General features: G+C 69.9%; 110 protein-coding genes and 1 tRNA gene (2 of these 111 running past the window's edge). 76 read left to right on the forward strand and 35 right to left on the reverse strand.

Going from position 1 to position 114242, the window contains the following annotated elements; all coding sequences use genetic code 11:
* Positions 1–200 carry the 5' end (the start) of a PH domain-containing protein gene (locus tag ACFV9J_RS10500; RefSeq protein WP_385352526.1) on the reverse strand. It extends 1399 nt beyond the left edge of the window, so only the first 200 of its 1599 coding nucleotides appear in the window; it begins with the start codon at positions 198–200; its stop codon lies beyond the left edge, outside the window.
* A 177-nt stretch (positions 201–377) separates the two neighbouring features.
* Here ACFV9J_RS10500 and ACFV9J_RS10505 point away from each other — a divergent pair, with 177 nt between their 5' ends.
* The 3 genes from ACFV9J_RS10505 to ACFV9J_RS10515 all read left to right on the forward strand — a co-directional run bounded on the left by ACFV9J_RS10505 (position 378) and on the right by ACFV9J_RS10515 (position 2121).
* Entirely contained in the window at positions 378–932 is a 555-nt protein-coding gene (locus ACFV9J_RS10505; protein WP_385352528.1) for a SigE family RNA polymerase sigma factor, read from the forward strand.
* Positions 925–1533: a hypothetical protein gene (locus tag ACFV9J_RS10510; RefSeq protein WP_385352530.1), complete on the forward strand. Its 609-nt coding sequence runs from the start codon at positions 925–927 to the stop codon at positions 1531–1533. Before ACFV9J_RS10505 ends, ACFV9J_RS10510 begins: the two co-directional genes overlap by 8 nt.
* 99 nt (positions 1534–1632) lie before the next feature.
* Complete coding sequence (locus tag ACFV9J_RS10515) at positions 1633–2121, forward strand: hypothetical protein (protein ID WP_385352532.1); 489 nt, start codon at positions 1633–1635, stop codon at positions 2119–2121.
* A 44-nt stretch (positions 2122–2165) separates the two neighbouring features.
* Here ACFV9J_RS10515 and ACFV9J_RS10520 read toward each other — a convergent pair whose 3' ends face one another.
* From ACFV9J_RS10520 to ACFV9J_RS10545, 6 genes are all read right to left on the reverse strand, one after another.
* Complete coding sequence (locus ACFV9J_RS10520) at positions 2166–3302, reverse strand: ABC transporter ATP-binding protein (protein WP_385352534.1); 1137 nt, start codon at positions 3300–3302, stop codon at positions 2166–2168.
* On the reverse strand, positions 3299–4150 hold the full coding sequence (gene modB / locus ACFV9J_RS10525; protein ID WP_385352536.1) for a molybdate ABC transporter permease subunit: 852 nt from the start codon (positions 4148–4150) through the stop codon (positions 3299–3301). Before modB ends, ACFV9J_RS10520 begins: the two co-directional genes overlap by 4 nt.
* Complete coding sequence (gene modA, locus ACFV9J_RS10530; protein WP_385352538.1) at positions 4147–4968, reverse strand: molybdate ABC transporter substrate-binding protein; 822 nt, start codon at positions 4966–4968, stop codon at positions 4147–4149. The genes modB and modA overlap by 4 nt, the downstream gene beginning before the upstream one ends.
* 231 nt (positions 4969–5199) lie before the next feature.
* Entirely contained in the window at positions 5200–5595 is a 396-nt protein-coding gene (locus tag ACFV9J_RS10535) for a molybdopterin-binding protein (protein ID WP_115742907.1), read from the reverse strand.
* Between the two features lie 86 nt (positions 5596–5681).
* Entirely contained in the window at positions 5682–6329 is a 648-nt protein-coding gene (locus tag ACFV9J_RS10540) for a dihydrofolate reductase family protein (protein ID WP_385352541.1), read from the reverse strand.
* 123 nt (positions 6330–6452) lie between these two features.
* Positions 6453–7226, reverse strand: coding sequence for an SDR family oxidoreductase (locus ACFV9J_RS10545; RefSeq protein ID WP_385352543.1), 774 nt, complete (start codon positions 7224–7226; stop codon positions 6453–6455).
* A 121-nt stretch (positions 7227–7347) separates the two neighbouring features.
* On the opposite strand from ACFV9J_RS10545, the gene ACFV9J_RS10550 reads away from it, so the two are divergent.
* The 3 genes from ACFV9J_RS10550 (at position 7348) to ACFV9J_RS10560 (ending at position 10574) form a co-directional block, all read left to right on the forward strand.
* On the forward strand, positions 7348–7995 hold the full coding sequence (locus ACFV9J_RS10550; RefSeq protein WP_385352545.1) for a TetR/AcrR family transcriptional regulator: 648 nt from the start codon (positions 7348–7350) through the stop codon (positions 7993–7995).
* Positions 7996–8076: 81 nt separating this feature from the next.
* Entirely contained in the window at positions 8077–9225 is a 1149-nt protein-coding gene (gene solA, locus ACFV9J_RS10555; protein WP_385352547.1) for an N-methyl-L-tryptophan oxidase, read from the forward strand.
* 107 nt (positions 9226–9332) lie between these two features.
* Positions 9333–10574: an MFS transporter gene (locus ACFV9J_RS10560; protein ID WP_385352549.1), complete on the forward strand. Its 1242-nt coding sequence runs from the start codon at positions 9333–9335 to the stop codon at positions 10572–10574.
* On the opposite strand, the gene ACFV9J_RS10565 is transcribed toward ACFV9J_RS10560, so the two are convergent.
* Positions 10536–11177, reverse strand: coding sequence for a TetR/AcrR family transcriptional regulator (locus ACFV9J_RS10565; protein ID WP_385352551.1), 642 nt, complete (start codon positions 11175–11177; stop codon positions 10536–10538). The genes ACFV9J_RS10560 and ACFV9J_RS10565 overlap by 39 nt on opposite strands.
* A gap of 111 nt (positions 11178–11288) precedes the next feature.
* Between ACFV9J_RS10565 and ACFV9J_RS10570 the strand changes: the two genes are divergently transcribed.
* From ACFV9J_RS10570 to ACFV9J_RS10620, 11 genes are all read left to right on the forward strand, one after another.
* Entirely contained in the window at positions 11289–12848 is a 1560-nt protein-coding gene (locus ACFV9J_RS10570) for an MFS transporter (RefSeq protein ID WP_385352554.1), read from the forward strand.
* A 323-nt stretch (positions 12849–13171) separates the two neighbouring features.
* A complete protein-coding gene (locus tag ACFV9J_RS10575; RefSeq protein ID WP_385352556.1) occupies positions 13172–17845 on the forward strand; it encodes an amino acid adenylation domain-containing protein in 4674 nt (1557 codons plus the stop codon).
* Positions 17842–18606, forward strand: a complete 765-nt coding sequence (locus ACFV9J_RS10580; RefSeq protein ID WP_385352558.1) for a thioesterase II family protein — start codon at positions 17842–17844, stop codon at positions 18604–18606. Before ACFV9J_RS10575 ends, ACFV9J_RS10580 begins: the two co-directional genes overlap by 4 nt.
* Before the next feature lie 17 nt (positions 18607–18623).
* Positions 18624–19676, forward strand: coding sequence for an LLM class flavin-dependent oxidoreductase (locus ACFV9J_RS10585; protein WP_385352560.1), 1053 nt, complete (start codon positions 18624–18626; stop codon positions 19674–19676).
* 2 nt (positions 19677–19678) lie between these two features.
* Complete coding sequence (locus ACFV9J_RS10590; protein WP_385352562.1) at positions 19679–21310, forward strand: (2,3-dihydroxybenzoyl)adenylate synthase; 1632 nt, start codon at positions 19679–19681, stop codon at positions 21308–21310.
* Positions 21310–22572 carry a DegT/DnrJ/EryC1/StrS family aminotransferase gene (locus ACFV9J_RS10595; protein ID WP_385352564.1) on the forward strand — a complete coding sequence of 421 codons (1263 nt, stop codon included), beginning with the start codon at positions 21310–21312 and terminating at the stop codon, positions 22570–22572. Before ACFV9J_RS10590 ends, ACFV9J_RS10595 begins: the two co-directional genes overlap by 1 nt.
* On the forward strand, positions 22572–22760 hold the full coding sequence (locus ACFV9J_RS10600; protein ID WP_385352566.1) for a 4-oxalocrotonate tautomerase family protein: 189 nt from the start codon (positions 22572–22574) through the stop codon (positions 22758–22760). Before ACFV9J_RS10595 ends, ACFV9J_RS10600 begins: the two co-directional genes overlap by 1 nt.
* Before the next feature lie 12 nt (positions 22761–22772).
* On the forward strand, positions 22773–23168 hold the full coding sequence (locus tag ACFV9J_RS10605) for a hypothetical protein (RefSeq protein WP_385352568.1): 396 nt from the start codon (positions 22773–22775) through the stop codon (positions 23166–23168).
* Positions 23165–23680, forward strand: a complete 516-nt coding sequence (locus ACFV9J_RS10610; RefSeq protein WP_385352570.1) for a flavin reductase family protein — start codon at positions 23165–23167, stop codon at positions 23678–23680. The genes ACFV9J_RS10605 and ACFV9J_RS10610 overlap by 4 nt, the downstream gene beginning before the upstream one ends.
* Positions 23681–23907: 227 nt before the next feature.
* Complete coding sequence (locus ACFV9J_RS10615; protein ID WP_318325675.1) at positions 23908–24129, forward strand: type II toxin-antitoxin system VapB family antitoxin; 222 nt, start codon at positions 23908–23910, stop codon at positions 24127–24129.
* Positions 24126–24536 carry a PIN domain-containing protein gene (locus ACFV9J_RS10620; protein WP_385352573.1) on the forward strand — a complete coding sequence of 137 codons (411 nt, stop codon included), beginning with the start codon at positions 24126–24128 and terminating at the stop codon, positions 24534–24536. The genes ACFV9J_RS10615 and ACFV9J_RS10620 overlap by 4 nt, the downstream gene beginning before the upstream one ends.
* A 90-nt stretch (positions 24537–24626) precedes the next feature.
* Here the strand turns inward: ACFV9J_RS10620 and ACFV9J_RS10625 are convergent, their stop codons facing one another.
* The gene (locus tag ACFV9J_RS10625) at positions 24627–26651 is read right to left on the reverse strand and encodes a hypothetical protein (protein WP_385352575.1); all 2025 of its coding nucleotides are present in this window, start codon (positions 26649–26651) and stop codon (positions 24627–24629) included.
* Complete coding sequence (locus ACFV9J_RS10630; protein WP_385352577.1) at positions 26641–27054, reverse strand: hypothetical protein; 414 nt, start codon at positions 27052–27054, stop codon at positions 26641–26643. Before ACFV9J_RS10630 ends, ACFV9J_RS10625 begins: the two co-directional genes overlap by 11 nt.
* 359 nt (positions 27055–27413) lie before the next feature.
* Here ACFV9J_RS10630 and ACFV9J_RS10635 point away from each other — a divergent pair, with 359 nt between their 5' ends.
* From ACFV9J_RS10635 to ACFV9J_RS10665, 7 genes are all read left to right on the forward strand, one after another.
* Entirely contained in the window at positions 27414–27680 is a 267-nt protein-coding gene (locus ACFV9J_RS10635; RefSeq protein ID WP_385352579.1) for a hypothetical protein, read from the forward strand.
* Positions 27681–28147: 467 nt separating this feature from the next.
* Positions 28148–29095 carry an IS481 family transposase gene (locus ACFV9J_RS10640; RefSeq protein ID WP_385352581.1) on the forward strand — a complete coding sequence of 316 codons (948 nt, stop codon included), beginning with the start codon at positions 28148–28150 and terminating at the stop codon, positions 29093–29095.
* Between the two features lie 198 nt (positions 29096–29293).
* A complete protein-coding gene (locus tag ACFV9J_RS10645) occupies positions 29294–29914 on the forward strand; it encodes a Crp/Fnr family transcriptional regulator (RefSeq protein ID WP_385352583.1) in 621 nt (206 codons plus the stop codon).
* Positions 29915–30053: 139 nt separating this feature from the next.
* Positions 30054–30881, forward strand: a complete 828-nt coding sequence (locus tag ACFV9J_RS10650; RefSeq protein WP_385352585.1) for a hypothetical protein — start codon at positions 30054–30056, stop codon at positions 30879–30881.
* A 367-nt stretch (positions 30882–31248) separates the two neighbouring features.
* The gene (locus tag ACFV9J_RS10655; RefSeq protein WP_385352587.1) at positions 31249–31986 is read left to right on the forward strand and encodes a hypothetical protein; all 738 of its coding nucleotides are present in this window, start codon (positions 31249–31251) and stop codon (positions 31984–31986) included.
* Positions 31983–32285 (forward strand): helix-turn-helix domain-containing protein, encoded by a 303-nt coding sequence (locus ACFV9J_RS10660; protein ID WP_385352589.1) that lies wholly within the window; start codon positions 31983–31985, stop codon positions 32283–32285. Before ACFV9J_RS10655 ends, ACFV9J_RS10660 begins: the two co-directional genes overlap by 4 nt.
* Positions 32282–33463 (forward strand): hypothetical protein, encoded by a 1182-nt coding sequence (locus tag ACFV9J_RS10665; protein WP_385352591.1) that lies wholly within the window; start codon positions 32282–32284, stop codon positions 33461–33463. Before ACFV9J_RS10660 ends, ACFV9J_RS10665 begins: the two co-directional genes overlap by 4 nt.
* 1091 nt (positions 33464–34554) lie before the next feature.
* On the opposite strand, the gene trxA is transcribed toward ACFV9J_RS10665, so the two are convergent.
* From trxA to ACFV9J_RS10680, 3 genes are read right to left on the reverse strand one after another with little or no spacing between them, the layout of a single operon-like run.
* Complete coding sequence (gene trxA, locus ACFV9J_RS10670; RefSeq protein ID WP_385352593.1) at positions 34555–34878, reverse strand: thioredoxin; 324 nt, start codon at positions 34876–34878, stop codon at positions 34555–34557.
* 34 nt (positions 34879–34912) lie between these two features.
* Positions 34913–35893 (reverse strand): thioredoxin-disulfide reductase, encoded by a 981-nt coding sequence (trxB, locus tag ACFV9J_RS10675; RefSeq protein ID WP_385352595.1) that lies wholly within the window; start codon positions 35891–35893, stop codon positions 34913–34915.
* The gene (locus ACFV9J_RS10680) at positions 35890–36303 is read right to left on the reverse strand and encodes an arsenate reductase ArsC (RefSeq protein ID WP_385352597.1); all 414 of its coding nucleotides are present in this window, start codon (positions 36301–36303) and stop codon (positions 35890–35892) included. The genes trxB and ACFV9J_RS10680 overlap by 4 nt, the downstream gene beginning before the upstream one ends.
* Positions 36304–36395: 92 nt before the next feature.
* Here ACFV9J_RS10680 and ACFV9J_RS10685 point away from each other — a divergent pair, with 92 nt between their 5' ends.
* From ACFV9J_RS10685 to ACFV9J_RS10700, 4 genes are read left to right on the forward strand one after another with little or no spacing between them, the layout of a single operon-like run.
* A complete protein-coding gene (locus ACFV9J_RS10685; protein ID WP_385352599.1) occupies positions 36396–36704 on the forward strand; it encodes an ArsR/SmtB family transcription factor in 309 nt (102 codons plus the stop codon).
* Positions 36701–37810, forward strand: a complete 1110-nt coding sequence (arsB, locus tag ACFV9J_RS10690) for an ACR3 family arsenite efflux transporter (RefSeq protein WP_385352601.1) — start codon at positions 36701–36703, stop codon at positions 37808–37810. Before ACFV9J_RS10685 ends, arsB begins: the two co-directional genes overlap by 4 nt.
* Positions 37810–38010, forward strand: coding sequence for a DUF2180 family protein (locus tag ACFV9J_RS10695; RefSeq protein ID WP_385352603.1), 201 nt, complete (start codon positions 37810–37812; stop codon positions 38008–38010). Before arsB ends, ACFV9J_RS10695 begins: the two co-directional genes overlap by 1 nt.
* Entirely contained in the window at positions 38007–39071 is a 1065-nt protein-coding gene (locus ACFV9J_RS10700) for an ArsO family NAD(P)H-dependent flavin-containing monooxygenase (RefSeq protein ID WP_385352605.1), read from the forward strand. The genes ACFV9J_RS10695 and ACFV9J_RS10700 overlap by 4 nt, the downstream gene beginning before the upstream one ends.
* 10 nt (positions 39072–39081) lie before the next feature.
* Here the strand turns inward: ACFV9J_RS10700 and ACFV9J_RS10705 are convergent, their stop codons facing one another.
* Together ACFV9J_RS10705 and ACFV9J_RS10710 are read right to left on the reverse strand one after the other, a co-directional pair.
* The gene (locus ACFV9J_RS10705) at positions 39082–39450 is read right to left on the reverse strand and encodes an ArsR/SmtB family transcription factor (protein WP_385352607.1); all 369 of its coding nucleotides are present in this window, start codon (positions 39448–39450) and stop codon (positions 39082–39084) included.
* 39 nt (positions 39451–39489) lie between these two features.
* Positions 39490–40545 (reverse strand): flavin-containing monooxygenase, encoded by a 1056-nt coding sequence (locus ACFV9J_RS10710; protein WP_385352610.1) that lies wholly within the window; start codon positions 40543–40545, stop codon positions 39490–39492.
* Between the two features lie 129 nt (positions 40546–40674).
* Here ACFV9J_RS10710 and ACFV9J_RS10715 point away from each other — a divergent pair, with 129 nt between their 5' ends.
* From ACFV9J_RS10715 to ACFV9J_RS10725, 3 genes are read left to right on the forward strand one after another with little or no spacing between them, the layout of a single operon-like run.
* Positions 40675–42051 (forward strand): NAD(P)-binding domain-containing protein, encoded by a 1377-nt coding sequence (locus ACFV9J_RS10715; protein ID WP_385352612.1) that lies wholly within the window; start codon positions 40675–40677, stop codon positions 42049–42051.
* Between the two features lie 29 nt (positions 42052–42080).
* On the forward strand, positions 42081–42521 hold the full coding sequence (locus tag ACFV9J_RS10720) for an ArsI/CadI family heavy metal resistance metalloenzyme (RefSeq protein ID WP_385352614.1): 441 nt from the start codon (positions 42081–42083) through the stop codon (positions 42519–42521).
* 7 nt (positions 42522–42528) lie between these two features.
* Positions 42529–43737: an MFS transporter gene (locus tag ACFV9J_RS10725; RefSeq protein WP_385352616.1), complete on the forward strand. Its 1209-nt coding sequence runs from the start codon at positions 42529–42531 to the stop codon at positions 43735–43737.
* 183 nt (positions 43738–43920) lie between these two features.
* Here ACFV9J_RS10725 and ACFV9J_RS10730 read toward each other — a convergent pair whose 3' ends face one another.
* The 3 genes from ACFV9J_RS10730 to ACFV9J_RS10740 all read right to left on the reverse strand — a co-directional run bounded on the left by ACFV9J_RS10730 (position 43921) and on the right by ACFV9J_RS10740 (position 46571).
* Positions 43921–45219, reverse strand: coding sequence for a multiprotein-bridging factor 1 family protein (locus ACFV9J_RS10730; RefSeq protein WP_385352618.1), 1299 nt, complete (start codon positions 45217–45219; stop codon positions 43921–43923).
* Positions 45220–45456: 237 nt separating this feature from the next.
* Positions 45457–45693 carry a DUF397 domain-containing protein gene (locus tag ACFV9J_RS10735; RefSeq protein WP_385352620.1) on the reverse strand — a complete coding sequence of 79 codons (237 nt, stop codon included), beginning with the start codon at positions 45691–45693 and terminating at the stop codon, positions 45457–45459.
* Positions 45690–46571: a helix-turn-helix domain-containing protein gene (locus ACFV9J_RS10740; protein WP_385352622.1), complete on the reverse strand. Its 882-nt coding sequence runs from the start codon at positions 46569–46571 to the stop codon at positions 45690–45692. The genes ACFV9J_RS10735 and ACFV9J_RS10740 overlap by 4 nt, the downstream gene beginning before the upstream one ends.
* Before the next feature lie 338 nt (positions 46572–46909).
* On the opposite strand from ACFV9J_RS10740, the gene ACFV9J_RS10745 reads away from it, so the two are divergent.
* From ACFV9J_RS10745 to ACFV9J_RS10775, 7 genes are all read left to right on the forward strand, one after another.
* Positions 46910–47821 carry an ATP-binding protein gene (locus ACFV9J_RS10745; RefSeq protein WP_385352624.1) on the forward strand — a complete coding sequence of 304 codons (912 nt, stop codon included), beginning with the start codon at positions 46910–46912 and terminating at the stop codon, positions 47819–47821.
* 663 nt (positions 47822–48484) lie between these two features.
* Positions 48485–49597, forward strand: coding sequence for a glycosyltransferase family 4 protein (locus tag ACFV9J_RS10750; RefSeq protein WP_385352626.1), 1113 nt, complete (start codon positions 48485–48487; stop codon positions 49595–49597).
* On the forward strand, positions 49594–50283 hold the full coding sequence (locus ACFV9J_RS10755; RefSeq protein WP_385352628.1) for a hypothetical protein: 690 nt from the start codon (positions 49594–49596) through the stop codon (positions 50281–50283). Before ACFV9J_RS10750 ends, ACFV9J_RS10755 begins: the two co-directional genes overlap by 4 nt.
* Before the next feature lie 12 nt (positions 50284–50295).
* Entirely contained in the window at positions 50296–51087 is a 792-nt protein-coding gene (locus ACFV9J_RS10760) for a class II aldolase/adducin family protein (RefSeq protein ID WP_385352630.1), read from the forward strand.
* 88 nt (positions 51088–51175) lie between these two features.
* Positions 51176–52495 carry a UDP-N-acetylglucosamine 1-carboxyvinyltransferase gene (gene murA, locus ACFV9J_RS10765; protein ID WP_385352632.1) on the forward strand — a complete coding sequence of 440 codons (1320 nt, stop codon included), beginning with the start codon at positions 51176–51178 and terminating at the stop codon, positions 52493–52495.
* 67 nt (positions 52496–52562) lie between these two features.
* Complete coding sequence (locus tag ACFV9J_RS10770; RefSeq protein WP_385352634.1) at positions 52563–53714, forward strand: hypothetical protein; 1152 nt, start codon at positions 52563–52565, stop codon at positions 53712–53714.
* A complete protein-coding gene (locus ACFV9J_RS10775) occupies positions 53596–54024 on the forward strand; it encodes a helix-turn-helix domain-containing protein (RefSeq protein WP_385352636.1) in 429 nt (142 codons plus the stop codon). Before ACFV9J_RS10770 ends, ACFV9J_RS10775 begins: the two co-directional genes overlap by 119 nt.
* On the opposite strand, the gene ACFV9J_RS10780 is transcribed toward ACFV9J_RS10775, so the two are convergent.
* The 4 genes from ACFV9J_RS10780 to ACFV9J_RS10795 form a co-directional block, all read right to left on the reverse strand.
* Positions 54012–55682 carry a relaxase/mobilization nuclease domain-containing protein gene (locus ACFV9J_RS10780; protein WP_385352638.1) on the reverse strand — a complete coding sequence of 557 codons (1671 nt, stop codon included), beginning with the start codon at positions 55680–55682 and terminating at the stop codon, positions 54012–54014. The genes ACFV9J_RS10775 and ACFV9J_RS10780 overlap by 13 nt on opposite strands.
* Before the next feature lie 4 nt (positions 55683–55686).
* A complete protein-coding gene (locus ACFV9J_RS10785) occupies positions 55687–56292 on the reverse strand; it encodes a plasmid mobilization protein (protein ID WP_385352640.1) in 606 nt (201 codons plus the stop codon).
* 533 nt (positions 56293–56825) lie between these two features.
* Positions 56826–57518: an ATP-binding protein gene (locus ACFV9J_RS10790; RefSeq protein WP_385352908.1), complete on the reverse strand. Its 693-nt coding sequence runs from the start codon at positions 57516–57518 to the stop codon at positions 56826–56828.
* Entirely contained in the window at positions 57515–58468 is a 954-nt protein-coding gene (locus tag ACFV9J_RS10795; protein WP_385352642.1) for a hypothetical protein, read from the reverse strand. Before ACFV9J_RS10795 ends, ACFV9J_RS10790 begins: the two co-directional genes overlap by 4 nt.
* Positions 58469–58907: 439 nt before the next feature.
* Here ACFV9J_RS10795 and ACFV9J_RS10800 point away from each other — a divergent pair, with 439 nt between their 5' ends.
* The 4 genes from ACFV9J_RS10800 to ACFV9J_RS10815 all read left to right on the forward strand — a co-directional run bounded on the left by ACFV9J_RS10800 (position 58908) and on the right by ACFV9J_RS10815 (position 61910).
* A complete protein-coding gene (locus ACFV9J_RS10800) occupies positions 58908–59165 on the forward strand; it encodes a helix-turn-helix domain-containing protein (RefSeq protein WP_385352644.1) in 258 nt (85 codons plus the stop codon).
* 125 nt (positions 59166–59290) lie between these two features.
* On the forward strand, positions 59291–59503 hold the full coding sequence (locus ACFV9J_RS10805) for a helix-turn-helix domain-containing protein (RefSeq protein ID WP_385352646.1): 213 nt from the start codon (positions 59291–59293) through the stop codon (positions 59501–59503).
* Positions 59503–60645 carry a tyrosine-type recombinase/integrase gene (locus ACFV9J_RS10810; protein WP_385352648.1) on the forward strand — a complete coding sequence of 381 codons (1143 nt, stop codon included), beginning with the start codon at positions 59503–59505 and terminating at the stop codon, positions 60643–60645. Before ACFV9J_RS10805 ends, ACFV9J_RS10810 begins: the two co-directional genes overlap by 1 nt.
* A 482-nt stretch (positions 60646–61127) precedes the next feature.
* On the forward strand, positions 61128–61910 hold the full coding sequence (locus ACFV9J_RS10815; protein WP_385352650.1) for a hypothetical protein: 783 nt from the start codon (positions 61128–61130) through the stop codon (positions 61908–61910).
* A gap of 273 nt (positions 61911–62183) precedes the next feature.
* On the opposite strand, the gene ACFV9J_RS10820 is transcribed toward ACFV9J_RS10815, so the two are convergent.
* A tRNA-Gly gene (locus tag ACFV9J_RS10820) sits at positions 62184–62257 on the reverse strand.
* Between the two features lie 509 nt (positions 62258–62766).
* Here ACFV9J_RS10820 and dcd point away from each other — a divergent pair.
* From dcd to ACFV9J_RS10835, 3 genes are all read left to right on the forward strand, one after another.
* The gene (gene dcd / locus ACFV9J_RS10825; protein WP_109029314.1) at positions 62767–63342 is read left to right on the forward strand and encodes a dCTP deaminase; all 576 of its coding nucleotides are present in this window, start codon (positions 62767–62769) and stop codon (positions 63340–63342) included.
* Between the two features lie 34 nt (positions 63343–63376).
* On the forward strand, positions 63377–63886 hold the full coding sequence (locus ACFV9J_RS10830; RefSeq protein ID WP_115742892.1) for a phosphoribosyltransferase: 510 nt from the start codon (positions 63377–63379) through the stop codon (positions 63884–63886).
* 399 nt (positions 63887–64285) lie between these two features.
* On the forward strand, positions 64286–64480 hold the full coding sequence (locus ACFV9J_RS10835) for a hypothetical protein (RefSeq protein WP_385352652.1): 195 nt from the start codon (positions 64286–64288) through the stop codon (positions 64478–64480).
* Positions 64481–64555: 75 nt separating this feature from the next.
* Here the strand turns inward: ACFV9J_RS10835 and ACFV9J_RS10840 are convergent, their stop codons facing one another.
* Genes ACFV9J_RS10840 through ACFV9J_RS10850 form a run of 3 tightly spaced genes read right to left on the reverse strand, consistent with a single transcriptional unit; the run spans position 64556 to position 67701 of the window.
* Positions 64556–65233 (reverse strand): MAE_28990/MAE_18760 family HEPN-like nuclease, encoded by a 678-nt coding sequence (locus ACFV9J_RS10840; RefSeq protein WP_385352654.1) that lies wholly within the window; start codon positions 65231–65233, stop codon positions 64556–64558.
* Positions 65220–66362, reverse strand: coding sequence for a DUF262 domain-containing protein (locus ACFV9J_RS10845; RefSeq protein WP_385352656.1), 1143 nt, complete (start codon positions 66360–66362; stop codon positions 65220–65222). Before ACFV9J_RS10845 ends, ACFV9J_RS10840 begins: the two co-directional genes overlap by 14 nt.
* Entirely contained in the window at positions 66355–67701 is a 1347-nt protein-coding gene (locus ACFV9J_RS10850; protein ID WP_385352658.1) for a hypothetical protein, read from the reverse strand. Before ACFV9J_RS10850 ends, ACFV9J_RS10845 begins: the two co-directional genes overlap by 8 nt.
* A 196-nt stretch (positions 67702–67897) precedes the next feature.
* On the opposite strand from ACFV9J_RS10850, the gene ACFV9J_RS10855 reads away from it, so the two are divergent.
* A complete protein-coding gene (locus ACFV9J_RS10855; RefSeq protein WP_385352660.1) occupies positions 67898–68812 on the forward strand; it encodes a phosphotransferase enzyme family protein in 915 nt (304 codons plus the stop codon).
* A gap of 4 nt (positions 68813–68816) precedes the next feature.
* Here ACFV9J_RS10855 and ACFV9J_RS10860 read toward each other — a convergent pair whose 3' ends face one another.
* Entirely contained in the window at positions 68817–70193 is a 1377-nt protein-coding gene (locus ACFV9J_RS10860; protein WP_385352662.1) for a sporulation protein, read from the reverse strand.
* 210 nt (positions 70194–70403) lie between these two features.
* On the opposite strand from ACFV9J_RS10860, the gene ACFV9J_RS10865 reads away from it, so the two are divergent.
* Positions 70404–70970 (forward strand): ATP-binding protein, encoded by a 567-nt coding sequence (locus tag ACFV9J_RS10865; protein ID WP_385352664.1) that lies wholly within the window; start codon positions 70404–70406, stop codon positions 70968–70970.
* Positions 70971–71291: 321 nt separating this feature from the next.
* Entirely contained in the window at positions 71292–71591 is a 300-nt protein-coding gene (locus tag ACFV9J_RS10870) for a hypothetical protein (protein WP_385352666.1), read from the forward strand.
* Positions 71592–72001: 410 nt separating this feature from the next.
* Here ACFV9J_RS10870 and ACFV9J_RS10875 read toward each other — a convergent pair whose 3' ends face one another.
* Complete coding sequence (locus ACFV9J_RS10875; protein ID WP_385352668.1) at positions 72002–72781, reverse strand: GntR family transcriptional regulator; 780 nt, start codon at positions 72779–72781, stop codon at positions 72002–72004.
* 164 nt (positions 72782–72945) lie between these two features.
* On the opposite strand from ACFV9J_RS10875, the gene ACFV9J_RS10880 reads away from it, so the two are divergent.
* From ACFV9J_RS10880 to ACFV9J_RS10895, 4 genes are all read left to right on the forward strand, one after another.
* Positions 72946–73296, forward strand: coding sequence for a hypothetical protein (locus tag ACFV9J_RS10880; RefSeq protein WP_385352670.1), 351 nt, complete (start codon positions 72946–72948; stop codon positions 73294–73296).
* Positions 73296–74597, forward strand: coding sequence for an FtsK/SpoIIIE domain-containing protein (locus ACFV9J_RS10885; RefSeq protein WP_385352672.1), 1302 nt, complete (start codon positions 73296–73298; stop codon positions 74595–74597). Before ACFV9J_RS10880 ends, ACFV9J_RS10885 begins: the two co-directional genes overlap by 1 nt.
* Entirely contained in the window at positions 74594–74791 is a 198-nt protein-coding gene (locus ACFV9J_RS10890; RefSeq protein WP_093456885.1) for a hypothetical protein, read from the forward strand. Before ACFV9J_RS10885 ends, ACFV9J_RS10890 begins: the two co-directional genes overlap by 4 nt.
* Before the next feature lie 300 nt (positions 74792–75091).
* Positions 75092–76447 carry a replication initiator gene (locus ACFV9J_RS10895; RefSeq protein WP_385352910.1) on the forward strand — a complete coding sequence of 452 codons (1356 nt, stop codon included), beginning with the start codon at positions 75092–75094 and terminating at the stop codon, positions 76445–76447.
* 173 nt (positions 76448–76620) lie between these two features.
* Here ACFV9J_RS10895 and ACFV9J_RS10900 read toward each other — a convergent pair whose 3' ends face one another.
* The 4 genes from ACFV9J_RS10900 to ACFV9J_RS10915 all read right to left on the reverse strand — a co-directional run bounded on the left by ACFV9J_RS10900 (position 76621) and on the right by ACFV9J_RS10915 (position 83158).
* Positions 76621–78060, reverse strand: a complete 1440-nt coding sequence (locus ACFV9J_RS10900) for a recombinase family protein (protein ID WP_385352675.1) — start codon at positions 78058–78060, stop codon at positions 76621–76623.
* Positions 78061–78270: 210 nt separating this feature from the next.
* Complete coding sequence (locus tag ACFV9J_RS10905) at positions 78271–79242, reverse strand: Yip1 family protein (RefSeq protein WP_385352677.1); 972 nt, start codon at positions 79240–79242, stop codon at positions 78271–78273.
* A gap of 170 nt (positions 79243–79412) precedes the next feature.
* The gene (locus ACFV9J_RS10910; RefSeq protein WP_385352679.1) at positions 79413–80717 is read right to left on the reverse strand and encodes an FG-GAP repeat domain-containing protein; all 1305 of its coding nucleotides are present in this window, start codon (positions 80715–80717) and stop codon (positions 79413–79415) included.
* A 134-nt stretch (positions 80718–80851) separates the two neighbouring features.
* Positions 80852–83158: a heterodisulfide reductase-related iron-sulfur binding cluster gene (locus ACFV9J_RS10915; RefSeq protein WP_385352681.1), complete on the reverse strand. Its 2307-nt coding sequence runs from the start codon at positions 83156–83158 to the stop codon at positions 80852–80854.
* 445 nt (positions 83159–83603) lie between these two features.
* Between ACFV9J_RS10915 and dnaK the strand changes: the two genes are divergently transcribed.
* The 6 genes from dnaK to ACFV9J_RS10945 all read left to right on the forward strand — a co-directional run bounded on the left by dnaK (position 83604) and on the right by ACFV9J_RS10945 (position 90370).
* Positions 83604–85463, forward strand: coding sequence for a molecular chaperone DnaK (gene dnaK, locus ACFV9J_RS10920; RefSeq protein WP_356868458.1), 1860 nt, complete (start codon positions 83604–83606; stop codon positions 85461–85463).
* Positions 85460–86137, forward strand: a complete 678-nt coding sequence (grpE, locus tag ACFV9J_RS10925) for a nucleotide exchange factor GrpE (RefSeq protein ID WP_385352684.1) — start codon at positions 85460–85462, stop codon at positions 86135–86137. Before dnaK ends, grpE begins: the two co-directional genes overlap by 4 nt.
* A 42-nt stretch (positions 86138–86179) precedes the next feature.
* The gene (gene dnaJ, locus ACFV9J_RS10930) at positions 86180–87379 is read left to right on the forward strand and encodes a molecular chaperone DnaJ (RefSeq protein WP_385352686.1); all 1200 of its coding nucleotides are present in this window, start codon (positions 86180–86182) and stop codon (positions 87377–87379) included.
* A 5-nt stretch (positions 87380–87384) separates the two neighbouring features.
* The gene (locus tag ACFV9J_RS10935; RefSeq protein WP_385352688.1) at positions 87385–87840 is read left to right on the forward strand and encodes a heat shock protein transcriptional repressor HspR; all 456 of its coding nucleotides are present in this window, start codon (positions 87385–87387) and stop codon (positions 87838–87840) included.
* A gap of 265 nt (positions 87841–88105) precedes the next feature.
* Positions 88106–89176: a substrate-binding domain-containing protein gene (locus ACFV9J_RS10940; RefSeq protein WP_385352912.1), complete on the forward strand. Its 1071-nt coding sequence runs from the start codon at positions 88106–88108 to the stop codon at positions 89174–89176.
* 156 nt (positions 89177–89332) lie between these two features.
* Positions 89333–90370, forward strand: a complete 1038-nt coding sequence (locus ACFV9J_RS10945) for a LuxR C-terminal-related transcriptional regulator (RefSeq protein ID WP_385352690.1) — start codon at positions 89333–89335, stop codon at positions 90368–90370.
* On the opposite strand, the gene ACFV9J_RS10950 is transcribed toward ACFV9J_RS10945, so the two are convergent.
* The gene (locus ACFV9J_RS10950) at positions 90333–91316 is read right to left on the reverse strand and encodes a LuxR C-terminal-related transcriptional regulator (RefSeq protein WP_385352692.1); all 984 of its coding nucleotides are present in this window, start codon (positions 91314–91316) and stop codon (positions 90333–90335) included. The two genes, ACFV9J_RS10945 and ACFV9J_RS10950, sit on opposite strands and share 38 nt — an antisense overlap.
* 25 nt (positions 91317–91341) lie before the next feature.
* Positions 91342–92355, reverse strand: coding sequence for a helix-turn-helix transcriptional regulator (locus ACFV9J_RS10955; RefSeq protein WP_385352694.1), 1014 nt, complete (start codon positions 92353–92355; stop codon positions 91342–91344).
* Positions 92356–92607: 252 nt separating this feature from the next.
* On the opposite strand from ACFV9J_RS10955, the gene ACFV9J_RS10960 reads away from it, so the two are divergent.
* The 4 genes from ACFV9J_RS10960 (at position 92608) to ACFV9J_RS10975 (ending at position 98326) form a co-directional block, all read left to right on the forward strand.
* Positions 92608–92943, forward strand: coding sequence for a hypothetical protein (locus ACFV9J_RS10960; protein WP_003975277.1), 336 nt, complete (start codon positions 92608–92610; stop codon positions 92941–92943).
* Positions 92944–93247: 304 nt separating this feature from the next.
* On the forward strand, positions 93248–95857 hold the full coding sequence (gene clpB, locus ACFV9J_RS10965; protein WP_385352696.1) for an ATP-dependent chaperone ClpB: 2610 nt from the start codon (positions 93248–93250) through the stop codon (positions 95855–95857).
* Between the two features lie 162 nt (positions 95858–96019).
* Positions 96020–97663 (forward strand): recombinase family protein, encoded by a 1644-nt coding sequence (locus ACFV9J_RS10970; RefSeq protein ID WP_385352698.1) that lies wholly within the window; start codon positions 96020–96022, stop codon positions 97661–97663.
* 126 nt (positions 97664–97789) lie between these two features.
* Positions 97790–98326: a YbjN domain-containing protein gene (locus ACFV9J_RS10975; RefSeq protein ID WP_104636093.1), complete on the forward strand. Its 537-nt coding sequence runs from the start codon at positions 97790–97792 to the stop codon at positions 98324–98326.
* 90 nt (positions 98327–98416) lie between these two features.
* Here ACFV9J_RS10975 and ACFV9J_RS10980 read toward each other — a convergent pair whose 3' ends face one another.
* The gene (locus tag ACFV9J_RS10980) at positions 98417–99607 is read right to left on the reverse strand and encodes a pyridoxal phosphate-dependent aminotransferase (protein ID WP_385352701.1); all 1191 of its coding nucleotides are present in this window, start codon (positions 99605–99607) and stop codon (positions 98417–98419) included.
* 161 nt (positions 99608–99768) lie between these two features.
* Here ACFV9J_RS10980 and ACFV9J_RS10985 point away from each other — a divergent pair, with 161 nt between their 5' ends.
* The 14 genes from ACFV9J_RS10985 to ACFV9J_RS11050 all read left to right on the forward strand — a co-directional run.
* On the forward strand, positions 99769–100050 hold the full coding sequence (locus tag ACFV9J_RS10985; protein WP_385352703.1) for a hypothetical protein: 282 nt from the start codon (positions 99769–99771) through the stop codon (positions 100048–100050).
* A gap of 399 nt (positions 100051–100449) precedes the next feature.
* On the forward strand, positions 100450–100986 hold the full coding sequence (locus ACFV9J_RS10990) for a DUF2617 family protein (protein ID WP_385352705.1): 537 nt from the start codon (positions 100450–100452) through the stop codon (positions 100984–100986).
* 113 nt (positions 100987–101099) lie between these two features.
* Entirely contained in the window at positions 101100–102758 is a 1659-nt protein-coding gene (locus tag ACFV9J_RS10995) for a polyamine aminopropyltransferase (protein ID WP_385352707.1), read from the forward strand.
* Between the two features lie 360 nt (positions 102759–103118).
* On the forward strand, positions 103119–104279 hold the full coding sequence (locus ACFV9J_RS11000; protein WP_385352709.1) for a sensor histidine kinase: 1161 nt from the start codon (positions 103119–103121) through the stop codon (positions 104277–104279).
* The gene (locus ACFV9J_RS11005) at positions 104276–105022 is read left to right on the forward strand and encodes a response regulator (protein WP_385352711.1); all 747 of its coding nucleotides are present in this window, start codon (positions 104276–104278) and stop codon (positions 105020–105022) included. The genes ACFV9J_RS11000 and ACFV9J_RS11005 overlap by 4 nt, the downstream gene beginning before the upstream one ends.
* 52 nt (positions 105023–105074) lie before the next feature.
* Complete coding sequence (locus ACFV9J_RS11010) at positions 105075–105923, forward strand: SRPBCC domain-containing protein (protein ID WP_385352713.1); 849 nt, start codon at positions 105075–105077, stop codon at positions 105921–105923.
* A 388-nt stretch (positions 105924–106311) separates the two neighbouring features.
* Positions 106312–107109 carry an aldose 1-epimerase gene (locus tag ACFV9J_RS11015; RefSeq protein WP_385352715.1) on the forward strand — a complete coding sequence of 266 codons (798 nt, stop codon included), beginning with the start codon at positions 106312–106314 and terminating at the stop codon, positions 107107–107109.
* Positions 107110–107119: 10 nt separating this feature from the next.
* Entirely contained in the window at positions 107120–107668 is a 549-nt protein-coding gene (pyrE, locus tag ACFV9J_RS11020) for an orotate phosphoribosyltransferase (RefSeq protein ID WP_385352717.1), read from the forward strand.
* Positions 107669–107841: 173 nt separating this feature from the next.
* On the forward strand, positions 107842–108873 hold the full coding sequence (fbaA, locus tag ACFV9J_RS11025; RefSeq protein ID WP_385352719.1) for a class II fructose-bisphosphate aldolase: 1032 nt from the start codon (positions 107842–107844) through the stop codon (positions 108871–108873).
* An 81-nt stretch (positions 108874–108954) separates the two neighbouring features.
* Complete coding sequence (locus ACFV9J_RS11030; RefSeq protein WP_385352721.1) at positions 108955–110424, forward strand: MFS transporter; 1470 nt, start codon at positions 108955–108957, stop codon at positions 110422–110424.
* A gap of 305 nt (positions 110425–110729) precedes the next feature.
* Positions 110730–111143: a DUF3151 domain-containing protein gene (locus tag ACFV9J_RS11035; RefSeq protein ID WP_385352723.1), complete on the forward strand. Its 414-nt coding sequence runs from the start codon at positions 110730–110732 to the stop codon at positions 111141–111143.
* A 153-nt stretch (positions 111144–111296) separates the two neighbouring features.
* Positions 111297–112112, forward strand: a complete 816-nt coding sequence (locus ACFV9J_RS11040; RefSeq protein ID WP_385352725.1) for a tryptophan 2,3-dioxygenase family protein — start codon at positions 111297–111299, stop codon at positions 112110–112112.
* Complete coding sequence (kynU, locus tag ACFV9J_RS11045; protein WP_385352727.1) at positions 112105–113337, forward strand: kynureninase; 1233 nt, start codon at positions 112105–112107, stop codon at positions 113335–113337. The genes ACFV9J_RS11040 and kynU overlap by 8 nt, the downstream gene beginning before the upstream one ends.
* Positions 113338–113501: 164 nt before the next feature.
* Positions 113502–114242 carry the 5' portion of an alpha/beta hydrolase gene (locus tag ACFV9J_RS11050; protein ID WP_385352729.1) on the forward strand. 240 nt of this gene lie beyond the right edge of the window, so the window shows 741 of its 981 coding nt (coding positions 1–741); the start codon lies at positions 113502–113504; its stop codon lies off the right edge, out of view.

Here is a 114242-nt window from a genome sequence, read left to right on the forward strand (position 1 = left end):
ACCTCGAGGGTGACTCCGTGGAGGAAGGCGACGCCCACCAGAGCGGCGAGCAGCCCGCCGCCCACCCACCAGTCCACGAACCCGCCCGAGTACACCAGGCGCCCCGCGGCCAGCACGGCCCCGGCCGCGCCCACCCCGACGCACCCCCACAGCGGCCGCCTGCGCGGCGGCCGGACGCTGACTTCCTGGCCGACGGTCATGCGCGCATGGTGCCACCGGCCGCGCCGCCCCCGCCTGTACGGCATCCGGCAGTGTTCCGGCCCGCCAGGCTGCCGGGGACCGGTGCGGGGGCGGACCGGCGCCGACGACGCGGACTCCTCGCAGCTCCTTGTACCGGAGGGCGGTCGGATGGGACCGTGCAGCCCGACGGGGGAGACATGCGACCACCAGACGAACCGAGCACCGGCCCGGGTGCGGACACGCACGAGTTCGACGCCTTCTACGCCGAGAGCGTCGGGCGGCTCATCGGGCACCTGTACGCGATGACAGGCGACCTCGCCGAGGCCCAAGACGTGGTCCAGGAGGCCTTCGCCCGGGCCTGGGAACGGCGGACCGAGCTGGACCTGAACGGTGCCCCCGAGGCGTGGGTGCGCACGGTGGCCTGGCGGTTGGCGGTCAGTCGGTGGCGGAAGGTGCGCACCGCGCTCGCCTTCGCCCGGCGCCAGGGCCCGCCGGCCGCCGTTGCGCCCCCGGAACCGCACCACGTGCTGCTGGTCCAGGCGCTGCGGCGGATACCCGAGGCGCAACGACGGGCCGTGGTGCTCCACCACCTGTGCGACCTGACGGTCGAGCAGGTGGCCGCCGAGGTCGGCAGCCCGGTCGGTACGGTCAAGGCGCAGCTGAGCCGGGGCCGGGCGGCGCTGGCCCGGCTGCTGTCCGACACCGAGCTGGATCCGCGGACGAGCCGCCTGCCGGAGGTACGACATGGCTGAAACGCCGGGACCGGGGCCCGGACCGCTGCCCGGGCTGGGGGAGTCCCTGGCGGACCTCGCCGAGTCGGGCCGCCGGCACGCGGTGCCGCCGGCCCCGGAGCGGATCCGGGCGCGCGGCGAGCAGCGCCTGCGCCGCAGGCGGGCCGCACTGGCGTCCGGCGGCGCGCTGCTGGCCGCGGCGGTTGCCCTGGGCGGCCTGTCGCTGGTCCGGGCCGCCCGGGACCCCGAGCCGCCCGCCGTCCCCCCGACGGCGGCCGCTTCGCCCTTCGTGCCGCCGACGCCCGCTCCCGGAGCGGAGTACGCCGAGGAACTGGCCTACGTGTACGGCGCGGTGGCGCAGGGCGACACGGTGCGGGTCACCGTCGAGCCGCTGCGTACCGTGCGGGGCGGGGCGACGCCCACGGGCGAGGTGCACACGCTGACCCTGCCGCGGGGGACGCCGGTCGAGGCACGGCGGCTGTCCGGCGGGAACCCGGCGGACCTGCGGCTGGACGAGCTGCTGGACCGGCTGGCCGCCGGGCGGAAGTGGGCGTTCGCGATCGACTACGACGGCGAGGGCCGCGTGCACTCGCTGCGGGAGGCGTACTGGCTCGGCGACTGATCCCGCGGGAAAACTCGCCTCAGGATGCAACCCGCCGGGTGGGGCGGCGCGTAGAGAGTGCGTATCCAGAACGCACCACGTCCTTGGGGGGACTTCACCATGCGCGTCGCACACCGCCGGACCACCACCGTCCGCTGCCTCACCGCCCTCACCCTCGGCCTGCTGGCCCTGACCGGGTGCGGCGGACCCGACGGCGGACCGGACGACGGGCAGGCCGCCACCGCCACCGCCACCGCGGCCCGCTGGGCCGGCACCAAGCAGTTCGTGCAGATCGACGACGCCCGGACCGGCGACGGACGGACCTACCTGTCGGTGCGGCTCGCCGAGAAGAAGCCCCACCCCCGGTTCGAGGCGTGGGTGATCGTCCCGGGCGAGGGGCCCTACACCGAGGTGAGCATGACCGAGGACGCCCAGGTGCTCCTGTCGGTCCCGCTCGGCGACGCGAAGCACCCCGCCGCGTACGCCCAGGACGAGTTCGTCGACCGCCTGACGGCCCGTCCCTCCTCGGACCGCGCGGTCCTCGGCTACGACCTGAGCTTCGACGGCCAGGGGCGGGTCACCAGGGTGCAGTCGCTGTACACGCCCTGATGCGCGGGAGCGGGCGCGGGCGCGGTCGCAACGGGGCCCACGCGTCAGTCGCGGTAGGCGTGTGTCTGAGTGGCCTTCACCGTGGCCCAGACGGTGGCGCCGGGGCGCAGGTCCAGTTCGGCGGCGGCGAGTGTGGTCAGGTCGGCGGCGAGGGGGAGTTCGCCGGCGAGGTCGGCGCGGATCTGGTCGCCGTGGGTCTCCAGACCGGCCACTTCGCAGCGCCAGACGTTGCGGGCGCTGGAGCCGGTGGGCCGCTCCCGGTGCAGGGTGACGGCGCTGGGCGGGAAGGCGACGAAGGCCGGCCCGGTCAGCTCCTCGGTGGTCGTGATCGCGGGCCCGTCGTCGAGCCGTACCGTGTGGCCCTCGGCCCGGCCCCGGTAGAGGTTGAGTCCGACCAGGTGGGCGATGTAGTCCGTGCGCGGGCGGCGGGCGATGTGGGAGGGGGTGCCCTCCTGGACGACGTGGCCGTCCTCGACGACGACGAGGTGGTCGGCGAGGACCATGGCGTCCAGCGGGTCGTGCGTGACCAGTACGGCGACGGCCTCGAAGTCGGCCAGGTGGCGGCGGAGTTGCGCGCGGACGTCGAGGCGGGTGCGGGCGTCGAGGGCCGCGAGCGGTTCGTCGAGGAGCAGCAGCCGGGGGCGGGTGGCCAGGGCGCGGGCAAGGGCGACGCGCTGCGCCTGGCCGCCGGAGAGCCGGCGCGGTTTGGCGGCGGCGTGCCCGGCGAGACCCAGGCGCTCCAGCCAGGCGGCGGCCTGCGTCCGGGCCTGCGCCTTGGTCGCGCCCCGGCAGCGCGGCCCGAAGGCCACGTTGTCGAGCGCGGTCAGGTGCGGGAAGAGCAGGTAGTCCTGGAAGACGACCCCGACCGGCCGGGACTCCGGGGGCGTACGGTCCAACTCCGCGCCGTCGAGCCGCAGATGGCCGTCAGAGAGCGGGACGAGACCGGCGAGGGCGCGCAGGGCGGTGGTCTTCCCGGCGCCGTTCGGGCCCAGCAGTGCGACGACGTCGCCGGGGGCCGCGGTCAGGGCCACGTCGAGCCGGAAGCCGCCCCGCTCGACGACGAGCCGCGCGTCGAGCCCCTCGCCGACTCCCTGCCCCCCGGCGGCCGTGTTCGTCTGCGCGGTGTTCTTCTCGGTGTTCTTCTCGGTGTTCTTCTGGGTGTTCTTCTCGGTGTCGGTCATGAGGCGGTCATCCAGCGGTCGCGCAGTCCGGCGAGTACGGCGATGGACACGGCCAGCAGTACCAGGCTGAGGGCGACGGCCGCCTCCGGGTCGCTCTGCAGGGCGAGGTAGACCGCCAGCGGCATGGTCTGGGTGCGGCCGGGGAAGTTCCCGGCGAAGGTGATCGTCGCCCCGAACTCGCCGAGCGCTCGCGCCCAGGCCAGCACGGCACCGGCGGCGATCCCGGGCGCGATCAGCGGCAGCGTGACCCGCCGGAACGCGGTGAAGCGGGAGGCGCCGAGGGTGGTGGCCGCCTCCTCGTAACGGGGGTCGGCGGCGCGCAGGGTGCCCTCGACGCTGATGACGAGGAACGGCATCGCCACGAACGCCTCCGCGAGGATCACCCCGGTGGTGGTGAACGGCAGCGTGATCCCGAACCAGGAGTCCAGCCACTGCCCGACGACGCCGTTGCGGCCCAGTGCCATGAGCAGGGCGACACCGCCCACCACCGGCGGCAGCACCAGCGGCAGCGTCACCAGGGCCCGGACGAGGCCGCGTCCCGGGAACTCCACCCGGGCCAGCAGCCAGGCCAGCGGCACGCCGATCACCAGGCTCACCACGGTCGCCGCCGTGGCGCAGATCAGCGACAGGCGCAGCGCCTGCCACACCTCGGTACTGGTCAGCAGCTCGGGCATGCTCGCCCAGGGGGCCCGGATCAGCAGGGCGACGAGGGGGAGCACCAGGAACGCCAGGCCGATCAGCGCGGGCACGAGCAGCGGCAGCGGAGCACCGCCCCGGATCTGGCGGCGTCGCCGCGGCCCGCCCGTGCGCGGGCCGGCCGCGGCACCGGTCTTGTGCGGGGTGCTCACGGCGACGTGAACCCGGCCCCGGTCAGGACCTTCTGCCCCGCGGCGGACCGCACCAGCTCGATGAACGCCTTGCCGACGGCCGCGTTGGGGGCGTCCTTGAGCAGGGTGATCGGGTAGTCGTTGACGGCCTTCGCCGACTCGGGGAACTCCACGCCCGCCACCTTGTCACCGGCCGCCTTCACATCCGTCTTGTAGACGACCGCGGCGTCGGCCTCCTTGAGGACCACCTTGTTGAGCGCCGACTTCACGTCCTCCTCGTAGGAGACCGGGGTGAGCTTCAGGCCGGCGGCGGTGAGCGCCTTCTGAGCGGCCGCTCCGCAGGGCACCGTCTTGTCGCACAGCACGACCTTCAGGTCCGATCCGGTGAGGTCCTTCAGGGAGGCGACCTTGTCCGGGTTGCCGGGCAGGGTGGCGATCTCCAGCTGGTTGCGGACGAAGGTGTCCGGCGTCCCGGCGGCGGCATCCGCGTCCGTGACGACCTTCATGGTTCTGGGGCTGGCGGAGGCGAACACGTCGGCCGGTGCCCCGCTGGTGATGCCCGCGGCGAGCGAGTCGCTGCCGCCGAAGTTGAAGACGACCTCGGTGTCGGGGTGCTGCTTCTCGAACTCCTTGCCCAACTCGGTGAAGCTCTCCGTCAGCGAGGCCGCGGCGAAGACGTTCACGGTCCCGGACAGCCCGTCCGAACCGCCGCCCGACGAGGAGGCACCGGACCCGGAGCCGGAGTCCGACGACGAGCAGGCACTCAGGGCCACCAGCGCGGCGGCACCCGCGCCGGTCACCTGAAGCATCCGGCGAATCCGGCGCGCGGAACGGGTCATCACGAGTCCACTCCCGAGGGTCAGGGTACGAAGGCCAAGGCATGAAGGTCAGGGCATGAAGGTCAGGGACAGAACATACGCCGAGCATACTGCCGCAGATGCAAGCCGAAAGTCTCCTGGTGCTTCGCATGAGCGGTGTCACGGATCCCTATGCCTGGCATGTGCGTTCGTACGGCGCGCTGTGCGACCGGACGGTCCGGGCTTGCCGGGCACCTTCCCTGGCCGGCCGGCTCAGACCCGGTCGACGTGCACGTTCGTCGACTTCACGCGGGCGGTGGCCTCCACCCCGACCTCCAGCCCCAGTTCCTCCACGGCCTCCCGCGTGAGCAGCGAGACCAGCCGGTGCGGACCGGCCTGGATCTCCACCTGGGCCGCCACGTCACCGAGCTTGATCGCGGTGACGATGCCGGGGAAGGCGTTGCGCACCGAGGTGTAGGAGGTGTCCTCCTCACCGCTCCCGCTCTGCGCGAGCTCCACGGAGAAGGCGGCCAGGTCCTTCCCGTCGATGAGCCGCTTCCCGGCCTCGTCGCGATGGGTCGCCACCCGGCCCGCGTCCGCCCACCGCCGCGCGGTGTCCGGGCTCACGCCGAGCAGCCGGGCCGCCTGGCCGATCGTGTATGACTGCATGGCCGCCAAGATAGATCAGCGGCGGGAGCGGCCGGCGCGTCGGGACGGCGCGCCGACTCACCTCCGGACCGGGCGTACCCCTCTTGTCAGCGACGCCAGAAGAGGTGGTGCGTCACGCCGCTCGGGCTGGGCACGACCTCCATGTGGTGGCGGTCCAGCAGTTGCTCGGGCGAGTCCCACAGGCGCAGCCCGGACCCGAGCGTCACCGGCGCGACGGCCACGTGCAGGGTGTCGACGAGGCCGGCGTCGAGGAACTCCCGGACGGTGGTCACACCGCCGCCGAGCCGGACGTCCTTGCCCCGTGCGGCCTCCCGTGCCCGCGCGAGCACGGTGGCGGGGTCGCCGTCGACGAAGTGGAACGTGGTGTCACAGAGCGTGAACGACGGCCGCGCGTGGTGGGTCAGGACGAACACCGGCGTGTGGAACGGCGGCTCGTCACCCCACCAGCCCTGCCACTCGTGGTCCTGCCACGGGCCGCGCTGGGGCCCGAACTTGTTGCGGCCCATGATCTCGGCGCCGATGTTGTGGCTGAAGTCCCGGGTGAAGTAGTCGTCGAGGCCCCGGGTCCCTCCCGGCTCGGTGCGATTGGGCCAGCCCGCCGTGGCGCCGGCCCAGGCGAAGAGCTGCCCCGGATCGACGTCGTGGCCGAAGGGCCGCTCCAGGCTCTGGTCCTCGCCGGCGGCGACGCCGTCGCGCGAGACGGTGAAGTTCTGTACTCGCAGTAGCTGATCCATGCGTTCCCTCATCAGGTCCTGTTGGTTCCCGGCAATACGTCCTGCATCAAGATGTCGAACGGGACGGGACGGGATCGACAGCGGCGCGCGAATACTTCCGGATGCCGCCGCGGACCGTGAAAGTCAGACGCGCGGTCCGAGGAACAGGCCGCCGCTCGCGTCGATGACCTGCCCGGTGATCCAGCGCGCCGCGTCGGAGGCGAGGAACGCGACCACGTCGGCGACGTCGTCGGGCCTGCCCAGCCGGTCGAGCGCCGTCGTGCCGGCGATGAGTTCCGCCAGGCCCGGTGCTTCGAAGGACGCCCCGTTGGCCGCGGTCCGGGTGGCGCCGGGAGCAACCGCGTTCACCGTGATCCCCCGCACGCCCAGCTCGTTGGCCAACGTCATGCTCATGGTCTCGACCGCTCCCTTGGTCATGGCGAAGGAGGTCTGGGAGGGGTTGGCCATCCGGGTCGCCACGGAGGAGATCGTGATGACGCGGCCGCCGTCGGGGATCAGGTTCAGCGCGCGTTGGACGATGAAGTACGGCGCTCGCACGTTGACCGCGAAGAGGTGGTCGAACTCCTTGCGCGTCGTGGCCCCGAGCGGCCCGGCGGGCGCGGCCGCCGCGTTGTTGACGAGGACGTCGAGCGACCGCCCGGCCAGTGCGGCCTCGACACCCGCGAAGAGCGTCTCGACGTCGTCCTCCACGCCCAGTTCCGCCCGGACGGTGACCGCCGTTCCACCGGCACGCTCGATCTCGTCGGCCGTCGCTGCCGCACCGTCCTCGTCCGCGCCGAAATGCACGATGACCGCGGCCCCCTTCACCGCCAACCGGACCGCGATCGCTCGTCCTATGCCGCGCGACGCGCCGGTCACCAGAGCCGTCCTGCCCGTCAGATCGTCTACATCCCTCATGCGCACCCCCACTCCTGTGAGTTCTTACCAATCTGGTAGTCACTATCAGTCAGGTAGGGTCTACCACATGGTGGGCCAGCACTCAACACTGCGAGCACAGCGGCGAGCGGAGACGCAGCGCATGATTCAGGCGCTCGCGGTACGGCTGTTCGTCGAGCGCGGATACGACGCCACGACCGTGACCGACATCGCCGAAGCCGCGGGCGTGTCGCCCATGACCGTGTATCGGCACTTCCCCACGAAGGAAGACCTGGTGCTCGTCGACCAGAACGGCCCGCTCGTCGCTGAGCGGATCGCCGCCACGTCCGCCGCGCAGCCCCTGGTCCGCCGTATCAGCAGTGCGCTCGTCGACGCGGCCGCGACGCTGACCGGCGGCGGTCGTCCGGACGACCCGGCGGCGGGCGACGCGTTCCTGCTCGCCCGACTCCAGCTCATGATCGCGACGCCTGCCCTGCGGGCCAGGCACCTGGACAACCACCACGCCCTCCAGCAAGCGATCGTCGACGCCCTGGGGGACGACGTCGCCGATCCCGATGCGGCGTTCCGCGCCCGAGCGGCGGCCGGAGCCTGTCTGGCTGCCATGCACACGGCATTGGTGTGCTGGGCCGAGGACGACGGGCGGACCGATCTCCCCGGTCTGATCGTGCAGGCGCTCGTCGCCGCCTTCGGCGCTGATGTCGTCGACATCGGCCGGTCGGGTCAGGAGTCCACGTCGTCACTGCAAGGGAAGGCGGGGCACGCCCGCCCGCCCGGTCCCGGCCTGGCCTGATCGCGCCCTCGGCCCTCTGCGCCACGCGGAGCCCTGGCTACGGTTGCCGGTGCTGGGCTTCACGAGGCGGTGGTGGGTGGGATGACGGTGAGCGGCTGGGACGCCGAGGTGGCGGTGATCGGCCTTGGGGCCTGGGGCTCCGCGGCGCTGTGGCAGTTGGCGATGCGAGGCGTGGACGTGATCGGGGTCGACCAGTTCCCGCCGGGGCACACATGGGGTGCCTCGCACGGTGGGTCGCGGATGTTCCGGATCACCTGCCTCGAACATCCGGGCCTGGTACCGCTGGCCCGGCGGTCCGGGGAACTGTGGCGCGAGCTGGAGAAGGCGTCGGGCGAGGAGCTCTTCGTGCGCTCGGGCGGGCTGCTGATCGGGCCGCCGGACGGGCCGATCACCCAAGGGACGCTGCGCGCCGCCGAGACGCACCGGATCGAGGTGGAGGTGCTGACCGCTGCCGAACTGGCCGACCGGTACCCGCTGCACGCGGCGGTGCCGCCGGGCCACATCGGCATCCGGGAGCCGGGCGCGGGGATCGTACGGCCGGAAGCGACGATCCGAGCGGCCCTGGAGCAGGCCCGTGCCGCGGGCGCACGCGTGCTGACGGGAAGCCGGGTCACCGGTGTGTCGGCGGCGGGTGGCGGGGTGGAGGTGGCGACCCCCACGGGCACGCTGCACGTGCGACGGGCCGTGGTCGCCGTAGGAGCGTGGCTGCCCACCCTCGTACCGGGCCTGCCTCTGGAAGCCGTCCGGATGCCGATCTGCTGGTTCCGCCCCGGCGACGGGGGCAAAGGCTTCGAACTCGACCGGTTCCCGGTGTTCATGAGGGAGATCGACGGCGGCCGGGTGCTGTGGGGCAACGGCCGCGAGAACGGATACGACGTCAAGCTCGGCCTGGAGTACGGCGGTGGCGGTTTCCGCCCCATGGACCCGCAGGACACCGACCGGTCCGTGGGAGCCGAGGACTGGTCGGAACTGGCTCGGCTGCTGGCCGTGTGCGTCCCCGGCCTGGACCCGGTACCGGCGAGGGTGGCGGTCGGTATGTTCTGCCGTACCCCGGACGGCCAGTTCGTGATCGGCAGTCCCGGCGGCGACCCCGGCCTGATCGTCGCGGGCGGCTGCAACGCGCACGGGGGCAAGCACGCCTTGGGGATCGGGGAGGCGCTGGCCGATCTGGTGACGGAGGGCGAGACCAGGATGCCGCTCGATTTCACTGACGTGGACCGTCGTTTCTGACCCCCGCTCCCCGCTCCCCGCTCCCCGCTCCGTCGGGTTCCGGCCACATTAGCGACCGCCGTTCCCAAATAAGTTAGGCTACCCTCACCTGACTCTGGGGAGGGCGGATGACCCGGCGTACCCGGCTCATGATCCTTACGGCGCTCTACGCCGGCCAGTACCTGGCGATGAGCCCGCTGACCGCCCTTCCGGCGATCCTGCGGGCCGAGGGCGCACCGCTCCAGCAGGTGGGGGCCGTATCCCTCGTGAACTTCATGGTCATCGCGAAGGTGCTGTGGGCCCCGCTGGTCGACCGCTACGGCCGCCGCCCCCACCGTCACTACCGCACCTGGCTGGCCGTGACCCAACCGTCGATCGCGGCTCTGCTTCTGGCCCTCGCCGCCGTGGACGTCACCGGGGACTTCGCGCTGCTCATGACGATGGCATGTCTCCTCGGAGCCCTGATCGGTACCCAGGACATCGCCACCGACGGCCTCGCCGTCCGCCTGGTCGACTCCGAGGACCGCGGCCGTGCCAATGCCGTGCAGGTCGGCGCGGGCTTCGTCGGGGCGGCCGTCGGCGGCGCCGGGCTGCTCACCGTCGTCGAGCATGCCGGATGGTCGTGGTCGGTCGTCGCCCTGGCCGGTGTCTGCCTGCTGCCGATGGCCGTGCTTCCCCGTATCGCCGAGACCGTGCGGCCGGCGTCGTCCGGGGCGTCCGCGGCCCGGCCCGGTCGGCGGGCCGTGCGGTCACTGGTGCGCCGGCCGGGGGTCGCCGCATGGGCGGGCGTTCTCGTGCCGCTGGTGTGGATGGGCATCATGCTGCCGCAGTCGCTCATCCCGCCCCTGCTGGTGGACCGGGGCTGGCCGCTCGGCCGTATCGGACTGCTGACCGTCCTGCTCGGTGGAGCGGCCGGAGTCGCGGGCGCGTCCGTCACCGGGTGGCTGGTCGCCCGGCTGGGGCGCGGCCGGGTGCTGCTCACGGGCTGCGCGGTGCAACTGGTGGGGACCGCGATGCTGTTGGCGGTCGCCGTCGGAGCGCGGGCCGGGGCCGCGGCGGTCGCGGTCGCCGTGCTCGGCCTGACCCGGGGTGCGCTGAACACCGTGATCTTCACGGTGTTCATGGACTTCTGCCGACCGGCCACCGCGGGCACCGACTTCACTTTCCTGTCGGCCTGGGGTTTCGCCGTCGCCGTGGTGGCGCAGTCCGCGGGGCCACCGCTCGCCGGCGCTCTGGGCTACGGGGCGGCCGTCGTGATCGCGGGGGCGGTGACCGCTGCCGCCCTGGTGTGGGCGCGGGCGCTGCACGGCCGTGCGGCGTCGGGTTCGCCGTCAGGCAGTGCCGAGCATGCCGTCCAGGACGCGGGGTAGGGCCCAGGCCAAGTCGTCGCGGGGCGTACTCGCTTCGCCGGGGTGGGGGGCCGGGGCGGTGTCCGTGCCCTCGCTCTCGGCGGCACTCCTGGGGTCGGCGTCCTCGGAGTGGGCGTGGCCCACCGGGTGGACGTTGAGCACATGACCGAGCAGCAGATGCCACAGCACCCGGTACACACGAGCGAGATCGGCCCGTGGTTCCCCGGCGTCCCCCGCCAGCGCCCTCAGCGCGTCGAGCGCGCTCTCGGCGAACGTCGAGGCGCTGTCCGCCACATGCTCGCCCTCGGCGATGATCCGGGCGGCCCAGCGATGGTGTGACAGGTAGTCGTACGCGTCGAGCCACTGTCCGACGACCCGTTCATGGGCATCCAGCTGCTCTTTCGGCGCCGGGAGATGAACCGCGACGTCCTCTGCGAGGAGGCGGAGCAGTTCGTCGCGGTCCTCGATGTGGCGGTAGAGGGACGCCTGCCCGGTACCGAGGCGCTGTGCGACCCGTCGCACGGTCAGCGCGTCCAGCCCCTCGTCGTCCGCGATGCGCCGCGCGATGGTGACGATGCGTTCACGGGAAAGGATGCGCGGTCGGCCGGGAGCACGTGCGTTCACCCGAGCACCCTACCCGTCGCCCTCGCCGGCGGGGCTTGTGGTCCGGGGCGCGGGATGCCTATGCTCGAATTAGCGAACAGCGGTCGCAAATTACGAACGCCGAGGTGAACCTTGACAGCCCCCGCCGCCGCAGGCTCCGCGGCCACAGCTCCCGCCAGGTCGGGGACGAAGGCCCTGCTGGCCCTCGTCCTGGCCGTCCTGTCCTACTCGCTCGTGCAGACGATGCTGGTGCCCACGCTGGGCATCCTGCAGACCGAGCTGGACACGAGTGCCGCGGGTGCCTCCTGGGCGGTGCTCAGTTCCACGCTGCTGGCGAGCGCGGTCCTCACCCCGCTCATCAGCCGGCTCGGCGACAGCTACGGCAAGCGGCGCGTGCTGCTGGTCACGCTGGTGCTGCATCTGCTGGGCAACATCGGGGCGGCGGCCGCCTGGAATGTGGGCTCGCTCATCGCCTTCCGTGGTGTCCAGGGCGTCAGCCTCGCGCTGCTGCCGCTCTCTCTGGGGCTGATCCGCGAGGTGCTGCCCCCGCACCGGGTGGCGTTCGGACTGGGCCTCACCTCGGGTCTGGTGGGCGGTGCGGCCGGCCTCGGCCTGCTGGTCGGCGGCCTGATCGTCGACCACGCCTCATGGCGGTGGCTGTTCGTCGCGGGCGGGGCCCTGGTCCTGCTGGCCCTGGTCGCCGTGGTGCGGTACGTGCCCGAGGTTCGCCCGAGCGCACCGGCGGCGCGGCTGGATCCGGCCGGCGTCGTACTGCTGGGCCTGGCCCTGGTCTGTGTGCTCCTGGGGCTGACCGAGGGGCCGTCCTGGGGCTGGGCGTCCGCCCGGGTGCTCGGGCTCTTCGTCGGCGGCGTGCTGTTCTGCGCGGTGTTCCTGCGCTGGGAGCGCCGGGTGCCGCACCCGCTGATCGACCCGGCCCTGCTGCTCGGCCGCCCGATCGCGGGTGCCCACGTCGGGGCCTTCCTGCTGGGCGCCACCCAGTTCGTCTTCTACGTCCTGGTGCCCAAGCTCGCCGAACTGCCGGCGGGGCTGGGGCCGGAAGCGGCGCGGCTGGTCGACTACGGCTTTGGTGCGTCGGTCACGGTCGCGGGCCTCATCCTCATTCCCGGCACCTTGCTCGGCCTGCCGGCCAGCTCGGCCGTGGGGCGAGTCGAGGCCCGGCTGGGCCCGCGCGCCCCGCTGGTGCTCGGACTCGCGCTGAGCGCGGTGGGCGGGGCGGCCATGGCGCTGTTCCACGCGCGGGAGTGGCAGACCGTGGTGGCGTACTGCGTGATCGGCACCGGATTCGGGTTCGCCATGGCGGCGCTGCCCAAACTGATCCACGACGTCAGTCCGCCGCACACCATCGCGACGGCCAACGGCATCAACACGGTGGCCCGGACCGTGGGCGGAGCCGTCGGCAGCCAGCTCGCCGCCGCGGTTCTGGCTTCCCGCGCGATCTCCGGAACATCGCTCCCCGACGATTCGGGCTTCACCCTCGCGTTCTGGATGGCCGCCGCCGTAGCCGCGTCGGGGGCGCTCTATGCCTTGCTGTCCGGAAATCGATCGACCACTGAAAAAGAAATCAGCCAGGAATTCATTAGGGTCGGAGATGGAGGCGACGAAAAAGTAATGGGAGAGCAAAAGAATGGGCCGACGGCGGGCTCCGTCGACGCTGCCGAGTCCGCCGGGTGAGTGCTACTGGCGAGAATCCCCAGGTAGTTCGACTAGTTGCGGGCAAGTAAGGGTACCCTACCCTGGCATGGCGCGGGTGTGGTGTCAACTGTCCGTAGGGGTGTGCCCCATGGCCGAGAAATGACGTTGCGAACGGCGGTCGCAATCCATCGCTGATCGACTCTTGCCAGACCCGTCAGGCCTGTGCTGATACTTGTGCGGCTCGGAAACGTTTCAACCATGCCGAAATCCCAAGGCATTCGAAACGCGCAGGAAAACCGCACTGGCCTGGAGGGGTCTTGCCTGGTTCCGCCTGTCACACCGCACTGTCCACCGGCCTTCCCGTGAGTCAGGAGGAGCTGCGCCGACACCTCGCGCGCAGACTCCGGCTCGATCCCGCGGAGATCGGCGACGACGACGATCTCGTCGGCCTCGGCCTGGACTCCATGACCGCCATGGCATTGGTCGGGGCCTGGCGGGACGCGGGCCTGACGGTCACCTATCGCGAGTTCACCGTCAGCCCGACCGTGTCCGACTGGTGGGCCCTGCTGGCCGGCGGCGGGCCCGGGAAGCCGCCCGCCGCCGAGCCCCCCGGGACGGTCGCCGCGGTCGATCCGGCGGCTCCCTTCCCGCTGACGCCCGTCCAGCACGCCTACTGGATCGGGCGGAACGAGGGTCAGGTGCTCGGCGGGGTCGCCTGCCACGGATACTTCGAGTTCGACGGGCCCGGGGCCGACCCGGCCCGTCTGGAGGACGCCGTCCACCGGCTGACCGAACGCCACGGGATGCTCCGGGCGGTCATACGCGACGACGGCCGCCAGCAGATCACGGCCCGGTCCCCCTGGCCCGGTCTCACCTGTCACGACCTGCGGACGCTGAGCCCGGACGCCGCCGAGGAGCGGCAGCGGGAAATCCGGGACGAGCTCTCCCACCGGCTGCTCGGCATCCGGGCCGGCGAGGTCTTCGACGTCCAGCTGTCCCTGCTGCCCGGCGGCGGTGCCCGGCTGCACCTCAACGTCGACCTGATCATCGCCGACGTCATGAGCATCCAGGTGCTCCTCGCGGACCTCGCCGCCCTGTACCGGGGCGTCGACCTCCCCCCGCTCACCCTGAGCTTCGCCGAGTACCTGGCCGACCGCACGACCCGCCGCCGCGAGGAGCGGGAACAAGGGCGGGCCCACTGGCGGGAGCGCGCCGAGCGGCTGAGCGTCGGTGGCCCGCGCCTGCCGCTCGCCACCGACCCGGCCCGGGTGACGCGGCCGCGCTTCCGGCGCCGCTCCCACTTGCTGGAACAGGCCCGCTTCGACCGGCTCAAGGAGTGGGCCCGCGCCCACCGTGTGACCCCCTCGATGGTGCTGGCGACGGCGTTCGCCGAGAGCCTCGGCCAGTGGAGCGAGAACCGGCGATTCCTGCTCAACGTCCCGCTCTTCGACCGGCAGGCCGGCCATCCGGACACCGAGCGGATGATCGCCGACTTCACCAACCTGATCCTGCTGGAGGCGGAGACCGGCGGTACCGCGCCCTTCGCGGACCGGGTGCGCGCACTCCAGGACCGCTTCCAGCAGGACGTGTCGTACGCCGCCTACTCCGCCGTAGAGGTGCTGCGGGACCTCGCCCGGGACCGGCCGGACGGGCCGGTCTCCGCTCCTGTCGTTTTCGCCAGCAGCATCGGCCGACTCTTCGTGGACGACGACTTCCGCGGCCTCTTCGGCGACATGAGCCGGATGCTCTCGCAGACCCCGCAGGTGTGGCTGGACCACCAGCTGTACGAGACCCCCGACGGGCTGCTGCTCACCTGGGACACCGTGGACGCCCTGTTTCCCGACGGCCTGGTGGACGCGATGTTCGCCGCCTACACGGACCTGGTCCGGCGCCTCGCGGAGGACGAACGGGCCTGGACCGGCCCCGTCGCGCGGCCGCTGCCGCCGGCCCAGGCCGCCCGCCGCGCGCGGGCCAACGCCACCGCCGGACCCGTACCGCAGGGGCTGCTGCACGACGGCGTGATCGCCCAGGCCCGGCGCACCCCCGACCGCACCGCCGTCGTCGCCGCGGACCGCACCCTGACCTACGGCGAGCTGCTCGGCCGTGCCGAGGCCGTCGCCGAACTGCTGCGGGTGCGATGTCGATGTACCACCGGGGAGATCGTGGCCGTCGCCATGCCCAAGGGCTGGCAGCAGATCGTCGGCGTGCTCGGCACCTTGCTGGCCGGCTGCGCCTACCTCCCGCTCGACACGGCCCAGCCGCCCGCCCGCCGGCACCGGATCCTGCGGGACGCCGGGGTCCGTCAGGTCCTGGTGTGCGAGAGCGGCCCCGGTCCGGCGGGCCGGCCCGAGCAGATCCGGGTCGACGCCGTCGACGGCCTCACCCCCGCCGCCTCGTCGCAGTACGCGTCACCGCAGTACGCCTCACCCCAGTACGCCTCACCGTCGTACGGTGAACGCCCCCGTCCCGAGGATCTGGCGTACGTCATCTACACCTCCGGATCCACCGGCACGCCCAAGGGCGTGATGATCAGCCACCGCAGCGCGCTCAACACGGTCGTCGACATCAACACCCGTCACGGCGTGCACGAGGACGACCGGGTCCTGGCCCTGGCCGGCCTGGGCTTCGACCTCTCCGTCTACGACGTCTTCGGCCCCCTGGCCCGGGGCGGCGCCCTGGTGTTGCCCGACCCCGACCGGCGCGGCGACCCCTCCCACTGGGCGGCGCTGATCCACGAGCACCGCGTCACGCTGTGGAACTCCGTGCCCGCCCAGCTCCAGATGCTCGACGACTGCCTGGGCCCCACCGCCGAGTGGGACCTGTCCGGGCTGCGGCTGGCCCTGCTCAGCGGAGACTGGATCCCGGTCACCCTGCCCGACTCGATCCGCGGCAAGCTGCCCGGACTGCGTGTGGTCAGCCTGGGCGGTGCCACCGAGGCGGCGATCTGGTCCATCCACTTCCCCGTCGACACCGTCGACGAGGAGTGGACCAGCATCCCGTACGGCACCCCGCTGGCCAACCAGACCTTCCACGTCCTGGACGCCCAGGACTCCACGCTGCCGCCGTGTCCCGACTGGGTCACCGGCGAGCTGTACATCGGAGGCACCGGGCTCGCCCTGGGCTATCTCGGTGATCCGGAGCGCACGGCCGAGCGGTTCGTCCGCCACCCGGTCACGGGCGAACGGCTCTACCGCACCGGGGACCTGGGACGCTACCGCCCCGACGGCGTCATCGAGTTCCTCGGCCGGGCGGACTCGCAGGTCAAGGTGCTCGGACACCGCATAGAGCCGGGCGAGATCGAGTCGGCCCTGGAACGGCACCCCTCGGTCGGGGCCGCCTGCGTGCTGGCCGACGGCGGCCGTACGGACCGCCGCCTGGTCGCCTTCGTGACCGGCCGCCGCCGTACTCCGGACGCGGGGAAGGACGTAGAGCTGACGGCGGCCGCCGAGGCCGCCGGACGCTCGGCGGCCCGGGCCCCGGACGTGGACCGGATGCGCGCCTTCCACCGGGCGCTCGACGAGGCGGTGCTGCTTTCCGTCGGCCACGCGCTGCGGGGGGCGGTCGGTGACGGCCGTACCGCGGACGAGGTGCTGCGGCACCTGCGAGTCGTCCCCCGGCACCGGTGGATCGTGCGGCGCTGGCTCGGTCTCCTGCACCGGGAGGGCGGGCTGGCCCAGGACCCGGGCACCGGCGTGTACACCGCGGTCGCGTTGCCGGACGGCAGCTCCGAGGCCGAGGCCGCCTGGCGGCGGGTGCGTGAGCTGCACGTTCACGGACATGATCAGTGGTCGCCGGAAGCGGTCGCCCTGTTCGAACGCAGCGCGGGCCGGCTGGGCGAGCTGGTCAGCGGTGCCGAGGACGAGGTCCATCTGCTGTTCCCGGAGGGGCGCTCGGACACCGCCGTCTCCCTCTTCACCGACAGCCTGATCGCGCGCTACACCAACGCCGCCGCGGCCGGGGCCCTCCGTGAGATCGCACTGCGGCACGGTCCGGACCACGGCCCGCTGCGGGTGCTCGAAGTGGGAGCGGGCGTCGGTGGTACCAGCGCGGCGGCCTTCGAGGCGCTGGCCGACCAGGACGTGGAGTACCTCTTCACGGATGTGTCGCCGTTCTTCCTCAACGGAGCCCGGGAACGCTTCCGCGACGTCCCCCGCGTGGACTACGGCGTCTACGACATGAACGCCGACCCGCGCGCCCAGGGTCTGGCCCCCAACTCCTTCGACGTCATTCTCGCCGCGAACGTCCTGCACAACGCGCGGGACGCGGACACGATGCTGGGGCGGTTGCGGGAACTGCTGGCCCCTGGTGGGTGGTTGCTGTTCACCGAGCCCACGCGGGAGAGCCCGGAGCTCATGATCTTCATGGCGTTCCTGATGGCCGCGGGCGAGACGGGCGTCGACTTCACGGACATACGGTGCGGCCAGGACCGGATGCTGCTCGGCCGCGACGAGTGGACGGACCTGCTGCGCCGGGCCGGCGCGACGCAGCTGTGGCATCTTCCGGCCGAACCCGGCCCAGCCCTGGGCCAGTTGCTGCTGGCCGCCCGCTTCAAGACCGACCGGGCCCGGGTGGACCCGGACGCCCTCGGCGGGCATGTGTCCGGCCAGTTGCCGGCGTACATGGTGCCCTCGCGCACCCACGTCCTGGACGCCCTGCCGCTGACCGCGAACGGCAAGGTGGACCGAGCTGCGCTGGCCACCTGGCTGCGCACGGCCCCGGAGTCGGCGGACACCCGCAAGGAGGCCCTCCCGCCGCGCGACGCGCTGGAGGAGTCCATCGCCACCCTGTGGGCAAAGGTGCTGGACACCGGCCGGCAGGTGGGCATCGACCAGGACTTCTTCGCGGCCGGCGGCGATTCCCTGCTGGCCGCCCAGCTGATCGGCAAGGTCCGCGAACAGGTGCCCGGGGCGGCCGCGCACGGCTTCGACGTCCTGCTGAGGTGTCTGATCGAGTACCGGACGATCGAGTCTCTCGCCGCGGCCGTACGACAGCGACAACCCCCGGCCCCGGGGGACGATGCGGAGCCGGGCCGGTGAACGCCGTCCCGTCGCGTCGGACCGGCCTGTTGCAGCGCCACACCGCCGGGCTCCGAGGCCGGACCCGGCTGGTGTGCCTGCCGCACGCCGGAGCCGCCCCCGGCCTGTTCGCCCCCTGGGCCGACGGTCTCGGTCCGGACGTGGACCTCGTCTCGGCACGGTACGGCACGTCCGACGGCGTCCCCCGCGGCGTGGGCGACCTTGCCGAGCGCATCGCCGGGGAGCTGGAGCGCCTGCCCCGGCGTCCCACCACCCTGTTCGGCCACAGTATGGGCGGCATCGTCGCCTACGAGGTGGCCCGCCGCTGCTCGGCCCGGGCCGGCCTGGTCCGGCTGATCGTGTCGGCGACGGTGCCTCCCGCCGCGCACCTGCCGGGCGGCACGCACCGGCTCGACGACGACGCGTTCGTCGCGGAGGTGCTGGCCCTCGGCGGCACCGCCCCCGAGCTGTTCTCGGACCCCGCCGCCCGCGCCGTCTGGCTGCCGCCGATCCGCCAGGACTTCCGGCTGATCGACACCTACCGGCACCGGCCCGGACCACCGCTCGCGTACCCACTGACCGCGATGGCCGGGCAGCACGACCACGAGGCACCGCCGGACCTCATGCGGCCGTGGCGGGACACCACGTCCTCGGACTTCGACCTCAGGGTCTTCCCCGGCGGCCACTTCTATCTGCTGGACGCCCGGCAGGCGGTGGTCGCCGAACTGCGGCGCCGACTGGAGCGACCGAGCGCCGCGCCGTCCTCCCCCGCCCTGCCCTGACCCGCAAGGAGTTGCCCGTGCAGTTCGGCCTGAACTTCTTCCCCGTCATCGATCCGGCGCGCAAGAGCGCCCCGCAGTACTACCAGGAGACGATCCAACTCGCCGTACTCGCCGAATCGCTGGGCTTCGAGCACGTACAGACGGTGGAGCACTACGGCTCCCCGTACGGCGGCTACTGCCCCGACCCGGTCACCCTGCTCACCGCCGTCGCCGCCAGGACCAGCACGATCCGCATCACCACCGGCGCCGTCATAGCCGCGTTCAACCACCCGCTGAAGACGGCGGCCAAACTGGCCATGCTCGACAACCTCTCGGGCGGACGGCTCGACGCCGGCTTCGGCCGGGGGTTCCTGCCCCACGAGTTCGAGTGGTTCCAGGTACCCATGGCCGAGAGCCGGGCCAGGTTCGCCGAGACGGTCGACGCGTGCGTCGCCCTGTGGTCCGACGAAGACGTCACCTGGAACGGGGAGTTCTACCGGTTCGGCCCGGTCTCCCTGCTGCCCCGCCCCGTGCAGCGACCGCACCCGCCGGTGTTCGTCGCCTCCGCGACCAGTGCCGAGTCCTGCGCGGCCGCCGGCAAGGCCGGCCACCACCTCCAGGTCGTGCCCTCCGTCACCTCGCGCGAGCAGCTGCGGGAGATGCTGGCGGCCTACCGCGAGGCATGGACGGCGGGTGCCCACCCCGGCCGTCCGCGCATCCAGATCAAGTACACCTGCTACCTCTCCCAGGACCGGTCCGAAGCGCTGGACGCGGCCGAGCGGTTCGAGCGCAACTACGTCGAGCACATGGCGGACGCGGTGGCCGGCTGGGCCGGAGCCCGCAGCGACCAGTACCCCGGCTACGAGAAGTTCGTCGAGAAGGTCCGCGACTACGACTTCGCCGCCTCCCTGGCCGCCACGAAGGTACTGGCCGGCACCCCGGCCGAGGTCCGCGACCAGCTCGCGCACATCGCGCAGTGGTACGGCGACGACCTGACCGTCAGCATCCAGGTCAGCCCCGGCCACATGCCCTACGAACAGAGCGAACGCGTCCTGCGGCTGTTCGCCGACCACGTGATGGCGGAGGTGTGACCGTGCTCGACGGATGCGTTACCAGGCCGCAGGAGGAGATCGACCGCTACCGCGCCGCCGGCTACTGGACCGGCGAGCCGCTCGGCACCGCGCTGCGGCGCTGGGCCACCGACCGCCGGGACCGCACCGCGCTGGTGGGGGAGGGGCGGCGGATCTCGTACGCCGAACTCGACGCCTGGGCCGACCGGTTGGCGGCCGGACTGCGCGGGCTCGGCATCGGCCCCGGCGATCGGGTGGTGGTCCAACTGCCCAACGCCCCCGACTTCGTGGCCGTCTGCTTCGGCCTCTTCCGGATCGGCGCGGTACCGGTCTTCTCCCTCCCCGCCCACCGGTCGTACGAGGTGCGCCACCTGTGCGAGCTGTCCGGTGCGGTCGCCCATGTCGTGCCCGGGTCGCAGCGCGGCTTCGACCACGTGGAGATGTCCGCGGCCCTGCGCAAGGAGGCCCCGTCCCTGAGGCACACGCTGGTGGTGGGCGAACCACGACCCGGGACACCCAAGGACGTCGTCCTGCTGGACGACCTCGACGGGGCGCCCGGCAAGGCGTACGCGCCGGACCCCACGGACGCGGCGTTCTTCCTGCTCTCCGGCGGTACGACGGCCCTGCCCAAGCTGATCCCGCGGACGCACGACGACTACGGCTACCAGATCCGCGCCACCGCCGAGGTGTGCGGCCTGGGACCGCAGACCGTGTATCTGGCCGTGCTGCCGGTGGAGTTCAACTTCACCTGGGGATGTCCCGGCATACTCGGCACCCTGCACGCCGGAGGCACCGTGGTGTTCGCACCCGACCCGAGCCCCGGCACCTGCTTCCCGCTGATCGCCGCGGAAAGGGTCACCCTCACCTCCGTGGTGCCCAGCATCGCGCACCTGTGGATGGCCGGGAAGGAGCACGCCCGGCACGACCTGTCGAGCCTTGAGCGCCTCCAGATCGGCAGCGCCAAGCTGCACCGGCCCGTCGCGGAACAGATACGTCCGGTGCTCGGATGCGCGCTCCAGCAGGTCTTCGGGATGGCCGAGGGGCTGCTGACCATGACCCGGCGCGAGGACCCGGACGACGTCGTCCTCGCCACCCAGGGCCGGCCCGTCTCACCGGCCGACGAGATACGCGTGGCCGATCCGGTGACGGGCGCGGAGGTGGCGCCCGGCGAGGTGGGCGAACTCGTCACGCGCGGCCCCTACACGCTGCGGGGCTACTACCAGGCACCGGAGCACAACCGGACCGCCTTCACCGACGACGGCTTCTTCCGCTCCGGCGACCTGGTACGGCTCACCCCGCGAGGCGATCTGGTGGTCGAGGGCCGAGTGAAGGACGTCGTGATCCGGGGCGGCGACAAAGTGTCCGCGGCCGAGCTCGAAGGCCACCTGAGCCGTCACCCGCGTGTCGCTCAGGCAGCCGTCGTGCCCGTTCCCGACCCGGTGCTGGGCGAGGCGATCTGCGCGTGCGTCATGCCCGACGGCGACCCCCCGGGCATGCCGGAGCTGCGGCGCATGCTGCGGGAGCGGGGCGTGGCCGACTTCAAGCTCCCCGACCTGCTGGAGATCTACGACGCCTTTCCGCTCACCGGTCTGGGGAAGGTCGACAAGAAGGCGCTGGCGGCCGACGCGGGCGAGCGATGCGAGAAGGGGAACTGATGAGGGCACAGCGGACGTACGACGTGCCCTTCGCGCGTCGCGGAAGCGTGCTGGACGACATCGAGTTCCGGGCACTGGCCGAGGTGCTCCACTCCGATGCCCCCCTGTCCATGGGACGGTGGCGCACCGCGTTCGAGGAGGACTTCCGCGCCCTCGTCGGTGCCCGGCACGCCCTGTCGGTGACCAGCGGGACCGTCGCCCTGGAAATCGCGATCGGCCTGCTCGACCTGCGTCCCGGTGACGAGGTGGTGGCCAGCCCGCAGACCTTCCAGGCGACGATCCAGCCGCTGCTCGACCTGGACGTCCGGGTGCGGTTCTGCGATGTCGACCCGTACTCGCTCAACATGGACCCGAACCGGCTGGCCGACCTGATCACCGATCGGACCCGCGCCGTCCTCCTGGTCCACTACGGGGGCTGGCCCGCCGAGATGGAGGCGGTGATGGACCTGGCGCGCGCCCGGGGCATCGTGGTGCTGGAGGACTGCGCGCACGCCCTCGGCGCCGAGTACCGGGGACGCCGGCCCGGTGCCCTGGCCGACATCGCCTGCTTCAGCTTCCACTCCTCCAAGAACATCACCACCCTCGGCGAGGGCGGCATGATCACTACCGACCGGGACGACTGGGCGGAGCGCATCGAGCGCCGACGTTCCAACCAGGTCGACGGCGTGTTCACCGGATCCGCCGCCACGCCCGGCGAAGTGCCCGAGCTGCTCCCCTGGATGCAGTACTCCGCCTACATCTACCGGGAGTCGTGCGAGTCGGTGCGCAGGTCGGGCACCAACGCCACGATGGCCGAGGCGGCCGCTGCCGTCGGCTCCGCGCAACTGGGCAAGCTGGACGCGTTCGTCGCCCGTCGCGGGGAGATCGCCGCCCGGCTCGACGAGGTGGCATCGGCGCACCCCGGGGTCCGCGTACAGAGGCCCGGCGCCGGCATCGGGCACGCCCACCACCTCTACACCTGCTTCGTACCGGGCGGCCCCGAGGCACGCACCCGGCTGGTACGCGCCTTGGACGAGCGTGGCGTGGAGATCCAGCTCCGGTACTTCCCGCTCCACCTCGTCCCGGAGTGGCGGGCCAGGGGCCATGGCCCCGGGGAGTGCCCCGTCGCCGAGCGGCTGTGGTTCACGGAACAGCTGAACCTGCCCTGCCATCCGGGACTGACTGAACACCAAGTCGCCCGTCTCGTCGAGGCGTTCGCCGACAGCCTGGACGAGGTACTGCCCGTCGGCGCCATGTCCCTACCGCGAGGAGGCCACCTCTGATGCCCCTGATCGAAGTCAAGCTGTACGAGAAGCGGGTCACGCCCACGACCCGCAGGCAACTGATCGAGCGGCTCACCGACGCGGCGGCGGAAGTGCTGGGGGACGAGGTGCGGGAGCACACCTGGGTGGTGCTGCACCCGGTCCCCGAGACGCACTGGGGAATCGCCGGCAAGCCGGGCGGCGCCTGAGGGGCGGCTCGCATGAAGAACCGATTCGACGACTGGCCCGTCGTGACCCTCGTCGCCGAGGGGGAGACCCCGGGCGAGATCCGCGACGCCGTACTGGCCCTGCTCCACTCCGCGCTGCAGCGCAGGCAGCCGTTCGCGGCCGTCCTCGACCTCACGGCAACGGCCGACGTGACGGAGACCGGCCCCGACCCGCGGACCGCAGCACACGCCAAAGCCGTCAAGGAGATACGGCCGGACCTGGCGAGCCGCTGCCGCGGCCTGGCATTCGTCGCGCGCGGGCGTGCTCCCGCCCCCGAGGCGGGACGTCGTTTCTGGGGCTGCCCCGTGATCCAGGCGACGGACGTCGGGCAGGCCGGGTCCTGGGCCCGGGACAGCTTGGCGGCCGCGGGCCGGGAGGAAGACCCGTGAGGTCAGCGGCACACGCCTGCCCGGAGATCGACGGGACTCGCCTGCGCAGAGCCCTGTCGACGGTGCCGACTTGTGTGACCGTGGTCTCCACCGCCGACGGCGAGATGCCATATGGCCTGGTCGCAGGGTCGTTCGTCTCGATATCCCTGGAGCCGCCCCTGGTGGGCTTCTTTGCGGCCACCTCCTCCACCAGCTGGCCGCACATGGCGCGGACCGGCCACTTCGCGGTCAACGTCCTGGCAGCCGGCCAGGACAGTCTGTGCGCCCGGTTCGCCTGCTCGGGAGGGGACAAGTTCACCGGGGTGCGGTGGACCCCCTCCGCCCTCGGCAACCCGTTGCTGCCCGGAGCGGTGCTCTGGATCGACTGCCGACTGCGCGAGACCAGAGTGCTCGGCGACCACCTCTTGGTGGTGGGCCAGGTCGTCACCCTCGAGCAACCGCGCTCGACGACAGGCGCGCCGCTGATCTTCCACGGCAATGGCCTTCGCACCCTTCGACCCGAACCGGCCTAGACAAGAAGGCCCCGGACCAGTGGTCTGGGGCCTTCTCTCCGGAGCGGGTGACGAGAATCGAACTCGCACTCTCAGCTTGGGAAGCGATGGCGCTTGCATCGCCGCGTAGCTTCTGACCTGCACGGGTTCGTATCGCGACTGCTGCACCGGGAGCCGGCCTGTGGACCGGTTAATGTTGGTGACGTATTCTCCTATGTACATCACCAACATTGTGTGGGAGGCGCGATATGTCCGTGACCCAGATCGACATCGACGACGACGCCCTGGAACGAGCCATGGCTCTGGCCCACGTACGGACCAAGAAGGAGGCGGTCAATCTCGCTCTGAACTTCTACGCCGAGCAGCAAGAGCGTGCGGCGCGCATCAGCCGTCACTTCGAGCGTGCCCGTGAGTGGGGTGCCGTTGAGGATGCCGAGCGTCTGCACAGGGCGGAGAAGCACAGCCGGTGATCTACCTGCTCGACACGTCCGGCCTGGTCCGGCTGCTCCGCGATCCGAAACTGCAATCGGCCTGGTACGACGCGATCGATGCCGGGGCCATCGCATCCTGCTACGTGCAACGCACCGAGTTCCTGTACAACGCCCGGAGCGGACGGGAGTACGACGAGATCGCGGAGATGTTCACAGATCTGTACCCCGACGTATCGGTGCCAAAGAGTGCGGGGCGTTGGATCGGTGCGGTGCAACACCGCATGGCTCGGGCAGGGGAGCATCGCAGCGCCTCGGCGGTGGACCTCCTCATCGCCGCCACCGCGGCTCACCATGGCCTGGCTGTCCTCCACGACGATGCCGACTACCGGGCGATCGCCCGGCACGCATCCGACCTGACTGAGTACAACGTGCACGACATAGCTTGAGGTGTCTTGCCGTCCGACAGGCACAGCGTGTGGCGGGCCGGGGATCGCTTCGTCTTCTCCTGAGCGGTGACGATCTCCGCATGAAGGCTGTCAGAACGCCTGGTCTTCGTCCGCCTGCTCCTGAGCAGCTTGTCTGTTGAAGTCGTACGTGTCTGCCCAGGCGGCCAGCTTGCGGTCACTTTTGTCGAGTCTCCGCCGCAGCTCCGCGATCTGTGCGTCGTCCCAGCCGTCCCTTTCGACGAGACTGCGTCCGCCTTCATCGACGGGGACGACTGCCATGGCTTCCACGGCTTTCGTCAGCTCTTCAGCCTTCGCCCGTACGTCCGCCCAGTGGCGACTGGCCGCCGTGAAACCGGCGGCTGGGGGAGAGCCCGTCGTCGACTCGCCGTTGTAAGTGTGGCGCACCAGGGCGTCGGTCAGTTCCCGCGGCTCGCCCCCGGACGAAAGGACCCGAGCCCCCTTTTCGTCGACCTCGTAAAGATTCTCGTCACGTCGGCCGGCCCGTACGACCTCATACGCCTGATGAACGCCACGGCTACGGGACAACATGGCGCGCAGGATGGTCGCCGGGCTGCGGTCGTCCTCGTACCCAGTCCCTCCGAACACCTCACGCTGCAACGCCATGGGATCCGCGACCGCCATGTAGTAGCAAGCCTTCACCGCCAGTTCGGTCTGTGCCGACCCGAGTTCACCGTTGTCACCGAGTCCGTACTCCACTTCCTCCAGGGCATCGTCACGCAGGCGCTCCAGCGACGCATCATCGTCGGCGGCCCTCTCCAGTCGCAGATCGGCCGTCAGGTGCCGGTCGATCTCCTTCAATCGATAAGCGCGTTGGAGGACCGCGCGACGCGGTCGGACAAACTGGACAAGGTCGTTCATCTCGGTGCGGTACGGGCGAATGATCAACTCGACGGCGATGTCAACCCGGTCCTCTCGCGTGGGCTTCTGTTTGGCGGTCAGGGACCGGATGCCGTCGTTGACGCGCCGTCTGGCGCTACTGCCCAGCACAGCGCGGAGGACCTCTGCTGCGCGGACGTCGCGGTGCGGGCTGAAACCTTCGTTGACGGCCTCCTCGTGGGTCACCACCCCGGCGAACCACTGTTTCTCGAGCTCCGTGATGCGGGCGGGCCGGGTACGCGTGGGCTGGGCGAGGGTGTCGAGCACGGCGTCGGCCTTGGCCTCGTTCTCCACCGCCGAGCCGTAGGGCTTCGGGGGGCGGATGTGGGTCAGGCCGATGAAGTTCCGGACGGCGGTGTGAAAGGGGAGGCTCGTTCGCTCGTTGGTTCGAAACCCGATCACCACACGGGTAGGCACGGTGAGGACGCGGACCTTCTGCTGCTCCGAGTCGCTGAGGTTCTCCCAGCCCAGCTTCTGGACCAGTCGGATCCACCGGTTGACCTCTCTCCGGAACAGCCGGCTGTCGCTGCTCCACTCGTACGCGACCTTCGAGGGCGCGTAGTCGAGGAGATCGTGCACCGCGCTGATACGGCTCGAGCCGTCGGCCGCGATCAGCAAGGGAGCGGAGCGGTATTCGTCACGGTGACGCACGGTCATGGGCACGACGGTGAGAGGCTGCAGTACGCCGTCCACTGCAACGTCCTCGCCGAGCGGATTCTCCCTGGCCAGACGCCCCTGGGCATCCTCCAGACGCTGCGCGAGCGTACTGGGGCTGTCCACCAGGACCTCCAGCTCCGCGGGTCCGTCCCGGCTCGTTGTCGGCTCGGGCAGCACGCGCAGGCTCGCAGCTGCCCCGCCCAATGCGTAGCTTCGGCGGCCGTACTCCCGAGGGTTGGCCGGGTGCGGCACCACGGCAGCGGACCACAGACGAGTCTCAGCGATGAGCAAAGTGCCGCCCTGAACGCGGAGTTCGGCGGGATCGGCCAGCTTTCGGCGCAGCTCGTCCGGTCGTACCGCGGCATGAGAAAGAACGCGGACGACCCCATCGGTGAATCCTCGGCTGGAGAGTGCTGTGGCCAGGTTGTCTACCGCGGAGACGCGGGGCAGGGGCCACTTCGCGGGCTGCCAGCCGCCCTCCGTGTCGACGGCGGAGACGCTGGCCGATACCGAGGCGGACGACGCCACAGGGGCACTGGCGCGCAGGGAATCACCAACCATGTGTCGCCTCCGCGATCCTGTCCGCCAGGAGCAGTGCGTTGTGCGCCTGCTCTCGGAGCGCCTCATGCTTCGTGAGTTCGTCGAGTTCCGCGGAGCGGGAGGCCTGCGCGGCGCGGTCGCTGAGCGCCGCGCGGACTTGGTACCAAGCCTCCCGGCTCTGCGGCACCGTCACCAGGTGGGTACCGTCGAGTTCGAGGGAGGCGGCTTCGCGGTCGGGTTGCCGTTCCACGATGCCGGTCCAGTGCACGGCCAGCCGGCCGAGGGTGACTCCGTCGTCAAGTTGTGCGTCAGGTGTCGTGTCGGCCGAGCATTCCGCCGCGGCCTGTTGAAGGACATCCGTGATCAGGAAGACTTCGTCCCCTGCGAGCGTGATCTGGACTGCGTCTGGTTGGTGCGTGGGCATGGAACAGCACTCCAGGTGAGCCGGGGCCGATGCGGGGGCATCGGCATGTCTGCGTCTGTCTGTCGGACGGGAGGGCCCGACCGAGCGAGAGCGCGGACATGCAAGCCGCCGACCTCCACCCGTGTCGATCCGCGGCATGGTTGCTCCGGGACGTCTGGTGCCGTTCGAGCCACACGCCGACCGTCTGAAGGCAGGCAGGACGTGACCGTCGTGCCTCCTGCACGGGAAGCGGTTCGGCTGCTCGACTCGGCCAACTGCGACCGGCGAGGAGCCGTTCCACACAACGCGAGGACATCGAGCAAGTCGCTCAAGACGCAGAATGTAGCTGCCTCGTCACCATCCGTACAAGAATTTTCCTCTTGTCGCAGAAGAAGACTCCGTCCACGGCGGTAGAGGCCCCGATCCGCCAGGGGCCGGACTCCGGAACACCCGTATGCGATCGCCGTCGCCGACACTTTGGCCTGCTTGCCATCTTCGATGTGCTGCACCCGGAGCCCACCGCGTCCGCGGCGAGATCACCGCTGAAGGGCTCCCTGGTTCGCCGCCGCTTCTGCTGGCTGAACTCGATCACGTTGCTCTCCCCAGCTCATGCGGCGAGGGCGCTTGCGGAGCCCTACGCCTTCTGACCTGTGCAGACGCCGTCTACTTGAGTGGCCGTGAGGGTCGGCTCACACCGGTTGCGTGAGTGCGATGGCTGAAGCGCCGGGCTCGGCTCGCTCTGTTGCCCGGACTGGAGACCGCGTCGCGAGTGCAGACACCGGTTCGTCAGGTAGGCGCGCTACGACAGGTATGCGCCGAGCCAGTGTCATTTCCGCGGATCCGTGTTGCAGTCCGTGATCGACAGGGCAGGTCAACGGGCAGACCAGGGACAGGGGCGCGGAGCGCTGCTCACCGGTGCTGTTCGGCTTGTTGGAGGAGGCCGAGCGGCACACTAGGGAACGCCACCGGTGGGTGGTGAGAGCGACGGCGCTGAGTTGGGCTGCAGGTGTGCTCGGCATCTCGGCTGCTTCTGGGCCTTGGTGGCTGGCTCTGCACGTGCATCCCTGGAACCTGCTGCACGCCCGTGCTGGTCTTCCGCTGTTCACCATCTAGCGTGTCCCACCGTAATGCCCGCCTGACCGTTCATGGCAGGCGACTGCTGATCGCCCGTGTCTGCTCGGGCCGTCCTGTCGCGCACGTCGCCGCGGAAATGGGCATCTCCCGTCCCACGGCCCACAAGTGGATCCGACGCCGGCGATCCGAGGGCGATCCGGGCCTTACGGACCGCTCCAGCAGGCCCCGGACGACACCGCACCGTACCCCGGCGGCGACCGAGGCCCAGGTGTGCCGGCTGCGGCAGGACCGAAAGCTCGGCCCCGCCCGCATCGGCCCGATCCTGGGCCTGCCCGCCTCCACCGTGCACCGGATCCTGACCCGCCACGGCCTGCACCGTCTGGCCTTCCTGGACCGGCCCACCGGGCAGATCATCCGCCGCTACGAACGCGAGAGGCCCGGCGAACTCGTCCACGTCGACGTCAAGAAACTCGGCCGGATCCCCGACGGCGGCGGCCACAAGGTCCTGGGCCGCCAAGCAGGCCGCGCCACCCGCAGCAATATGGGCTTCGACTACATCCACTCCGCCGTCGACGACCACAGCCGCCTCGCCTACAGCGAGGTCCACGGCGACGAGAAAGCTGCCACCTGCGCCGCCTTCCTGCGCCGGGCCGCAGCCTTCTTCACCGCCCACGGCATCGACCGCGTCGAACGGATCCTGACCGACAACGCCTGGCCCTACCGCAAAAGCTTCGCCTGGCAGCAGGCCCTGGCCGACCTCGGCGCGACCGGCAAGCTCACCCGCGCCTACCGCCCGCAAACCAACGGCAAGGTCGAACGCTTCAACCGGACCCTGCTCGACGAATGGGCCTACCTACGGCCCCACACCAGCAACACCGAACGAACAGCAGCCCTGGCAGACTTCCTGCACACCTACAACCACCACCGCTGCCACACCGCACACCCACCGATAAGCCGTGTGAACAACCCTGCGAGTCCCTACACCTAGGGCGCGATCAGGTCACCCGCAAGGCAGGAGCCCGCCATTCCGCTCCCTCGGGAGCACTTGGCCTTCGACGAATGGTTGTGTGCGCCTATGTCGCGCCTGTGCGCCCTGTTATCGGCGATGCGGAAACATTCACTATTTCCCGGGGTCGTGAGGCAAAGGCGTCACTGCCGGCGGAATCGCTAATGCGGGAGGGGTGCTTTGGATATTGATCTCTGGAGCAGCATATTCGATCGCGGAAGGATCATTTCCTACCGGCGGGATCAGACCATGCTCCTGAAGGGCAGCCTGAAGGGGAACGTCCTGCGGGTCGTCGAGGGATGGGCTCTGGTCACCGATCCGCACCCGGACGGTGAGCCCACTTTTCTGGAAATCCGTGGCCGGGGTCAGCTTCTGGGGGAGACCTCGGCCTTGTCGGGACAGCCGCGGAACGCAGAAGTGACAGCAGTCTGTCGCACTGTCGTCCAGGCCATCGGCTACGAACGGTTCCTCACAGAACTGGGGCGCAGTGACGCGCTGGTCGGGATGCTGCTGCACGCGCAGCAACTGCACATGAGGGCCAATGTGCGGGCCGGGTTGCGGCGTTTCGGCGTGGCGAGCGGGCTCAGCCGACTCCTGCTCGACCTGGCCCACACCGCCGGCACGTCCCATGTGGCCGGGATTCCCCAGAAGGTGCTGGCCCACGTCCTCGGTGTCACGCCCCGGACGCTGTCCGGTGCCGTCGCCGAGCTGGAGCGTCGAGGTGCGCTCTCCGTGCGCTGGCCCGTGGTCCACATCACGGACGATGCCGTACTGGAGCAACTGGCGCGTAGCAACGCGTGAGGGCCATCGTCACTCGGCAGTACCGGCAGGGTGACGCACATCACCGCGCCGAGTGGAAATTCTTCCGCTTCGCATTGCTGTCGATTGCCGATCGTTGAATTTGCCCGCAGTGCCCGGAACATCTCCTGGGAGGTTTGTCATGTCTGAAAATTCCTGGTCATCCGGGAACGAAAGCTGTCCGCTGCCGCCCTACTTCGGTCTTCTCGCAGTGGACGCAAAGGATTCGACCCGACTGCCGTCAGTGCGCCACGCTCCACTCAGCAGGTCCATCACTGACATCGTCCACCGGGGGCTGGAAGGCGCGGGCCTGGGGGAGATGATCAGGCAGTTCGAGAGCAATACCGGAGACGGGCTTGCCTTCGGTTTCGATCCGTCGTGGCTGCCGCGAGTCATCAGCCCGTTCGCGGATGTACTCGACTCCCTTCTCCAGCGGCACAACGCTGGGCCCGGTCCGCGTATCAGGCTGCGAATGAGCATCCACGTCGGGCCGGTTCCCGTCTCACCGGGGCTGCCCGGTGACGGCAACGCGGCTCCGCGCAGTGAGACGCACCGTCTCCTGGACTGCGCGGCCGCGCGCCGAGGACTCGCCGAGTCGGGTGAGGACGGGACGTCCCTCGTCGTCATGGTCTCCGATGCTGTCCACAGCGCGGTGGTCGTCGGAGGCTATTGCGCTGTGCCGTCCTCCCGCTTCATCAAGGTCTGTGCCGAGGTCCCCGGGAAGGAGTTCGCACAGACGGCCTGGATGTACGTGCCATCGCCCTCCGGTGGTCTGCTCCGTCGGCCCACTGCGCAGACGGCATCCGCGAACGAGCCGAAGGGAGGCACCGACAACGCTGCCCCTACGGGCCCGCGACCGATCCATGAGCGGGTCCAAAACGTCGAGTCCGGCGTCGCCATCATGGACAGCACCCTGCGTGACGTCCATCAGCGCGGGGTGCCCCGGCCGGGCCGGGAACGCCGCTCGTGAGCACCGCGTCGGACCAGCCCGGAACCGACCACGACCGGAACACGTCCCCGTGGCTCGCCAGCCAGTACGTGGGCTCGGGGACTGCTGTCCTAGGGGCGCGGGCCCACTGCATCACGATCTACAACTCCTCCATAGGCAACCAGGTCCCGTGGACGTCCGGCGTTGCACCGGCCGGTCCGCCGCCCGGCCCGTTCCAGACGCTCGGCCGACTGCGGAGATTGACCAGTGGGCTCCTCCAGCTCGCCAACCGTCTTCATACGACGGCCGAGGCCCTCGCGGGTCTGTCCTTCCACACCGGAAGTCCCGCCAGATCGTCCTGTACCTGCTTCTCCCGTACGTCGGAGGCCGATCGGCTGAGGAGGGACATGTGACCCAGCTGAAGTACACCAGCTTGTTCGACAACATCGAGGCACACGTCGAGACACTGCACACCAGCCTGCGTCTCGGTGCTGCCGGGGGCACGGGGCCCTCGGACCTGACACTGCGGGAGGCGCGGGCGCTGGTGCACGGACCGTCGCGTGCCGAGCCGACACCCCGGGCCATCTGGAGTTACGTCATGGCCGAGGCCGCTATGGACCCGGACCCCGGCGGCGCATCGGTCCTGCTTCTCGTGTGGTTCACCCTCCCGAGACTTCGCCGGGCCGTGTGGCAGGTCCTGTCGCGCCTTCCGGCTGAACGGGCCGACCTCGAAGCCGAGACCGTACAGGGAGTCCTGGAAGGCGTCGCCGCCGTCGATCCGCTTGCTGCCGGAGCGGGCGAACGACTGATGCGAGCGGCTGCCGGTCGCGCCTGGCGTCTTGCCCGGAGCTCGGTCCCGAAACGCCCCGTCCCGGATCCCGCCGCCCTGTCCGCGGACAGCGTCGCCCCGCCGTACCCGGATCACCGGCTTTCCGCTTGGATCGTGCACATCACGCCCCCCGACCGCGCCGACGGGCTCGCCGCACCGATCCGCTTCTCCGCCTTGAGACAGCGCATCGAGGGGGAACGCCTCGGCGCGCTCGCCGAGGAGATGGGCCTGCGCCATGTGGTGCACCGTGCGCGACGCCCCGGCCCTGGACGCCGTATCGGCACTCTGTCCCTGATCCCCTACGGGAGTCCGCGATGAACCGAACCCACCGAACACTCACTTTCGCCGAGGCGTTCGATCTCCCGTTGAGCGTCGATCTGCGGACCGCTGCCCGCGCCCTCGCAGTCTGCCCCGCCACCGCATACCGGCTCATCCACTTGGATCGCTTTCCCTGCCGAGTGGTTCGCGTCGGTCATCAGTACCGCATCCCGACGGCGTCTCTCATGCGAGCCCTGGGCATCGAGAACCTTCCCGTCTACGCGACGGACGTCGAGGCCGGGGCCGAGATGTCCGCTGCCCTGACACATCATTTCGACGAGCAGGAGGACAGCCAGTGAGCACAGCGACCGGCACTGCCCCGGACGACTCGTCCCGCGGTACCTCGACCAGTTGCTTCGTGATCGGCCCCATCGGCGACAAGCACGCGGAGTACGGGAGCCCGAAGCGTCTCCTGTACGAGGGTGCGCTGCGCGTCTACGACGAGGTCGTCCGTGCAGCCTGCCGGGACCACGGAATCGTTCCGTTGCGTGCCGACGCCATCGCGGACACCGGGGAGATCACCGACCAGATCCATCGGCGGCTTCACGAGGACGACATCGTGATCGCCGACGTCAGCGGAGCGAACGCCAACGTCATGTACGAGCTGGGCTTCCGTATCGGCCGAGGCAAGCCGGTGATCCTCATTGGCAAGAGTGGTGACCTGCCGTTCGACATAGCCCGGTTGCGGACCATCCGCTTCCGGAAGGCCGAGTCAAGCCTTCACGAAGCCCGCGACCAGTTGAGCCGCGTCCTCTACGAGGGAATCACCTGCGGGTTCAGGAGCGTGCCCTACGCCAACGCGACTGTCTCCAGCCCCGCGCCGGCCGACGACGGAGACGACGACGGCGACGGCGACGGCGGGCCAGGTATCGTCGACCGGCTGGCGCAGGCCGAGACCCAGATGGACTCCGTACTCACGGACATAGAGGCCATGGGCGAGGCACTGATGCGGATCGGCGTGGTGGCGGAGGAATGCACTCCGGAGATGAACGCGGCCAACGCGGCCAATCTGCCGGCCAGTGCCCGGCTCGCGCTCGTCAAGAAGTTCTCCACGGCTGTTGCTGAGCCGGCTACCGCGTTCAGGACCAGCAGCGAGGCGTTCGCCGAACGCATGGCCGACATCGAGGCAGGAGTCCACGCGGCACTCGACCTCATCGAGAGCCGATCTCCGGCCGAACGCGATGAGGAGGCCGAGACGTTCCTGCGCCAGATCATCGAGTTGGCCGAGTCCACCCGGGTGGGGACCACGCACATCGCCGAGCTGGGGGCGTCGATGAAGACAGCCGTCGGATACTCGAAACTGCTCCGGCAACCTGGACGCGATATCGCCGTTGGGGTACGCGCGGTCACCTCTCTCGAACTGCGCGTCGACTCCTTGGAGCGCCGGGCCCGTGCGCTCCTCGCCGCCGGGGAATCATCGGCACCGGACCACGAAACCGCAGTCCCGCCGATGCTTTCCCACCTGACCGCTTCGTGACCCACTGACCTACGCACCTGCGGTGAGGGCCGCCTCATCGCGAAAGTCGAGGTCCCGGGGCCGATGGTGAGGCGCGGCCGTACAGGCTCTCCGCGCGACGAGTGATCACCGTGAACAGCAGAAAGGCCCGGGTCTCCGACCTGGGCCTTCTGTATGGAGCGGGTGACGAGAATCGAACTCGCACTCTCAGCTTGGGAAGCGACGGCGCTTCTTGGTCAAAACTGCCCCCACCTGCGGGTTCGTGGCTCGGGTGCGGACCTCTCGAACCTGTCCCACGCCGCTGTTTACCGTTGTTGTCCGGTCGTATGGGCACGCAGTGGGCACGGCGCTGGGACGGCGGCGCCTCGCGGAAGGAGACGGGCCTTCGGCGGTGAGATACCCCTGCAGGCGTGGTGTCACTGATGTAGTGACTTGCGGTTGCACACTCTGGCGTCCGTCCTGTAACACCAAGATCACAAAAAGCCTCTTATAACGTGCAGACTTCGATCTTCGCCGCAGGCAGCCTGGGGTCCTGGGCGAGGAGGCAGTCGATGTGGTGGATCTCGATGGGGTTCGGGAGCGTCGCGGGTGTTGTGATCCTGCGCATTCTGCTCCGACAAGTCCGGGGGCTGTTGCTGGACGTCGGTGACGTGGTCCGCGCCTGGACCGAGGTTCTGCCGAATATCCGAGGCGGGGAAAGTCGGCGGGTTGGATGCTGCGCTGTTCACTATCGGTGTCCCGGTGCCGCGGAGGCTCCGAGGTGTTTGCGCAGGCTCAGTATGTGATCAGGCGTGATGGCATGGTTGGTCTGAGTGCGAACTCCGGGTGCGTGAACGACGCGGCGCCGGAAGCGGTACGTCGCTGCTGCCGGACGGTCGTGACTGCCCGGGCAGGCGGATGACCGGACGGCTGTGCCTACCGGCGCCGCTTCTTCCATACCGTCACAGCCGACGGCCGCGGAACTCTGCCCGGCCCCGGCCGAACGGGAACCGGGCTCGCGGCCCTGGTGCCGTCGGTCTCGACCGGGTGCAGCCGCCGTACCGGGCGGGTCAGAAACCGTCGTGCGGCGTAAGGGCCGGTCCTCCACGAGGCCGGTCCCTTGCCTTCGCTGCTCAGCCGAGGTGGTCGGCCAGCTCACGCTCCAGCGCCGCCCTCGGCTTGGCACCGACGATCGTCTGGACGACTTCGCCGCCCTTGTAGACGTTCATCGTCGGGATGGACATCACGCCGTACTTGGCGGCGGTGTCCGGATTCTCGTCGATGTTGAGCTTCACGATCTCGATCGCGTCGCCGTGCTCGGCTGCGATCGCCTCCAGGGAGGGGGCGAGCTGGCGGCATGGGCCGCACCAGGCCGCCCAGAAGTCGACGAGCACGGGCTTGTCGCTCTGGAGGACGTCGTGGTCGAAGGAGGCGTCGGTGACGTTCTTGAGGACCATGTGGGTCTCCTCGTACGGGGTGGAACGGGTGCCGTCAGGCGACCGCCACGACCTCGGCGGGCACGGGCGCGTCGGCCAGGGCCGCGAGGTACCGCTCGGCGTCGAGCGCTGCGGCGCAGCCGGAGCCGGCCGCGGTGATGGCCTGGCGGTAGGTGTGGTCGACGACGTCGCCGGCGCCGAAGACGCCCGGGGCGTTCGTGCGCGTCGAGGGCGACTCGACCTTCAGGTAGCCCTCGGAGTCGAGGTGCAGTTGGTCCTTGAAGAGTTCGGTGCGCGGGTCGTGGCCGATGGCGATGAACAGGCCGGTCGCGGCCAATTCGCGGGTCTCGCCGGTGAGGGTGTCGCGCAGCGTCATGCCGGACAGCATGCCGTTGTCCTCGTGGAGTGTGGCGACTTCGCTGTCGAAGGCGAAGGAGATCTTGTCGTCGGAGAAGGCGCGGTTCTGCATGACCTGGGAGGCGCGCAGGGTGGAGCGGCGGTGCACGACGGTCACCGAGCGGGCGAAGCGGGTGAGGAAGGTGGCCTCCTCCATGGCGGTGTCGCCGCCGCCGACGACCACGATGTCGCGGTCCCGGAAGAAGAACCCGTCGCACGTCGCGCACCATGACACACCCCGCCCGGACAGCGCGTCCTCCTTGGGCAGGCCGAGCTTGCGGTAGCCGGAGCCTGTGGCGACGATCACAGTCCTTGCCCGGTGGACGGTGCCGGCGGTGTCGGTGACGGTCTTGATGTCATCGCTCAGCTCGACGGTGACGATGTCGTCGTCGATCATCTCGGCGCCGAACCTCTCGGCCTGGGCCCGCATGTTCTCCATGAGGTCGGGACCCTGGACCCCGTCGGGGAAGCCGGGGAAGTTCTCGACCTCGGTCGTGGTCGTGAGCGAGCCGCCGACGAAGATGGCGCTGCCGAAGACGAGGGGGTTCAGGCCGGCGCGGGCGGTGTAGAGCGCGGCGGTGTAGCCGGCCGGGCCCGAGCCGATGACGATGACGTCGCGCACGTCCGTAGCGTTGCTCATGACTGCGGCTCCGGGGCGATCTCCTTGATCAGGCTCTCGACCAGCACCTTGATCTCGTCGCGGATCGGGCGGACGGCGTCGACGCCCTGGCCGGCCGGGTCTTCCAGCTGCCAGTCCAGGTACCGCTTGCCGGGGAAGACCGGGCAGGTGTCGCCGCAGCCCATGGTGATGCAGACGTCGGACTCCTTGACCGCGTCCACGGTCAGCATCTTCGGCACCTCGGCGGAGATGTCGATGCCGACCTCGCTCATCGCCTCGACGGCTGCGGGATTGACGTTCTCACCCGGGTTCGAGCCCGCGGAACGGACCTCGACGCGGTCCCCGGCCAGGTGGGTCAGCCACGCGGCGGCCATCTGCGAGCGGCCGGCGTTGTGGACACAGACGAACAGCACGGACGGCTTGTCGGGCATCAGGAGATCTCTCTTGTCTCACGACGGCATCAGGTGCGAATGACATCAGCACCCGGTGGTGTCAGCCACCACTGATGTGAGAGTATCAGTACATGATGACGTCAGTCGACACTGACCTGCTCCGGGTTCTGGCGGACCCGCTCAGGCTGTGGATCGTGACCCTGCTCGCCCAAGAGACGCTGTGCACCACCCACCTCGTGGAGGAGACGGGTGCCCGGCAGACCAATCTCTCCAACCACCTGAGAGTGCTGCGCGAGGCGGGGGTCGTCGAGACGGAGCCGTGCGGCCGCTACACGTACTACAAGCTCCGCCCGGACGTCATCGCCTCGCTCGCCGGCCAGTTCGCCGACCTGGCCGAGTCCGCCCGCACCGCCGCCGAGAACAAGAGGGCCTGTCCGTGACCCGCACCGAAGCACCCGCGACGACCGCCGAGGAGTCCTCCGTCGTTGCGAAGCTGTCGACGCTCGACCGCTTCCTCGCCGTCTGGATCCTCATCGCCATGGCCGTCGGCCTCGGCCTGGGCCGAGCCATCCCGGGCCTGAACGACGCTCTTGCCAAGGTCGAGATCGGCGGCATCTCTCTGCCGATCGCCATCGGCCTGCTGATCATGATGTATCCGGTCCTGGCCAAGGTCCGCTACGACAAGCTCGACGCCGTCACGGGCGACCGCAGGCTCATGGCCTCGTCGCTGGTGATCAACTGGATCGTCGGCCCGGCGGTGATGTTCGCGCTCGCGTGGATCTTCCTGCCGGACCTGCCCGAGTACCGCACCGGCCTGATCATCGTCGGCCTGGCCCGCTGCATCGCCATGGTCATCATCTGGAACGACCTCGCCTGCGGAGACCGCGAGGCCGCGGCCGTGCTGGTCGCCCTCAACTCCGTCTTCCAGGTCCTGGCGTTCGGCCTGCTCGGCTGGTTCTACCTCGACCTGCTGCCGGGGTGGCTCGGCCTGGGCGACGGCGAACACCTCGACATCTCCATGTGGAAGATCGCTCTGAACGTCGTCATCTTCCTCGGCGTCCCGCTGCTGGCCGGCTTCCTCACTCGACGCATCGGCGAGAAGAAGCTCGGCCGAGAGAAGTACGAGTCCAACTTCCTGCCGAAGATCGGCCCGTGGGCGCTCTACGGCCTGCTCTTCACGATCGTTATCCTCTTCGCCCTGCAGGGCAAGACCATCACCTCCCAGCCGCTGGACGTGGTCCGCATCGCGCTGCCGCTGCTGGTGTACTTCGCGGTCATGTTCTTCGGCACCTTCCTGCTGGGCAAGGCGATCGGCCTCGCCTACGACCGCACGGCCACCCTCGCCTTCACTGCCGCGGGCAACAACTTCGAGCTGGCCATCGCCGTCGCCATCGCCACCTTCGGTGTCACCTCCGGCCAAGCCCTCTCCGGGGTCGTCGGACCGCTCATCGAAGTCCCGGTGCTGATCGGCCTCGTCTACGTCGCGCTGGCCTGGCGCAAAAAGTTCACCCCGTCCGCTCTTACCACTGAGGGCAGGGACCACTGATGCACTGCCTGGACTGCCGCGCACAGGGAACGACCAGCACGGCCGTCGGCGTCTGCCACGACTGCGGTGCCGCTGTCTGCCACGAGCACACGCTCGTCGCCAACCGCGTCGTGCGTGGAGGACCCCTCCTCGGACGACCGGGCGAGGTCATGGCCCGCACCATCCGGTGCACCACGTGCGCGGCGGTACAGGCGGCATGACACAGCACACCGACGTGGTGGTGATCGGCGGCGGCCAGGCCGGGCTCGCCGCCGCCTACCACCTGCGCCGCCAGGGCCTGGACTTCGTCGTCCTCGACGCCCAGGCCACCCCGGGCGGGGCCTGGCAGCACACCTGGGACTCGCTCCACCTGTTCTCCCCGGCTGCCTTCTCCTCCCTCCCCGGACGCCTCATGCCGCCGCAGCCGGGCCAGGAGTACCCGGAGGCCGGGCACGTGGTGGCCTACCTGGGCGACTACGAGAAGCGGTACGACCTCCCCGTGCAGCGACCGGTCCGCGTGACCGGCGTGCACGACGACGGCCGGCTGCTGCGAGTGGAGACCGACTCCGGCACCTGGCACGCACGCGCGGTGATCAGTGCGACCGGCACCTGGTGGCGCCCCTTCCTCCCCGCCGTCCCCGGCCGCGGGGACTTCGAGGGCAGGCAACTGCACACCGTCTCCTACCGCAGACCGCAGGACTTCGCGGGCCGGCGAGTGATCGTCGTCGGGGGCGGCAACTCGGGCGCACAGATCGCCGCCGACCTCGCGTACGACACCGAGCTGACCTGGGTGACCCAGCGACCGCCCCGATACCTCGCCGACGACATCGACGGCCGCGCCCTGTTCGACGCGGCCACCGCCCGACGCCGTGCCCTCGACGCAGGCAACACCGACACCGGAGGAGTCGCCTCGCTCGGGGACATCGTCGCCGTACCGCCCGTGCGCGAGGCCCGGGACGCCGGGCGGCTCAAGGCGTCGCCCATGTTCGTACGCCTCGACCGTGACGGCGTCGTCTGGGCCGACGGCACTCGGGCGCCCGCCGACGCGGTGATCTGGTGCACCGGCTTCCGGCCTGCCCTCTCACACCTGTCACCCCTGGGCCTGCGCGGCCCGCACGGCCACATCGCCGCCCAGGGCACGCGCGCCGTGGCGGACTCCCGGCTGCACCTTCTCGGATACGGAGACTGGACGGGCCCCGCCTCCGCCACGCTTATCGGCGTTGGGCGGCCAGCCCGCGACGCAGCGCGGGAGATCGCCGGGCTTCTCGAAGGGGCAAGGTGATCCGCGTGCGCTACCGAACGGCCAGCAGCTGTCCCATCGCCGCCAGTACCGACGGCTCGACCCGGTAGTAGACCCAGGTGCCGCGCCGCTCTGAGGTGAGCAGGCCGGCCTCCTTGAGCTTCTTCAGGTGGTGGGAGACCGTCGGCTGGGAGACGCCGACGTCGGAGATGTCGCACACGCACGCCTCGCCGCCCTCGTGCGAGGCGACGGCTGAGAACAGCCGCAGCCGCACCGGGTCGCCGAGAGCCTTGAACATACGGGCGGTCCGCTCGGCCTCCTCGGCGGTGAAGGGGCGTTCGCTCAGCGGCGGGCAGCACGGCACCGCGGTGGCGGGGGCCTCGGATCGTTCCAGAAGCGGCAGTGCCTTCGCGTTCGACATACGTCTATGTTGACACACGTCGAACTAGAGCAGCCAGGGTCAGCGAGCACCGAGGTGGGCGGCCAGGCGCCGGGCGACGCGGACGGCATCCCTGCCAACCCCGCGCAGAGAGTTCGAGGAGAGACTGCGCTGCCATTCCAGGCCGACGTACGCCAGACCGGGGTGGGTGGTCGACAGGCCCTCCCGGTGGCGCGGGTGACCGTCGGCGCCCAGGGCGCCGAGTGGGTGCAGGTAGCCGAGGTCAGGTCGGTAGCCGGTGGCCAGCAGGATCGTGTCGATCTCCTCGGTGCCACCGTCGGCCCATGTCACCTTCGTGCCGTCGATCCCGTTGAACACCGGGCGCAGGTCGGGAGCGCCGGCTGCGACTGCGGCACGGTAGCGGCCGTCGTCGATCACGAACTGCGTCGGCGGCGTGCGCAGGAGCCTGCCCACCGGCAGCGTGTCGAGCCCCGTCCGCTTCAGCCACCAGTGCAGGTCCCGGCCCAGCGGACGTTGCCGGGCGAATCGCGCTGCGTGTCGGGCCGCGAGCGTCACCCGGGCGTGCGCGGCCAGCTCGACGGCGATCTGCACCGCGGAGTTTCCGGCCCCGACAACCACCACCCGCTGCCCGGCGAAGGGGTGCGGCGTCCTGTACTTGGCCGCGTGCAGCACGGTGCCCGTGAATGCGTCCAGTCCCGGGAGGGCGGGACGGTGGGGCCGTCCGAAGGTCCCGGAAGCGGCCACGACACCTCGGGCCGTCATACGGTCGCCGGTTTCCAGGGTGAGGGTGAAGTTGCCGTCGCTCGTGCTCACCTCCTGCACGCGCGTGCCGGTGCGGACGTCGGTGTCCAGGCGCTCGGCGTAACGCAGCAGGTAGGCGACGACCTCGTCCCGGTGCGGGTAGCGGTGCGGATCGCCGCCGAACGGCAGGCCCGGCAGTGAGCTGTGGGCGGCGGGAGAGAAGAGGGCGAGGCTGTCGTAGTAGCGGGGCCACGACCCCGCGGTCTGCTCGGACGCTTCCAGGAGCACCGGTGCCAGACCCTGCTCGCGTAGGGCGTGCGCGGCGGCCAGCCCGGACTGGCCGCCACCGATGACCACCACGTCGACGTGTTCCATACCCACTCCCTCGGGAATACTCAGATTTGCGGTTTCGATGAATGTCTATGTTGACGCTCATCGAAGCAGGTGTCATGCTGGTCCCGCAAGGGATCGACAGATGTCGAAGCAAAAGGGAGTGTCGTCGCCGTGTCCAACAGCAGCGTGTCCACCACAGACCACCAGCAGCCCGTTGTGGTCATCGGCGCCGGTCCCGTCGGCCTGGCCGCAGCCGCGCACCTCGTCGAACGCGGCATCGAGCCCCTGGTGCTGGAGACCGGCCAGTCTGCTGCCACCGCCGTACGCGAGTGGGCCCACGTCCGCCTGTTCTCGACGTGGGCGGAGGTCACCGACCCGGCCGCCGATAAGCTGCTCGCCCCCACCGGCTGGGTCCGCCCCGACGGGACGACGTACCCGACCGGCGGCGACTGGGCCGAGCGGTACCTCCAGCCGCTCGCCGACGTCCTCGGCGACAAGGTCCGCTACGGAGCGACAGTCACCGGCGTGGCCCGCGCCGGCCGCGACCGGATCGTCGACTCCGGCCGCGAGGAGCAGCCCTTCACCGTGCACATCGAGACGGCGGAGGGCGGCGAGGAGCGGATCACCGCCCGCGCCGTCATCGACGCCTCCGGCACCTGGTCCGTGCCCAGCCCGATGGGCGCGAACGGCATCCGCGCCCTCGGTGAGAAGAAGACGGCCGAGCACATCACCTACCGCGTCCCGGACCTGAAGGACCCGGCTGTCCAAGCCCGCTACGCCGGCAAGCGCACGGCGGTCGTCGGTTCCGGCGCCTCCGCCTTCACCGCCCTCGCCCTCCTCGCCGACCTCGCCGGGGAAGAGGCGGACACGCACGCGGTCTGGATCCTGCGCCGGGGCATCGGCGACGCCACGTACGGCGGCGGCGAGGCCGACCAGCTCCCGGCCCGCGGCGCCCTCGGCCTACGCGCCAGGGCGGCGGTGGAGAAGGGGCACGCGAGTGCCGTCACCGGGTTCCGTACGGAAGCGGTCGAGCGGGACGGCGACCGGCTGATCCTGGTCGCCGAGGACGGCCGCCGCCTGGACGCGGTCGACGAGATCATCGTCCTGACCGGCTTCCGCCCCGACCTCTCCTTCCTCTCCGAACTCCGCCTCGGCCTCGACGAGCGCCTCCAGGCCCCGACCGCACTCGCCCCGCTGATCGACCCGAACGTCCACTCCTGCGGCACCGTCTACCCGCACGGCGTCAAGGAGCTGTCCCACCCTGAGCAGGGCGTCTACCTGGCCGGCATGAAGTCCTACGGCCGCGCCCCCACGTTCCTCGCCATGACCGGCTACGAGCAGGTCCGCTCCATCACGGCTGCACTCGCCGGCGACCACGAGGCGGCCGAACGCGTCGAGCTGACCTTGCCGGAGACCGGCGTGTGCGGCGGCGCGGGCCTGTTCGACGAGCCCGACGCCGCGCAGAGCGACGAGGGCGGCGGCTGCTATGCGGCCCCGGCCACGCTCCAGATCGGCATCGGCGCCCCGGCCTCCTCCGGAGGTTGCTGAAACTCCACTCCCGTTCCAGGAGGTTCACCATGTCCCGCGTGCAACTCGCCCTACGGGTACCGGATCTCTCCGCGTCCGTCGCCTTCTACACGAAGCTCTTCGGCGTCGAGCCCGCCAAGCTCCGCGACGGCTACGCCAACTTCGCAGTCGCCGAGCCCTCGCTCAAGCTCGTCCTCATCGAAGGCGAGGCGGACGCGGCGACACGCATGGACCACCTCGGTGTCGAGGTCGACAGCACGGAAGCCGTCCACGCCGCCACCCGGCTGAGCGCAGCAGGGCTGGTGATGGCCGAGGAGAACGACACGGCCTGCTGCTACGCCCTGCAGGACAAGGTCTGGGTCCACGGCCCCGGCCAGGAGCCCTGGGAGGTCTACGTGGTCAAGGGCGACGCCGACACCCTGGCCAAGCACGGCGCAGGCCCTGCCGACGCCGACGCCAGGGAAGCGGCTGACGCCGCCGGATGCTGCTGATCCGCCGATGACCCACCTGCACACCCGTGAGGCCGTGACCGGAACAGGGGACCGGTCACGGCCTCACGCCGCCCTCCCCGCCCTGTGTGCCACCCAGATCACCAGCTGGGGGATCGTCTACTACGCCTTCCCCGTCCTGAACCCGCGGATCACCACCGACACCGGCTGGTCGACCACCGCCACTACCGGCGCCTTCTCCGTCGCTCTGATCGTGTCTGCCCTCGCAGGCATCCCCGTCGGCCGCATCTTGGACCGCCGTGGTCCACGTACGGTCATGACCGTGGGCTCGATTCTCGGCGTCACCGCCGTGCTCGCCCTCGCCTACGCGCCCAACCTAACCGTGTTCATGGCTGCCTGTCTGCTGGCCGGCCTGGCCATGGCCGCGACCTTCTACCAGCCCGCCTTCGCCGCCGTCACCCGTTGGTGGGGTGAGGACCGAGTCCGCGCGCTCACCGTGGTCACACTGGCCGGCGGCCTGGCCTCGACGGTCTTCGCACCTCTCACGGCCGCGCTGGCCGAGCACCTCAGCTGGCGACACACCTACGCACTTCTCGCCCTGATCCTCGCGCTCGTCACCGTCCCCGCCCACGCCCTTGCACTGCGCGCACCATGGCCGCCGTTGCCCGCCCACACCAAGCAACAAGCCGGCGACAGCAAAACGGTCGCCCGCAGCCGCCCGTTCCTGACGCTGACAGCCGCGCTCACCCTCAACGGCTTCGCCACGTTCGCCGTCGTCATCGCACTCGTCCCACTGCTGACCGAGCGAGGCATGAGTCCTACGGCAGCCGCGTGGGCCCTCGGGCTGGGCGGCGCAGGCCAGACGCTCGGCCGCGCTCTCTACTCCGCCCTCGTGCGCCGTACCTCGGTCACCACACGCACGGTCGCTCTGATCGTGGCCGGCAGCGCAACCACCGCGTCCCTCGCGATGACCCCTGGCCCGTACCTGTTCCTGGTGCTTCTGTCCGTCGTCGCGGGCATGGTCAGGGGAAACCGCACCCTGCTCCAGGCCACCGCCGTCACGGAACGCTGGGGGGCCGCCCACTACGGCACGCTGTCCGGCCTCCTTGCCGCACCGGTCACGATCGCCGGCGCACTCGCCCCCTTCGCCGGCGCTGCCCTCGCGGCAGCCCTCGGCGGGTATCCTGCCCTCTTCTGGGTCCTCGCGGGAGTATCAGTGGGCGCCGGCCTGTTGGCGGCGGTTTCCGACTGGCGCTGAGCGAAGACCCGGCGGTCGGAAACGAGCCACGGCGGGAGGGTCGATCGAGCCGCAGCCGGATGATCACCGTCAATGCCCCGGCAACCGTGGGGTAGGAAGCCTGTCCCGATAGGGGACAAAGGGCTTGTCCCGAGCCAGGACACGAGGCCCGTCCCGAAATGGGACATGCAGCCAGGGACTGAGTCAGTAGGCCACGGCCCGCGTCAAGTCTCGGACACCGGATGCGCGGGGGTGTCGCGAGCCCAAGGCGGTCACGATGTCTCTGATTGCGGGCCGGTCGCGAACTTCTCCGGGGCTCACCCGTAGCGCTGCCAGTAGCTCCTGGGCGGTTTGTTCGGGCTTGCCCCATTGCCACCAGGCACGGGCCAGGTCGGTGTGCATCCGGCTCTTGCGCTCGGCCGTGGGAAAGAGTTCCGCTCGCAGTCCCCGCCCGGCTTCGAGTGCTGCGCCGGCGTCACCCAGGGCCCAGTGCACTCCAACCGCATAGAGGTCGACCGCCGGCGGCGAGATCCGGAACAGCCGGTCTGCGGGCGGCGATGCGGGTAGCCGACGTGCCGCGTTCCGAGCTTCGGAGATCATGTCCAGGGCCTGGCCGCGGTCACCCGCTCTTGCCGCCGTGTACGACGTCGTGCATAGCAGTTGGGTGTAAGCAGATGCCTGGGCCTCGGTGGCGAGGCCCGTGGCTTCGACATCGGCGGCGGCTCGCAGGACGAGGCGTTGTGCGGTGGCTGCCTGATCCTGGTGACGCAGGACGACCCCCAGTTCCCTGGCTGCGGCGGCGGCTGCCAGAGGCGAACCGGACAGAGAGGCGTACGTCGTGGCGCGATCGGCCGTGATGCGAGCCCTGTCGTATCGGCCGATTTTCACCAGGGCTTGCGTGGCCAGGGTGTAGCAGGCGGAAAGGCGGGCGTGGTCCAGGTCGGAGCGGGAGCGCGCGGCGTTGTGTGCGTCGCCCAGTAGGCCCGGGAGTTCGCGGAGCAGGACGGCATGCTGCCCTGCCTCGAACAGTCGGCGCGCGTGGGCGAGCCGGGCATCGGTCGGCACCGTGCTCCCGGAGGGTGCGGGGGTGTCGGCGAGGGCGTCGTCGACGGCCAGGAGCAGAGAGGCCGGCATGGCCGTCCCCGCGGCGGCGAGCAGCGTACGGCGGCGCATCGGGTCCTCCTCGGCGTCACGGGGAACGTCCGCCGTCACTCTAGTGCGGGTGGGCGCCGCGAAGGTGACGAAACCGCAGGCAGCCGCCAACAGCGCTGAGGGCAGACCGACCGCTGCGGCGGCGGCCCGGAGCAGGCGCATGTCGGCGATGCGCCCGCTGCCTTCCAGTCGGGACACGGTGGAGGCCGAGCAGCCGATTCGGGAACCGAGATCGGTCTGGCGCCACCCTCGGTGTCGTCGGCCGAGTCGGATGAGCCCGCCGGGATCACGCTGTTCGGCCAGGTTCCGGGCCTCCGGGGAGGACCAGACACCTAACTCGGTGATGAGCATCAGCCCTCCCGAACGGTCATTGAACGGGGCCCCAACCGTAGGGGTCGGGCGAGTACTTCGTCGATGGCGTGTGCATCATCTGCATGCGGCACGAGTGGAGTGTCCGGGCTGTCGGCACGTCACCCACACAGCGCGCCGCGTCGTTGTCCGGCCGTGCTGGAAGCCGGCGTACGCCCACGGTGGCCCGCCTCGTTTCGTCCGAGGAGAGCCACCATGGGCATCGCGGCAGCTCGCGGGTCAGGCGCTCAGACGTGTCCCGAGTGCGTCGGCGCGGACGCCGGCCGTGAAAGCGGCCCACGACGTCTTCGGGAACACGAGCCCGGGGCCCTTCTTGTCCTTCGAGTCGCGTATGACGATGTCGGTCGCCAGGTCGGCTGCTTCGAGGCAGTTCCCCTCCGCGCCGCTGCTGTAGGAGGACTTGAACCAGGCGCACTCGGAGGCCAGGTCTGCAGCCTTCGTGTGGGTAGTGGTCACGGTGTCAACTTTCTTTCGAGATCCCGTTGGACTTCATCGAGGAAGCGCGGCGTCTCGTGGGGTGCGAGCGCTGCGGCCCGCAGGGCGTCGAACCTGCGGGAGTACTTGCCGACGTCGGGCCTCTTGTCAGTAACGCTGGCCTGCCCGCCGGGCTGGTCGGCCTGGACGATCCGTCCCAGCGGCTCGCCCATGTCCAGGACCGCGAAGTTCTGACTGGCCCGGTAGCCGGTGGAGGCCGCGGGCAGGATCTGCACGGTGACGTGGTCCGACGAGGCAAGGCGTTTGATCTCCTCGTACTGCTCGGCCATCACCTCCCGGCTGCCGATCGTGCTGCGGACAGCGTCCTCGCCCATGATGACCCACAGGTCCCGGGGCTCGGCCTTGGTGATGAGCGCCTTGCGCTCCATGCGCAAGGAAACGTTGGCGTCGATGAACTCGGTGGTCGTCTCGTCCACGGCTTTCGCGGACAGGAGTAGTTCGCGGGCGTAGTTCTCCGTCTGGAGAAGGCCGAAGACCAGTGAGGGCTGCCAGGCCGCGATGGACACCGCGTCGGTCTCCATCCCGACGTACTCGCGCATGCCCTTGGTCAGGTGCGGTGTGTAGGGCACCCACCAGCCCTCTTGCAGGGACTCCCGGTGAATGATCAGGAGGCTGTCGACGACCTCGTGGTCGTCCACGCCGTAGTGGGCGAGCAGGTCCTTGAGGTCCTTCGGGTTCGGGAGGCTGGTCCTGCCCCTCTCGACGCGCCACAGCTTCTCGGCGGAGAAGCCGAGGGCGGAGGCGACGTCCTCTCGGCGCATACCGAGGTCTTCTCGCATCTTGGCGAGCACTTTGCCCATGTGCACCCGCCGGCTGGTCGGTCCCTTCGGTGCGGCCACTGGCCTTCCTCTCGTGTCATGCCGAGGGCACACTCCGGTCGGGCTGGGTCCGACCGTCCCCGAGTCCGGTTCGAGCTTCCCCGAGCCTGGCCCAGTCGGCCCCAAGTGCCCCTTGCCGATGCCCAGGTCGGGAGTCTGCCAGCCCCGGTTCCGCTTGCACAGACAAGGGTCCGTTCCATCGCATATGCCATCTGCCGTGAAAATTGCATGCGCCATTGCATGGCAACTCTTCCGTGCAACACAGTAGTTGAGCCGCAGCACAGCGTGACTGGCCCAGGTGGAATCCGCTGCCCTGCCGTGCTCTCGCACGATCCCCGTGAGCTCCCGGAGGTACAGGTATGTCTTCGACCGCGACGCACACGCACGCTGATGCCACCAGGCCGCTCGGGGCGCGGGCGGGGCATGAACTCTGCATCGCCCGAGACCCGGCCTCGGTGCCTGGCGGCATCACCGATGGAGACGCCCTGTGGCCCGGCCGTCTCCGCCGGGTCGTGCGGGCGGCCCTGCACCGCTGGAAGCGGCCCGACCTGGTGACGCCCGAGGAGCTACTGACGACCGAACTGGTCACCAACGCCCTCCGGCACGGTCAGGCGGCGGAGATCCGCTACCGCCTCTATCTCACCGCTGCTGACCTGGTGACCGAGGTGCGGGACGGTTCCGCGAACCTCGCAGTGCTTCGGCATGCCGCTCCACACGAGGAGGCCGGCCGTGGCCTCTTCCTCGTCCATGCCATGGCTGACGCCTGGGGAGTCAGTTCCGACGGTGCGACGACCTGGTGCACCCTCTCGCTCCACCAAGGAGGCGACATCCCTTTGGCAACCAACCCTCCACCTGTGCCGGTATCGAGGCGGTACCCCACCATCAGCCTGCCGGGTGACGGCAGCGCCGCGATCCGAGCCCGGACGATCGCTCGCACCGGACTCACGGTCATGGGGTGGCAGGGTTCGGTCCACGCGGCCTCGGACGTGGTCGGCCGACTCGTGCAGAACGGTGTCGAGCACGGCGTTGGCGACCGCTTCGACCAGCGGGTCACGGTTGATCTGCGGCTCGACGAGGCCGAGCATCTGGTCATCGACGTACGTGATCCCAACCCGTCGTTTCCCGACTTCGACAGGGCACAGGCGGGCGGCGTAGGGCGCGGCCTGTGGGAGGTACGCCGGCTCGGCGCGGTGGTGACCTGCTTCCTCTCGCCGGAGCACCAGGGCAAGACCGTGCGCGCCACGATGGCGCCCGGGCCGGTGCAACCGTGACCACCGCCCGCACGGCGTTCCGGCTTGTTCCGGAGCTGGTCGACGCGAACGTCCCCGATGACCCCGTGGCTGAAGACATGGCGGATCTCGCCGCTCGCGTCCGCGCTCTGCTCGACCTCGATACGGGGCGAGGCACTCGGGTCCCGCTCGGAGGCAATCTCTTCGATGTCGTAGTCACGGGAGGCGGGGTCGAGGGGCACGCCGTGGCCGTGTTGATGGACGAGGTCCAGCGAGGCTGCGGGCCTGTGATCGATGATCCGGGCGGTGGCTGGCTCTACTGGCTGGTCCCGCCCGGTTCGGCGGAGGCGTGGGAGCCGCATGACCACGCGGTGTGCGTCGGAGCCCCGCACACGATCACGCTGCCTGCTCTCAGCAGTCGCGCGTCTCCCGGACCGTACTGGCTCCGCCCGTGCGCGAGTGACCGGCTCGTTCCCACGAAGCCGCTCCGCCGGGCGGTGGATCGGTGCCGACCCTCGCCGGTCCCTCACTCGGCGCTCAGCCTCCACCTCGGCTCTCCCACCCGGTAGGTCCGGTGTGCAGAGCCTGCACACCGACTGCACGTACTGACAGTCGATCTCCACGCCGAGCCGAGCCGTGGTGCCGTCATGTCAGCAGCTAGGCACATCCCATCCCGTTGCAGAGCTTCCCCTGAAGGAGGCAGTCGTGATTCCGCACGTCGTCCTTACCTGGGTGACCACCGCCCGCGGAGGAGCGGAGAACTCCGTCGCCGAGCTGGCGGACAACCTGTCCAGGCTGGTGCCCAGCGTGGAGGTGGTGTGGTGGCGCCGGGGCGGCCCGGCCGCCGGCCGCTGCACCCCCGCCCGCGTACACGAGGTCTCGGACTGGGGCGCCTACCAGCAGGCGTTCGTCCGTGCCTGCGCGCCGGCCGACGACCGTCCCGTAGTAGTGATCTCCAACCACCGCACCGCAGCAGCGGACGTGGCTCTGGCGCCCCATGCCCGGGTCATCCCAGTCATCCGGCACGTGGTCAACGCCGACCAGGTGCTCCGGGTGATCGACCCAGGCACCGGCTCCATGGTTGAGCGAACCGTGGGCGACCTGCCGTGGGATCTGTTGTCCTCCGTGCCCGTGTGGGTGGGCATCTCCCACGCGTCGTCTGCCGCGTTCCGCGTCCACGCCCCGCGAGCCCGGTACGTGAGCACCATCCACAACGGCGTCGCCATCCCGGCCACCGTTCCCGACGGCACCCGACCGGCCACGGGGCGACTCCTCATCGCCTCCGTTGCCCGTACCGTGCCGTGGAAGCGGACGGACCACCTCGTGCGCGCGGTCGCCGACCCTCGCCTGTCCACGGCGGTGCGGCTCGACGTGTTCGGCGAGGCGGGCTCTCACCAGGCCGAGCTGGAGACCCTGGCGCGCGAACTCGCGGCCCCCGTCCGCTTCGTGGGCTACGCCGACGATCTCCCTCAGCGACTCACCGGATACGACCTGCTGGCCACCGCCGCCGTGCAGGAGGGCTTCGGCCGCGCCGTCATCGACGCGGCCGGGGCCGCGATCCCTGCGTTGGTGCCCCAGGCCGGAGCCAGCCCCGAACTCGTCCTGGACGGCTTGACCGGCATGGTCTACGACCCCGACGACCCGTGGGATCTCGTGGCCGCCCTCACCGACGCACTGCTCGACCGCGAGGCACTGGCCAGGATGGGCAGGGCGGCCCGAGCGCTGGCCGAAGCCTGGTACACCCCGGGGCGTTGCGCCGCCCAGTATCTGACGCTGGTGATGGGTCAGGCGCCGCGCTCTCTGGCAGCAGCGCCGTGACGGCCCCCGGCCCTCTTCTCGGCGAGGTCCTGCGCCTGGGCGACGACCCCCTCCTCAAGGACTGGGGTGTCGACGCTCTGGACAGCAGGCCCATCGTGGAGATCGGCGACGTCGCCGGGGCGGTCTACGACCTCGTCGACAAGGCCCTGGACGGTCGTCCGCGCATTCATCCGAGCGCCTACATCTCACCGCTGGCCAATGTGCACGACGACGTGGTGATCGGTCCCGGAGCCCGGGTCCACGAGTACTCGACCGTGCGCGGCCGGACGGTCGTCTCGGCAGACGTCCACATCGGGTACGGCTGCGAGGTCTCCCGCAGCGTCCTCGCCCGGGGCAGCGTCCTGTCGCACCGGGCGACCATCGGATGCGCCGTCATCGGATGCGACGCCTACTTTGCCTCCGGCCTCGTCATCGGCGTCTGCGTGTTGTCCAACCCCGACATGCTCCACCCCTCGCGGCCCGTCCACTTCGCCCTGCCGGACGGCCGCCGGGTGGACACCGGTGAGCCGAAGTGGGGAGCGATCGTCGCGAGCGGCGTCCGCGCAGGTGTTCGCGTCACTCTCGGCCCCGGAGCTGTCGTCGGTGCCGGGGCCGTCCTGCACGCGGGAGTCACCGTCCCCACGGCGTGGATTCCCCCGCATAGCGCCGTTCGCCTACCGGGCGCCGGCTTCCAGCTCGACACGTGAAGGAGTCACGTCATGCTCTACGAACCCGAGCGTCAGCACCTCGCACGCATCGTGGACGACCTGCTCGCCTGGGACGTACTCAACCCGGCCGGCGGCGCGGTGTCGGTACGTCTCCCGGACGGAAATGTGCTCATGTCCTGCACCCGGCTCGCCTTCGACCGCTGGAAGGTGAGCGTCCGTGACTTCGTCGTCCTCGCGCCCGACGGAGCGATCGTCGAGCAGACCGGCGGGCTGGGCGCGTCCGGCACTCCCACCCACCTGGACTTGTACCGGATGCTGCCCCGCGCCGGGGCGATCGTGCACGCCCACGCTCCCTACACCCTGGCCTTCGCGTCCCTGGGGCTGCCCGTGCCGAGCGTGACGAACCGCGCCGACACCTTCGGCGAGATCCCCTGCCTGCACGCCGACGACAGCACGGTGAAAGCCGAGTTCCTGGCTGACCCGGTGCCGCTGGACCTGCCGGAGGGCATGGTGCAGCGCCCGGACGTGGCCGCCGTCAACCTGCTGGCGTACCGCCCGCAACTGGAGGAGATCATCGCCCCGCGCGCCGACGAACTGATACGCCACGGGCTCGCCTTCACCCTCTACCGCCACGGCGCGTTCACCGTTGGCCGGCACCTGGAGGAGACCGCCGACCTGATGCTGCGCCTGGAAGAGACCTCCCGCACCGCCCTGCTCCAGGCGCAACTGACGGGCGGAACCATCTACCCCAATCGCCTGTATCGGGCCGAACGGCGGAGTCACGACGGTGCAACCATGACCACACCAGTATCGTCGTATCTCACGAGACGGGATTCGATCTAGGTAAATTACTGTTTTCCGTCTCCGGTCACCGACTTAGCGAGACAGGAAACATCACGAGATGGATAGAGGGACCTTCAAGGGGCGTCCAATGGCCACTGACCGCCACGCCTACCGCATCACCGGCGGAGTACCGCTGCGCGGCACAGTCGAGGCATCCGGGGCGAAGAACGCCGTAACCAAGGAACTCGTCGCCACGCTACTGACCGACGAACCCTGTGTGCTGCACGGCGTGCCACGCATCCTGGAGGTGGACATCGTCCTCGGCATGCTCGCCGAGCTGGGCACCGAGGTGATCTGGCTCGGCGAGCACACCGTACGGGTGCACACGCCGAAGGCCATGAGCACGTCGCTGTCGTCCATGTACTCGGGCGTGAACCGGATTCCCATCCTGATGATGGGACCGCTGTTGCACCGTCGTGGCGAGGCGGTGGTGCCACTGCCCGGCGGCTGCACCATCGGGAAGCGCCCCATCGACTTCCACCTCCAAGGACTGCATCAGATGGGCGCCGACACCGTCGACCGCCCGGGCTCCGTGAAGGTCAGCGCGAACCGGCTCACCGGCGCGCACGTTCAGTTGCCGTTCCCCTCGGTGGGGGCCACGGAGAACCTGCTCCTGGCAGCGGTCCTCGCCAAGGGGACGACAGTGATCTCCAACGCGGCCGTCGAACCCGAGATCGTCGATCTGGTGCTGATGCTCCAGAAGATGGGCGCCCTCATCACCATCGACACCGACCGCACGCTCACCGTCGTCGGCGTCGAAGCGCTCCGCGGCGTCGAGCACCGCACCGTGGCCGACCGCATCGAGATCGCCTCGTTCGCGGCAGCGGCTGTGGCGACGGGCGGGCGCATCGAAGTACGCGGCGCCCGGCAGGACCACCTGATCACCTTCCTCAACGTCCTGCGCCACATCGGCGGCGACTTCACCGAAACCGAACATGGCCTGGAGTTCTTCCGAGGCGGGGAGCTGAGGGCCACCGACATCGAGACCGGAGTCCACCCCGGGTTCATGACCGACTGGCAGCAGCCCATCACCGTCCTGCTCACGCAGGCGAACGGCACCTCCGTCGTCCACGAGACCATCTACGAGGACCGCTTCGGCTACGCCGAACAGCTCAGCCGTGCCATGGGAGCCGAGATCGAGCTGACCACCCGGTGCCTGGGAGCTTCCGCCTGCCGCTGGCACAACCGCGACTTCCTGCACACCGCCAAGATCAGCGGCCCGAGCAAGCTCAAGGCCGCCGACCTGACCATCCCCGACCTGCGCGCCGGTTTCGGCTACGTCCTCGCAGCCCTGGTCGCCGACGGCACCAGCACGATCAGCGGCACCCGCTACCTGGAACGCGGCTACGAGGAGCCCGTCGCCAAGCTGACCGCTGTCGGCGCGCGCATCACCACCCAACCCGTCTGACCATCCGCGTCGCCTGCCCGTGCAAGCCGGGCGGGCAGCGTGGATCCGGCCCGAGAGGACCCAGCCCGTGCGCATTCCTGTTCCGAGCCTGCCGACGCAACGCATCTGGGAACCCGTCATCGACCAGCACGAAACCTGGCTGGCGGTCAATCCGGTCCAGGGCTGCCCGAAAGCGTGCGGCTACTGCTACCTGCGCGACCGCGCGCAGACCCTCGTCAAACCGACCGAGCTGGCGACCCCGCGACAGACGGCCGAGCTGCTCAAGGCCAGCCCCTTCTTCCACCCGCACGCCGTGCTCGCCCTCTACACCTGCACCGACGCCTTGTCGACGCCGCGTACCCGAGCGCACCTCGTCGCCCTGCTCGGCGAACTGGTCGCCATGGGCTTACGCAACCCGGTGTGCCTGATCACGAAGTGCGCCGTCACGGACGAGGTCGCCGACGCCATCTCCGACGCACGGGCTGCCGGTGTCCCCGTCATCGTGTACCTCAGCTACTCGGGCCTGGGGCCGGACATCGAGCGCGGCATCGACCACGAGGCGCTGCGCGCCACGTTCCCGCGCCTGCATGTGCGCGGCATTCCCGTGATCCACTACTGGCGCCCGCTGATGCCGGCGAACGCCGCCCCCGAAACCATCACCCGTGTCCTGGACTGGGCTGCCCGCTACTCGACCTGCACCGTAGCAGTGGGCCTGAAGGTCAAACGAGGTGCCCGTGAGCAGATGACCGAGCTGTGGCCCGCACTCGGCTCCGAGGATCTCCCCCTCGAATCGGCGGACGCCGTGTGGCCACGCCAGACCTGGGACGTTCTGGAGACTCTCCCCACCCGCTACCCCGACCACCCCATCTACCAGACCAACTCCTGCGCACTGGCTCACGTACTGCGGCGCTCCGACATCCACGGAGTTCACGCCAGCCCGACCTGCGCCGCAAACCACTGCCCGGCCGACCAGCGCACACGGTGTGCCTCTGCCGTCCCGCCGCGGGTCACCAGCGACGACGTTCGCAGCAGCCTCGTATGGCTCGGCGTGCCCGCGATCGGCTCGGTCGACTGGAACGCGGAGCATCGGACCGCCACCGTCCAGGGAGCCCTCAGCATCCGTGACCGCAACAACGTCTCCCAGCGGCTCGTCATCTCGGTCCGGGCCTCGCGCGACGAAGCCGACCGCTACTGGTCCGGTCGGCTCGAAGGAGGCCGGCCACTCGTCATCGACTCGTAGCAACTGCGGCAGATCGCTGAAGGAGCCGGGCTCGCCAGCCACATCGCCGACGGAGGAATCGGACCCCGCGGGCGGCACTACGTGCATCAAGGCCGAACTGGCCCGCCTGCTCCTCGCCCTGCGGACCGAACGTGGCTGGTCCGTGTACGACGTCGAACGGCGCAGTGGTGTCAGCCGTTCGACGCTGTCACGGATGGAACGGGCGGTGACCGACCCGACGGTGACCATGCTCGCTGCGGTGTGCCGAGCGTACGGCCACCCCGCCTCGCGCCTCCTCGCTGAAGCCGAGGCTCTTGATCAACGCCGCTGACCAGGATGACGCGGCGGAGATGGGGCAACACCAGATCCCGTGATGTGGCGTGCCTTCGCTGCCTGGGCTCGTGGGCCCGGAACGTGGCGCTCACCGAGGCGCCGGATGCGCCACGTCAACGCGCGGGCGGGGCTGTGGGCGTCGTCAAGAGTGCGCTGGGTGAGTGCCTGGTCCAGGAGAGCGGAAGCGTTGTGGCCTGTGGCTTCCGCCTCGGCGAGGACGGTGGCGAGGGAGTTCCAGGCCGGGTCGCCAAGGATGCGTTCGGCGTGCTCGGGGACGGCCTGCCGCAGGTGGTAGGCGTACCGGTTCTTGGCCTGCGGGCTCGGGGCTCGGGTGGCCAGGGTGACGAGGACTGGCTCCGAGACCTGGGTGTACACGGCTTGCAAGCGGACCAGGGTGTCTTCGGCGGCTGCCTGCTGCTGGGCGTGCTGACGGGTGCGGTGCCAGTGCATGGCATAGGCAACAGCGGTGAGCGCGGCGTCCAGCAGCATCGCCAGGCCTGCACCGTCCCCATGACGCGTCGGCTCGTTCCAGATCGCTTGGACACCGCGGCGCAGGGCGCGAGCGCTGGCGTGGTCGGCGGCGATGCGGGAACGGGTCGCCCGCTCGAACGCGACGGCCGCCTGTTCGAGTTCGCCTCGCACCTCGGCCGGGGACGCCATGGGGAGCAGGTCGAGGGCCGCGCCGAGAGCTGCCATCTGTCCTTGGGCCACATCGTCGGTGCTGTGCGTGAGGTGGTGGAGGATGCGTTCGGTGGCGGCGGTGGCCTGATGCCACGGGTTGGTCGGCCGACCGACGACAGGCTCTGGGGTAGTCGGGTCGAGGCGTTGGCGGATCTTCGGCAGTGAGAGGTCGCCGGCGAGCGTTGAGCCCGAGTACCAGACCGGTTCTTGTTGCTTGTTGACGTCACCGGGCAGGGCGACGCTGTAGCCGGTCACATCGCCGGACGGCGCCGTCTTAGCGCGGATCTTCACGCCCGTGGCCTGCAGGAATGTGAAGAATTCTGCTTCGGAGGAGGCGGCGGCCATGGCCCGGCGTACGCGCGTGCGCAGAACGTCCCGTGCCGTGGCATCCTGTCCCAGGCGCTTGGCTTTGAAGTGCTCCTTGCTGGTGGGGCGCTTGGCGGCGGTACCGTCGCCGGGCCTCAGCCGTCTCAGTCCGAAGTCCTTCTCGATCCTGCGTGCCTCGCGCTGGACGGCTCGGATGTCGTGATCACGGCGGGGGCGACGGCCGTCCTGGCGCACCAAGGTGGCGGCGATATGGATGTGGTCGTCCGCGTGGCGCACCGCGACCCAGCGGCAGCCTTCGGCGTCCCCCGCTGGAGCGATACCGGCGGCGGCCACGACCCGACGGGCGATCTCAGCCCACTGCGTGTCGGTCAGGATCGGGTCCTCGGGGGCGGCACGGACCGGGCAATGCCAGACGGTCGTCTTGGGCGCCTGGTGGCCCAGCATGGCGACGGGCTGGTCAAGCTGTGTGGAGAGCTGCTTCTCCACATCCTTGGGGGCTCGGTGCGGGCTACGACCTGGATCCGGCGCGAAGCCGTTCCAGGAAGCGACCACGTGCGGGTCGACGTGCTCGTTCGCCGCCCCCTTGCCGAAGAGATAGGCGATCAGGCGGCGGGTGCTGCCCTTGCCCAGAATGATCTTCGGTATCACCGGCTCACCTACCCTCGACGACTTGCGCAACGGCACTGTCGACATGTGCGACGGCCGCTTCGACGCGCTCCAGGAGGCTGCGGACCGCATCGAGCTGAGGCCAGGGATCGTCCTTGTTGAGGTGCCAGGCGAGCTGATTGAGGTTGTTGCCGACGCCACCGAGCTGCCGGTTGGCGGCCATCAGAGCCTTCACCATCGACCGGTAGTCGGCGACGGCTGACGCGGGGTCTTCGGCACGGGCAGCGGCCAGTGACGCCTCGGCGACGTAGCCTCCGATCGCCATCCCGCTGATGGCGGCGGCGTGCTGCAGATCGGCAAACTCACGATCGCTGTAGCGAGGATGAACGCGGCGCTCACGCAGGCGCGTCTGACGCAGTCGGCGACGCGGCGAGGGCTGCTGCGTGGTGTGCGAAGGCGTCGCGATGGCCCCTTCCCTGGACGGCTCCCCAAGGCCGGCCGTGCCCGGTGCCCCCGCGCCGGACACCTTCGCCGCTCCAGAGGCGGCGGGCGGGTAAGGACTCCTTACCCGACAACTTGCTGCGCTGTCGGGGGCCGGGGTGGTGCTTTCCTGACCGGTGTTGTCGGGATTGTGGTGATGTGCCTGGTGCATGGGTGCTCTCCGGGGTGGTGCTCTGTGGCGAAGACTGTGTTGCAGCAGTAGGGCTGGGACGGTCCCGGACCATGTGTGTTGAGGTCCGCGTTCCTGAGCGGACGAGTGGGGACCGCGTCCCGCCCGGCCGACTCATCACGTTCGGGACCGCGCTGCCTGTCCCCGGTCCCCTGACCTCCTGGTCCCGAGAAGATGGGGACACGGTGGGCACGGTCTCGGCGATCGACTTCAGGCCATGTGTCAGGGAGCCTTATGCGCTGCCACATCGGCAGTGACCTGCAGCTATGCCGAGGGTTGGACCCCGTCTGTCGCGGGACCGTCCGGGACCGGTCCCCAAAACGGGTGGGGACCGTCCTCAGTTTCACGGGACCGGTCCCCACCTCAGTCGGTCACGGTCCCCGAACCGGGACGTGTCTGGTCCCCGCACGATTGCTCCCCGGTCCCCGGTCCCCGGTCCCCAGTCCCCGGTCCGCGACGGGACCGCGGCCGGTCCCCGCCCGGTGACGACCACGCCGGGACCACATGGGTGCAGTTCAGGCGGGCCGATGGCGTCGCCGGTCGGGGCCTTTGAGAACGACCCGTTCCGTCATCTCGGCGAGGCGGGAGGCGACCCGGTCGCCGAGGGCGGTGCGCAGCTCGGCGGTCGGGAGGTTGGTGGTGATGAGGGTGGGGAGCAGGTGCTCGTACCGGTGGTTTATGAGCCGGTAGGTCAGCTCCTCGGTCCACTCGCTGGTCTTGGCCGCGCCCAGGTCGTCCAGGAGCAATAGCGGGCTCCGCGCCAGGGTCTGGAGGTCGCGTTCGGCGTCGTGGCCGGCACGGGGGCGCAGGCGGGCGTACAGGTCGGCGGTGGTGACGGCTTCCCAGCGCAGCCGGACGCCGCGGGTGAGGAGGGCGCGGACGGCTCCGTACGCCTGGTGCGTCTTGCCGGTGCCGGTGGGGCCGGCGATCAGCAGCGATGGCCCTTCGGCGATGCCGGGCCCGCTGGGACCGGGGCGTCCGGCATGAGCGATCTGGTCGGCCCAGGCGGTGATTTCGGGGTGGTCGGCGAGGGCCCGGCGGTAGCGGGCGGGTATGCGGGCATCGGCCAGCTCCAGGGCGGTGACGGGCTCTGTGGGCGGCTCCGCCGCTACGGTGCGGGGATCGATGCCGCGGCCCGCCAGGATGCCGTTCAGGCGTTCGGCGAGAGGGCCGACGTGCCGGGGTTCGCGAGTGAGGGTGGAGGTCAGAGCTCTTCTCCATAGGCGGCTTCGACATCGGCGGGGTTTGTCCACGCCCTGTGGACGACGGGCGCGGGTGCGGCGTTCATGGCCTCGTGCACCAGGCTCGGCAGCACGCTGGGATGCAGGCCCTTGGCCCGGTGACGGGTGAGTCCTGCCCTGATGTGGTCGGGATCGATGCCCTCGGCGAGCAGCTTGCGCACCTCGCGGCCGAGATGGCCCAGGACTCCCTGGGGCGGGCGGTGGGGACACGCGGCGGTGTACTCGGCGATGAGCTGATTCGCCGAGACGCTGTCCGGTGCGTGGGCGCTCGCGCCCCCCGAAGGGGTAGATCCTAGATCCACGATCCTAGGTCCTAGATCCGGACCGTGAGGTGTCACTGAAGCCTTACGATCGCCTCCGTGCTGCTTCAGGTACGGCTCACTGAATGCCGCTTGGCCTGCGGGTTTACTGACTGGGCCCGCACTCGCTGAGGACTCGGGAGTGTCCCGTGCCTCCTCACGGAGACCTCCGTGAGGGTTCGTTGCATCGGCCCGGACGGCTCCGTGCGACGTCGTCGGGGCGGCTTCCGTGACGGCGATCGCCTCGGTCGGGTCCGGGGCGCCGGTCGCAGGGCCGTGGTGAGGGCAGCCGGGGATGCGGCTCTTGCTGGCACGGTTGATCTTCTGGTGCTTGTGCCACGTGACGACGTGCAGGTAGCGCTTGTCGTCCGGCCCCTTGTACCGGCAGATCAGGCCGGCGTCCGAGAGTTGGGCGAGGTCCTTCTCGACCTCGGCGGGGGTGTGCTCCGGGCGCAGAACCCACAGCTGCCCGGCGATGATCGCCGCGTGGTCGCGAGAGCGCCCCTGGTCGTCGGCCTGGGTGAGCAGACCGAAGAAGGTGCGCTCGGCGGTGAGGGTGACGGCGGCGAGTGATTCGGAGACGAAGGCTTCGGGTTTGATCGTGCGGATGCGTGCCAAGAGCAGGTTCCCTTACTCGGCGGCCGGTGAGCGAGCATGCATCGGCCACCGTCGATCGTGACGGGGCGGGGAGAGGGGAAGGCCGGCCGTGGCGCGAGGTTTGCAGGGAGCAGGGTGCGCCTTCGGGGCGTCGTCAACATAGCCACATCCGGGCGACAGAAGTCCAGCCCTATCCTGCCAAATCTCTGACGGCAGAAAGGGTGACGCTGGAATCCTCTCCGGAGGCGGCCGGGGATAAAACGGTAGGGCACGATCGGCGGTTGACCAAAAAGTTGCTCTGGTTGTCGAGCCAGAAGGATCACATCCAGAAACCGTTGACGCCTTGCGCGAAGCGAAGCTACAACACAACACCCGCCGTGAGCTGCGGCGCACGGAGAGCGCAACATAGCCGACGATCGCCGGTTAACCAAACCGGCGAATGCATCCGAGAATTGGAGACATGGCAGCACGTTCATTGGAAATCGGCCCAGCCGGAAAAAGGACCGCCCGCACTATCGAGAACCTCCGAACCGAGCGCGGACTGGCCCAGCGAGAGCTGGCCGCTCGCGTCACCGCCCTCGGCCGGCCGATGTCCAACACGATGCTGTCCCGCATCGAACGTGCGCAGCGCCGCTGCGACATCGATGATCTGCTCGCCCTCGCGCAGGCACTGCGCGTCTCGGCTCGCACCCTTCTCCAGGACTCCGCGACCGGTTGACGCCGACCTCTCCACGCCGTGTCCGCTCCATTTCGTCCCCAGTGAGGATCCCTCGCCGTTGCACCGATCCGCGATACGCCCTGCCCGTCTCTCCCCGCAGCGCAGCCGAGAGGTGGCGATCAGGTATGTCTGACCGCCTCCTGACAGTGGCCGAAGCCGCCGAACAGCTCGGTACCGGAGAGAGGTTCATCCGCCGCCTCATCGCCGAGCGCCGTATCCGCTACGTCAAGCTCGGGCGCCCGGTGCGCGTCCCCGAGAGTGCCGTCGCCGAGTACATCGAGGCGCGCACGGTCGAGCCGACCCGCCGTTCCCGCGCCCGGTACGGGAGGGCCGCCTGATGCCGGCACGCAAGCCTCAGCGTCGCCGGGAGTTCGGCACCGTACGCAAGCTCCCGTCAGGCCGATGGCAGGCTCGATACCTGGGACCCGACGGGCAGCGTCACAAGGCCCCCGAAACCTTCGATACGAAGACCGACGCGCAGGACTGGCTGAACCTGGTCCGCGCCGACATCGAACTCGACCACTGGCGTGACCCGGACGCCGGCGCGATCAACTTCGAGAAGTACGCCCTTCGCTGGGTGGAGGAGCGCGGCCTTGCCCCGACCACCGCCGACCGCTACGACGGCCTGCTTCGTCTGCACCTCCTGCCGACCTTCGGCGGCAAGAACCTGGACGAGGTCACGCCACCTTCCGTCCGCACCTGGCGAGCCGAGCGGCTCAGGGCAACCGGTGCCACAACGGTCGCCAAGTCGTACCGGCTGCTGAAGGCAATCCTCCAGACCGCCGTCGACGATGACCTCCTGCGGACCAACCCGTGCCGCATCAAGGGCGCCGGCAGGGAGGAGGCCGACGAGCGACCGACCGCCACAGTGGAACGGGTCTTCGACCTGGCCGATGCCATGGGCCCGCGCTGGCGCCTCATGGTCCTCCTGGGCGCCTTCGCCTCGCTCCGCCCGGAGGAGCTGGCGGAACTGCGCCGTCGCAGTGTCGATCTCGACGAGTGCTCCGTGCGGATCACGCAGGCGTCCCCGGAGCTGACGAACGGCAGGAGGGTCACCGGTGACCCGAAGTCGCGCGCGGGCAAGCGCACCGTGTACCTGCCCGACTTCCTCCTGCCCGAGCTGCGTCGCCACGTGCAGTGGTTCGCCGAGAAGGAGCCGGACGGTCTCCTCTTCGTCGGGGAGAAGGGCGCCCCATTCCGCCGCTCGACGTTCGGACGGAAGTGGCGCAAGGCCAGGACGAAGGTGGGGCTGCCCGACCACTTCCGCTTCTACGACCTCCGGCACACCGGCAACACCCTCGCAGCCGACACCGGCGCCAAGCTGAAGGACCTCATGGTGCGCGCCGGCCAGTCCTCGGAGCGGGCCCAGCTGATCTATCAGCATTCGACGGCGAAGCATCAGCGGAAGCTCGCGAGTGGCATCGATGCGCAGGTTCGTGCAGAGCGCCCTGCTTCGCCGACCAGTTGCCGGAGGGCGTAAGCGCTCGAGCGACCCGGGTGGATCGTGGCCTTGGTGCCGCTGGCCTGGCGATCGGGGGCACGACGCGGGCTGTGCGGACCAACAGGCCGGCGCGGCGCCAGCCGATGCAGTGCTACTCCACAACAACCGCCGCATCGACTCGTTGCTCTGCGATGGTGGATCAAATGGTAGATACTGCGAATCCGCGCGACGTGAGCACAGCTGAGGTGGGGGATCGGGTGGCGTCGTACGACTTACGTCTGCAGCGTTGGGCGGTACGCCTGTGGGCTCGCCATCGGCTCCGGCTCCGGAGATCTGGCCAGCGCAGTGGCTGGGCCGGAACGCGGAAGAGAGAACTGGACGCGGCGTTGGAGAAGTTGGATATCCCGCTGGAGGAAGCTTCGAAGGTTCGGGGCGTTCTCGGATCGTGGCGCCCGAACTGGGCAGCCTGTGCCCTCGGAGTCGGTGGGGGCTGGATTGCCGCGTGGGTGGGGTGGCGCGTCTTGCTCGCACTGGCGGATGCTGGTGTCTCACGCCTGGACTCGGAATGGGGCACGCGGGCGATGGCGCACTTTCATCGGATGGGCGACGACGCTGCGACCTTGGGCATGCTCGATTGGCTAGTCATGCTCGCAGTCATGTCCGGCTTGGTCCTTTGGCCTGTGTTCTGGGCCATGCGATGGAGTTCGACCGCTCGGTACCGACTGGTCCTGGGAGTGATCGATGCGGTCGTGGCCAGCGCTAAGGCGCGCACTGCGCCTCGTGGCCGCGGCAGGTCCAGGGCGCTGCGGCATCTGGACCAGAGCTGCCGGCAGGTCGAGAAGCGCTTGTTCAAGGTGCACAGCATCGCCGGTTCGGTTCCGCGGCGCTCCTCTAGGCTGCGGCTGATCAAGCGGCATGCCGCGCTGGTCGCCGGGGCCCAGCGCGCGTCGCTGCATCAGGTGGACGTCGACCCGGAGCCCGCACTGACGGAGTTGGCCCGGCTCCAGCTCGTCATTGCTGATAGCCATTTGTGCGGCCGACAGGCAGCGCTCCTGCCCGCCGAGCTGCTCCAAGACGTCAGGCCGGTGTCGCGTCTGCGGAACACCTGGCGCGAGTCAGCTCACGTCGTCATGACGATCCTCGCGGCCATGGCTGCGGCAGCCGGCGCCGCACACGTCCTGCCGTCGATGGGGGTCGGCGAGGACGTGCGCCCGTGGCTGACCCTGGGAGCGGCGGTTCTCGCCGCGACGCTGGTGGCTGGCTGGGGGCGAGTTGCCCGTATCCTCGAGCTGTTTCCCGCCTGACCTGGGGGAGCCCAGGCAAGGCCATGCAGTCGCGGCCCAACCTGAGCTTTGCTCGCGCAACTTCGCAGACTTTTCCAGTAATGGTGGCCCAGGTCACATGAAATGCGTCTCAAGCTGTGGGATGTCTGTCGACGGTAATTCCCTAGATGGCGCCTGAAGGGTCGCAGGAAGGGCTCGGGGCTGGCCTGCACTTAGGGCACGCGGAGGGCACGGTGCCCCCAAAATGGACTAGACAACAAGTAAGGCCCAGGTCGATGACCTGGGCCTTCTTCATGGAGCGGGTGACGAGAATCGAACTCGCACTCTCAGCTTGGGAAGCTGATGTTCTACCACTAAACTACACCCGCGTAAGACGCCGACGGTGGTCGGTGCCTGGACGCTCGCTCACTCTACCTCATGCCCGGCCCCCGGTGTTCGCGCCGTGGGGCCGATGGTCGTTTCGGGGTGGGCGTGCGGCTGCGGCGGCTCGGAGTTGGGGCGTACCGTGGGGGCCCCGCGGAGGGTGTGCCTGCGGGCGGAGTGCCGCCTGGAGAGTCGTCTCTTTCATCCCGTACTGTGGCTTTTGTCGTCAGGGTAGGAAGCCAGACGCGGCTCTTGGGGAAGGGACTTGAAGGACTTGATGGAGCGCACCGTCGTCCGCTGTGCCGATGGGCACGTGTTCACCGCCACCTCGTTCCCGATGCAGCAGGCCGATCGACTCGGCCCCGGTCGGCTCGTCCGATGTCCGCGGTGTGCGCGGCTGCGGAGTGCCGTGCCCGTGGGTGCGGAGAAGCGGTAGCACGGGCGCAGAGCGGGTTCGGGCGCGCGGCGCGGCGGCGGTTGTCGCTGCTCCGCGCGTCTTGCGTATCCTCGGTGCGTGCTTCTCTCAGACAAGGACATCCGGGCCGAGATCGACAACGGGCGGGTGCGGATCGATCCGTTCGACGACTCCATGGTGCAGCCGTCGAGCATCGACGTGCGTCTCGACCGCTACTTCCGGGTGTTCGAGAATCACCGGTACCCGCACATCGACCCCTCCGTCGAGCAGGTGGATCTGACCCGGCTCGTGGAGCCCGACGGCGACGAGCCGTTCATCCTGCATCCCGGCGAGTTCGTGCTGGCCAGTACGTACGAGGTCGTCTCGCTGCCGGACGATCTCGCCTCGCGGCTGGAGGGGAAGAGTTCGCTCGGGCGGCTCGGGCTGGTCACGCACTCCACCGCCGGGTTCATCGACCCGGGATTCTCCGGGCACGTGACGCTGGAGCTGAGCAATCTCGCGACCCTCCCCATCAAGCTGTGGCCGGGGATGAAGATCGGGCAGCTGTGCATGTTCCGGCTCACCTCGCCGGCCGAGCACCCGTACGGGAGTGAGCGCTACGGCTCCCGCTACCAGGGCCAGCGGGGGCCGACCGCCTCCCGGTCCTTCCTCAATTTCCATCGGACCCAGGTATGAAGCCAGTGATGAGCAGGATGAGCGGGACGCGCGCATGAGTGATGTTCGGGAGAACCTGACCTACGAGCAGTTCGGCGTCGCCGTGCGCGAGCTGGCGCAGGCCGTCGCCGACGACGGGTACGAGCCGGACATAGTGCTGTCCATCGCCCGCGGGGGCGTCTTCGTCGCCGGTGGGCTGGCGTACGCGCTGGACTGCAAGAACATCCACCTCGTGAACGTGGAGTTCTACACCGGGGTCGGGACCACCCTCGACATGCCCGTCATGCTCGCGCCGGTCCCGAACGTCATCGACTTCTCCGACAAGAAGGTCCTGATCACCGACGACGTCGCCGACACCGGCAAGACGCTCAAGCTGGTGCGCGACTTCTGCCTCGACACGGTCGCCGAGGTCCGCAGCGCGGTGATCTATGAGAAGTCCCACTCCCTCGTCCAGTGCGAGTACGTGTGGAAGCGGACCGATGACTGGATCAACTTCCCGTGGTCCGTTTTGCCTCCATGCCGTAAGTCTGGCACGCCGATCACGCCTTCGAAAGATGCTCTGTGAGTCAATTCGGACTCTGGTCCGACCTTGTCGGCCGCTTGGTGCCGGCAAGGCTGCAACGGAGGGGGATGCGAGCCTGTGAGCCCGTGTGCTGTCCGTACGCCGTTGTAAGGGCGCTAGGCCCGCCCCATACCCTGACTGACGTCCAACTCGCCTCGGTTTGAAGGCGGGATGCAGGGAGGGCAGTCGCCTGCTCCCGGTGAGTGAGGTTCCCTGAGGGGTAGCGGTGATCAAGTTGCAAATTGTGGGAGGGACGCCATAACCTAACTCACGGTGGCGAGGCAGTTACGTGCCCGCGGGCCAAGGAAATGTCAAGGAAGGTGAAAGTGCCTTCCTTGACGTGCCTTGGAACGCCCTTTCCCTTCTGGCATCGGGAAGGGACTTATGTACGGAATCGTTGCAGTGATCGTGGTGACCCTGTTGGGCTTGGTCGTGGCTCTCGCGTACGTCACGGTGAGCCGTGAGATCGGCCGCAACTGGCTCGAAACTGCAGTGGCTGGCGTCCGAGCATTTCGCTATACGCTGAGCCTGTCTATTGCGATGGTCACCATCTACGTGGCTCCTGATGCGGTGAACCTGATTCAGCAGCGACTCTGAGGGCTGGGTCGGCGATCTACCCTGGGCGCGGTGCCCGACTGACACGCTGATGTGGTGCCGCGCCTACTTCATAGGCTATGTGGACTTGAACCACTCTTCAGACGCGGCTCGGGTAATGATTCGCGATAGATCACCCATGAACTGCTCGCACTTCTTTCGATGTGCGTCGAACAACCCGGGTGGGATTACCTCTGTCCGACTACCATGGGCGATGTCATTTCGGGTGTTCTTGACGAACTCGATAGCAGCATACTGGCCCCGATGCACTTTGTCTTCTGGTATGCCGAGCATGTAAAGGTTACGGCGAAGTACGTCGGGGCTGAGGTTCATCTCCATTGACACGGCTACTTCGGCCGCGATTTCCACGGGCGTCGCTGAAAGCACCTTGAGCCGATCGAGGAAAGCGACGTGACCTTTTACTCTGCGCGATAGACGACCCTCGACGTCCTGTGGGCTGAAGTCTCCACTATAAAGGGATTTGAACTCTCCGGTGAGAGCCGCTGCAAGCAACTGGGGCTGCAGGGCCTCCGCATGTAGACGCCGTGAATTGACTAAGGTTACATAGAGGGAAAGTGCGTTCCGTGTAAAGCCCTCTAGATGCGCATACTGCATCACGAGAATCGCCCGCATGGATCTCGGCTCCCAGGCGTCTCTATCCGTGGTACCCAAGAGGTTATTACGCAGATGTCTCAGTTCATCAAGTCGCCAGGCAAGGTCTTCTTCAAGTTGTAGGCGCAAGTCAGAGATCTTCACTCAGGGCCTCTTCGAAGCGCTCAGCGAAGTATCCAATGCGGGTAGCAAGCGAGATCCGGTCGTTCTTACCCCCACCCGTCGCGTTGAGGAATTTTCGGTCGCCCTTCCCGGTCCGCACGACCTCGGCAACCTTGGCTAGCTGTTGCTCGTCCTCTTCATTCAGACGCTCGATGACGCGTTGAAGACCGAGTGCGATTCCTTCAAAGTGGAATACCGAGAACTGCCTTCGTGGGACGCCGCTTGTGCTGACAGTACCCAAAACCTTAGGCCCGTAGTCGAGGAATTCGCCGATGCGACGGATAACTCGGAAAGTCTTGCGGAAGTTTTCCTCTTCTGCTTCGTAGTTGAACTGCTGATGACTTGCAGGATCAGAAACTGCTTCCATGTAACCGGTCAGGAAGTCCGCGACATCATGTCGATAACCTGCCACAGCGTTCTTGAATGCGAAGAATCGAAGAACCAGTTCCTGGTCGAATTTCCTGTCTTTGGCGCCTTGGCTGATCGACTGAATGCAGTACCAGAATTCCGGTTCACGACTTAGGCCGATAATGAACTGATTGAACTTATTCGAGAGAAGGCGAATGGTGGCGTTTCTGACCTCTTGTGCTGAAAGCCGTTCACCGCCAGTGTTGAGGCGCTTGAACATGTAATAGCGGAGTCGCGGATCGCTCTCCTTCCGCAGGATCTCGGCACGGACGTAGCTACGTTTCAGCTTAACCTGAAGAGCCCGAGGAAGGTCAGAATAGGAGCACCCGTTCAATTCTGTGACGATGTCGCATTCAGAAAGAATCAAAGGGTCTTTTCCCGGCATTTCGCCGCGGTAGTGCAGGAAGGAGGAGATTCGCTGCAATCCGTCGATCAGCTCGTATTCACGGTTCGCTGTTTCAATCATGAAGATGGGCGGGATCGGCAGCTCTAGGAGCAAGGACTCGATGAAACGTGAGCGCGCTCCCTCCGTCCAGCGAAAAACACGCTGGAAATCGGGTTCAATGCTGAGCTCGCCAGACTTGTACATATCTGCAAGTTCATTGAAGGAAAAGTCGATTGCGCTTGTGCGGGCAGCTGTGATGTTTTGGTCAATGGCCTCGATGAGAACGTCTGGAGATGCCGGAATCTGCAGATCAGCCATTTCGCACACTCCTGAACTTGACAACTGTCTCGGCGACTTCGCCCTTTTTATAAGCTCGAGCTGGAGTGTTAACGGCGGTTAGAGTTCTCTTCACGGGAAAGGCTTCTCGTCCCACCAGTTCCCACCCCCGTAGTCGTGACTCGGCGATACAAATTTCTGCAAGGGGAACAGGGATATCTTTGTAGTAAGAATCCTGCACTACCAGCATCATGTGCGCTCCCGGTTTGGAAACCCGAGTGATCTCTTGCAACCCGCGTGCAAGGTCACAGAGGTACTGACGGGCCTGCTTCAGGTAGTAGCTGCTGGAGGCCTTGCTTTCATGGCCGGCCACCTTTTTGAGTAGATCGCGACTCACTTCACTTAGATGGTCGTAAGTCTCAACCTGAGTGGGACGGGTCAGTGTTGTTCCCATGAGTGCTCGCCGTAGTGAGCGGTCGCTATCGATGTCGATTCCCAAAATGGCGAGTTCCCGCGCATATGCGACAGCATAGTCAATACGCGTCAGATATGGCGGAGAAGTCAAGACTGCGTCGACGCTGTTGTCCAGCAGTGGAATTTCCATTGCAGAGGCCGTCAAAAGAAGTGATGGCTTTGCTCGGACAGGGGCCGTAGTGAGGCGATCTGCCACAAAAAGCTGTTCCTTGGAGATCGCGTCGTCGATCTCGTTCGGTTTAATCTTTATTAGATCTTCTGGATTTCTGGCGCGCTTTACCCAGGTGGGATTACTACCCTCAAACTTCCGTGAGAGTCGCCTAATTACCCTGAAAAGTGCTACATATCCGAGGGCGGATTGTTCCACTCTCACTGAGGAGAAAGATTCAGTCCAGTCGCGGATTCGCCTCACGGTGGACTCGTGGAACCAAGCTAGTAGTGCATCTGAACTGAGAGGCCCATGGCTTGAGATAGGGGGCGGCGGGTGGGCAACTGAATCGCCAGCAAGAAGACTAGTGCGCAGATATGCGACCTTGTTGGCCACTGGGTTTAGGTCGATTCCGACTGAGTGAAAACCTGCTGTCTGGGCAGCCAAGGTTGTGGTCCCGCTGCCGTTCCAAGGGTCTAGCACGACAGCTGACTTTTCCAAATCCAAGCTGGTAAGTCGACTTTGGGCCCACTCGAATGCAAAACCGGCATAGTACGGAAAAACGTCTGCTAGTCCTGCTTTTTCGACTGCCGGACGTTTTGGGGAAAGCTTCTTAGCGGACGTCAGTGGACGATCTTCCCAGGGTGGGATAGGCAGCGTCTCCTGCTTAGTGTGGGAGCGTTCGGTGGCAGCTACCTTGTCCACTGGTCTCTCTCGCGCGCGCGGGCATAGGGAGACATGAGCATAGCTGATGAACAAGCGGACCAGTATACGGACCCCTACGGGTGCCCGTAAGTCACCGTCCGTCAGCCTGTCATCTCCGATTGGGCCCGAAGAAGTTGGCGGGTCGTATAAGTGTCGCGGTGTGGGTACGGTCGTCACCGTCTGCCGTGCAAGGGCTGGTCACCCTTGCCGCACGTCAGTTGATCGCGCGACTAGGGGAGCTGGTACGGGCATGGCGGTTGACGCTGCTTGGTCGGACGAAGGGTTCACGTCGGCGACGGCGATGCGAGTGATGGGCGGTGCGTGTAGGGCTGCCGGGCTCGACGGTGATGGGGCGGAGCTGATCCGGCTTGGAGAGAACGCGTTGTTCCGGCTGGCCTCCGTACCGGTGATCGTGCGTATTGCAAGAGGGCACGAGTGGTTGGCCACGGCGCGTAAGGAGGTGGCTGTTTCCCGGTGGCTGGCTAGGGAAGGGGTCTCCGCAGCGCGCGTCGTGGAGGATCTTGAACAACCCTTGTTGATCGACGGTTACCCGGTGACCCTCTGGCATCAGATCGTCGAGGGCGATCGCAAGCCTGCCTACGGGGAGCTAGGGGCCGTGCTGCGTGACCTTCACTCGCTCACGCTGCCAGCCGGTCTTGAGCTCCCTCGGTTTGACCCCTTCGGTAAGCAGGAGCTGCGGATCGATCGTGCGCCGATCCCCGAGAATGACAGGACGTTCCTGCGTAAGCGGTGGTGTGAGCTGCAAGATCGCTGTGCAAAGCTCCGGTTCGATACGCCCAAGGGGCCGGTGCACGGGGATGCTCACGTGCAAAACCTGATGGTGGACGACCGTGGGCAGGTGGTGCTGATCGACTTCGAGGCCTTCTGCTACGACCACCCTGAGTGGGATCTGATGGTCACCGCTGTTGAGCATCACAGCCTTGGGTGGCAGAGCGACGAGCAGTACGCCGACTTCGTGAGTGCGTATGGGCGGGACCTGTACGACTGGCCCGGTTACGAGACGCTTCGGGGTCTTCAGGAGTTCGGCATGACGACGTGGCTCATGCAGAACATCCGGGAGGACGAGAGGACGGCTGCAGAGTACCGCCGGCGCATTGCGGCGCTTCGTGATGACGGTGCTCCGCGGGACTGGCGTCCCTGGTAGGGGGCTACTCGTCGTCGTCCAGGCGGGCCAGCGCATCGCGTACCTGGTCGTTGAAGGCGGCCACCACGGGGTTGCCTCCATGTGCGCTGACCTCGGCCTGGAAGTCGGTGACGTAGCGCTGGAATCGGTTCGACTGGAGGCTGTCGCCGCCGTCCACGGCCAGGCTGGCTGTCTGGACGGCGGCTTCGAGTTCGCCGGTTAGTAGCTGGCTCTGGGCGAGAACCATGCGGCAGAACCCGAGCGTGCGGGCGTACTTCGGGTCGGTACTGTCCACGGCCCGCTGCGCCTGCTCGACGGCTTCGCGGCGCATCTTGAGGTCGCGGAAGCAATGGCAGAGTTCGCCCATGAGTTCCGCTGAGTCGAAGTAGCCCAGCCATGCCGGGTCTTCTCCGGTGTCCGCGCGCTCGAAGTGGCGTTCCGCTTCGTTCATGGCGCGTCCGGCGGCGATCCGGTCGCCTGCGTTAGACAGGGCCCGCGCTTCCATCGCGGCGTAGTTCGCCATGGCACGTGGGGTGGCTCTCCCTTTGGCTCCCTCGACGGCGGCTCGGGCCAACTGGATGGCCTGGGTGTGATGGCCGAGGTAATTGGCTTGGTGGCTGAGGTTGCCGAGAATGCGGGCGCCGAACATGCGGTCGTCGATGACCTGGGACAGGCGCAGAGTGGAGGTCAGGTAGCGGTGGGCGAGCCTGTGGTTGCCGGTGTCGTACGCGGTCCATGCGAGGAGCTGGGACACTTCGGCGGCTGCGCCGTAGAGCGCGGTGCCAACCCTCTGGCTGTAGCTCGCGCTGAGCAGGGGGAGGACTTCGTGCCGGAAGTAGTGGCGTAAGGCGCGGTGGCCGTGGCCGCCTCCGTACTTGAAGTCGAGCTGCATGAACATGTCCGCTGCGTCTCGGATTGCCCGGACGTCGCGCATGCCGATTCGCTGGTGTGCCGGCCTGTCGGCCTGGATGCCGTCGGGCCGACTGATCATCCACGACAGAACGGTGGAACTCAGGTCCGCGTCGGCGACGATCAGACCTCCATCGTCCGGTGTGTCTTCGGCACGTTCCTGGGCTAGTCCGTCAAGCATGGACAGCGCGTCGGGGACAGTGCTCGGGTAACCGACAGAGTCCGGGGTGGGTTGCTTCGCATGATCGAAGAATCCGAGATCGCCGGGCGTGACGCGACGGTTCAGCTGGGCACTGAGGACATCGGCCATGATCGCTGCCGTCTGAGGCTGGATGCCTGCGCCGTCGCGCCAACGCTGGACGGCGACGTGAGTGGTTCCCAGGGGCACGCCGCGTTGTGTTGCGGCGACCTTCATTCGTTTCGCAAGCCCTTTGTTCGAGACCTGCGCTTCGTTCATGACGGCGATCAGTTGCGCGTTCGGCTCTCGGCTCATGCTCCCCTGCCAACCCGAGAAATGACGGCGAGTGTTCATCGTGTCACAACGCGACGGGCTTGGGGGTTCATCGGTGAACCCCCCTGGGCTTTGCCGGTGTTCATCTGAACCCCCCGGTGGACACTCCCGGCCAGACGCCGTTCGCCGTGTACTGGCTTCCGCGTAGCAAGTGGTCCGGGAAGGGGCCGCCGAAGCTGACAAGGGGACGTCATGGATGCGAGGAAAGCGCGGCAGCGCGAGCACGTGGGTGCGGAGATCGAGGCGTTCGCCCATTGGTTCGCGAAGCCTGATCTCTCCGCAGGGCACTTCTTGACTGTGACCCTCTTTGCGGAGGCCGCCGACTCGGCGCGCGTGGCGCGAGATATGACGGCCGTGTTCCTGCGGGGCGCAGGTGCGGATGCCATGGTGGACGACGCTCGGTTGATCGTCTCGGAACTGGTCGGCAACGTGGTGAATCACGTCGTGCCGGAACCTGCTCTGGCTCAGCCTGGCGGGTCCCGTCGTATGGACGTGAGCTTCAAGCTGTGGCCGAAGTGGCTCTTCATCGGGGTCACGGATGAGGACTCGACGCCGCCGCTCCTCCCTGTCGGAGATGTCTTCTCGCCTGGGCTGATGGGTGAGCTGTCAGAGGCAGTGCTGCCCGACAACGGTCGAGGGCTGCTGATCGTTCAGCGGCTGGCCTCCGCTGTCTGGTGGACGCCGGGAGACGGCGGCGGCAAGACGGTGTGGTGCCGCATGGATGTGGCCCAAGGAGCAGAGGCCGGCTCACCTCGTTGATCTCCGGGCCGTCGCCTCCCGAACACTCCTTCGCGATCAGGAGCGGAGCGACGGCCCGGACACCGGCCGGAGTCTGACCTCTCCGGCCCACGGGGCGCGGTCCCTTGCGAACTGTCTACCGGGTTCCCCACCCGGCCAAGGGGCCGCGCTTCACAACCTCATACCGAGACCGGACCACCCCCGCGCCTGGCAGCAACCGGGGTGGTCCGGGAGGGGACACAGCGTTCCCCGGTGCCCGATGGTACCGGGGTCGCTGTGCTGTCTACACGCCCCGGGCCAAGAAGAGTTGACGATCCGTCGGATACGGATGGGAGTGGCCAAGTGACCGGCGCGGGTGAGGATTGGGTTCGAGACGGCCTCGACGACATCGCGGACGCGGAGTCGGGTCTATGGGTGCCTGGGGTCGATTACGTCGGGGGCTGGCGGTCGGCGCGAGAGTCTGCGGATCGGCTGAATCGTGCGCTCTTGGGCGCGGGCTTCGAGTTGTCCGCGGTGCGGGCCGTGGCGTCGGCGGACGAGACGGGGCGCGGTGTGGTGCGCCTGGCGGGCTGGCCGGAGACGGCGGATCGGCTCGCCGTGCTCTTGGAGGCGCTGGCTGACCGTGACGGCGGTGCGCGGTGATGGGCGCCGTAGCGGGTGAGCGGTGCGGATGGGCACGTCGTCGGGTGGAGAGACTTTGGGCGGGAGCTGCCATGGGGCGAGTGAACAGGGGGCCTTACGCTCGCCCGGCGAATCGGGCAGGCACTGGTCCTGCCCGCGTTTGTGCCCGATGGGCCCCCTGTTCTTCGAGGCTCGCCCCATGGTGGCTGCCTAAAGTCTCGGAGCCCGGCGACCCCCAGCCGACCGCGCCCCAGCCTCCGGCGGGCGGGCGTCGCCTCGACTCCTCGGCCGAGTTGCGGTGTGGGGCGTCGGGCGACCGGACGGGACCGGCGGTCACGCCGCACGCCCGGCCGGGGCGGCCGGGCGCCCCGGCGCGCCGCAGGCGCGCCCTTGAGGAAGTGAAGGTGGTTTCGACCGATCATCGTCGCCGGTCAGGTCTGGCGGCGTCGGGTGGGCTGCTTGTCGGCGGTGATCCGGTAGGCGGCTTCGGCGCGGTCGGCTCCGATGCGGAGTTCTTCGAGGATCAGCGGGCGGTCGTCGGTGCCGTGCGTGATGCGGGACAGGTGCAGGATCGGGGTCGCGTCCGGGAGCTGGAGGGTGGTGCGCTCGTCGGGTACTGGCATGCGGGCGCGTACTGTCTCCGACCACCACAGCTTGTGCCCGGCCTTGGCCAAGACGGCGTAGACGGCTGTCGGCTGCTGGCCCGGCTCCTCGGCGAGTGCCGGCACACTCTCGGCGACCTCGAAGGGGATCAGCGTCCGATGCATCGCCCGGGTGCCCGTGGCGGCGTCGACCAGGAGACGGTCACAGCCGAACAGCTCCTCTTCCCCGCCCAGACCGAGGAGTCGCCCGGTCGCCTTCGTCGTGCGGGTGCGGTGCACGCTCGGTTCCTCGGCCTCGTCCCAGACGTCGCCCCCGGGCATCACGAACCTTCCGCCGGGAGCGTTCTGAATGCGGCGGTCAAGGGCGAGCGTGGGGTGTCCGCCGGAGCGTACGAAGCTGCCCTTGCCGTGTCGGACGTCGATCAGCCCCTCTGTCCGCAGTGCTGCGATGGCGTTGCGGACGGTGGGGCGGGAGACCTGGTAGCGGGCCATGAGCTGGGCTTCGGACGGCAGCAGGGACTCGGGGGCGAACTCGCCCGACAGGATCGCTTCCCGGATGGCGGCGGCCACCTGTTGGTAGAGGGCTCCGGGGCGCTGGATCTCCGTCATCTCAACATCTCCGGTCTGGTGTCGTAGGCACGTCGCACGCGCGACATCACTCGTCAGCATAAGTAGTTGCATTCTCGCCGTACAGTGCTCCAAGCTCTTTACTCGTAAGGACAAGTGACGTCCGTACAGGTCGGGCGTCCTGATTGGCCAGGGAGGCCACAGAAATGCAGTCCATTCCCGTGGACACGACGCGGCTCGGCGTACTGCGCTGCGCCATCGCGCCGGAAGCAAAGCTCAGCAACCCCGAGACACAGGAGGTGAAGAAGGACCGGGACGGCAACCCGGTCTACACCGTCGCCGTCACCGTGCGGCAGGACCGGCGGCGGATCTCCGTCATCGAGATCGCCGTGAGCGGCGAGCCCAAAGGCATCCAGGAAGGCCAGATCGTCAAGGTCACCGGTCTGACCGCGTTCGCCTGGGCGATGGGCGACCGGCACGGCATCAGCTTCCGCGCCGACGCCATCACCCCCCTACCCGCCACGGCGACGGCGCACGGCAAGGGCGGTGACGCCTGATGGGACCCCTCCTCCTCGCCTTCGCCCTCGCCGTGCTGGCGTGGCTGCTGTTCGTCGGTGACCTGGTGCGCCGGCACCGTCCGGCCTGGCACTGGTACCTCACCGGATACCCGGTCACGGCATGGCGGGTGGTGTTCACCTGGCGGCGGGTCGCCCTGCTCAACGACCTCGCCGTATCCCGGCTCCCGGCACGCACGCTGGTCGGGCATCTGCTGGTCAAGGGCGACCCGGTGCGGCCGGTGGCTCCGCGGATCTCCTTCCCGCGCGCCACCCGCATGGGCTTGAGTGTGGTGGTGCGGCTGCACGCGGGCCAGACCCCGGCCACGTACATGCAGGCGGCTGACGCCCTGGTCCACGCGTGGAAGGTCCACGCCGTGCGGGTGACCTCGCCGGAACGCGGCCTGGTGCTGCTGACCGCCACGGCCACGGACCCGCTCCTGAGGCCCGGGTTAGCCAGTGCCCCGGCGGAACTGCTCTCGGCGCTGATCGGGGCGTTGGAGACGGGCGGGGCGTGGGTGATGAACCTGCGCCTGGTCCCGCACTGGCTCATCGCCGGGGCCACCCGCTCGGGCAAGTCCACACTCCTCGCCCGGCTCATCACCCAGCTCGCGCCCCAACCCGTCGCCCTGGTCGGCATCGACTGCAAGGACGGCATGGAACTCGGCCTCTTCGCCGACCGGCTGAGCGCGCTCGCCACATCGAGGCGCGAAGCGATCGCCGTGCTGACGGCCCTGGTGGTCGACATGCAGGACCGCATGAGTGCCTGCCGGACCGCCGGAGTGCGCTCGATCTGGGAGCTGCCGGACAAGCTCCGGCCGGTGCCGGTCGTGGTGCTGGTGGACGAGATCGCGGAGCTGTACCTGTCCGACGGCACCCGGCAGAGCAAGGCGGAAGCAGAGCAGTGCTCCACGCTCCTGCTGCGGCTGGCGCAGCTCGGTGCCGCGCTCGGCCTGCACCTGGTGGTTGCCGGCCAACGTGTCGGATCTGACCTCGGCCCCGGCGTCACTGCCCTGCGTGCCCAGCTCGGCGGCCGGATCTGCCACCGCGTCAACGATCCCGGCACGGCAGAGATGACGTTGGGCGACCTCAACAAGGACGCCGTAGCGGTCGCGCAAGCGATCACGGCTCAGGAACGCGGGGTGGCCGTGTGCACCGGCCCGGATGGGGGCTGGGCCCGTGCCCGCTCTCACCTCACCCCGACGGATGAGGCCGTGGCGACGGCCCGGAAGCACTCCGGCATGACCCCCGAACTCGCGGCCATAGAGCGCGCCCTGGCGGCGCTGGATGGAGACGGCAAGTGATCAGCGAAGGTACGGCGTTCACGTTCGCGGTGGTCTTCGGGATCATCACCGTCCTCCTCGTCCGCTCCCGCGACGTACGCGGCTGGGAAGCGGTCTGCGTCGGCCTCTTCGGCCTCTACCTCGGACAGACCCCCGTCCTGTTCACCATCCATGGCCTCGTCACGTGGGTCATCAGCGGCTTCTCCCACACCTGAGAGACAAGGAGTCCTGCACATGACGATGCGCCGCGTGAGGTGCCCCCACTGCAAGGGCGACGGAGCCCGCAAGACCTGGACCGGACGACTGCGCCGCTGCCGCGTCTGCCGGGGCACCGGAACCATCCGCTGACCAACGACCCCACTCAGCACCCGATGAGGAGTGATCCCCATGACGGATGACGCGCCACCACCCGCCACCCGTGCCGCTGCGGCGGCCCACCCCGGAAGGTCACCACCATCACCCCGCACCCCACCACCCCGGCTGACCGGCGCGCCGCCCTCGACCACGCGGCGCGCCTGCGTCAGCTCCCCGAAGCCGACCGAGACGCCCTCCGCATCGCCCAAGACCCCGACTTCTCCCGCTGGTTGCAACAGACCTCCCAAACCGGCGGCTGCGCTCATCCCGTCCACCTCTCCGGCTCCACCACCACCGTGGACCACGCAACCGGCGAAATCCTCCGCCACTACGACACCCGCAACGAACCCGGCGAACGCCTCTTGGTCCGCTGCCGCAACCGCCGGGCAACGGTCTGTCCTGCCTGCTCCCGACTCCACGCGGGCGACACGTTCCACCTGGTTCGCGCCGGTCTCATGGGCGGCAAGAACGTTCCCGCCACCGTTCGCACGCGTCCGCGCCTCTTCGTCACCCTGACCGCACCTTCCTTCGGACCCGTCCACCGGACCGGAGTGCTGTGCCGGCCTCGCCGTGACGGGGGCACCTGCGAACACGGCCGCCCCCTCGGCTGCGGGACCATGCACGCCCCGGACGCTCCCGCTGTCGGACAGCCCCTCTGCCCGGACTGCTACGACTACACCGCACACGTCCTGTGGCACGCCCATGCCTCCAAGCTGTGGGACCGCTTCGTCATCCACGTCCGGCGGCGCCTCGCCTCCTCGGCGGGCATCGTGCAATCCCGCTTCGCCCGGCACGCCCGGCTGTCCTTCGCGCGCATCGCCGAGTATCAGAAGCGGGCGGCCGTCCATGTGCATGCCGTGGTTCGCCTCGACGGCCCTGACGGTCCCACCGACGAACCCCCGTCTTGGGGCACGACGGATCGGCTCACCCGCGCCGTGCACGCCTCCGCCCAGCGCGTGACCGTCCGCACCCCCTACAGCCTGGCCGTAGGCGAACTGGAATTGAGCTGGGGCACGCAGACCGACGTGCGCGCCCTGCACGCTGAAGGTGACGGGCCCGACGATGATGCCGTGGCCGCCTACGTCGCCAAGTACGTCAGCAAGGGCACCGACGAGACAGGCGCCGGCACCGACCACAAAGTCACCACCTGCGACGACATCGACTCGGCCCCCGTCAGCCGACACGTCCGCACCCTCATGCACACCTGCTGGCGCCTCGGCGGCCTCCCCGAATTCGAGCCCCTGCGCCTGCGCACCTGGACCCACACCCTCGGCTACCGGGGCCACATCCTCACCAAATCCCGCGCCTACTCCACCACCTACGCCGCCTTGCGTGCCGAACGTGCCCACCACGTCGGCCACGCTGACATCCCCGACGCGATCACAGACGCGCACTGGCGTTACGTCGGCTCCGGCCACACCCCCGGCGCCGCGCTTATCGCCGCCGGGATAGCGGATGATCTGGCCCGCAACCGCGAAACCGCACGTCACGAACGGGGCCCCAGAGGGCGGGGATAGTGGCGACTCAGCAGAAGATCACCAGTAGGGACGAGTGGCTCCGGAGACACCTGGAGCGCGCACCGGTGAGGGATCGGGCATGGGTCAGGCGTCTCCGCACACTTCATGGCGAGTGAGCAGCGTCAAACAGAGGACGGCCCCAGATTCATGATGTCTGGGGCCGTCCGTCCTGGTCAGTCCCGCCAGACAGGTTCGATCAGGTCAGGATTGAAGATCCGCTTGCCGCGCCCGGCCGGGTGGATCACCACAGCCGACAGGCTGTGCAGGATGATCTCTTGTTGCCGCTCGATGGGAAGCTCTCGCAGCTCCTCGCGGCTCTTGATCCCCTCGCTGACGGACTCAGCCCGCTTGATCTCCCTCTGAAAGCGGCCACGTTCCAGCTTCAGTTCGTCCCGTCGGCGCTCCAGATCCGGCAGGAGCTGAAGTAGCGAGGACATGGTGATCTTGCGGTTGTTCGCGGCCGTGGTCAGGGCCTTGATGTCGTCCGATACGGCCTTGAACTCGGCCTCCCTCGGCCACTCCGCAGACGTAGGGCTGCCGTCCTCCGCCGCCCTCCTGCGCTGTTCCTCCAGGACGAGGTCGATGATCAGGTTCTCTATGGGTTCCCCGACCCGTCCGACCTTGCCGCAACCGCCGTTCACGACGGAGCACTGATAGCTGTACTTCGACGCCTTCGATCCTGGCTTCCAGAGTCGGTTGATCTGACCCCTGATCTTGTTGTGGCACAGTCCGCAGCGGGCGATACCGGAGAGCAGATACTTGCGCGCGACCGGCCTACCGGCGGCAGGGTTGGCCTGCTTCCGTTCGGCAACGGCGGCGCAGACTGCTTCCCACTCCTCCGGAGTGTTGATCGTGTCCCACTCGCCGATCACCGGTTCCCCACTGTCGTTGAGCAGGATCTCACCGTGATAGGTGCGGTAGCCGCACAGTCGGGGGCTGGTCACCATCAGTTCGACGTGGTGGTGTGCCATCCGCTTGGTTCCCTCGCGCGGTCGGCCGATCCCCTCTTCCTGCCAGCGCTTACGGATGGTGCCGATGCGCACTCCGGCCAGGATCTCCTTCTGTGCCTCACGGATGTGCCGTGCCGCCTCGGGGTCGACTTTGTTCGGGTCGTCCTTCTTCCACCCGTACGGCGACGGGCCGCCGTTCGACTTCCCGTTCAACGCGAGTTCGAGGTGTTTCCGCTTGATGCGGCGGGCGGTGTCGTGTGACGACTTGTTGGCGAACGCGACCATCACGCGTGCCATGGTCCGGCCGTCCGCCGACGACAGGTCGATGTCGTTCGTGACGGTGACGAACGTCAGGCGCTTCCGGGTCTCGAAGACCTCGATCAGACGTTCAAGATCCTTCGGCTGGCGGGCCAGCCTGTCCAGGTCGTAGGACACCACGCCGTCGATGAGCCCGGCCGTCAGATCGGACAGCATCAGCTCGAACTCGGGGCGGCGCACGTTCCGTTTGTACGCGGAGACGTCGTTGTCCTCGTAGATCTTCGCCACGCTCAGTCCGCGCAGGTCGGCCAGTCGTTCGCAGTCCTGCCGCTGGCGGGCGACTCCTAGACCGTCGCCCTCGTCGTCTCGTGAGATCCGGGTGTAGATGGCCACCTTGCGTGCCACGCTTGGTTCCTCCCCCACCCCGGCGGGCCTCTGCCGGAGTGAAGCAAGGTTACTACCCTCATACAGGTCACTCAGCCTGGAGCGTTCAGCCGCCCGTCGTACGGCGGCAGGGACAGGTGCTCGACGCCTGACCGGACGGACCGGCGGACAGATCCGACGCGAAGGGCCCCGGCGTGACGTACCCGCCGGGGCCCTTCCGTATGCCTGCGGCTAGAACGTGCCCAGCTTCACGATCGACAGCAGTGCGATCAGCTGGATCGCGGACGCGCCCAGCGCCTTCGGCCAGGGCAGGTCGTGGGAGCGGCCGACCATCAGGGTGAGGAGGGCGCCGGCCGCGACCCAGGTGGCCCAGCCGAGGATCTGGACGAAGGGCGCGTCACCGCCGGCGAACATCGCGACGACCAGGCGCGGGGCGTCCGTGAGGGACATGATCAGCATGGAGAGGCCGACCGTGGGCTGCCAGGCGCCGTCGCCGCCGAGCTGGCGGGCCAGGGTGTGGGTGACCACACCCAGGACGAAGGCGCTCAGCACCAGCGCCACCGCCGTGGTCAGGACGATCGGGATCGCGTTGGAGAGGGTGGCGTTGATCGCCTCCTCGCGGGCGCCGTCGAAGCCGAAGACCGCCAGCAGGCCGTAGAGGAACGTCACGATGAGCGCCGGGGCCCACATCGCGTAGTCCCGCATCTGGAGGAAGGTCTGGTTGGGCGCCAGGATCACGCCCCTCAGGAGGTCCTTCCAGTGCAGGCGGGGCCCGACCGGGCCGGGGGCCGGGGCGGAGCCGGCGCGGTAGGTGTCGCCCTGGTGGTAGGGGTCGTCGACCGTGAACGCCTGGGTGTGGCCCGGGTTGTTGGCCGCGTACGGGTCGTACGGGGCCTGCTGGGGGTGGCCGCCGGGGCCGCCCTGTCCGTAGCCGCCGTCGCCGAAGTACTCCGGCTCACCGTGCCCGCCGACAGGTCCGCCGCCGTGCCCGCCGCCGGGTGCCTGCGGCCAGGGCGATCCGCCGGGGGCCCGGCCCGGTCCGGGGGCGCCACCTCCGTACGGCGGCTGCGGGTACGGCTGCTGAGGCGTCGCCGGGCCGCCGTACGGGGGTCCCTGGGGCGCCTGCTGTCCGTACGGGGGGCGTTGCGGTCGCGCGTTTGGAGCGCCGTTGTCCCGGCCGCGTCCGATCCTGAATCCAGCCACGCCTTCGAACGTACCTGGTCCCGGAGAGTGACGTGCGGGGCCCGGCGGTTCGGGGGTCCTTTGCTGCCGAGCTGTGACATCCCTTACGGGTGCTCCCCGAGGCGTCCCCGACGTCCGACCGGTGGGCCCGGCGCGTGCGTCCGCCGGGCCCCTACGGGGTCAGGAGTGGGTCAGGAGGGGGTCAGGAACTGTGTCGTCGAGAAGGTGACCGCGGCCCGTGGCGTGACCAGGTCGTTCGTCGTGCCCCGGTGGATCTCGACGGAGTCCTTCGTGTCGCCCTGGGACGTGCGCAGCACCAGGTCCGCCAGGCCGTCGCCGTCGAAGTCGCCGGCCGTCAGCACCCGGGTCGTGCCCGTCGACGCGGGCCGCACCGTGACCGCGCCCCGCGTCGTGGGGCCCGTCGCGCGGCCGGGGTACACGCGTACTCCGGAGCCGCTGGAGACCAGGTCGCTCAGGCCGTCGCCGTCGAAGTCGGCGGCGTCGAGCATCGAGCCGGGGGTGTCGAGGGTGCCGCGGGCCGCGGTGGGGAGGTCGTAGCGCAGCGCGGTGCCGTCCAGGGTGCCCACCGCCGCGTCCAGCGCCTTGCCCTTGCCGAAGGCGCCCAGGGCGATGTCGACGCCGGTGGGGAGGGTGACCCCGGTGCGGGCCGGGCCGTCGGGGCCGCCCAGGACGAGGGCCGCCTTGCCGGGGCCCGCGGAGACGCGGACGACCAGGTCGTCGTACCCGTCGCGGTTCACGTCGGCGGCGGGGCCGGTCGGTGCCTCGCCGGGGGACGGGACGGGCGCGCCGGCCCTGTCCGGGGCGCCCTCGCGGGTGAAGGGGCCGCGCAGGTGGCTGAGGCGGCCGGCGGAGGCGTGGACGACCAGGTCCTGGGCGCCGTCGCCGTCGAAGTCGCCGCACACCGGGCGCTCGGGCCAGTCGTTGCCGTAGCGGGCCTTGTCCGGGATGGTCAGCGGGACCGCACGGCCGGTCGGTCCCGACGGGGAGCCGAAGAGGAGCTGGAGCGGGACCGGGGGGCGGCCCTGGCCGTCGTAGGGCGGGTCGGTGGTGACCACGAGGTCGGTGAAGCCGTCGCCGTCGAGGTCGCAGCTCGCCTCCGCCTCGAAGACGGCCGGCAACCGGCCGTCGGTCGGCGCCGCGTACTTCTTCGGCGTGAGCAACTGCCGGGCTCCCGGCACCAGTCCGCGGGGAGAGCCGTAGACGATGCCGATGCCCGCGTCGTCCGTGTGGGTCTCCGCCGTGACCAGGTTGTCGAGGACCAGGTCGCGGTGGCCGTCGCCGTTGAAGTCGTCGGGGACCTCGCTGCCCTCGCCGTGCGGGACGGGGAGCAGGGCGGGGGCCTGGGCGGCGCGTACGGGGGTGGGCGCGGCGGCGTCCTCGGCCGCGGGCGCCGGGCCGTGGCCGCAGGCGGCGAGCAGCAGCAGGCAGCCGGCGGCGGCCGTGCCGGTCAGGGTGGTTCTTCGCAGGCGCCGCACCGTTCACCTCGTCCGTATCAACCCGTAACACCAGCACCGACAACGACCGGGTAATCATGCACGCGTTCGACATACGGCGACACCCCCGGGTGCGGACGGAACCCGGGGGTGTCGGTCGAGCGGGTGCGCGGCGGCTACTTCACCGGCTCCGGCGTCGGCTCGCTCTCCGGCGTCGGCTCGCCGGTCGGGTCGGCCGGGGTCCTGACGGAGTCCAGCAGGAGCTGGGCGACGTCGACGACCTGGATGGACTCCTTGGCCGTTCCGTCGTTCTTCTTGCCGTTGACCGAGTCCGTCAGCATGACCAGGCAGAACGGGCAGGCCGTGGAGACGATGTCCGGGTTGACGGAGAGGGCCTCGTCGACGCGCTCGTTGTTGATGCGCTTGCCGATCCGCTCCTCCATCCACATCCGCGCGCCGCCGGCGCCGCAGCAGAAGCCGCGCTCCTTGTGGCGGTGCATCTCCTCGTTGCGGACGCCGGGGACGGCGGCGATGATCTCGCGCGGCGGGGTGTAGATCTTGTTGTGGCGGCCCAGGTAGCAGGGGTCGTGGTAGGTGATGATGCCCTCGACCGGGGTGACCGGGAGCAGCTTGCCCTCGTCGACCAGGTGCTGGAGCAGCTGGGTGTGGTGGATGACCTCGTAGTCGCCGCCGAGCTGCGGGTACTCGTTGCCGAGGGTGTTGAGGCAGTGCGGGCAGGTGGCGACGATCTTCTTCGCCGACTTGGGCTTCGCCGACTCGGGCACCACCTTGCCGTCGTCGTCCATCTCCTCGCCGAAGGCGGCGTTGAGGGACATGACGTTCTCCATGCCGAGCTCCTGGAACAGGGGCTCGTTGCCGAGGCGGCGGGCGGAGTCGCCGGTGCACTTCTCGTCGCCGCCCATGATCGCGAACTTGACGCCCGCGATGTGGAGCAGCTCGGCGAACGCCTTGGTGGTCTTCTTGGCGCGGTCCTCGAGGGCGCCGGCGCAGCCAACCCAGTACAGGTACTCGACCTCGGTGAGGTCCTCGATGTCCTTGCCGACGACCGGGACCTCGAAGTCCAGCTCCTTGAGCCATTCCAGGCGCTGCTTCTTCGCCAGGCCCCAGGGGTTGCCCTTCTTCTCCAGGTTCTTGAGCATCGTGCCCGCCTCGGACGGGAACGCCGACTCGATCATGACCTGGTAGCGGCGCATGTCGACGATGTGGTCGACGTGCTCGATGTCGACCGGGCACTGCTCGACGCAGGCGCCGCAGGTGGTGCAGGACCACAGGACGTCCGGGTCGATGACGCCGCCCGCGGCGAAGCCGCTGTCGGATGCGGCCTCAAGGGTGCCGATCAGCGGGCGCTCGGCCTCCGCCAGGGCCGCGGCCGGGACACCGGCGAGCTGCTCCTCGGACGCCTTCTCCTCGCCCTCCATCGTCTTGCCGCCGCCGGCCAGCAGGTAGGGGGCCTTGGCGTGCGCGTGGTCGCGCAGGGACATGATCAGGAGCTTGGGGGAGAGCGGCTTGCCGGTGTTCCAGGCGGGGCACTGCGACTGGCATCGGCCGCACTCGGTGCAGGTGGAGAAGTCCAGCAGGCCCTTCCAGGAGAACTGCTCGACCTGGGAGACGCCGAAGACGTCGTCGTCGCCGGGGTCGGTGAAGTCGATCGGCTTGCCGCCCGAGGTCATCGGGAGCAGCGCGCCGAGCGCGGTGCCGCCCTTGGCGTCGCGCTTGAACCAGATGTTCGGGAAGGCCAGGAAGCGGTGCCAGGCCACGCCCATGTCGGTCTTCAGGGCGACCGTGATCATCCAGATGAAGGAGGTCGCGATCTTCAGCCCGGCGAAGAAGTAGACGAGGTTCTGGAGCGTGCCGAGGTCCGCGTCCCGGAGCGCGGAGACCACCGGGTACGAGATGAAGAACGACGCCTCGTAGCCGTCGACGTGGTGGAGGGCGCCCTCCAGCGCGTGCAGCATGAAGATGCAGACGCCGACGATGAGGATGACGGCCTCGACGAAGTACGCCTGGCCGAAGTTGGAGCCGGCGAAGCGGGACTTGCGGCCCGGCTTGCGCGGGTGGGACAGCTGCCGGATGCCGATGAGCACCAGGATGCCGAGCACCGTCATCGTGCCGATGAACTCGACGAAGACGTTGTACGGCGCCCAGTCGCCGATGACCGGCAGGATCCAGTCGGCCTGGAAGAGCTGGCCGACGGCGTTGACGATCGTCAGCAGCAGGGAGAAGAAGCCCACCGCGACGAACCAGTGCGCCACGCCGACGATGCCCCAGCGGTTCATCCGGGTGTGGCCGAGGAACTCCCTGACCACGGTGACGGTGCGGTCCACGGGGTCGTTGGTCCGCGTTCCGGCCGGCACCGGCTGGCCCAGCCGCAGGTAGGTGACGATCTGCAGGACGGCGCGGCCGAACAGTGCGACGCCGACCACGATCAGGACCAGCGACACGATGATCGCGGCGAGTTGCATTTGGGGGCTCCTCGGGCCTGCGAGGTTGCGAGGGGGCGGTATTACTAAGCGGTAACTTATTCAGTTCGTCTGAGAGTACCCCCATCCTCCGCCGCACTGTAGTCGGACGTGCGGTGATCTGCGTCGCTGAGGCAACCCTGACCCCGGCGGGGTGTGGAGGCACGGGCTCCGGTCCACCGGGCCGGGCCGGGCGGGGTGGGCGGGTGCGGGCCGGAGTGTCCCAGGCGCCTCGCGGGGCAACCGGAGTCGCGGGCGGTGCGTCCTTCCGGGCGGCGATTTTTCCGGTTCGTCAGGCCGCGCGTACCGAGAACGTACAGGTCGGGGCGTCGTTGCGTGTAAGGAGCGGATAAGAGTTGAGTCGGCTCGACTCACCTCTGTTGACCCATCGCCGGGCGTCATGCACACTTGAGCCTGTTCCACTCAAGTCAGCTGGAGGTTATTCACCATGGCACGTGCGGTCGGCATCGACCTGGGCACGACTAACTCCGTCGTCAGCGTTCTGGAGGGCGGCGAGCCCACCGTCATCACCAACGCCGAGGGCGCCAGGACCACGCCGTCCGTCGTCGCCTTCGCCAAGAACGGCGAGGTGCTCGTCGGCGAGGTGGCCAAGCGCCAGGCGGTCACGAACGTCGACAGGACCATCCGCTCGGTCAAGCGCCACATGGGCACCGACTGGAAGGTCAACCTGGACGGCAAGGACTTCAACCCGCAGCAGATCAGCGCCTTCGTGCTGCAGAAGCTGAAGCGGGACGCCGAGTCCTACCTGGGCGAGAAGGTGACCGACGCGGTCATCACCGTCCCGGCGTACTTCAACGACGCCGAGCGCCAGGCCACCAAGGAGGCCGGTGAGATCGCGGGCCTCAACGTCCTGCGCATCGTCAACGAGCCGACCGCCGCCGCGCTGGCGTACGGCCTCGACAAGGACGAGCAGGTCATCCTGGTCTTCGACCTCGGTGGCGGTACGTTCGACGTCTCGCTGCTGGAGATCGGCGACGGCGTCGTCGAGGTGAAGGCCACCAACGGTGACAACAACCTCGGTGGTGACGACTGGGACCAGCGCGTCGTCGACTACCTGGTCAAGCAGTTCCAGTCCGGCCACGGCGTGGACCTGGGCAAGGACAAGATGGCCCTCCAGCGCCTGCGCGAGGCCGCCGAGAAGGCCAAGATCGAGCTGTCCTCGTCCACCGAGACCTCGATCAACCTCCCCTACATCACGGCGTCCGCCGAGGGCCCGCTGCACCTGGACGAGAAGCTCACCCGCGCCCAGTTCCAGCAGCTGACCTCCGACCTGCTGGAGCGCTGCAAGACGCCGTTCCACAACGTCATCAAGGACGCCGGCATCCAGCTCAGCGAGATCGACCACGTCGTTCTCGTCGGCGGCTCCACGCGTATGCCCGCCGTCGCCGAGCTGGTCAAGGAGCTGACCGGCGGCAAGGACGCCAACAAGGGCGTCAACCCGGACGAGGTCGTCGCCATCGGCGCCGCCCTGCAGGCCGGTGTCCTCAAGGGCGAGGTCAAGGACGTCCTGCTGCTCGACGTCACCCCGCTGTCCCTCGGCATCGAGACCAAGGGCGGCATCATGACCAAGCTGATCGAGCGGAACACGACGATCCCGACCAAGCGCTCGGAGATCTTCACCACCGCCGAGGACAACCAGCCCTCCGTGCAGATCCAGGTCTACCAGGGCGAGCGCGAGATCGCGGCGTACAACAAGAAGCTCGGGATGTTCGAGCTGACCGGTCTGCCGCCGGCGCCCCGCGGCGTCCCGCAGATCGAGGTCGCCTTCGACATCGACGCCAACGGCATCATGCACGTGACCGCGAAGGACCTGGGCACGGGCAAGGAGCAGAAGATGACCGTCACCGGCGGCTCCTCGCTGCCGAAGGACGAGGTCGACCGGATGCGCCAGGAGGCCGAGAAGTACGCGGAGGAGGACCACGCCCGCCGCGAGGCCGCCGAGTCCCGCAACCAGGGCGAGCAGCTCGTCTACCAGACGGAGAAGTTCCTCAAGGACAACGAGGACAAGGTCCCCGGCGAGGTCAAGACCGAGGTCGAGGAGTCCGTCGCCGAGCTGAAGGAGAAGCTCAAGGGCGAGGACACCGCCGAGATCCGCACCGCCACCGAGAAGGTCGCCGCCGTCTCGCAGAAGCTGGGCCAGGCCATGTACGCCGACGCCCAGGCCGCGCAGGCCGCCGGCGGCGAGGCCCCGGGCGCCGACGCGGGTGCCGCCTCCGGCGACAAGGCCGACGACGACGTCGTCGACGCCGAGATCGTGGACGACGAGCGCAAGGACGGTGCCGCGTGACGGAGGAGACCCCGGGTTTCGAGGAGAAGCCCGACGTCCCCTCCGGCGCCACCCCTGACGACGCCGAGCCGCAGGCCGCCTCCGAAGAGGGGGCGGCCCCGGCCGGGGACGCGAGCGAGAACGCGGGCCTGGTGGCCCAGCTGGACCAGGTGCGCACGGCGCTCGGCGAGCGCACGGCGGACCTCCAGCGCCTCCAGGCCGAATACCAGAACTACCGCCGCCGGGTGGAGCGGGACCGCGTCGCGGTCAAGGAGGTCGCCGTCGCGAACCTCCTGTCCGAGCTGCTTCCCGTGCTCGACGACGTCGGGCGCGCCCGGGAGCACGGCGAACTGGTCGGCGGCTTCAAGTCCGTCGCGGAGTCGCTGGAGACGGTCATCGCCAAGATGGGCCTCCAGCAGTTCGGCAAGGAGGGCGAGCCCTTCGACCCGACGATCCACGAGGCCCTGATGCACTCCTACGCACCGGACGTCACGGAGACGACCTGCGTGGCGATCCTGCAGCCCGGGTACCGGATCGGCGAACGCACCATCCGCCCCGCGCGGGTGGCGGTCGCCGAGCCGCAGCCGGGCGCCCAGCCGGTCAAGCCGGCCGAGGACGCCACCGAGGCGCCGGACGCCTCCGGCGCGGAGGACGACGCCGGGACCAAGGAGAGCGGTGGCCCGGACGAGGGCTGAGCTCGAAGTGACGCACAGGGCGCGAGAGGAGGGACGTCGGGGATGAGCACGAAGGACTTCATCGAGAAGGACTACTACAAGGTTCTCGGCGTCCCCAAGGACGCCACCGAGGCCGAGATCAAGAAGGCGTACCGCAAGCTCGCCCGCGAGAACCACCCGGACGCCAACAAGGGGAACGTCAAGGCGGAGGAGCGCTTCAAGGAGATCTCCGAGGCCAACGACATCCTCGGTGACCCCAAGAAGCGCAAGGAGTACGACGAGGCCCGCAGCCTCTTCGGCAACGGGGGCTTCCGCCCGGGGCCGGGCGCGGGCGGCGGCGGCACCTTCAACTTCGACCTGGGCGACCTCTTCGGAGGCGGCGCCCAGGGCGGGGGAGGCCAGGGCGGCGCCGGCGGCTTCGGCGGCGGCCTCGGGGACGTCTTCGGCGGCCTGTTCAACCGCACCGGCGGCGGACCGGGCACCGGCACGCGCACGCAGCCGCGGCGCGGGCAGGACATCGAGTCCGAGGTCACCCTGAGCTTCACCGAGGCCATCGAGGGCGCGACCGTGCCGCTCCGGATGTCCTCGCAGGCGCCCTGCAAGGCCTGTTCGGGCACCGGCGACAAGAACGGCACGCCGCGCGTGTGCCCGACCTGCGTCGGCACCGGCCAGGTCGCCCGGGGCTCGGGCGGCGGCTTCTCCCTCACCGACCCGTGCCCGGACTGCAAGGGCCGCGGCCTGATCGCCGAGGACCCCTGCGAGGTCTGCAAGGGCTCCGGACGCGCCAAGTCCTCGCGGACGATGCAGGTCCGTATCCCCGCCGGGGTCTTGGACGGCCAGCGCATCCGGCTGCGCGGCAAGGGCACGCCGGGCGAGCGGGGCGGCCCGGCGGGCGACCTGTACGTGGTCGTGCACGTCAAGGAGCACCCCGTCTTCGGCCGCAGGGGCGACAACCTCACCGTCACCGTCCCGGTCACCTACGCCGAGGCGGCCCTCGGCGGCGAGGTCCGCGTCCCGACCCTGGGCGGTCCGCCCGTCACGCTGAAGCTGCCGGCGGGCACGCCGGGCGGGCGCACCATGCGGGCCCGGGGCAAGGGCGCGGTCCGCAAGGACGGCACCCGCGGCGACCTCCTGGTCACCGTGGAGGTGAGTGTTCCGAAGGATCTGACGGGGAAGGCTCGTGACGCGCTTGAGGCGTATCGCGAGGCGACCGCGGACGAGGATCCGCGGGCGGAGTTGTTCCAGGCCGCGAAGGGAGCTTGACGGGAATGGACGGTCGTCGACGCAACCCGTACGAACTGACCGAGGACACCCCGGTCTACGTCATCTCGGTGGCGGCCCAGCTCTCCGGCCTGCACCCGCAGACCCTGCGCCAGTACGACCGCCTCGGCCTGGTCTCCCCGGACCGCACGGCCGGCCGCGGCCGGCGCTACTCGGCCCGCGACATCGAACTGCTGCGCACGGTCCAGCAGTTGTCGCAGGACGAGGGCATCAACCTGGCCGGAATCAAGCGCATCATCGAACTGGAGAACCAGGTCGCCGAGCTGCAGGCCCGCGCGGCCGAGCTGGCCGCCGCCCTCGACGGCGCGGCCACGGCGATGCGCCAGCGCGAGGCCGCGGTGCACGCGTCGTACCGCCGTGACCTGGTCCCTTACCAAGAGGTACAGCAGACCAGCGCCCTGGTGGTCTGGCGGCCGGGGCGCCGCGGCCAGTCCTCGGACTGAGCCGGACCGGCAGACGGCACAAGGGAAAACGGCATCACCGGCCCCGGAGGACCACCTCGTCCTCCGGGGCTGGTTCACAACGGTGCTGTCTCATTGGTCTAGTACTTCTTGACGATTTGGTGAAGACAGCGTTGGCTCTCTTCACCGGGGGTCACCTGGGTCACCTGGATACCAACTACACCCGTGTGTCGGAAGGTCTAGCGCAGTGAGCAGCCGTGCCCGTGCCCGTGCCCGTCGTACCGCCATATCCGTGGCCGCGTCCCTGATGACCCTCTCGCTGGCCTCCTGCGGCATGCTGGGCGCGTCGGAGAGCAGCGACGACGCCAGCCCGTCCAAGGGCAACGACCTCCTGGTCGGGCTGCTGCTGCCGGAGAAGGAGAACACGCGCTACGAGCAGTTCGACTACCCCTTCTTCAAGAAGAAGGTCGGCGAGCTGACGCGTGACGAGGGCATCGTCAAGTACGCCAACGCCGAGGCCAGCGCCACCAAGCAGGCCGACCAGATGCAGCAGATGATCGAGGACAAGGTCGACGTGATCGTGCTGGACGCGGTCGACTCGCACGCCATCGCGGACGGCGTGCAGAAGGCCAAGGACGCCGGCATCCCCGTCATCGCCTACGACCGGCTGGCCGAGGGCCCGATCGACGCCTACATCTCCTTCGACAACGAGCTGGTCGGCGAGGTCCAGGGCCGCTCGCTCATCGAGGCGCTCGGCGGCGACCCGAAGAGCTCCGAGAAGATCGTCATGATGAACGGCTCGTCCACCGACCCGAACGCCAAGCAGTTCAAGGCGGGCGCGCTGTCGGAGCTGAACGGCAAGGTGACGATCGCCCAGTCCTTCGACACCAAGGACTGGAAGCCGGAGAACGCCGAGGCGAACATGACCGAGGCGATCGAGAAGATCGGCAAGAACAAGATCGCGGGCGTCTACTCCGCCAACGACGGCATGGCGGGCGGCATCATCAAGGCCCTGGAGGACGCGGGCGTCACCGACCTGCCGCCGATCACCGGCCAGGACGCGGAACTCGCGGCGGTCCAGCGGATCGTCACCGGCGAGCAGTACATGAGCGTGTACAAGTCCTATCCGCAGGAGGCCGAGAACGCCGCGGAGATGGCCGTGGCGCGGGTCCAGGGCCGGGACATCCAGTTCGACGCGCTCGCCCGCGACAAGGTCGACAGCCCCACCCACAAGGGCATCCCCGCGCAGCTCGTCCCCGTCGTGGCCCTCACCAAGGCCAACATCGAGGAGACGGTCGTCGCGGAGGGCTTCTACAAGGTCACCGACATCTGCACCGCCAAGTACGCGGACGCGTGCGCGGAGCTAGGTCTGAAGTAGACAGCCCGCGTGTCCGCCCGGTTCCACGGGGACCGGGCGTTCCGCTCTCAACCGGCTCTTTTCGGCCTCCGTCCGCCGCGGAGCCTTGTTGCGGAGCCGGTCCCGGCCGCGCATAGTTGCGCTGCGGAAGAGCCGGAACCGGGGGTGGGATGGGCGATGGCCGGGCACGGGGCTCAGGAGCACCCCCACGGGGCCGACCGGCTGTGCGCGGCCGGGGACCGCGTGTACTCCCGGGCGGTCCGGCGCGGCCGGGTGCCGCGCCAGGACGCCGAGCCGGTGCCCTGCCTCCTGGAACTGGCCCTGCTGCACCCCGACCCCGACGACATGGACTGGCTGGTGCCGACCTCCCCGCAGGAGGTGATGACGCGGCTGCTGCGCGGGGTGCACGACGAGGTCAGCGCCAGTCAGCGGCGGGTGGGCTCGGCCGTGGAGGCCTTCGAGTGGTACGCGGACCTCGGCCGGCTGCTCCAGACCCCGGCCGGCACCGAGAGCACGGCGATCCGGGTCCTCGACGGGCTGTCCCGCATCCAGGCCGCGATGGACGAGGCGACGCAGGCCTGTACGACGGAGGTGCTCACCGTCCAGCCCGGCGGCATCCGGCGCGAGCACGAGCTGTCCGAGGGCCTGCACCGGGCGCTGGCGCTGCGCGGGCGCGGGGTGCGGATGCGGGACCTGTACACGCACGTGGCCCGGCACGGCCAGGGCCTGCTCAACTACCTGGAGCTGATGGGCGACGCGGTGGAGGCCCGCACCCTGGACGAGGTCATCGACCGGCTCATCCTCTTCGACCGCACCGTCGCCTTCATCCCCGCCAACAGCGACCGCACGATGGCCCTGGAGCTGCGCCACCCCGCCCTGATCTCCTACCTGGTCACGGTCTTCGAACGCCTCTGGCGCCTCGCCATCCCCTTGACCGCCCCCCTCCCCGACACCGGCATCGAGGGCATCTCCCACCGCGAGCAGTCCATCGCGGCGCTCCTCGCGGAGGGCCACCAGGACGCGGTGATCGCCGAACGCCTCGGCATCAGCGTCCGTACGGCCCGTGCGCACATCGCCCGGCTCTCGGAGACCCTGGGCGCGGCGAGCCGCACGCAGTTGGGCGTCCGCATAGCCCAGGCCGGCCTCGACGGCTCCCCGCGCAGCGCCCCGCCCCCCGTCATCCTTCCCGGTCGAGAATCCCCGACTGCCCGATGAGGTAGCCGAGTTGCGCCCGGCTCTCGCTGCCGAGGGTGGCGGCGAGTTTGGCGATGTGGACACGGGCGGTACGGACGTTCATGCCGAGGCGGTCGGCGATGTCGCTGTCGGTGTGGCCTTCGACGAGGAGGGCGGCTATGGCGCGTTGGCGGGGGGTGATGCCGTTGAGCGTGGGCTGGTGGACGGCTTGCGGGTACATGGGGGTGGCCAGGTGCCAGAGGCGGTCGAAGGTGTTGACGAAGTACGCGATGAGGGCGGGATGGCGGACTTCGAGCGCGAGGGATCGGTCGGCGCTGGCGGGGATGAAGGCGACGGTGCGGTCGACGATGATCAGGCGTTCGGTCACCTCGTCCAGGGTGCGCGCCTCGACGTCGCCGGTCAGCTGCTCGTAGCGGGCCCGCGTATAGGGGGCGTGGCGGATGGTGTGCTGGTACAACGCCCTTACCCGGGCCCCGCGGTCGAGGAAGGCCTGGTCCCGCTTCATGGCCCCTTCGAGGATGTCGGGGCGCTTGGTGACGTGCGAGTCGTGCGGCTGGATCGCGAGGAGCTCCTTCCTGCCCTCGGCCATGGCTTCCTCGATGGCCTGGCCCGTCCGCTCCTTGCTGCCGAGGATTCTGAGGGCCGGGGTGTCCTCGGTGAGGACGTCGCGCCGGCCCAGGCGGATGAGGGGCTCGAAGACATCGGCCATCCGCTGCCCGCGCCGCCGCTCGTCGGCGACGCGGTCCTCGGAGGACCGGAGCAGGCGTTGCAGCACCACGGTGGGCGGCACGGGCTCCAGGCGGTCCAGGTCGTCGACGGCGGGGTGGAGGAGGCCGTTGTCGATCAGGCAGGGTGCCGTCGCCGCCGCGGCGCCGGGGAGGTGCCCCTCCCGCAGTGCGCGGGCGTAGATCTCCAGGCCCGCATCACACAGCTCCTCCGCTCCGTGGTGATGCACCTCTGGGGTCACGTGTGACTCTCTTCGTCGACTGCGATCAGTGATCGTTCTCCAGGATCCCGGACTGGGCGATGAGGAAGCCGAGCTGGGCGCGGCTGCCGCTGCCGAGGGCCTGTGCCAGCTTGGCTATGTGCGCCCGGCAGGTGCGCACGTTCATGCCCAGGCGCCGGGCGATGGCCTCGTCGACGTGTCCTTCGACCAGCAGCTTGGCTATGGAGTACTGGATGTCGGTGATACCACCCGGTGCGGGTTCGTAGGGCGCGCCCGCGCTCAGCGGCACGGACCGGCTCCACATGAATTCGAAGACCTTGATCAGGTAACGGACCAGGCCGGGGTTACGGATTTCGAGGGCGACCTGCTGGTCGTCGCGGGTCGGGATGAACGCCACGGTCTCGTCGCAGACGATGAGGCGCTCCACCACCTCGTCGATCGTGCGGTACTCCGCCTTGCCGTTGGACAGCTGGGCGACATAGGCGATCTTCTGTGGGCTGTACCGAGCCGTGTGCTGGTAGAGCGTGCGGATCCGTACGCCGCGTTCCGTCAGCGGCTTGTCCCGCTCGAGCCCCTGGGTGAGGCTGCGTTCGGAGAACCGGTCGTCGCTCGGCTGTACCGTGAGCATCTCCGTCTGGCACTGGGTGGTGGCCAGGTTGAGGGCCGAGTTGATGCGGTCACCGCCCTCCAGCACCGTGATGGAGTGCTCGCTCCTCGCCGGCTGCGTGCCGATGGCCATGAAGGGTTCGAACGCGTCCGCCAGCTCGATCGAGAGCCGCCGCCGCTCCGTGATCTCCCGCTCGATGGGGTGCAGGCGCTGGGCCAGAGCGGCGGACGGGGGCACCGGACGCAACCAGTCGGCATCGTCCGGATCCGGGTGTATCAGCGCCAGTTCCATCAGGCAGGGAGCGGACTCCACGTCCGCCCTCGCGATCCGTCCCGTGCGTAGGGCGTTCGCGTAGAGCCGGGTACCTTCGTCGCACAGTTCGGTCACCGCATGGGGATGCGACGCCTTAGTCTGATTTGCCACCAAATCTCCACCCCCCAGGGTCCTGAACATGCAGGAACATGATGCACCGATTGTGTGGCCATGAGGTGTTGGAATGAGCCATCGTCTTACCTGACGGGGGAAGAGGAGACTTACGAGTGAGGACGAAGCCGACCATGCGCAACAGACTGGTTCGCTCGGTGCTTGCTGGCGCCCTCTTCGCCGCCGCGATCTTCGGAGCGCTGAGCTTTCACTCCGACACGGAGGGCGATGTTCGGGCGGACAGTCACTGGCCATCGGGCGTTGCGAACACGGGGGGCTGAAGTGACCACGCCACCCGACGACCGCTCCTTCCGTCGTGAAATGGCCACCGCCTACCGCTCCGGCTGGCACTTCATCGACCTGGTCACCGCGATCCCGCACGCCGGTGACTCGCTGATGGTGACCGTCTTCGGCGAGCCGGTCGTCGTCACGCTGGACGAGGACGGCGACGTGCGTGCGTACCGGTGTCTGCGGCGGCCTCGGGGGGCGCCGCAGCCCGTGCGGTGTGCCATCCGGTACGGAATGATCTTTGTGAACCTGGACCAGCGGGACCACCGGCTCGAGCAGCCGGAGATCCCCGAAGTGAGGACCATCTCGGCCACCCCCCGCAGTGCCTGACGCGATTCCCCCGTCGTAACACAATCGCTCAGGTGCTTCCCCCCGGCAGCGGCGTCACCGTGACCTGAACACGGTGACGCCGCTGTCGCATGTGCGGACATCTCGCGACAGTGGCCGGTTCCGCAGCTGGCCGAAAAGACACTCGTGTGAAGTGGTCCTGACTCCCTGTGCGGCCACTCCGGCGTCCCTGAGGGTGACGTGTGCGATCCACCGCGAGTGCACCTTGAGTGCACATTGAGTGGAACCGACTCAACTTTGTGTACGCTGGATGAGTCAGCACTGACGCGAGGAGGAGAGCCAGAACGTGGACGCCGAGCTGACCAACCGGAGCCGGGACGCGATCAACGCGGCCAGCAACCGGGCCGTGACCGAGGGAAACGCCGACCTCACCCCTGCCCACCTGCTCCTGGCCCTGCTCCAGGGGCAAGGGCGACGGCAAGATAACGAGAACATCACCGACCTGCTCGCCGCCGTCGAGGCCGACCTCGCCGCGGTGCGCACCGGCGCCGAGCGCATCGTCGCCGGGCTGCCCAGCGTGACCGGGTCCACCGTCGCACCCCCGCAACCCAACCGTGAGATGCTCGCCGTGGTCGCCGACGCCCAGGCACGCGCCAAGGAACTCGGGGACGAGTACCTCTCCACCGAGCACCTGCTCCTCGGCATCGCCGCGAAGGGCGGCGCGGCCGGTGAGGTACTGGAGGGGCAGGGAGCCAGTGCGAAGAAGCTGCAGGAGGCCTTCCGCAAGGCGAGGGGAGGGCGTCGCGTGACCACCGCCGACCCCGAGGGCCAGTACAAGGCCCTGGAGAAGTTCGGTACCGACCTCACCGCGGCCGCCCGGGACGGAAAGCTCGACCCCGTCATCGGACGGGACCAGGAGATCCGGCGGGTGGTCCAGGTGCTCAGCCGGCGGACCAAGAACAACCCCGTCCTCATCGGCGAGCCCGGCGTCGGCAAGACCGCCGTCGTCGAGGGACTCGCCCAGCGGATCGTCAAGGGGGACGTGCCCGAGTCCCTGAAGGACAAGCGGCTGGTGGCGCTGGACCTCGGCGCCATGGTCGCCGGGGCCAAGTACCGCGGTGAGTTCGAGGAGCGGCTGAAGACCGTCCTCGCCGAGATCAAGGACTCCGACGGGCAGGTCGTCACCTTCATCGACGAGCTGCACACCGTCGTGGGCGCCGGCGCCGGCGGGGACTCCGCCATGGACGCCGGGAACATGCTCAAGCCCATGCTCGCGCGCGGCGAGCTGCGCATGGTGGGCGCCACCACCCTCGACGAGTACCGGGAGCGGATCGAGAAGGACCCCGCCCTGGAGCGGCGCTTCCAGCAGGTGCTGGTCGCCGAGCCGACCGTCGAGGACTCCATCGCCATCCTGCGCGGGCTCAAGGGCCGCTACGAGGCCCACCACAAGGTGCAGATCGCCGACAGCGCGCTGGTGGCCGCCGCCACCCTCTCCGACCGGTACATCACCTCCCGCTTCCTGCCCGACAAGGCCATCGACCTGGTCGACGAGGCCGCCTCCCGGCTGCGCATGGAGATCGACTCCTCGCCCGTCGAGATCGACGAACTCCAGCGCTCCGTCGACCGGCTGAAGATGGAGGAGCTGGCGATCGGCAAGGAGACCGACGCCGCCTCCCTGGAGCGCCTGGAGCGGCTGCGGCGCGACCTCGCCGACAAGGAGGAGGAGCTGCGCGGCCTCACCGCCCGCTGGGAGAAGGAGAAGCAGTCCCTCAACCGGGTCGGCGAGCTGAAGGAGAAGCTCGACGAACTGCGCGGTCAGGCCGAGCGCGCCCAGCGCGACGGCGACTTCGACACCGCCAGCAAGCTGCTCTACGGCGAGATCCCGGACCTGGAGCGCGACCTGGAGGCCGCCTCCGAGGCGGAGGAGGAGGTTGCCCGGGACACCATGGTCAAGGAGGAGGTCGGCGCCGACGACATCGCCGACGTCGTCGCCTCCTGGACCGGCATCCCCGCCGGACGCCTGCTCGAAGGGGAGACGCAGAAGCTGCTGCGCATGGAGGACGAGCTGGGCAAACGGCTCATCGGCCAGAGCGAGGCCGTGCGGGCCGTCTCCGACGCCGTACGGCGCAGCCGGGCCGGGATCGCCGACCCGGACCGCCCGACGGGTTCCTTCCTCTTCCTCGGCCCCACCGGCGTCGGCAAGACCGAGCTGGCCAAGGCGCTCGCCGACTTCCTCTTCGACGACGAGCGGGCCATGGTCCGCATCGACATGTCCGAGTACAGCGAGAAGCACAGCGTGGCCCGGCTGGTCGGCGCCCCGCCCGGATACGTCGGCTACGAGGAGGGCGGCCAGCTCACCGAGGCCGTGCGGCGGCGGCCGTACACCGTTGTACTGCTCGACGAGGTGGAGAAGGCGCACCCCGAGGTCTTCGACATCCTGCTCCAGGTGCTGGACGACGGCCGCCTCACCGACGGCCAGGGCCGCACCGTCGACTTCCGCAACACCATCCTGGTCCTCACCTCCAACCTGGGCAGCCAGTACCTGGTCGACCCGACGACCGGCGAGGCGGAGAAGAAGCAGCAGGTCCTGGAGGTGGTCCGGTCCTCCTTCAAGCCGGAGTTCCTCAACCGGCTCGACGACCTGGTGGTCTTCTCGGCCCTCAGCAAGGAGGAGCTGAGCCGGATCGCCCGGCTCCAGATCAACGGCCTGGCCCGTCGGCTCGCCGAACGCCGCCTCACCCTGGAGGTCACCGACGAGGCCCTCGCCTGGCTGGCCGAGGAGGGCAACGATCCGGCCTACGGCGCCCGCCCGCTGCGCCGCCTCGTGCAGACCGCGATCGGCGACCGGCTCGCCCGGGAGATCCTCTCCGGCGAGATCAAGGACGGCGACACGGTCCGCGTGGACCGCTTCGGCGACGACCTGATCGTGGGCCCGGCGAGCGGCAAGACGCTGTAGAGCGCAAGGTCCTCTCCCATCGCGGTCCTGGAGCAGGTGTTCCAGGACCGCGTGGTCGTGGTGCGGGCGGGCCCTCTCACGGTGAGCTTCGAGTCGATAATGACCGTTTGACGTAACTGATGTGTTGGTGTGCTCGTTGTGTCGAACGGGAGGGGTGTCGACATGAAGCGAGTTCTGGCCGTCCAGCGCATCAGCCGTGACAGCGAGGCGTCCTCGGCTCTCACCAGGCAGGATGAGGCCCTCACGCGCGCGATGCGGCAGGGCACTTACAGGGAGGTGGGCCGGGTCGTCGATGCCACCATCTCCGGTGCTGTCCATCTCGACCAGCGTCCCAGTCTGAGGAGATGGCTCCTGGAGCCGCTGGTCCACGAATGGGACGTGCTCATGGTCACCGAGCAGGACCGCATTACGCGGGACGACATGCACTGGTGGCACTTTGTCGACTGGGTCCTGAAGAACGGGAAGGATGTCGAGGTCCTCGACGATCCGACGTTCGACATCCGATCCGAAGACGGACGGATGCTCGCGGGTATCAAGGCGGCACAGGCGGCCAAGTATCGCAAAGCAGTGCAGGCCAAGCAGCTCGACCGTACGCAGTTCTTCCGTGAGAACAGGCTCTGGAACGGCGGCGTCTGGCCTTTCGGCTACCGTGTCGAGGTCTTTTCCCACCTGGGGGAGCGCCGCAAGCGTCTGGTGGTCGATCCCTGTACCTCGCAGCTTGTGCGTGAAGCCTACGACCGCCTCGTGCATGGCGAGGACACCGTCTACGCGGTGGCGAGAGACTGGAACCTTCGGGGCGTGCCCAGCGCCCGTGATCACCAGCGCAGGGAACAGAACAAGGATCTTCCGGGACAGGAACGCAGGCCTGAGAAGGGGACCCGCTGGTCCGTGACGCCACTGCGCAACATACTGAGGTCACCCGCCCTGATGGGTGTGATGATGCATCGTTCCGAACCTGTCCTGGACGGAGAAGGCCAGGCCGTGGTCTGGGCGGAACCCGTCCTCGCGTCCGAAGAGTTCGCAGAGCTGCAGGAAGCGGTTGTCACCGAGCAGCGCGCAGCGGAATCCAGACCGGGTAAGGGCTGGCGGACCCCGTTGCTCGGCGTGGTCTTCTGCGTGTGTGGTCGCCCCATGTACGTGCGGAACCAGAAGAATCACCTGGCTGACGGCACGACTGCGATCTTGACGTACTACCAGTGTCGGTCCGTTTCCGAAATGAACCGTTGCGAGGCTCCTGCGACGTGGCGTGCCGAAAGTCTCTGTGCAGTCGTGGAGCAAGACTTCCTGGGCCGTGCCGGTGACCTGACCGAGACGAAGCGCAGATACGTACCGGGGCGGGACCACACCGCAGCCATCGCCGAGTTGCGCAACGCGCTCGCCAATCTCACCGTTGCCATCGGCACGGCAACCGCGCCGGCGGCCGTTGCTGCGCTCACCCGGCAGATGGACGAACACGCGATGACGATCTCGAGGCTGGAAGCCGAGCCGGTGGTCCATGCGCGCTGGGAGGAGGAGCCGACCGGCGTGGTCTACCGAGAACAGTGGCGTGCTGCGAAGAACTGGGAGAGCCGGGCAGCTCTCCTCGTCAAGGCCGGTGTTCGCTTCTTCTGCGAAGGTACGCACAAGTCGGGAAGCGTACACATGTACCTTCCCTCCGCTTCGCAGCGACGGGCGAGCGGTGTGAGCCCCTCGAGAGGGGTTGAGGAGGCCGTCGGGATCGACTGCCGCGAAGAGGAAGCCCGCCGGTATTTCACAGACCTGCGGCGAACCAAGGGGATGGGGCCGGGGTTCTGGTACTCACGCTGACCCGACCCGCGCGGCCGACTCCCGGCCAGGCAGGTTGCCGGGCACGGCCCGGGCGAGAGAGGGTGGTCCGTACGTCTGGCCTCAGCTATGGCCGGACGAGCCAGACGACCGCAGGAGTGTCCCAGAATGTCTATCGACCCGTCTTCGATTCCGAACTTCGGGGGCAAGCAGCCCGAGCCGCAGCCCCAAGGACCGGCGGGCCCCGTCGTCCCGGATCAGGATCTTGTGAAGCAGCTCCTCGAACAGATGGAGCTGAAGTACGTCGTCGACGACGAGGGCGACCTCGCGGCGCCGTGGGAGCAGTTCCGTACGTACTTCATGTTCCGCGGCGAGGGTGACCAGCAGGTCTTCTCGGTGCGGACGTTCTACGACCGGCCCCACCAGATCGACGAGAAGCCGCAGCTGCTCGAGTCGGTCGACGACTGGAACCGGCGCACCCTGTGGCCCAAGGTGTACTCCCACACCCACGACGACGGCACGGTCCGCCTGATCGGCGAGGCGCAGATGCTGATCGGCATGGGCGTCAGCCTGGAGCACTTCGTCTCCTCGACGGTCAGCTGGGTGCGGGCCGCCATCGAGTTCGACCGGTGGCTCGTGGAGCAGCTCGGCCTGGAGCAGGACGTCAACGAGGCGGAGAAGCCGACCGACGAGGACGGCGAGTAGTCCGCCCCCGCGGCTGAACCCCGGAGAGCCCGGACCCCGGCAGTGCGGGGGCCCGGGCTCTCGCCGTACCCGGGCACAGTGCGGGCGTGCTCACCCCGTCAGGGTCTTCAGGCGCTGTACCGCCTCCTGGAGCACCGGCAGCCGTTTGCAGAACGCGAACCGCACGAAGGGCGCGCCCTCCTCCCGGTGGTCGTAGAAGACCGCGTTGGGGACGGCGACGACGCCCGCGCGCTCGGGCAGGGAGCGGCAGAAGGCGAAGCCGTCGCGCTCGCCGAGCGGGCGGATGTCGGTGGTGACGAAGTACGTCCCGGCGGGCCGGTACACCCCGAAGCCCGCCTCGGCCAGCCCCGCCGCCAGCAGGTCCCGCTTCGCCGCCATGTCCTGCCGGTAGGCGGCGAAGTACGACTGTGGCAGCGCGAGCGCCTCGGCGACCGCGTACTGGAACGGGCCCGAGGCCACGTACGTCAGGTACTGCTTGGCCGAGCGGACCGCCGTGAGCAGGGCGGGCGCGGCGGTGACCCAGCCGACCTTCCAGCCGGTGAACGAGAACGTCTTGCCGGCCGACCCGATGGTCACCGTGCGCTCCCGCATCCCCGGGAAGGACGCCAGGGGGATGTGCTCGGCGGTGCCGAAGACCAGGTGCTCGTACACCTCGTCGGTGACGACCAGCAGGTCCCGCTCCACGGCCAGCTCGGCGATCGCGGCCAGCTCGGCTCGGGTGAGGACCGTGCCCGTCGGGTTGTGCGGGGTGTTCAGCAGCAGCAGGCGGGTGCGGTCGGTGACCGCGTCGCGCAGCTCGTCCAGGTCCAGGCGGAACGTGCCCTCGTGCGGCCGCAGGGTCACCGGCACGCGGGTGCCGCCCGCCATCGCGATGCAGGCCGCGTACGAGTCGTAGTACGGCTCCAGCGCGACGACCTCGTCGCCCGGCTCCAGCAGGGCCAGCAGGGCCGCCGCGATGGCCTCCGTGGCGCCGGCGGTGACCAGGACCTCGGTGTCGGGGTCGTAGGACAGGCCGTAGCGGCGGTGCTGGTGGCCGGCGACGGCGGCGCGCAGCTCGGGGACGCCGGGGCCCGGCGGGTACTGGTTGCCGCGCCCGTCGCGCAGCGCCCGCACCGCGGCCTCCCGGACCTCCTCGGGGCCGTCGGTGTCGGGGAAGCCCTGGCCGAGGTTGATCGCCCCGGTCCGCACCGCCAGGGCGGACATCTCGGCGAAGATCGTCGTCCCGAACTCCGCGAGCCGGCGGTTCAGGAGGGGGCGGGCGCTGGAGCTCATCGAGGTCATGCCGGTCATCCTGCGCCGAAGCTCTGGACTTCCTCAACTCTGCTTTGGGGCGGGGCGGCGAGGGGCATCTCCCGTTCACCGACAGGCAGCGAGGCGTCCGACGGGGGACTGCTTCGGGGGACTTCCGGGTGTGAGCCCGGGGACGGAAGGAGGGTGGAGCCATGGTCACAGGCATTGTTCTGATCCTGGTCGCAGCCCTGTTGATCAGGGGGATCTCGGTGAGCCGGCGCGCCTCCCGCAGCGGGCGGGGCAGGCCCTGGTCCAGCTCGGGCGGCGGCAGCGGCAGCGGCGGCGGTACCAACAGCTGGTGGGCCGGTGACGGGGGCGGTTCGCCCTCCGGCGGCCACCACTCGGGCCACTCCTGCGGTGGCGGCTCGTCCTGCGGAGGCGGGTCGTCCTGCGGGGGAGGGGGCGGCGGCGGATGCGGCGGAGGCGGCGGCTGACACGGGGCAGCTGAGCCTGTGACCAGGGGGAACCGCATCCCCGTCACGGGGCCCGCTCCTGGGGCCGGGCCCCGCGTCCCCACCATGAGCGCCCGCCGGGTCACCCTCCCGGTGGGCGCTCCCACGCCCGGCGCACTCCGTACGGACGGGGTGTGCGCCGGGGTTGAACAGTTGAGCTGTGGAGCCCCCTGAGGGATGGAAACGTCACGAAGTTGGGTAAAAACGCTGTGACGGCGTCATCGTTCATGATTCGCTCTCCCTCATCAACGCAGCTCCTCGGACGACCTGTTGACCCCCCTCCTGACCGGCCGACTGGGCTGAGCGGGCCGCATCCCCGGCAGTGCCGCGGATGCGCAGGCCCCACACCTTCCTCTCCTTGTGTGCTTGCGGAGCCGATCCATGCTCACGACCCTGAACACCGCCTACACCGACACCCGCGCCGCCGACCTTGCCTGGGCCCTGGGCCGCGAGCCGCTGCCCGCGCTCGCCTGTCTCGACGTCGAACTGACGGACGCACGTCTTCAGTTGCGGCTGCTCGGAGCCTCCCACCAAGTCCTGCTCGAGGAGGAGCGGGGCAGCTGCTCGGAGACGGTGGCGTGCATCCCCGGCAGCAGCACCCCCCTGCCCCTGGGCGTCGCCAAGCGGGCGGGCGACTGGGAGTACGAGTTCGCCGCCCGCGTCGAGGTGCTGACGCCGGGCTCCTTCGCCGGCCGCGCCCAGGAGCTGCTGGCCCTGGTCTCCGACCACCCGCACGGCCTGGCCGGTGTCTTCCCCGGCAGTCCGCACGCCTTCACCGCGCTGCTGGCCCAGCGGCACGAGGGGCAGGTGCACTGGCGGACCTGGCACGCCTATCCGCAGGACGGCCAGTTGGTGGCGACCCGGACGCGGGTGGGCGTGCGGGTGCCGACGGCCCGGCTCAGGCCGTCCGCGGTGTGAGCGGGCGGGGCCCGAGCGAGTCGGGGCCGGATAAACCTGTGGTGCCCGACCGGCGCCGAGTTTCACACGTGTGGGTGACGAAGCGCAGTGCTGGAGTGACGTAACGTCACTGCGTGATCGAACCGCACGCGCCCGCCCCGCCCGGCTCTCCGCCGTCCTGGGGCGGCCCCTGCGGCCCACAGGCGCCCGCGCGGCTGCCCGTCCGGCCGGCCGTCGGGCGGTTCCTGGTGCTGGCGGGTGTGTTCGTGTGCGCGGCCTGCGGGCTCGTGTACGAACTCGAACTCGTCGCGCTCGCCTCGTACCTGATCGGCGACTCGGTCACCCAGGCGTCCGTCGTCCTGTCCGTCATGGTCTTCGCCATGGGCCTCGGCTCGCTCGCCGCCAAACGGCTGCGCGGCCTGGCGGCGGCCGGCTTCGGCGCGCTGGAGGCCGCGCTCGCCCTGGTCGGCGGCTCCAGCGCCATGCTGCTGTACGCGGTCTTCGCCTGGACCGGCGGCTGGGGCGGCCTGTGGGCCGACGGCCCGCGCATCCTGCTGGTCGCCTTCTCCCTCGCCATCGGCGTGCTGATCGGCGCCGAGGTGCCGCTGCTCATGGAGCTGATCCAGCGGGTGCGCAGGCAGGACCCGGGCGGCGCCGTCGCCGACCTGTTCGCCGCGGACTACGTCGGCGCGCTCGTCGGCGGCCTCGCCTTCCCGTTCGTCCTGCTGCCCTTCCTCGGCCAGCTCACCGGCGCGCTGCTCACCGGCACCGTCAACGTGGTCGTCGGCGCCGCCCTGGTCCTCGGGCTGTTCCGGCGCGACCTGACCCGCCGGGCGCGCTGGCTGCTGCTGATCGCCAACGCCCTCGTCCTCGCCCTCCTCGCCACCGCGATGGTCCTAGCCGACGACTTCGAGCGCGCGGCCCGGCACGCCGTGTACGGACAGGACGTGCGCGTGGCCGTCCGGACCGACGTGCAGGAGGTCGTTCTCACCGGCGACGCCGACGGCCGGCCTCTCGACCTGTTCCTCGACGGGCGGCTGCGGGTGCGCGCCGGCGACGAGCGGGGCTACCACGAGGCGCTGGTGCACCCCGCCATGAGCGGCCCGCACGCGCGCGTGCTGATCCTCGGCGGCGGTGACGGCCTGGCCGCGCGGGAGGTGCTGCGCCACCCCGGCGTGCGCCGCGTCGACGTCCTCGAAGCCGACCCCGGCCTCGCCCGGCTGGCCCGGCACGACCCCGGCCTCGCCACCCTCAACGAGCACGCCTACGGCGACGCGCGCGTCCGAGTCCTCTCGGGCGACGCCTTCCACCGGCTGCGTGCGACGCCCTCCGCGACGTACGACGTGGTGATCTCGGACCTGCCCGACCCGGGCATCACGGCCAGCACGAAGCTGTACTCCCAGGAGTTCTACGGACTGCTGCGGCGGGTGCTCGCGCCCGACGGGCGGCTGGCGGTCCACGCGGGCCCGGTCGCCGCACAGCCCCGCGCCTTCTGGACCGTGGACGCCACCCTCCGCGCGGCGGGCCTGCCGGCCGTCGGCTACCGCGTCGGCGCCCGCGACACCGGCCCCGGCTCCGCGCCCGGCCTCCGCCGCGCGGCCGCGGCCCGGCCCGCGCCCCGCGGCTGGGGTTTCCTGCTGGCCGCGCGCACGGCCCCCGCCCCGCGCCTGGACCCGGCGGCACCCCGCCCGCACAGCCTCACCCCGGACTCCCTGGCACGGGGCGTCCGCGAGGCGGCCCGCACCCGGATGGCCGGGCTGCCGCCCTCCACGCTCGTGCATCCGCGATTCTGAGCCCGCCAGCCCGCCAGCCCGCCAGCCCGCCAGCCCGCCAGCCCGCCAGCCTGCCCCCCGGCCAGCCCGCCTGCCTGCCAGCCCGCCTGCCAGCCCGCCTGCTCGCCCGCACGGGCGCCGCGACCGCGATCCGCCGCGTCCCCGTGCGGCGGCCCGACCCTCCCCCGGGTGCGGGACGGACCGCCACACCCCCCGGTGGATCGCTCGCACCGGGAATCTACGGCCGCCCCGCGCGTCGCGGAATCCGGCGGTGGGTGGAGACCGGAGCCAACCCGGCGCGGTAGTCGCCCGGTTCCTGCAACTTCCGCGGTACGGCAGAAGGATGACGCCGACGCCGGGCGGCGGACCTACGCTGCGGGAATGCGCCTGCACCCCCTGGCGGCCGACGGCCTGATCGCCGCGGCGCTGACGACCGTGGCCGTACTGCTCGGCACCGAGGCCGTCGCCCAGGGGTGGCCCGCGCTCGACCCGCTCGCCTGGACGCTCGTCGCCCTGCTCACCCTCCCGCTCGTCCTGCGCACCCGCGCCCCCGTCACCGTCTGCCTCGCCGTGCACGCCTGCTGGGCGCTCTACATCACCCTCGACTACTGGCCCGTCGTCGGCTCCTTCGGCCCCATGCTGGCCGTCTACACCGTCGCCGCCCAGCGCCCCACCCGCACCGCCGCCGCCTGCGCCGCCCTGCTCGCCGGGGTGTGGGTCTACGCCGGGCTGCGCAGCGACTCCGGGGCCATGGCCTCGGTGGCGGGGCAGGCCGTGGGCTTCCCGCTGGTGCTGTGGCGGTTCGGGTACGTGGCCCGCCGGACCGGCGAGCTGACGCTGCGGCTGCGGGCCGAACAGGCCGACCGGGCCCGCCGCGAGGTCGCCGAGGAACGCGTGCGGATCGCCCGCGAACTGCACGACGTGGTCGCCCACCACATCGCCGTCATCAACGTCCAGGCCGGACTGGCCCGCTTCGTCTTCCGGTCCGACGCCCGCACCGCACGCGACGCCCTGGACACCATCGAGGGCGCCAGCGGCGAGGCACTGGCCGAACTGCGCCGCATGCTCGGCCTGTTGCGCGCCGACGGCGTGCAGGGCGCGGACGGCGCCCCCGCTCCCGGCCTCGGCCAGCTCGACGAGATGGTCACCCGGGTGCGTACCGGCGGCGTGGGCGTGGAACTGCGGGTCACGGGCACCCCGCGCCCCCTGCCGCCAGGCGTTCAGCTGTGCGTCTACCGGGTGGTGCAGGAGGCCCTCACCAACGTGCTCAAGCACGCGCCCGGCACGGACGCCGCCGTCGAACTCGCCTACCGCGCGGGCGAGGTGACGGTGTCGGTGACCGACGGCGGGCCGGTGGAGGGGCTGGATCCGGTCACACCTGCCGAACGGGGCGGCCACGGCTTGATCGGGATGCGGGAGAGGGCCAAGCTCTACGGCGGGACGATCGCCGTCGGCCCGCGCAGCGAGGGTGGATTCGGCGTGCGCCTGACCCTTCCGACGCCGGTACAAGTCGCACGCCGGGGAGACTCCGTGCGGGAATGACCGACGCAGACCGCCCGACGGACGGGCCGCACCACGACGCCGCCGGGCCGATCCGCCTGCTGGTCGTCGACGACCAGTACCTCGTCCGCACCGGCCTCGCCACGCTGCTGCGCGCCGCCCCCGGCATGGAGGTCGTGGGCGAGGCGGCCGACGGCGCCGAGGCGGTGGGGCTGGCCGCGCGGACCCGGCCGGACGTGGTCCTGATGGACATCCGCATGCCCGGCCTCACCGGCATCCAGGCCACCGAGCGGATCCTCGCCGAGGCGGTGGACCCGGCGCCCCGCATCCTCGTCCTGACCACCTTCGACCTCGACGAGTACGTGTACGGCGCCCTGCGGGCCGGCGCGTCCGGCTTCCTGCTCAAGGACGCGGGCCCCGAACGGCTGCTGGCCGCGGTCACCGCGGTGCACGGCGGCGACGCGCTGTTCGCCCCCGCGGTCACCCGGCGCTTGGTGGAGGCGTTCACGCGGATGACGGACACGGGGCGGGCGGACCCGCAGGACGCCGGTCCGCCGCCGCCCGCGCTGACGACGCTGACCGGCCGCGAGGCCGAGGTCCTGCAACTGGTCGGCCGCGGACTGAGCAACGCCGAGGCCGCCGACCGGCTGTTCATCAGCGAGGCGACCGTGAAGACCCACCTCAACCGCACCATGACCAAGCTGGGCCTGACCAGCAGGGCCCAGGCGGTGGTCGTGGCGTACGAGACGGGACTGGTGACGCCGGGGAGCGCGGGCGCCGGGTGACTTTGTGCCGACGGGGGGTGCGGCGGGCCGGGGCTGGGTAGGGTGCCGTGACATGGAGCATGAGGTGTTCGTTCCGGTTCCGGCCGAGCGGCTCAGGGACGTGCTGGCCGACCCCGTCCGGGTCGCCCGGGCGGTTCCGGGGCTCCAGCAGGACGCCGGGGCCGAGCCCGTCGCGGGCCGGCTGAAGGTGCGCATCGGCAGTCACTCCATCACCTACCGCGGCTCCCTGCGGCTGTCCGCGCGCGAGGACGGCACGTACTCCGTCGAGGGCGACGCCACCGAGTCGCGCGGCACCGGCGCGGTCGCGCTCGCGCTGACGCTGCGCGCGGACGACGCCGAGGGCGGCGCCACTCTCACGTTCACCGGGACGGCCTCCGCGGACGGGCGGGTCACGGAGCTGCCGCCGGACTCGGTGGCGTCGGCCACGACCCGGCTGCTGGACCGTTTCGCGCAGAACCTGTGCACGGCGGCGCAGACACCCCCCGCGCCGGAGCCGGAGCCGAGCCCCGCCTCCGTCTTCGACACCGAGGTCCCCCCGTCCTCCCTCGCGAACGGCGACGCGGACGAGGACGCAAACGCAAGCGCAGACGCAGACGCGCACACGGACGAGAAGGCGAAGGCGGAGGCGGAGGCGGAGGCGGAAGGGGACGCGGACCGCGGCGGGCGCACGGACGACGAGCCGGCCGTCCCACCCCCCGCCGAGGCCGCGCACGCGCGCCGCACGATGATCGGCCGCAGCGCCGAGGAGGTGGACCACGCCCCGCCGCGCGGCCGCTACGCCCCCGTGCCCGCGCCCCAGCCGAGCGCGGTCGGCGCCCCCCTGCGCTGGGCCGCCCCCGCGGCGGCGCTGGTCGTGGCGTCGGCCATCGTGGTGGCCCGCGCACTGCGCAAACGCCGCTGACCACCACCGGACCCGCCGCAGGGTCATCGCTGGACCGGCTGCGGAGCCATCGCTGGACCCGTCGCAGGGTCATCGCTGGACCGGCTGCGGAGCCATCGCTGGACCCGTCGCAGGGTCATCGCTGGACCGGCTGCGGAGCCACCGCTGGACCCGTCGCAGGGTCACCGCCGGACCGGCTGCGGAGCATCGCCGGACCTGCCGCAGGGTCACCGCCGGACCGGCTGCGGAGCATCGCCGGACCCGTCGCAGGGTCACCGCTGGACCGGCCGCGGAGCACCGCCGGACCCGCCGCAGGGTCACCGCCGGACCCCGCCGCGGAGCCACCACCGGACCCGCCGCGGAGCACCGCCGGGTGGGGCGCCCTTGATCGCCCCAGTAGGGTCGGGGCGTGAGTAACGAACCCATCACGCTGACCGCGGGCGACGCGGAGGCGACCGTGCTGCCGGGCAACGGCGGCCGGATCGGCGGACTCCGCGTCGGCGGCACGGAGCTGCTCCGCCAGGGCGAGCGCTACGGCTGCTTCCCGATGGCCCCCTGGTGCGGACGCATCCGCGACGGCCGCTTCAGCGACGGCGCCGTGGTCCACCAGATGCCGCTGAACTCCCCGCCGCACGCCATCCACGGCACCGCCCGCGACGCCGCCTGGCGCACCGCCCGCGTCACCGCCGACGAGGCCGTCATCACGTACGACCTCGTCGACCCCTGGCCCTACCCCGGCCGCGTCACCCAGGTGATCGCGCTCGCCGAGGACGCGCTCACGCTGTCGATGTCCGTGGAGACGTACGAGTCGTCCTTCCCGGCGCAGGTCGGCTGGCACCCCTGGTTCAACCGGACCCTCGACGGCGCGGACGGCACCGGTGTGGAGATCGCCTTCGACCCCGCCTGGCAGGAGGAGCGCGGCGACGACCACCTCCCCACCGGCAACCGCGTCGACCCGAAGCCGGGCCCCTGGGACGACTGCTTCGGCATGCCCGACGGCGTCGACGTCACCCTCACCTGGCCGGGACGGCTGGAGCTGAAGGTGACCAGCCGGGAGCAGTGGGCCGTGGTGTACGACGAGCAGGAGGCCGCCGTCTGCGTGGAGCCGCAGACCGGCCCGCCCAACGGCCTGAACACCCTCCCCCGCCTGGTCACGCCCCTGGAGCCGCTGGAGGCCACGACCACCTGGTCCTGGCGCCGCCCTTAAGCTGGCGTACATGACGGACGTACGCGGCGAGCTGCTGCAGCAGATCAAGGACAAGGCCGTGGTGCACGGCAAGGTGACCCTCTCCTCGGGTCTGGAGGCCGACTACTACGTCGACCTGCGCCGCATCACCCTGGACGGCGAGGCCGCGCCCCTGGTCGGCCAGGTGCTGCTCGACCTCACCGCCGACCTGGAGTACGACGCGGTGGGCGGGATGACCCTGGGCGCCGACCCGGTCGCCGGGGCCATGCTGCACGCCGCCTCGGCACGGGGGCGGCGGCTGGACGCCTTCGTGGTCCGCAAGACCGCCAAGACGCACGGGATGCAGCGGCGCGTCGAGGGCCCGGACATCAAGGGCCGCCGCGTCCTGGTGGTCGAGGACACCTCCACCACCGGCGGCACCCCGCTCGCCGCCGTCGAGGCCGTGCGCGAGGCCGGTGCCGAGGTGGTCGCCGTCGCGACGATCGTCGACCGGGCGACCGGGGCCGGCGAGAAGATCCAGGCGGGCACCGGAGTGCCGTACCGGTACGCGTACGGCAAGGACGAGCTGGGCCTGGACTGACACCAGGGGTACCAGGGGGTGCCAGGGGGACCAGGGGCCGAGACGGGACCGGGGTCCACTCGGGTATTCCCGTTCCGTCTGGAAGGATGGGGCCGACGATGACGTCGCCCCCCAGTCCTAGGTCAGGGCCATAAGCAACAACACGCCCACCCGCACATACAAGGAGCGGACAGATGCCCATCGCAACTCCCGAGGTCTACAACGAGATGCTGGACCGGGCGAAGGCAGGAAAGTTCGCCTACCCCGCCATCAACGTGACCTCTTCCCAGACGCTGCACGCCGCCCTGCGCGGTTTCGCGGAGGCGGAGAGCGACGGCATCGTCCAGATCTCCACCGGCGGCGCCGAGTTCCTGGGCGGCCAGCACAACAAGGACATGGTGACCGGCGCCGTCGCCCTCGCCGAGTTCGCGCACATCGTCGCCGAGAAGTACGACGTCACCGTCGCCCTGCACACGGACCACTGCCCCAAGGACAAGCTCGACGGGTACGTACGTCCGCTGCTCGCCGTCTCCGAGGAGCGCGTCAAGGCGGGCCGCAACCCGCTCTTCCAGTCGCACATGTGGGACGGCTCGGCCGAGACCCTGGCCGACAACCTCTCCATCGCCGAGGAGCTCCTGGCGCGCGCCCGCGCCGCCAAGATCATCCTCGAGGTCGAGATCACCCCGACCGGCGGCGAGGAGGACGGCGTCTCCCACGAGATCAACGACTCCCTGTACACCACGGTCGACGACGCGGTCCGCACCGTCGAGGCCCTGGGCCTGGGCGAGAAGGGCCGCTACCTGCTCGCCGCGTCCTTCGGCAACGTGCACGGCGTGTACAAGCCGGGCAACGTCGTGCTCCGCCCCGAGCTGCTCAAGGAGCTGAACGAGGGCATCGCGTCGAAGTACGGGCAGCCGGCCGGCAGCAAGCCGTTCAACTTCGTCTTCCACGGCGGCTCCGGCTCCACCGCCGAGGAGATCGCCACCGCGCTGGAGAACGGCGTGGTCAAGATGAACATCGACACGGACACCCAGTACGCCTTCACGCGTCCGGTCGTCGACCACGTGTTCCGCAACTACGACGGCGTCCTGAAGGTCGACGGCGAGGTCGGCAACAAGAAGACGTACGACCCCCGCACCTGGGGCAAGCTGGCCGAGGCCGGCATGGCCGCGCGCGTCGTGGAAGCCTGCGGTCACCTGCGCTCGGCGGGCCAGAAGATCAAGTAACACCCGGTCGACACGACCGTACGCACGAGCCCGGCGCCCTGCGCGCCGGGCTCGCCGCATGCCCGGGTGTATATCTGGGGCATGCCCGACGTCCGGCTGTCCTCACCGCAGGGCAAGTGGATCCTGCTGACCACCGTCCTCGGCTCCAGCATGGCGCTGCTGGACTCGACCGTCGTCAACGTCGCGCTGCCCCACATCGGGCGCGACCTCGGCGCCGACCTGGCCGCCCTGCAGTGGACCGTCAACGCGTACATGGTCACGCTGGCCGGCCTGATCCTCCTCGGCGGCGCCCTCGGGGACCGGTTCGGCCGCCGCCGGATCTTCGTCCTCGGCGTGCTGTGGTTCGCCGCCGCCTCCCTGCTGTGCGGTCTCGCGCCGAACGCCGGTGTGCTGATCGCCGCCCGTGCCCTCCAGGGCGTCGGCGGGGCGCTGCTCACGCCGGGTTCGCTCGCCCTGATCCAGGCGTCCTTCCACGCCGACGACCGGGGGAGGGCGGTGGGCCTGTGGTCCGGCTTCGGTGGCGTCGGCGCGGCGGTGGGACCGTTCCTCGGGGGCTGGCTGGTGGACGGCGCCGGCTGGCGCTGGGTCTTCCTCCTCAACGTCCCGCTGGCACTGCTGTGCGCCCCGATCGCGCTGCGGCACGTCCCCGAGTCCTCGGACGAGCGCGCCCACACCCGCTTCGACGTCCTCGGCGCCGCCCTGTGCGCGGCGGCCCTCGCGCTGCTCACCTACGCGCTGATCGAGGCCCGTACGGCGTCCTGGGCGGTGGCGCTCAGCGCGGTGGCCGGGGTGGTGGCCGCCGTGGCCTTCGTCGCCGTCGAGCGACGCGGCGCCGACCCGATGATGCCGCTCGACGTCTTCTCCTCCCGCCAGTTCACGGCGGTCAACGTCGTCACCCTGTGCGTGTACGCGGCCTTCGGCGGCTTCTTCTTCCTCGCCGCGCTGCAGCTCCAGGTCGTCGTCGGCTGGTCCGCGCTGGCCGCCGGTACGGCGCTGCTGCCGACCACCGTCCTGATGCTGCTGCTCTCGGCCCGCTCCGGCGAACTCGCCGAGCGCCTCGGCCCGCGCCTCCAGCTCACCGTCGGCCCCCTGCTCTGCGCCGCCGGGATGGTGCTGATGCTGCGAGTCGGACCCGGCGCCTCCTACCTCACCGACGTACTGCCCGCCCTCCTCGTCCTCGGCCTCGGCATGGTCACGCTGGTGGCGCCCCTGACGGCGAGCGTGCTGGCCGCGGTGGACACCGCGCGCGCCGGTCTGGCCAGCGGCATCAACAACGCGGCGGCCCGCGCGGCGGGGCTCGTCGCGGTCGCCGCGCTGCCCCTGCTCACCGGCATGGGCGAGGAGGCCTACCGGTCGGCACAGGCCTTCGACGACGCCTTCGGCCCGGCCATGCTGATCTGCGCGGGCGTCCTGGTGGCGGGCTCCCTGATCGCCTTCACCACGGTGCGCCGCCCGGCCCCGGACTGCCCCCGCCCGGAGTGCCACACCCACGGCTCGGTCCTGACACCCCCACTGGAGCAAGGGCCGCGAGGAACCGCACACGAAAGCTGACGCAGACCCCCACCTCGAACCGACGCCCGGCTCACGCCCTAAAGGGGCGCGGGGAACCGCGCACGGAAGAGAATGCGGGCCACCGCCCCGGACCGACGCCCGGCTCACGCCCTAAGGGGGCGCGGGGAACCGCGCACGGAAGGGAATGCGGGCCACCGCCCCGGACCGACGCCCGGGTCGTGCCCTCAAGGGGCGCGGGGAACTGCGCGCTCAACCACAGCGCACCCGCACCCGACAACGCACCCCACCCCCCCCGCACCGGTGGCCCCGCCCGGCCGCCCCCGGCGATACCGCAGACTTGTCCCATGGCCATTCACGAGAACCTCCTCGGGGGACCGCCCCCGACCCGCCTCCCCGACGACCCCGGGCCCCGCGAACTGCTGGCCGGCGGCACCTCCCCCGCCGACGTCGCCGCGAAGTACCCGACGTCCTCGCTCGCCTGGGCCCGCCTGGCCGACGAGGCGTTCGAGCGGGGCAGCGTCGTGGAGTCGTACGCGTACGCCCGTACGGGTTACCACCGCGGCCTCGACGCCCTGCGCCGCAGCGGCTGGAAGGGGCACGGCCCGGTGCCCTGGGAGCACGAGCCGAACCGCGGCTTCCTGCGCGCCCTGCACGCCCTCGCCCGCGCCGCCCAGGCGATCGGCGAGAAGGAGGAGTACGAGCGCTGCAGCCAGTTCCTGAAGGACTCCTCGCCCGAGGCCGCCGAGGTGCTGGGCTGAAAAGGTTGGACCAGCTACACCCCGGGCCCGTCCGCCGTGCGCGGGCGGGCCTTGCGGTTTCCTGCGACGATTGCGGAGGATGCCGTTGGGGACCGGGGCCCCGTGCCGGTAACGGCAGGGCGGACCGCTACCCGTGCACATCAGGAGACAGCGATGTCCCACGACGCCCCGAATCTCGACTTCGAGGGCAGCACGCCGTACGAGGACTACGTCAAGGCGGACGTGCTCACCCACCTCCAGCACACCCTCTCGGACGACCCCGGAGAGATGGTCTTCCTGGTCACGACCCAGGTCATGGAGCTGTGGTTCACCGTCATCGTCCACGAATGGGAGACCGCCGCCCGCGCCCTGCGCGAGGATCGGATCCCGGTGGCGACCGACGCGCTCAAGCGTTCGGTGCGGGAGCTGGAGGCGCTGAACGCCTCCTGGACGCCGCTCGCGGGCCTCACGCCCGCCCAGTTCAACTCCTACCGGTCCGCCCTCGGCGAGGGCTCCGGCTTCCAGTCGGCGATGTACCGCCGCCTGGAGTTCCTGCTCGGCGACAAGTCCGCGTCCATGCTCGTCCCGCACCGAGGCGCCCCGCGCGTCCACGCCGAACTGGAGAAGGCGCTGCACGAGCCGAGCCTGTACGACGAGGTGGTCCGGCTGCTCGCCCGGCGCGGGTACGACATCCCGGACGCCGTGCTCCGGCGCGACCTCACCCGGAAGTACGAGGCCGCCTCCGAGGTGGAGGCCGCCTGGACGGCCGTCTACTCCGGCGACCAGAACGGCGAGCTGGCCCGCCTCGGCGAGGCCCTCACCGACGTCGCCGAGCTGGTGTGGCGCTGGCGCAACGACCATCTGGTCGCCACCCGCCGCGCGATGGGCTCCAAGACCGGCACGGGCGGCTCCGCCGGGGTGGCCTGGCTGGAGAAGCGGGCCCGGAACAACGTGTTCCCCGAGCTGTGGACGGCGCGGTCGTATGTCTGAGCCGACGAGCCTCGCGGGCGAGGCGGAGCAGCTGGACGCCGCCGACCGGCTGGCCGCGGTGCGCGAGCGGTTCGTCCTCGACGACGTCACGTACCTCGACGGCAACTCGCTGGGCGCCCTGCCCGCGCACGTCCCCGCGCGCGTGGCGGACGTCGTACGGCGCCAGTGGGGCGAGCTGCGCATCCGGTCCTGGGGGGAGAGCGGCTGGTGGACCGCGCCCGAGCGGATCGGCGACCGGATCGCCCCGCTGGTCGGCGCGGCCGCCGGGCAGGTCGTGGTCGGCGACTCGACCAGCGTCAACGTCTTCAAGGCGCTCGTCGCGGCGGTGCGCATGGCACGCGAGGACGGTCGTAGCGGCGCGGGGGGCGGGCCGGTCCGGGACGAGATCCTGGTCGACGCCACCACCTTTCCCACGGACGGGTACATCGCCGAGTCGGCGGCCCGGATGACGGGCTGCGCCCTGCGGCCCGTGGCCCCGGCCGAGGTCCCCGGCGCCCTGGGCGACCGCACCGCCGCGGTGCTGCTCAACCACGTCGACTACCGCTCGGGCCGGCTGCACGACCTGCCCGGACTCACGGCCGCGGTGCATGCGGCGGGGGCGTACGCGGTCTGGGACCTGTGCCACAGCGCGGGCGCGCTGCCGGTCGGACTCGACGAGCACGGCGTGGACCTGGCGGTCGGCTGCACCTACAAGTACCTCAACGGCGGCCCCGGCTCGCCCGCGTACCTGTACGTGCGCCGTGACCTCCAGCCCCGCTTCGACTCCCCGCTGCCGGGCTGGAACTCGCACGCCGAGCCGTTCGGCATGCGGCCCGCCTACGCCCCGGCCTCCGGCGCGGTGCGCGGGAGGGTCGGCACGCCGGACATCCTCTCGCTGCTCGCCCTGGACGCGGCGCTGGACGTGTGGGACGAGGACGGGGTCTCGGTGGCGGCGGTGCGGGCCAAGTCGCTGGCGCTGACGGACTTCTTCCTGCGCTGCGTCGGGGCGTACGTCCCGGACGGCCGCGTGGAGTCCGTGACCCCGGCGGCGCACGCCGAGCGGGGCAGCCAGGTCGCGCTGCGCTGCGAGGACGCGGGCGAGGTGATGAAGCGGCTGATCGAGCGCGGGGTGGTCGGGGACTACCGCGCACCCGACGTGCTGCGCTTCGGCTTCACCCCGCTGTACGTCGGTTTCGCGGACGTGGAGCGGGCGGCGCGGGTACTGGCCCGGACGCTGGCCGGCTGAGTCGCGGTCGGGCCGCCGAGTGGGGACCGTACGCAAGCTCGTCCGGTCCTCACCCAGCGTCACATCCCGATGTCCGCGCACGTCATCGGCCTGATAACGTCCGGCCAACGGCCGATTTCATTCTCCCGGTCCGCCAACACCGTTCCGTCGCTGAGAGGTTGACCATGCCGGACGCCGCCGCAGAACCGGGCACCGCTGCCGCGAGGGACGCGGCGGAGGAGAAATCGGCCCTCTCCCACCCGGCGGTCGAACCCGACAGCACCGCCGGTTACGGCAACCACCCCGACCAGGTGATCGACTTCTACGTGCCGCGCGGCGGTGCGGGACCGGGCGAGGCCGCTCCCGTCGTGGTGGTCCTGCACGGGGGCTCGTGGCGGGCCCCGTACGACCGGCGTCACATCAGCCCGTTCGCCGGCTTCCTGGCCCGCCGGGGCTTCGCCGTGGCCAGTGTGGAGTACCGGCGCGGTGCGGACGGGGCCGGTGCGGAGGGAGCCGCTGCGGACGGAGCCCGTGCGGAGGTGGCCGGTGCGGACGGGGCCGGTGCGGAGGGAGCAGGTGCGCTGGGCGCGGGTGGTGATCCCGTCGCGGGGCGCTGGCCCGACACGTTCGACGACGTGGCCGCCGCGCTGGACGCCCTGCCGGAGCTGGTCCGGCAGCACCTGCCGCGGGCGGACGCGCGGCGCGTGGTGCTCACCGGCCACTCCGCCGGCGGCCACCTCGCCCTGTGGGGGGCCGCCAGGCACCTGCTGCCCGCGGACGCCCCGTGGCGGACCGACCGCCCGACGCCCCTGCGCGGCGTGGTCGCGCTCGCGCCGATCGCCGACTTCGAGGTCGCCGGCCAACTCGGCGTGTGCGGTGGCGCGGCACGGCAACTGCTCGGCGGCGGCGAGCTGTTCGCCGAGCGC

This window comes from Streptomyces sp. NPDC059906 (assembly GCF_042730645.1).
Lineage (GTDB): Bacteria > Actinomycetota > Actinomycetes > Streptomycetales > Streptomycetaceae > Streptomyces > Streptomyces rubrogriseus.

Excerpts from the sequence above, each read along its gene's own strand:
- ACFV9J_RS10605 (WP_385352568.1), top strand. The coding sequence starts at position 22,773 with ATGAAGAACCGATTCGACGACTGGCCCGTCGTGACCCTCGTCGCCGAG.
- ACFV9J_RS10810 (WP_385352648.1), top strand. The coding sequence starts at position 59,503 with ATGCCGGCACGCAAGCCTCAGCGTCGCCGGGAGTTCGGCACCGTACGC.
- ACFV9J_RS10935 (WP_385352688.1), top strand. The coding sequence starts at position 87,385 with ATGGACGGTCGTCGACGCAACCCGTACGAACTGACCGAGGACACCCCG.
- trxA (WP_385352593.1), bottom strand. The coding sequence starts at position 34,878 with ATGGTCCTCAAGAACGTCACCGACGCCTCCTTCGACCACGACGTCCTC.
- ACFV9J_RS10515 (WP_385352532.1), top strand. The coding sequence starts at position 1,633 with ATGCGCGTCGCACACCGCCGGACCACCACCGTCCGCTGCCTCACCGCC.
- ACFV9J_RS10860 (WP_385352662.1), bottom strand. The coding sequence starts at position 70,193 with ATGAGCCGAGAGCCGAACGCGCAACTGATCGCCGTCATGAACGAAGCG.
- ACFV9J_RS10545 (WP_385352543.1), bottom strand. The coding sequence starts at position 7,226 with ATGAGGGATGTAGACGATCTGACGGGCAGGACGGCTCTGGTGACCGGC.
- ACFV9J_RS10760 (WP_385352630.1), top strand. The coding sequence starts at position 50,296 with ATGCTCTACGAACCCGAGCGTCAGCACCTCGCACGCATCGTGGACGAC.
- ACFV9J_RS10695 (WP_385352603.1), top strand. The coding sequence starts at position 37,810 with ATGCACTGCCTGGACTGCCGCGCACAGGGAACGACCAGCACGGCCGTC.
- ACFV9J_RS10875 (WP_385352668.1), bottom strand. The coding sequence starts at position 72,781 with ATGACGGAGATCCAGCGCCCCGGAGCCCTCTACCAACAGGTGGCCGCC.
- ACFV9J_RS10510 (WP_385352530.1), top strand. The coding sequence starts at position 925 with ATGGCTGAAACGCCGGGACCGGGGCCCGGACCGCTGCCCGGGCTGGGG.
- ACFV9J_RS11000 (WP_385352709.1), top strand. The coding sequence starts at position 103,119 with ATGCGCCTGCACCCCCTGGCGGCCGACGGCCTGATCGCCGCGGCGCTG.
- ACFV9J_RS10520 (WP_385352534.1), bottom strand. The coding sequence starts at position 3,302 with ATGACCGACACCGAGAAGAACACCCAGAAGAACACCGAGAAGAACACC.
- ACFV9J_RS10550 (WP_385352545.1), top strand. The coding sequence starts at position 7,348 with ATGATTCAGGCGCTCGCGGTACGGCTGTTCGTCGAGCGCGGATACGAC.
- pyrE (WP_385352717.1), top strand. The coding sequence starts at position 107,120 with ATGACGGACGTACGCGGCGAGCTGCTGCAGCAGATCAAGGACAAGGCC.
- ACFV9J_RS10705 (WP_385352607.1), bottom strand. The coding sequence starts at position 39,450 with ATGTCGAACGCGAAGGCACTGCCGCTTCTGGAACGATCCGAGGCCCCC.
- ACFV9J_RS10725 (WP_385352616.1), top strand. The coding sequence starts at position 42,529 with ATGACCCACCTGCACACCCGTGAGGCCGTGACCGGAACAGGGGACCGG.
- ACFV9J_RS10945 (WP_385352690.1), top strand. The coding sequence starts at position 89,333 with ATGGCCGGGCACGGGGCTCAGGAGCACCCCCACGGGGCCGACCGGCTG.
- ACFV9J_RS10700 (WP_385352605.1), top strand. The coding sequence starts at position 38,007 with ATGACACAGCACACCGACGTGGTGGTGATCGGCGGCGGCCAGGCCGGG.
- ACFV9J_RS10720 (WP_385352614.1), top strand. The coding sequence starts at position 42,081 with ATGTCCCGCGTGCAACTCGCCCTACGGGTACCGGATCTCTCCGCGTCC.
- murA (WP_385352632.1), top strand. The coding sequence starts at position 51,176 with ATGGCCACTGACCGCCACGCCTACCGCATCACCGGCGGAGTACCGCTG.
- solA (WP_385352547.1), top strand. The coding sequence starts at position 8,077 with ATGACGGTGAGCGGCTGGGACGCCGAGGTGGCGGTGATCGGCCTTGGG.
- ACFV9J_RS10805 (WP_385352646.1), top strand. The coding sequence starts at position 59,291 with ATGTCTGACCGCCTCCTGACAGTGGCCGAAGCCGCCGAACAGCTCGGT.
- ACFV9J_RS11035 (WP_385352723.1), top strand. The coding sequence starts at position 110,730 with ATGGCCATTCACGAGAACCTCCTCGGGGGACCGCCCCCGACCCGCCTC.
- dnaJ (WP_385352686.1), top strand. The coding sequence starts at position 86,180 with ATGAGCACGAAGGACTTCATCGAGAAGGACTACTACAAGGTTCTCGGC.
- ACFV9J_RS10535 (WP_115742907.1), bottom strand. The coding sequence starts at position 5,595 with ATGCAGTCATACACGATCGGCCAGGCGGCCCGGCTGCTCGGCGTGAGC.
- dnaK (WP_356868458.1), top strand. The coding sequence starts at position 83,604 with ATGGCACGTGCGGTCGGCATCGACCTGGGCACGACTAACTCCGTCGTC.
- ACFV9J_RS10710 (WP_385352610.1), bottom strand. The coding sequence starts at position 40,545 with ATGGAACACGTCGACGTGGTGGTCATCGGTGGCGGCCAGTCCGGGCTG.
- ACFV9J_RS11040 (WP_385352725.1), top strand. The coding sequence starts at position 111,297 with ATGTCCCACGACGCCCCGAATCTCGACTTCGAGGGCAGCACGCCGTAC.
- ACFV9J_RS10685 (WP_385352599.1), top strand. The coding sequence starts at position 36,396 with ATGATGACGTCAGTCGACACTGACCTGCTCCGGGTTCTGGCGGACCCG.
- ACFV9J_RS10865 (WP_385352664.1), top strand. The coding sequence starts at position 70,404 with ATGGATGCGAGGAAAGCGCGGCAGCGCGAGCACGTGGGTGCGGAGATC.
- ACFV9J_RS10915 (WP_385352681.1), bottom strand. The coding sequence starts at position 83,158 with ATGCAACTCGCCGCGATCATCGTGTCGCTGGTCCTGATCGTGGTCGGC.
- ACFV9J_RS10985 (WP_385352703.1), top strand. The coding sequence starts at position 99,769 with ATGGTCACAGGCATTGTTCTGATCCTGGTCGCAGCCCTGTTGATCAGG.
- ACFV9J_RS10540 (WP_385352541.1), bottom strand. The coding sequence starts at position 6,329 with ATGGATCAGCTACTGCGAGTACAGAACTTCACCGTCTCGCGCGACGGC.
- ACFV9J_RS11010 (WP_385352713.1), top strand. The coding sequence starts at position 105,075 with ATGGAGCATGAGGTGTTCGTTCCGGTTCCGGCCGAGCGGCTCAGGGAC.
- ACFV9J_RS10940 (WP_385352912.1), top strand. The coding sequence starts at position 88,106 with ATGACCCTCTCGCTGGCCTCCTGCGGCATGCTGGGCGCGTCGGAGAGC.
- ACFV9J_RS10615 (WP_318325675.1), top strand. The coding sequence starts at position 23,908 with ATGTCCGTGACCCAGATCGACATCGACGACGACGCCCTGGAACGAGCC.
- ACFV9J_RS10845 (WP_385352656.1), bottom strand. The coding sequence starts at position 66,362 with ATGGCTGATCTGCAGATTCCGGCATCTCCAGACGTTCTCATCGAGGCC.
- ACFV9J_RS10955 (WP_385352694.1), bottom strand. The coding sequence starts at position 92,355 with ATGTTCAGGACCCTGGGGGGTGGAGATTTGGTGGCAAATCAGACTAAG.
- ACFV9J_RS10830 (WP_115742892.1), top strand. The coding sequence starts at position 63,377 with ATGAGTGATGTTCGGGAGAACCTGACCTACGAGCAGTTCGGCGTCGCC.
- ACFV9J_RS10990 (WP_385352705.1), top strand. The coding sequence starts at position 100,450 with ATGCTCACGACCCTGAACACCGCCTACACCGACACCCGCGCCGCCGAC.
- ACFV9J_RS10745 (WP_385352624.1), top strand. The coding sequence starts at position 46,910 with ATGTCTTCGACCGCGACGCACACGCACGCTGATGCCACCAGGCCGCTC.
- ACFV9J_RS10600 (WP_385352566.1), top strand. The coding sequence starts at position 22,572 with ATGCCCCTGATCGAAGTCAAGCTGTACGAGAAGCGGGTCACGCCCACG.
- trxB (WP_385352595.1), bottom strand. The coding sequence starts at position 35,893 with ATGAGCAACGCTACGGACGTGCGCGACGTCATCGTCATCGGCTCGGGC.
- ACFV9J_RS10885 (WP_385352672.1), top strand. The coding sequence starts at position 73,296 with ATGGGACCCCTCCTCCTCGCCTTCGCCCTCGCCGTGCTGGCGTGGCTG.
- ACFV9J_RS10730 (WP_385352618.1), bottom strand. The coding sequence starts at position 45,219 with ATGCTCATCACCGAGTTAGGTGTCTGGTCCTCCCCGGAGGCCCGGAAC.
- ACFV9J_RS10505 (WP_385352528.1), top strand. The coding sequence starts at position 378 with ATGCGACCACCAGACGAACCGAGCACCGGCCCGGGTGCGGACACGCAC.
- ACFV9J_RS10785 (WP_385352640.1), bottom strand. The coding sequence starts at position 56,292 with ATGCACCAGGCACATCACCACAATCCCGACAACACCGGTCAGGAAAGC.
- ACFV9J_RS10650 (WP_385352585.1), top strand. The coding sequence starts at position 30,054 with ATGTCTGAAAATTCCTGGTCATCCGGGAACGAAAGCTGTCCGCTGCCG.
- kynU (WP_385352727.1), top strand. The coding sequence starts at position 112,105 with ATGTCTGAGCCGACGAGCCTCGCGGGCGAGGCGGAGCAGCTGGACGCC.
- ACFV9J_RS10560 (WP_385352549.1), top strand. The coding sequence starts at position 9,333 with ATGACCCGGCGTACCCGGCTCATGATCCTTACGGCGCTCTACGCCGGC.
- ACFV9J_RS10660 (WP_385352589.1), top strand. The coding sequence starts at position 31,983 with ATGAACCGAACCCACCGAACACTCACTTTCGCCGAGGCGTTCGATCTC.
- ACFV9J_RS10970 (WP_385352698.1), top strand. The coding sequence starts at position 96,020 with ATGAAGCGAGTTCTGGCCGTCCAGCGCATCAGCCGTGACAGCGAGGCG.
- ACFV9J_RS10630 (WP_385352577.1), bottom strand. The coding sequence starts at position 27,054 with ATGCCCACGCACCAACCAGACGCAGTCCAGATCACGCTCGCAGGGGAC.
- ACFV9J_RS11030 (WP_385352721.1), top strand. The coding sequence starts at position 108,955 with ATGCCCGACGTCCGGCTGTCCTCACCGCAGGGCAAGTGGATCCTGCTG.
- ACFV9J_RS10800 (WP_385352644.1), top strand. The coding sequence starts at position 58,908 with ATGGCAGCACGTTCATTGGAAATCGGCCCAGCCGGAAAAAGGACCGCC.
- modA (WP_385352538.1), bottom strand. The coding sequence starts at position 4,968 with ATGACCCGTTCCGCGCGCCGGATTCGCCGGATGCTTCAGGTGACCGGC.
- ACFV9J_RS11005 (WP_385352711.1), top strand. The coding sequence starts at position 104,276 with ATGACCGACGCAGACCGCCCGACGGACGGGCCGCACCACGACGCCGCC.
- ACFV9J_RS10595 (WP_385352564.1), top strand. The coding sequence starts at position 21,310 with ATGAGGGCACAGCGGACGTACGACGTGCCCTTCGCGCGTCGCGGAAGC.
- ACFV9J_RS10680 (WP_385352597.1), bottom strand. The coding sequence starts at position 36,303 with ATGCCCGACAAGCCGTCCGTGCTGTTCGTCTGTGTCCACAACGCCGGC.
- ACFV9J_RS10980 (WP_385352701.1), bottom strand. The coding sequence starts at position 99,607 with ATGACCTCGATGAGCTCCAGCGCCCGCCCCCTCCTGAACCGCCGGCTC.
- fbaA (WP_385352719.1), top strand. The coding sequence starts at position 107,842 with ATGCCCATCGCAACTCCCGAGGTCTACAACGAGATGCTGGACCGGGCG.
- ACFV9J_RS10975 (WP_104636093.1), top strand. The coding sequence starts at position 97,790 with ATGTCTATCGACCCGTCTTCGATTCCGAACTTCGGGGGCAAGCAGCCC.
- ACFV9J_RS10880 (WP_385352670.1), top strand. The coding sequence starts at position 72,946 with ATGCAGTCCATTCCCGTGGACACGACGCGGCTCGGCGTACTGCGCTGC.
- ACFV9J_RS10855 (WP_385352660.1), top strand. The coding sequence starts at position 67,898 with ATGGCGGTTGACGCTGCTTGGTCGGACGAAGGGTTCACGTCGGCGACG.
- ACFV9J_RS10625 (WP_385352575.1), bottom strand. The coding sequence starts at position 26,651 with ATGGTTGGTGATTCCCTGCGCGCCAGTGCCCCTGTGGCGTCGTCCGCC.